The organism is Glutamicibacter sp. NPDC087831 (genome assembly GCF_044742845.1).
Classification (GTDB): Bacteria; Actinomycetota; Actinomycetes; order Actinomycetales; family Micrococcaceae; genus Glutamicibacter.
Genome location: NZ_JBIUVH010000002.1, coordinates 792709 through 906241 on the forward strand (window position 1 = coordinate 792709; position 113533 = coordinate 906241).

Genomic DNA, 113533 nt, shown 5'->3' on the forward strand with positions numbered 1-113533 from the left:
GCGGTACCCAAGGTAATGTCCCCGGCTTGGTACATGCCGTAAGCGCCCAGCCATGCGAACAGGGAATAGCCCGGGACCCGGATGAGCAGGCGATCCCACCAAACGACCTCCTGCGGGGCGCTGGCGGATTCGCTGACTGGTTGGCTCATTTCTCGGTTTCGGTGCGGGAATCCAGCCACTGCTGGATGGCGCTTGGGCGAATGCGGCGATGGGTGCCGCGGTATTCCACTGGAATGATCCCGGCGTCGGCCAGCTTGCGCAGGTAGCTGTTGGAGATTCCGGCCATTTGGGCTGCTTGGGAAGTATTAAGGAGCAGCTCGGGTGTGCCGATGCTGACGGACTCGCCATCTGCAAACCGTGAAAGCACCTCGATCAGCGCCTGGTGCGCTTCTTTGGGCAACTTCAACGCGGTGCCGTTGACGAACACGGTCGTGTCATCCGACTCGTCCAGCGCGCGGCGTAGCCGCGCGGTGGTCTTCTCATCTAACGCCTCGAAGGTGCGGACCCTGCCCAGTGCTGAAGTCGGTGATGCCATGGCCCTTATTTTGCCTGAGATGTCCTTCGGGTGCACCTCATGACGCTGCAAATGGACTGCCTGTCGCAACTCCTTTATGACACAGATGCGACGAATGGGGGTTGTACAGCGCCAAGCGGTTCCCGTATGGTGGAAAACGTAGGTCTAAAGAAAGTACTGACCAGCCATCTTCCGGCACACCATGACGGATCCTTCAGCCTCACCCGGCGGAGCCCCTCTGGGAATTGTGTACATGGAAGCCTGACGCCCTCCTTAATTGCCTGTGGGTCACGCTCCATTGCGGTCGGATGAATGGTCATGCGCGTTCCTACGCTCTGCCACCAATTTCGTGGGTACTGCGTTTTCGTCAATCAGAACTTTCTTGAAAGAAGAGCTATTCAATGTCTGTTGAATCCACTAAAGACCTGTCCGCCATCACCGACGAAGAGATTTTCGACGCCCATCTTGGCGGCAAGCTTTCCGTCTCATCGCAAATGCCGCTGAACACCAAGCGCGACCTGTCCATCGCCTACACTCCGGGTGTCGCCAAGGTATCCCAGGCCATCGCAGATGATCCAGCCAAGCACGCCACCCACACCTGGGCCTCCCGTCTGGTCGCTGTCGTTTCGGACGGCACCGCTGTGCTGGGCCTGGGCAACATCGGTGCGGCTGCCTCGCTTCCGGTCATGGAAGGCAAAAGCGCCCTGTTCAAGGAATTCGGCGGTCTGGATTCGATCCCGTTGGTATTGGACACCACCGACGTCGATGAAATCGTCGAAACCGTCATTCGCCTGCGTCCGAGCTTCGGCGCCGTGAACCTGGAAGACATCTCCGCCCCGCGCTGCTTCGAAATCGAAAAGCGCCTGATCGAGGCGCTGGATATCCCTGTTATGCACGATGACCAGCACGGCACCGCGGTGGTGGTGCTGGCAGCTCTGATCGGCGCGGCCCGCCAGACCAAGCGCGACATCAGCTCGTTGAAGGTCGTCATCTCCGGTGCCGGTTCGGCTGGCGTCGCCGTCACCAACCTGCTGCTTTCGGCCGGCGTGGATGACGTCATCGTGCTCGACTCGCGTGGCACCATCCACCGCGATCGAGACGACCTTAATCCGGTCAAGGCCGACCTGGCCAGCCGCACCAACCGTGAAGATGTCATGGGTGGCCTGGCCGAGGCACTGGACGGCGCGGATGTCGTAGTAGGACTTTCCTCGTCGACCTTCGAAGAAGCTGCCGTGGCGAAGATGAACAAGGACGCCATCATCTTCGCGCTGTCCAACCCGACCCCGGAAATCATGCCGGATGCTGCCGCGAAGTATGCGGCCGTGGTGGCCACTGGCCGCAGCGACTTCCCGAACCAGATCAATAACGTGCTGGCCTTCCCGGGCATCTTCCGCGGCGCCCTGGACTCGGGCGCCAAGAAGATCACCGAGGGCATGAAAGTCGCCGCGGCCCATGCCATTGCCAACCTGGTTGGCGATGATCTGGCAGCAGATTACATCATTCCTTCGGCAACTGATGACCGCGTGATGCCTGCTGTTGCCGCGGCTGTGGCTGCGGAAGCAGAAAAAGCCAAGTAGAAGAAGCTGGCGAAAAAGCACTGCCTGCAACGACTCGTTGCGGGCAGTGCTTTTTTCATGCGCCGGCCTATTCTGAGGCCGTTGTCTCGGGATATCCACAATCGTAGAAAGTTCCTGCCGGGGCGATGAATTCGCGCCACACTTGCTGGCATCAGATCAACCAAGGAGGAATGCGATGAGTAATCCTGAAGGCGTCCATCTCAGTGTCCGCAGCTCGTTGCCCGAAATGCAGCTACTTGGCGTTGTTGCGCTGCGCGAAATATCAGAGAAGGGGTATGCCGTAGTGCTCAGCACTATGGCAAGGCAGCAACAGGTCCTGGGGTACACACTGGGATTGGCGAAACGAGGGCATCCTGAAATCGTCAGTATCGGTGGAGACGAAGATGATGTTTTTGGGCTTCTCACGCATCTGGCATCACAAGTCGTCGAGCATGGACAAGTCTTTTCCGAAGGTACCCACAACACATCGCTATTTAGCGAGCTCATTTTCTCGGAGCCAGAGGCGGAACTGAACACTCTTCCCCTCACCAGTCTGATCCTTGGCGACATCCCGATAAGAACTCTGCATTGCACGGAACCCAGGGACTTCGCCGTGATCCAGCAACAGTCGGCTCACTAGGAACTGCGCCGCATCGTCAAAAGATGAGCAGGCAGAGGAAAGGAACTTGACCATGTGCGATATGTGCAATGGCATGACACGCAAGCAACTGGAAGCCCTGATCGACCAGCGGATCCGCGACTACGGACATGAAGTGATTTTTGTTGAGTCGGACCGGATCAGCCCATCGCTTGCCTACACCGTTGGCCTGAGTCGCATCGGGCACCCAGAATTCCTTGTTCGAGGGCTGGACATGGATGACAGCATTCAGATGCTCAACGGATTTTCTGCGTCCGTGCTGGAATGGAATGAGGTTTTCGCCCACGGGCACACCGGCCGCTGGAAGGACGGAACACTGTTGTACTTCTCCAAGATCAGTACCGGAATCCGCAAGCAGGTGCCATTGGCTTATCAGAGGTACGGAGAAAGCCTGGGGTTGCTAGAAGTCTTACTCGTCGGCCGGGATATCCCTTACGAATATGTAGTTGCCCGGCACAATTAGGCCTTGGCATCCTTTGCAAAGGGCCTAGCTTCGCCGATGGATTGCAGCGGCCTCGTTCTCCGCGCGGACTTTTGCCCGATGTGCTGCGCGCAGGGCCTGATGGCCATCGGATTTGCGCACCTTCAGGTAGAACATTCCAACTACAAGGAACCACAGGGGCGTAGCCAGCAACGCAGCACGCGTATCGGCCTGCGTGGTCAATGCCCACAGGACGAATACGAAGAAGGCTAGGACCATGTAGGGGGCTCCCATGCCGCCGGGGACCTTGAACTTGGAGGCATCATGCAGCTGCGGGCGGCGCTTGCGGAAGGCCAAATAGCTGATAAGGATCATTGACCAGACGAACATGAAGCACAGGGCAGACACCGTGGTCACCAACGTGAAGGCCTGGGCTACGGAGTCACCCGCGTACAACAGCACGACGGCAGCAAGAAGGAAGATGCAGGAGAATAGCAACGCATTGCGTGGCACCTGCGTGGCAGAAAGCTTGCTGAACTTCTGCGGAGCATCTCCATCCTGCGACAGGGCGTACAGCATGCGCGATGTCGAATAGATTCCGGAATTTGCACTTGAAGCGGCGGCCGTCAGCACGACGAAGTTGACCAGACCTGCAGCTGCGGCCAAGCCAGCCATCGAGAACATGCCAACGAATGGCGATGCATCAGCGGAGAACTTGTACCAGGGGGTGACGGCCATCAGGACGGTCAAGGCACCGACGTAGAACAGGATCACGCGCAGCGGAATGGAATTGATGGCCTTCGGGAGATTCTTTTCAGGATCCTTGGTTTCAGCCGCAGCCGTACCTACCAATTCAATGCCGACGAAGGCGAAAACGGCGATCTGGAAGCCTGCGACGAAGCCCATGAAACCAGTGGGGAACATGCCACCGTGCGCCCACAAGTGGGCGAAAGAGGCGGTGTCTCCCTCGGGAGAACTGAATCCGGTGGCAATCATTGCCAAGCCGCAAACGATCAATGCCAGGATTGCAACGATTTTCACCAATGAGAACCAGAACTCGGTTTCACCAAAAGCCTTGACGGTGGGCAGGTTCAGCCCGACCAATAGCAGGATGCAGCATAGCGCCGGGAGCCATAGCGGGATCTCGGACCACCAGTAGGCGACATACTGGGCGATCGCGACTACGTCCGCAATGCCGGTGACGACCCAGCAGAACCAATAGGTCCAGCCGGTGAAGAAGGCAGCCCAAGGTCCCAAGAGATCGCCGGCAAAATCTGCGAAGGTCTTGTAGTTCAAGTTGCTGAGCAGGATCTCGCCCATGGCACGCATGACGAAAAAGAGCATGAAGCCGATGATCATGTATACGAAGATGACCGACGGGCCAGCAGCGGAAATGGTCTTGCCGGAGCCCATGAACAATCCGGTGCCGACCGCTCCGGAGATCGCCATGAGCTGGATGTGCCTGCTGGACAGTCCGCGCTCAAGATTCGTTCCATCGGAAACGGTTTTCAGTTGCGCGGAATCGTTCGCCACGGCTGCACCTTTCATGAGCAGATCCCTTCGGTTTTTCGAAGGAGACGGCCTGCTTCGAAGGAGAACGAGACCGCTGAAAGAGGTTATCGCAGATATATTGACCAGCTATATTTGTTCGTCACCCTGGACTGCGAGCAAGCTTAACAGTTGTGAAGTTGGTTATACGCCACTGGATTCGGGTAGGTAGTCCGCTGCTTCGCGCAGTGGCCAGATGGGCAGAACCTGCACTTGAATGGGACATTTGGTTGCTGCTGGACCTCCGGGTGGCAGCCTGTGTCCGAGAATGAAGCCGCGGGAAACTATGCGAAGGAAATCCTCCGGTTCCGGCGAATGGAGTTAGCGGGAGGCAGTTGATCTGCAGAATCAGAACCACCGATGATCAATTCCCGCGTTTCCAGCCTGCGGTAGGACTTCGGAAATGGCAGAACGCGGGAGCCCGTGGAGCGCCGCAGGCAACACTGCATCCATGCTCAGCTCCACTGCGCAGAAGGCTACCCGGTTCAGGTTGGTGCCGTGCATCCGGACTGCTCCAGTGCTGCATTCCGCGCCTTTCGGTTCACTTGAAGCAAATACTGTACATGGCCAGTGGAAGCTTGGAGGGCCGAGTGAGTAGTGTAGGACGTATGGCATTCCGAAATCGTCGAGCTGCGGCTCTTCCTGCAAAATTGTCCCGTTCCTGGCTCTTGGTCAATGCGGCCAAGGAGGAAACTTTCGCTCCTTCACTGGCTTGTGAAGCGGACTCGGTGATTTTTGACATGGAAGCTGCCGTTCCTGACGACCAGAAGATCCAGGCTCGCGACAACGTAGTGCGAGCACTCTCCAATGGCATGACTGCGTGGGTGCGCGTCAACGGCATTGACACTGATTTCTGGGCCGATGACCTTGCCGCGCTGTCGGGAACTCCCGGCCTGCGTGGAATCATGCTGGCCATGACCGAGCAGCCTGAACAGGTTACCTACAGCGCGATGAGGCTGCGCGCGGGCACTCCGGTCCTGGCCTTGATCGAAACCGCTTTGGGTATCGAGAACGCCACGCAGATCGCTTCGGCCCCGGGTACCTTCCGCCTGGCGTTCGGCATCAACGACTTCCGCAAGGACACGGGCGTCTCCGACGACCCGATGGCACTGGCCTACGCACGCGGCCGGCTCGTGATCGCTTCGCGTGTAGGCAAGCTGCCTGGCGCTATCGACGGACCTCCACCAGCAGGCGCCGATGCCGCCAAGGTGACCGAAGAAACCCGGATCACCGCCTCCATGGGCATGACCGGCAAGCTGTCGTTGTCCACCGATCATGTAGATGGCATTAACGCCGCGTTGGCACCCAGCGAAGACGAGCTGTCTTGGGCCATGGAACTGCTCGAAGCGCACGCCGCCGGCGCTTCGGTGGGCGATGGCTCATACCTGCCGCGTCTGGCCCGTGCCCAGAAGATCGCCGACCTGGCCGACTCCTACGGCCTGTGGAACGCCTAAGCCTTTAGCTGTCTTCCAACAGCAAAGAACCCGTTCAGCATCTGGAATCAATCAGATGCTGAACGGGTTCTTTTAGCTTGCGGTGCCTATGCCTCGTGGGCACCGCGGTTGCGAGAGGAACCGACGACGTCGCCAGCCTTCCATTCAGCCCAACCCGGACGATCATTCATGAAGTCCTCGATCTGCGCCTTGTTGGCTTCCAGCTTCGGGTCATGCTTGAGGTACCAGTGGGTTTCGCGAGCCACCATGCCCGAGAGGATCAGTAGGCCGATCAGGTTCGGCAGCGCCATCAGGCCGTTCATCATGTCCGAGAAGTTCCAAACGGCGGTCAGCTCGGTGGTGCAGCCTACGTAGACGACCAGCGAGAAGACGATGCGGAATGGCATCACGAGCTTGCGGCCGAAGAGGCGCTCGATGTTGCGCTCGCCGTAGTAGCTCCAGCCCAAGATAGTGGAGAAGGCGAACATGACCAGTCCGATGGTCACGATCCAGTGGCCCCATTCACCAGGCAGGCCGTGGGTGAATGCCTGGCCGGTCATCAGCGCAGCGGAGATCTGCTCGCCGGTGGATTCATCGATCACCTTCCAGGTGCCGGTGGTGATGATGACCAGGCCGGTGCAGGTAACAACGATGATGGTGTCGATGAAGGTCTGGGTCATGGAGACCAGGCCCTGGCGAACCGGGTGGGTGGTCTGTGCCGACGCGGCAGCGATAGCAGCCGAACCCATGCCGGATTCGTTGGAGAAGATGCCGCGGGCAACACCGTACTGGACAGCGATGATGATGGCCGAGCCGACGAAGCCGCCAACAGCGGAAGTGCCGGTGAAGGCGTCGGTGAAGATCTCGCCGAAAGCTGCAGGAATGCCGCCGACGTTAGCGATCAGGATGTAGATCGATGCGGCCACGTAGAAGACGATCATGACCGGAACGAATCCAGCGGTGACACGGCCGATGGACTTGATGCCGCCGACCAGGACAGCGATCGACAGCACGGTCAGCACGACACCGGTAACCCATGGGGTGACGTGGAACGAATTCTCCAAGTTCAGGGCGATGGAGTTGCCCTGGGTCATGTTGCCGATGCCGAAGCAGGCCAGGGTGGCGGCGATGGCGAAGAACAGGGCCAGGAACTTGCCCAGCGGACCCTTAATGCCGCGTTCCAGGTAGTACTGCGGACCGCCGGACTTTTCGCCTGCGGCGTCGGTGCCGCGGTAACGCACGCCGAGATAGGCCTCGGTGTACTTCGATGCCATGCCCAGCAGGCCGGTGACCCACATCCAGAACAGGGCACCTGGGCCGCCGATGCCGATGGCGGTTGCGACACCGACGATGTTACCGGTTCCGACAGTGGCCGCCAGCGCTGTGGTCAGTGCCTGGAATTGCGAGATGTCGCCTTCTGCCTCGGCATCCTTGCGCTTGAGCAGGCCCAGGCGCAATGCGGCAGCGAGCTTGAAGAATTGCAGGCCACCCAAGCGGATGGTCAGGTACAGGCCAGTACCCAAAAGTAGCGGGATGAGGACAAACGGTCCCCAAATGACGGAGGAGATGTCCCCGAAGAGATCGCCCAAAGCGTCCATGGACTCAATATCCTTATGTGCGAGTGACTGATGATGAAGAGTTTCAGGCGAGAAGCCGATCCCCTTATGTGAGTGCCATCATATGGCAAGGGGAGAACTGTGTCACAAAGCGCGCTGGCGGATGCCATGTCCGGTTTGTTAACTTTATTTCACGATCAGGCCCGGGGCTCGGGCTGGCTGCCGCATTGCCGGCATCCACCGAAGTGGACGCCGGCAATTTCCGGGCTTCAGCCTTGCCGCGCTTTCATGCGCGGATTTTGCTTGTTGATCACGAAGACGCGACCTCGTCGTCTGACCACCTGGGAGCCGGGCGCCTTCTTCAATGCGCGGATGGAATTCCTAACTTTCATGCCATTCACCTCCTTCATGATGTGCGGAGCTGAACAGGTCCTTGAGTTCTTCTTCGGTGACCTGGCATTGCTCGAAGACCGTCTCGATCTGCGAAGCTTCGTGTTCGGATCCGTAGAGCAGCAATTCCGAGACGGCGATATTCGAATTCCACGCGCCGGTGTTTTCCATCCAGATGCGCGGACCGGCTCCGCCGATGGCGACGCGCTCGCTGAGGGCACTAGCCACCCAGAGGATTCCGCGGATGCAGGTGCAGGATTCAGCCAGGGACGGCAGGGCTTTGCGGAAGCGCTCGGGATGAAGCGGACGTTCGGCATGCAGGCGGATCGGCGCAGTGCGGGCATTGGTTGCTGTTCGCGGCAGGTGCCCGGCCCTGGTGCGTTGGCGCGCTGCTCCGGGGTGGAAGGAGCCGAGTCCTTCTTCGTGCACGCAGATATGCGCATGCGGTGCCATCTGTCGAGCTAATTCTAGGCCGGCTTCATAGTCGGCGCCGCCAGCGCGTCGTGGACCGGTAGCGCTTTCGAGCAGCTGGGTTTCCAGGCCTTCGACCGGAATGAGGGTATCTGCCTGCATCAATTCGGTGAAGAAGAACTCTCCCGACGTCCTCGCATCGCGTTCCATGGCGTTGAATCCCGATTCCCAGAGGGTGTGCCGGTCCCACATCTGGTTTTCCAATTCGGCGGGATCCAGGGACAAGACGATGCTGCTGATCCGGATTTCCAGTGGTTCGAGCTTTGTCTCGAGCATGTCCAGCACTGTTCCGCTATGCCATGTGGCGGGCAACGCCAGGATCATTGTGGCCTCGGAATCTTCGGGGGCCAGGCGTTGGATCGTCGGCAGGATCTCGAACTTCGTGGCACAGCCGATGCAGGGGTGCCCAAGAACGGTTTCGGCATGTTCTGCGGCTGCAGATCCGGAGACGTGGCGCACCAGCCGATTGCCGTCGACGAAGTCATAGCGCAAGGTGACGGCGTCAGGATGGTGGTGTCCCAGGTGGCTGAGGCCGGAGTCGCGGCTGGAAGTATCAAGTGCGGAGAGAACGATGAGATTCACGCGTTCAAGCTTATATGAGAATGAGTCTCAATAGCAAAATTGGGAACGGGGCTTAACGCCTCGGGGGCCCGCCCGCCAATGCGGACAGGCCCCCGGAAGCGACAAGGAATATCAGTTCTGCGGCGCGTTGAAAACTACCGCAGAGGTACCCAGGCCTTCGATCGAAGTTTCAAGTGAATCGCCGTGCTTGAGCCACGGGTGACGCCCATTCTCGTCGCGGCGGCCCAACGCAACACCAGATGGCGTACCCGTCAGGATGACGTCGCCTGGCTGCAATTCATTGAATGTCGAGAGGTAGGAAACCAAGGCGTCAGCAGAGAAAATCAGATCATCGATCTGTTCGTCCTGCACCACGGTGCCATTGACCGTGCTGGTAATGCGGGCGGCGGGGTCCAGCTCATCCGGGGTCACGAGCCACGGGCCCAGGGGAGTGGAGCGATCCCAGATCTTGCCCTGCAGCCACTCTTGGGTGCGGCCCTGGTAACCGCGCATCGACACGTCGCTGGCCACGGCGTAGCCGGCAATATGCGCGGCTGCATCCTCCTGGCTGATGCGGCGACCCGGCTTGCCGATAATGATGGCCAGCTCTGCTTCGTAGTCCACCCGATGGTCTTCCACTGGAATTTCGATGGTGTCCTTGGCGCCGCATAGGGTGGAAGCGAACTTCGCGAACACCGTCGGATACTTCGGCAGCTCTTCGCCGACCTCGGCCGCATGCGTCTTGTAGTTCAACCCGATGCAGTAGATTTTCTCCGGCTTGGGGATCAGCGGAGCGTAGTCGGCTTCGCCCTCGGCGATGGAATCACCCACTAAAGCGCGAGCAACTACTTCTTGCTGAGTTGCGTCATCAAGACGCAGGAAACGCTGCACTGAATCGAGATTGTCCAAGTAGTAGGCGCGGCCATCTTCAATGACAGCAGCGGTGGTATGGCCTGGTTCGCTGGCGAGGCGGAGCGTTGCAAGTTTCATGAATCTATCTCACTACACTTCTCGCTGAAAGTGCACCATATTTCGTGATCGGCAATTGATATCAATTGGCCTTAAATACGGCCGAGCCAGAGTTTTGATCTGGAAAACGTGGCTTGGCCATGCGCCGCTGACCCGGCTAAACTCATGGCAAGCTACGGTCCCAGAGACCAGTCTTGAAATAACGATCTAGATACGAAACTAAAGTGAAGCAGGTTTTAATGTGGGTGACTTTTTTGGCGAGCGATCTCGCCATATCCTCTTCGCCTCGTGGCAGCACTTCTCGCTAGTCGCGCAGTGCTTGATCCTGGCGACAATTATTGCTGTGCTGATTGCCGTATTGGTATACCGCAACAAGCCCCTATCAGGCTTGGCTAACGGCATTAGCGCCATCGGCCTGACTATTCCGTCCTTTGCCCTGATCGGTTTGCTTATTGTCCCCGTGGGCTTCGGGGTTACTCCGGCAGTCATCGTGGTGACGTTCTTCGCCGCCCTGCCAATTCTGCGCAACGCGATCGTTGGGCTGAACAACATCGAACCAACCATTATCGAGTCAGCGCGCGGCATCGGCATGAGCCGGCTGAAGACTCTGATATCAGTAGAAATTCCCATAGCTTGGCCGGTGATCCTGACTGGCGTACGAATTTCAGCCCAGATGGTGATGGGCGTCGCCGCAGTGGTCTCCTACGCCCTGGGTCCTGGCCTCGGCGGGTTCATCTTCCAAGGACTCTCGCGTCTGGGCGGCGCGAACTCCCTGGAATCCGTGATCACCGGCGTAGTTGGCGTCGTGATCCTGGCGCTCATTCTTGATTTGATTTTGCTCGGCATTGGCCGACTGACTACCCCGCGAGGTATCCGTGTCTGAACATAAGATCCCTGAAAATGCCGTGGCCCAGAATGTCACTGGCGCTTCGATCATGCTTGAAGAAGTAACCAAGACCTACCCGGGACAAAAGAAATCGGCCGTAGGCGGCCTGACCCTGGAGATCCCTGCCGGGTCCATCGTGATGTTCGTGGGGCCATCGGGCTGCGGCAAGACGACCACCCTGAAGATGATTAATCGCCTGATCGAGCCGACCAGCGGCAAGATCGTCATTGACGGCGAAGATGTCACCGGCATGAACGGTGATGAACTGCGCCGCCGCATTGGCTATGTGATCCAGGCTGGCGGCCTGTTCCCGCATATGACCGTGGCGACCAATATCGCCATGGTTCCAAAGATGCTGGGTTGGCCCAAGGAGAAGATCGCTGCCCGCGTCGACGAGCTGCTGGAACTCGTCTCGCTGGATCCGGAACTTTACCGGGACCGTTTCCCCAAGGAGCTCTCCGGCGGCCAGCAGCAGCGTGTGGGCGTCGCCCGTGCATTGGCAGCGGATCCACCGGTCTTGCTGATGGATGAGCCATTCGGTGCAGTTGACCCAATTACCCGCCAGCGTCTGCAGGATGAGCTGCTGAACATCCAGTCTGAAGTCCAGAAGACGATCGTGTGCGTGACCCACGACTTCGACGAAGCGGTGAAGCTCGGCGACTGGATTGCGATCTTCAACGAAGGTGCGCAGTTGGAGCAGTACGACTCCCCAGAAAGGATCCTGGCCAATCCGGCCAGCGAGTTCGTGGAGAACTTCATCGGTTCGGGTGCCGGCTTGAAGCAGCTGACCTTGACGCGGGTGAACGAAGTGGAACTGGGAGAAGCCATCACCACCACACCGGGCAAGAATGCTTCGGAGGTGCTCTCGCAGCTGCAGGGCGCCGGACGCAAATACGCGGTAGTGCTTGATTCGCGGGGACGTCCGCTGCGCCGCATGGACCGCCGGCAACTGTCGCGTGCCCAGATCATCGAGGGTACCTACGATGAATCCATGCCGGTCGTCGGTGAGCAGGCCACCTTGAACGACGCATTGGACACCATGCTGGTGGCCAGTTCCGAGTCGGCCCTGGTAACGGGACGCCGTGATGTGCTCACGGGTGTCATCACGGTGCAGACCGTCATGGAGGCGATCGCGGCCGCGAACAACACCACGGATGCTAATCACGAGGCGCCGGTTGGCCTGAACTCGGGTGCCATCAACGTCGTGAATATCGATAGTGCGGCCACCGGGCAGGATGGTGAATCGGCATGAGATCCGAAACCCGCAGCTTGATTTGGCAGATCGCCGGAATCGCAGCTGCTTTCGCCATCTTGGTGGGTTGGCTGGTAACAGCCGACCTGACCGAGACCGAACAGCAAACGCTGGATCCGGCAACGATTTGGGGCTACACCCTCGACCACCTGAAGATCACGGTCATCTCGGCGCTCATCGTGCTGCTGATCGCGATTCCGCTCGGCGTGCTGCTCACTCGCCCCGGACTGCGCAAGGCAGCCCCGGCGGTGCGCGCCATTGCCAACTTCGGCCAAGCCGCACCCGCCATTGGCGTCATCGTGCTCTTGGCCTTCTGGTTGGGGTTCGGCCCGACAACTGCCATTGTCTCACTGGTGATCTATGCGATTCTTCCGGTGCTCTCCAACACCATTGTTGGCCTGCAGCAGGTTGATGAACGCCTGGTGGAGGCCGGGCGGGGAATCGGCATGAGCCAGATGTCCGTGCTGTTGAAGGTCGAGCTGCCGTTGGCCGTCCCGGTGATGCTATCGGGCATCCGCACAGCCCTGGTGCTGCTGGTAGGCACCGCGACGTTGGCAACCTTTATCAACGGCGGCGGGCTGGGCATCTTGATCACTACGGGTGTGAACCTGAACCTGAATGTGGTGCTGATTGCCGGCTCGTTGCTAGTGGCCTTGCTGGCTTTGACGATTGACTGGCTTGGCCGCGTCGTCGAACAGGTGGCACGACCGAGAGGACTTTCGTGAACCGCAAACTGAATTTAGCTGTCCTGTCCATGGCCGCGCTGATCGGAATGACTGGGTGCGGACTTAGCCCATCGACCGGGACGGTGCCCAACGCCGGCCCCGCCGAGATCAAGCCGCTGGTCGAAAACGCTGAAGACACCACCGTGACCGTCACGTCCAAGTCCTTTACCGAGCAGCTGCTGCTGGGGAAGATCACCGTGATCGCGCTCAAGGCTGCCGGCTATGACGTCACCGACCTGACCAATGTTCCTGGCTCCCAGCCGGCACGTCAGTTGCTGCTTTCCGGCGACGCGAGCGTGCTCTGGGAGTACACCGGTACCGCGTGGCTGACCTACTTGGGCCACGAATCACCTGTTGTGGGTGAAGAAGAGCAGTGGCAGTCGGTGCACGATGAGGATGTTGCCAATGGAATTATCTGGGGAAATCCGGCACCGTTGAACAACACCTACGCATTGGCGATGAACGAAGAAACGACCAAGCGGCTGGGTATCACCAAGCTTTCCGAACTGCAGACGCTGGACCCCGAAGATCTGACGTTCTGCGTCGACCCGGAATTCAATTCCCGTCGAGACGGTCTGACTCCAATGCTGGAACACTACGATATCGACCGTGGTTCAGAAGTGGCTGAGGACAATATCGGTCTGTACGACGTGGGTGCCATTTACCAGGCAACCGCTAATGGCGCGTGCAACTTCGGTGAAGTCTTCACCACTGACGGGCGCATCAAGGCGCTTAACTTGACCGTGCTGGAAGATGACCGGAAGTATTTCCCAAGCTACAACGCCGCCCCGGCTTTCAACGGAGAATTCCTTGAAAAGCACCCGGAAATCCAGCAGATCATGGACAAGATCGCTCCGTTGCTGACTGATCAGGTCTTGATGGACCTGAATTACCAGGTGGACGTGGTTGGCCGTGAACCGGCGGATGTTGCCTTCGAATGGATGGTTGGCCAAGGCTTGGTCTCCAATCCCTAACCGAGGCAACGAAAACTGCATGGATTAAGCAATGGATCCCCGGCATCGCGATGCCGGGGATCCATTTCAATGTCGCCGAGGATTCACTGGGGATTGGTTTCTCTCGGATGGATTTGCTTGCAGGATAGAAATAGGTGGAGGCCATCTACCTATTGCTGGTTCCGGGTGCCTAGCTCGCCGTCGACTTCATCGGCGATTTCGGTCGTGGCAGCGGTAGTGATGGATTCTTCCTGCCAAATTTCCTCTAGCTCTGCGGATAACTCGGCTTCTTCTTGGGCATGATCGGGAACTGGGTCATTTGCGTTCATGGCCTCAGTCTAGCCATGTACGCGTCTGAGTAAAGGGGTGCATGAAAAATGACTTCAGTAGAAACTTTCCTAGTCAGTATCAAAATACGGATCTCTTGAATAGCCAGATGAAACTTTTTTAGGGAAAGTGGTTGACGCTTCAACTTCATTAGTGTCATACTGGTATCAGCAAAACAAATTGAGGCGTCAACTACTTGATGGCCCGACGAAAGGACTTAGACATGACTGCATCTGCACTGACCACCGGAACCTGGAACCTCGACGCATCGCACTCCGAGATCGGCTTCTCGGTTCGCCACGCAGGCATCTCCAAGGTTCGCGGCAGCTTCACTGAATTCGACGCAACCCTGACCACCGGCGCAACCTTGGCGGACTCCTCGGTCGAGGCAACCGTCCAGATCGCATCGGTCAACACCAAGGACGCTAACCGCGACGGCCACCTGAAGGGCGAGGACTTCTTCAACGCCGAGCAGTTCCCAACCATGACCTTCAAGTCCACTGCGGTCAAGGGCGAGGCTGGCGAGTTCATTCTCGTTGGCGATCTGACCATCCGCGGCGTGAGCAAGGAAGTTGAATTCGAAGCAGAGCTCGGCGGCGAAGCTGTAGACGCTTTCGGTGCAACCCGCGTTGGCTTCTTCGCATCCACGACCATCTCCCGCAAGGAATTCGGCATCACCTGGAACGCAGCACTGGAAGCCGGTGGCGTTCTGGTCAGCGACAAGGTCAAGATCGAAATCGACGCTTCGTTCGTACTGCCAACCGCAGAGTAAAAGTTTCCCGAAGGCCGTCATGGGGATGACGGGACAAGGGCCGATACCGGCAAAGCCTCCGGCTCACGAAAGTGAGCCGGAGGCTTTGTCGTTAAAGTGGAGGGAAGAAGTGCCTAGGACCCGCTGAATGACGGGTCCACGGAAAATGCGATAGCACCGATGACAAGGAATGCGACATACACGATCCAGAGCACGCCCAAAATGGTGCCGATCCAACCGGTCACTTTGCCGACCGTGGATACCGTATTGAATTCCCTTTCGGCTTTATTGGCCTTGAAAATAGCAATCGGGCCAAGGATCACGCCTGCAACGAAGATGGACACAATGCCAAGAATCATCGAGGTCTGTGCCAGCTGGGTGCCTTGAAATTGGGATGCTGTCGGATAGCCGAAGTTGCCCTGGGGGTACTGGCCCGGTTGGCCATGTGCCTGTTGATTGTAGTAAGGCTGTTGCGGGACGCCGTTGAGATCGTAGGAACCAGGCTGCTGGTACTGCCGGTTCTGACCCTGGTGCCCTGAAGAATAGGGGTTTCGTGGTTCTTCGCCTGGACTGGTCATGGCAACCTGCTTTCCGCTTGTGAGGCTCGTTCGCTTAATTCAAGATTCTCACATGCAACCGGCAATAACATCTAATCTCTAGAAGAACTCTCTGCAATGCCAGAATGCCCCCTACCTGCCAGTGAAGTCAGCTGGCTGGATGCATTCTGCGCCACAGCGCATGAGTGCCAGTCGCCACCGCCACAAGTAATAGGCTCAGTGCCAAGCCGATTCCGAAGATCTGGCCGTAGTGGCCATTCTGCGCTAGATCTGCAGTTAGGTAGGTCGCCGCAGATGCCCCCGCGAACAGGGCAAAAACGAACAGTGAAACGGTGGTGGCCCGCGCGTCAGGCGAGATATCGGTCGCCCACCCCTGCATTGATGAGTGCATGATCGCGTTCGTGGCACCCAGGAAGAACGCGGTGAAGGTGTAGGAGGCAGGGGAGGGAGCGAACGCCGAGGGGAGGAAAGCTGCGCAAAGCACCAGGCCGCCACCCCCAATAAGCCACGTTCGGCCAATGCGTGCCACCAATCGGCGCATCAAGCGTGCACCCAGAATGACTCCCAGGGCAAAAGCGCAACCTAGCGCTCCCGCCAAGCCAATAGCGACACCGGATTCTTGCAAGGCGGGAACGATATAGGTCAGCAATCCCATGAGCAGCCCGCCTTCGAGGAAGACGATGGCATAAAGGGCCAAATTCATGGGACGCAAAGCTGCACGGAATTGGAATCCGGAACGCGAATGTTCGGGCTCTGCCGCCTTCCGCAAGCTATACAGGGCCGCTACGCAACCCAGTGCAGGCAACAGGAACACCAGCCGCCAGTTCGCGTATGTTGCCAATGCTCCTGAAGCTAATGTCGCCAGGGTGGTGCCCAGCGAGGAATAGATCTGCAAATCAGATAAGCCCCGCGCGCGTTCTACCCCGGTACGCGTATCGCCCAGGAGCGTCATCAGCGTTGGATACAGCGCGCCGAACATAAACCCGGTGAGGGAGCGGGCAATGAGTAGCGGCAAATAGTCGGTGAACATGATGCTGGCGACCGCGCCGAGGCCAGCGCCGATGAGCGCCGCGCGCAAAACCGCCAGACGCCCGAAACGATCGCTAAGCACGCCCCAGATCGGCTGGCCAATGGCATAGAACAAGGCATAGGAAGCTACCAGTTGGACAGCTTGGGCGAAACTGAGCGAGGTACCCAGCGAAAGTGCGACCAGCATGGGAGGGGTGCCATAGCGGTCGAAGAAGGAAAGGAAGCCGACGAAGCGCAAAGCCGAATCGGGAATGGTGCGTACCGAAATCCGAAGGTCCTGTTGTTTCTCCATCCCGGCCCTTCAAGTGAGAATCTTCCGCCTGCCTATCCATGTAATCAGAATCTGCCCGCTGATGCTGTTTTGGATGACAGCTGCCACGGGCAGATGACGCATCGGCAGCTAGGCAGTTACTGGTGATTCAGTCATGAATTGAGCGAAGAATTCGCCCAACTCACCGGTCGCGTCCAGCGGCAGCGCCATAGACACGTCCAAGCCTGGACAGGATTGGCGGGCTGGGTGCGCCAGATATCTCCGGTGATGAAAATCCGAGGCAAGGGAAGCATAACGGATTGCCGTCACGATGGAGCCAGGGAAGTCATCGCGGGCTTGAGCGTTTCCATGCCACCGGTGCGCTTCCGCGAAATGTTCGAAGCTGGACTGCCGGCTTCGCTTTTTTGCCGCGCGCGATCGAATAGAGGCGGACCTGAAGGGTTTTATTGCCGGCGGCTAGGGCAAGAAGCCGACAGCACACTTAAATGCACTCGCGGCCGGTTCCCCTGGAGGTTTAGGAGGGGGGAACCGGCCGCGAAAGCTTATTGCGCCAGCCTTACAGGCCGCGAACCATCAGGACGTCCAAGGTACGCGGGCCGTGCACGCCTTCAACGCGCTCCAGCTCGATATCACTGGTGGCCGACGGGCCGGAGATCCAGGTCTGCGGACGGGTGATGGCCAGTCGCGGCATGGCTTCTGGCAGCAGGCGCACGATCGACGAGATCGGCACGATGCACACATGGTGGTCGGGTACCAGCGAAATCGCGCGGCGGCCCTGGTTTGGCTCGCCATCGAGGATGATGGTGCCGGACTCGGCGACCGAAACGGCCGACGAGGTGACCACGGCGCTGGTTTCATCCAGTTCGGCGATGCTCAGCCGTGCGCCCGGGGCATCGATGCGCTGCTCGACCTTCTCGCCCAGCCCTGAGAGCCAGTCGGTGTCCAAGCCATGCGGGTAGACAACGCTGGAGGCTCCCGCCAGCTTGGCCGCTACGTATTCCGGGATCTGCGCGGCGTCAATGACGTCCACCCCGGCCTTGTAATCCACCAAGCGGTCCACCAGCAGGTCGATGAGCTCAGCTTCACCCATATCCGAGGTCTTGCGGTATTCGCGGGGTACCTCTTGGGCGACGGGAGCATCGGCTAGTGCCGAGCGGATCCGTCCCAGGATTTCGTCTTTTGCGCTCACTTGGACTCCTTCTCGTCGCTCCACCAGTCGCGGAAGGACTTGTTTGGCGGGGCGGGAATGTCACGGCTGGCGGTCCACCCTGCGGCGATGCCCGGAAGCTTCTTGATCTTCTTTTCCTTGCCGGACATCAGCCGGCCCAGCGGCAAGGCCTTTTCGAGCAGGCCGAGGTTCTTGCCCTTGCCCAACGCCCAGGAGCCGCCCTTCATCAGCAGATCCATCTGGGTCGGGAGCTTGTGCTTGTCGCGGTTGGCATCCACATCCTCGCCGCGCAGGTGCACGAGGATTTCCGGGATGTTGATCTTCACCGGGCAAGCGTCGTAGCAGGCGCCGCACAGCGAGGAAGCATATGGCAAGGAGCCGTTTTCCTCGACCTGGATGCCGGTCAGCAGCGGGGAGAGGATTGCGCCGATCGGGCCCGGGTAGGTCGAACCGTAGGCGTGGCCGCCGGTGCGCTCGTACACTGGGCACACGTTCATGCACGCCGAGCAGCGGATGCAGTTCAGCGCGGTGCGGCCGAAGCGGTCGGCCAGGGCGCGGGTGCGGCCGTTATCCAGCAGCACGATGTGCACGTTCTGCGGGCCATCGTCTTCGCTCACGCCGGTCCACAGCGAGGTGTAGGGATTCATGCGCTCGCCGGTGGAAGACCGCGGCAGCAGCTGCATGAAGACCTCGATGTCCTCCCAGTGGGGGAGAACCTTCTCGATGCCCATGACCGTGATCAGGGTTTCGGGCAGGGTCAGGCACATGCGGCCGTTGCCCTCGGATTCCACTACGCCCAGGGTGCCGGTATCAGCCAGCGCGAAGTTCGCGCCGGAGATGGCGACCTTGGCGGAAAGGAACTTCTTGCGCAGGTGCTTGCGGGCAGCTTCGGCCAGCTTGGCTGGCTCATCGGTCAGGTTCGGATCCACTACCGGCATTTCCTTGAGGAAGATGTCGCGCACCTCGGTGCGGTTCTTGTGGATCGCCGGAACCAGGATGTGGCTTGGCTTGTCGTTGCCCAGCTGGACGATCAGCTCGGCAAGGTCGGTTTCGAAGGCTTCGATGCCCTCGGTCTCCAGGTGCTCGTTCAGGCCGATTTCCTGGGTGGCCATGGACTTGACCTTGACGACCTCTTTCGAGCCGGTCGCCTTGACCAGCTCGGTAACGATCTTGTTGGCTTCGTCCGCGTCACGGGCCCAGTGGACAATGCCGCCCCGGGCGGTGAAGTTCTTCTCGAACTCTTCCAAACGCTCTTCGAGGTTGGCCATCGTCAGGTTCTTGATGGCGCTGCCGGCGTCGCGCAGCTCTTCCCAGTCCGGAAGCTCGCCGACGACGTTCAGCCGCTTGTCGCGAATGGTGTGGGTGGCGTGGCGCAGGTTCTTGCGCATCTGGGTGTTGCCCAGTTCGCGGTGCGCGGCCTTGGGGAATGGCTCGGTCTCGAACAGGTTGCCCTGCCCGCCGGCAGGCATGCCGAGGAATACCTGAGTCACAGTGACACCGTCTCTTCCATGGTGCTGGCCAGGATATCTGCCAGGTGCAGGGTCTTTGGCTTGGCTCCGGTGCGCGAAAGTCCGCCGCCGATGTGCATCAGGCAGGAGGCGTCGCCGCCCGCGCAGGCCGAGGCGCCGGTGGAGCAGATGTTCTTCATCTTGTCTTCGAGCATTGCCGTGGAGACATCGGAGTTCTTGATCGAGAAGGTACCGCCGAAGCCGCAGCACTGGTCAGCTTCCGGAAGCTCGTTGACGGTGATGCCGCCGACGGTCTTGAGCAGATCAAGTTGCCGATCGCCGAGTTTCAGCGAACGCATGCCGTGGCAGGAAGGGTGGTAGGTGATGGTCTGCGGGAAGTAGCTGCCCAGCTGCTCGGCGGCGTTGGTGATCCCCAGGACATCCACCAGCAGTTGGCTCAGTTCATAGGTGCGCTTGCCCACGGCAACTGCGCGTTCCTTGAGCTCCGGCTTGCCCAGGCGCTCTGCCAGGAAAGGGTGCTGGTGCTTGACCGAAGCAACGCAGGAGCCCGAGGGGGCCACCGCGACGTCATAGTCTTCGGTGTCGAAGGCATTGATGTGGTTTTCGACCACGGGCAGGGCTTCAGGCATATAACCGGAATTCATGTGCATTTGCCCACAGCAGGCTTGCGCCTTGGGGAAAATGACTTCATGGCCCAAGCGTTCCAGGATTTTCACTGTCGACTTGGCGGTTTCCGGATACATAGCATCCACAATGCACGTGGCAAAGAGAGCAATTCGCATAATAAATGACTCTTTCAGGGTGTGGTCAGACCATACTATGCCACGCACTTCGTAATAGTCAAGACTTGTTGTGATAGCTCTCACCTTGTACTCTAGGTGGTCGGACCACATATGGTCAGACCATCTCGAGTAAGGACGCCCACACCGTGTTTACACCCTCCACGGATCCGATCGCGGGGAGCATAGCTGTTTCAGCGCTCATCGCACTGATCCCGCTTGTAGCCTTCTTCGTACTTCTGGCGGTAGTCAAGGTCAAGGCCCACTGGGCCGGCCTCGGCTCGCTCGCTGTTGCCATCCTCGTGGCGATCTTCGGCTGGAACATGCCGGTTGGATTGGCATTGAACTCCGGACTGATGGGCATGGTCTTCGGTGCCTTCCCTATTGTCTGGATCGTTGTCATGGCGATCTTCCTCTACCAGGTCACCGTCAAGTCGGGCCGCTTCGAAGACCTGCGCCGCGTCTTCGACGTCATCGGCGGCGGCGACGTGCGCATCCAGGCCGTGCTGATTGCTTTCTGCTTCGGCGGCCTGCTTGAAGCGCTGGCAGGCTTCGGCGCACCGGTGGCGATTACCGCCACCATGCTGCTGGCATTGGGCCTGTCGCCGCTGCGCGCAGCCTGCGCCGTGCTGATCGCCAACACCGCCCCGGTGGCCTTCGGCGCCGTGGCGATCCCGATCACCACCGCCGGTGCCCTGACCGGCATCCCGGCTGCCGACATCGGCGCCATCGTTGGCCACCAGTCCCCGCTGCTGGCGCTGTTCGTCCCGTCGATCCTGGTGCTGATCCTCGACGGCTGGCGCGGCATGCGCCAGACCCTGCCGGCAACGCTGACCATCGGCATTTCCTTCGGTGTCGCCCAGTGGCTGTGCTCGACCTACTTCTCCTATGAGCTGACCGATATCGTTGCTGCGCTGGTTGGCCTGGCCGCCGCAGTGATCCTGCTGCGCTTCTGGACTCCAAAGGGTGCCGACGAGGCACGCCAGCGCGTGCTGACTGCTGAAGCCGCCGCTATTCCATACGAGGCCAATGCCAAGCTGCACCCGGTCAACACCTGGATGGCTTTGTTCCCGTACCTGCTGGTTATCGTCATCTTCGGCGTGGCCAAGCTGTGGAAGCTGGGCGTGGACATTCCTGCGTGGCTGGCAACCACGGACATCAAGTTCGGCTGGCCAGGACTGGACGGCAAGATCCTGAATGCTGATGGCGAAGCGGTATCTTCGACCATCTACAACTTCCAGTGGCTATCCTCCCCGGGCACCTTGCTGCTGATCACCGGCCTGATCGTGGCCCTGGTCTACGCGAAGAACGACGGCAACGGCAAGTACAAGATGACCTTCGCCGAGGGTGCTGCCGAAATCGGCAAGACCGTCTACAACATGCGCTACGCCGCGCTGACCATCCTGTCGGTCCTCGGCCTGGCTTACGTAATGAACCTTTCGGGCCAGACCATCACCATTGGCACCTGGCTGGCAGGCACCGGCGCATTCTTCGCCTTCCTGTCGCCAATCCTGGGCTGGATCGGCACCGCGGTGACCGGCTCGGATACCTCGGCCAACGCGCTGTTCGCCAAGCTGCAGCAGACCGCTGGCATCAATGCCGGCATCGATCCGAACCTGCTGGTTGCCGCCAACACCTCCGGCGGCGTGGTCGGCAAGCTGATCTCCCCGCAGAACCTGGCCATCGCCGCTACCTCGGTGAAGATGGAAGGCCAGGAGTCGGTGATCCTCAAGAAGGTTGCCGGTTGGTCCGTAGGCATGCTGCTGGTGCTGTGCTGCTTGGTTTACCTGCAGTCCACCCCGGTTCTGTCCTGGATGCTGCCTTAGCCGTGAACGGCTAAAATAGATCCGATGCCAGTAAACCCAGCTCCGCGTGCGTACCAGATTGTTCTCCAAGCAATTGAAGAGGATCTGCGCAAGGAGAAGCTCTCCGTTGGAGACCAGCTTCCCGGCGAGCGTGCGCTCGCGGAGCAGCATGGGATCTCGCGGGCCTCGGTCCGCGATGCCATCCGCATCCTTGATGTGATGGGCATTATCAAGACTTCAACCGGCTCCGGGCCCAACTCCGGAGCGGTGATCATCTCCAACCCCTCGGCAGGCATTTCGCAGGCATTGCGCCTGCACTTGGCGGCCAAGGGGATCAACGTCCGCGAGATCGTCGAATCTCGCATCCTGCTGGAAACCTGGGCAGCGCAAATGACGCCGCGCGATCCGATCCATGCCCAGCAGGTCATTGACCGCACCGCGGTGCTGATCATGCGCATGGACGACGCGCAGCTCTCGCGCGAGGCCTTCCACCGCATTGATGCCGAGTTCCATGTGCTCCTGGCCTCCATGGCCGGCAACGCGGTAGTGGAATCGATGATGGAATCGCTGCGCAACTCGATCAGCGACTATGTCTCCGAATCGGTGCCCAGCGACGAGGCCTGGCAGCCGGTGGTCCGCATCCTGCGCCGTCAGCACAAGGCCATCCACCACGCGTTTGCGACGAACCAGCGCGAACGGGCGGCCCAGCTGCTTGAAGAGCACATCAACTGGTTCTACTCGCAGACCCGTTAGGAACGTTGATTGTCGGAAGGTACGAACCCTTGTGGTTCGTAGGTTTCTCCTGGGTATCTTTAGCAATATCACCAATCTGGTGTCGTCTGAGTTGCCTTGCACATCCTCTCGAAATGCTCGGAGTTGCAGCCACGAATTAGACCTAATAATGTCTGAAGTTCTTTTCGAACTGTAGGTAGATCTACCCCAGTTGAGGGATTTGGATTTTCTCGGTGTGATTGACCGTGGGCAAACTTTACAACTCGATTTTTGACAATGTCGTCCACTTTGCCCTTGCACGCCATATCGATTTTCTCTTGAAAGCTCGTCCCGGCGGGTCCCTCAAAAGTAGCGAATCCTTCGAGCAAACGACGACTTGCATTTCCAACGAGGGGCAGGAGTGAATCGTCTCCATCCGAACGAGCGGTAGTAACAACTTTATTGAAAAGGTAATGATATTCCGAGTTGTGCTGGAGAAGGAAAACGGGAAACTCCTGCAACTGAATATTCTGCTCTGGGTGAGAGAAATTTTCACACCGGGATAGCTCCAAGAAATTCACACGAGGGAACCATTTCTCCGCAGCGTTGCCGCCGCCAATTTTCTTTAGTGACGCCTTCCGCTGATTTGAAGTCGAAACCGTATACAGTCGTAACAGCTCGAAATCATGAGTAAGAACTATTGACTGTGGGTAATGATCAAGTTTTTCATTCAGCCAAGCGAACGCAGCGTACATGTTCTCTCGGTCGAGGCTTGAGACGGGGTCATCGACGACTACGACTAAGTTGTCCTGGTCTACGTCGTCGGCTTCGAGGGACCGTACGAAGTAAGATAGAGCAATTATCTTGCGTTCGCCTTCGCTAAGATTCGTTGCTGGTAGGCCATGGCGCGCGATCACGTAGCCAGTCGCATCGGAGGACGGCCTCACATCGATATCTTGGCGACCGAAGACATTTTTGACATCGTCATCAATTGATTTAGCCATGACAGCCGCGTCCGTTTGTGCGGCCTTGTAATGAGCAGCTCGGTCTTCATGATGCTGCAGTCGGGCGCTCAGTTTTGCTTGCAAGTCCGCTAAGCGCGGGACACGCGCGTCCGCAATCTTATATTGTGTCGAGTGACGTTCCGCGAGGTGTTCAACTATTGCATTAGCAGAATTGAGGGCCGCTTCAGCGTGGTCCGCTGAACGAAGATTGTGGGCGTTAATTAGCTGCTCCAAGTCATCAATCGGAGCATCTTCCAGCCGGAAATCATTGGGCAGGTCTAGCGGTTCATAGAATTTCTCTATTTTCCTTTCGACCAGTTTCATAATGTTGTCCAGTTCATCTCGTCTACGCGTTGCCCAGTTTAGGATTCTTGAGATGTGCTCATCAGCGGCCTGTTGGAGATCTGGATAGAATTCTGATTTCTTTGGTAAATCTTGCACCCATGACTCTAATTTTGAGCGTTCCGCTGCTGATGTAGCAGCTATTCTAGCCAGCTCTTCCCTTACCAAATTTGATGAGTCATCGAAGTGTTTTCGCAAGTCGACCTTACGGTCTTCGGTGAGAAGGCCACTGCAGAACTTGCATACAGATTCGTTATTGTGCAGCCTGAGTCCAAGACGTACCCAGTCGTCAACTTCTTGATCAGCTGCCAATTCCTGAATGACAATAGCCGTGGTCAGTTGGCTCGTTGCTAGTCGAAGTTGCTTTAGCAACTTGGCCGACGAAGTTTCGGGTAGGACAACCGCACTGATTGTGTCCGGGGCATCCATTGTCGCGGTGCGGAAATGATGGCCATAATCATCTGTGTTAAGACTTTTCAGGCCGTTCTTGTCAAGATGTCTTTTCGCTACCCGAACGTCAAATCTGTATGAAGAGTATTTATCTGGGTCCACCACGTTTAGTGCTTCGACTACCTGCTCCTTAAAGAGCGATAGACTTCGTTTGAGCGATTCTTTGCAATCCTTATCTGCCGAAGAAACTGACTTCAGACGTGCTTTGTAGTGGGCAATGAATTCTTCGGCAGCGAGCTGTGACGTAGCTGCATCTGCATTGTCGCCGAATTTGAATATAGTCTCAGATTCTCCTGATGCGTCAAGAAATTCTCGAAGTTTTTCTTCAACGTAAAAATGGTTGAATACCTGTATGTTGGCTATGTCTAATTTTTCACCGGTCTTTACTTTCTTCGCCTTCGAGTTGAGGCTGGAAGTGGAAATTTTTAGACTGCAAGGTGATCCAGGTTCAATGGATAAAGTACGAAATAGTTCAGAAACCGATGATTTCCCAGAGCCGTTTGATCCGAAGATGATGCTCTTCTTCGCGAACACTACTTCGTCACCCATTAACTCCTGGTGTAAACCACGAAAGTTTTCAACTGAGGTTACTTGCCGAAGCATCTTCTCGCCTTTCTGACAAAATGTTTGATCTGCTTTAGTTGGTGAAGCGTTGTGCCATCGTTTCCATCTGCTCGATGACGAGCTTGATGGCTTCGGGCTGCTTGTCTGGCGGGTATCCGTTCAGGATCAGAAGCCGCTTCACCGAAGACCGCAGCTTGGCCCGGACATCCTCGCGGACGGTCCAGTCGGTACGCACATCGCGACGCATGACCTGGACCAGCTGACGTGCAATGGTGGCCAACATGTCTTCGCCTTGTTCCATCAGGGCGGATTCATTCATAGCCACCGCGTCGTAGAACGCCAGCTCGTCGTTGTCCATGGGTGGTGTGAACTTCTGGCCGCGGTTGGATTCCTCGGCTACCTCTTTGGCCAGTTCCACCAACTCGGCAATGACTTCTGCAGAGGTCAACTGCTGGTTGGTGTATTTGGTCATCAGTTCGGTGATGCGTTCAGAGAACGCACGCTGGCGGATGACGTTATTCCGGGTGGACTTCGCGGATTCCTCGGCAACAAGTTTGCGCAAGGATTCAATGGCCAACTGCGGATTTCGCGCCTTCTGCGTCTTGGCAACGAATTCCGGTGTCAGGTCGCTGAGCGAAGGTTTCGGCATGCCTGCGGCCTCATAGATATCCAGGACCTTGCCGGTTGCGTCGGTTGCCGTGGCAATGATCTGGGCCAACTGCCGCTGGATTTCTTCAGGAACAGGCAGTCCTTGCGCTTGTCGGTCCTGGGCGTCGAATTTGCCCATCCATACGCGAATTTCCTCGTACACCTGGATCTCCGGGCGGAGCTCTTCCAGCTTGCCAGAACCGGTACACAGAGCCCACGCCCGTGCCAGCCGACCAGCGGTGGACCGGTACTGGACGGCCAGAGGCTGTGCGCCTTCGGCAACTCCACTATTTCCCGGGGTCGCAGGATCACGCAAATAGTTGACCGCGCCGGTGACAGCGTTCAGGAACGACTTCGGCCCGGGCTTGCCGAGTACGGCTTTCCAATCGTGACCAGCGAGCAGAACGCGGATCTGGCTGACGAGGTCCACCGCCAGGGCTATGGCTTCATCAATGTTCCTGCCCACGGGCTGGTTCTTGCGGTCATCTGCCGTGTATTCAGCCAACGCGGTGGTGAGGTTTTCAGCCAACGGGGCATAGGCGACAAGCAGGCCATCACACTTTCCACGGAAGGTGCGGTTGACGCGGGCAAGGGTCTGCATGAGCAAAGCACCCTTGAGCGGACGGTCCAAATACAAAGTATGCAGGGGAGGAGCATCAAAGCCGGTGAGCATCATGTCTTTGACGATGACTAATTCCAGCTCATCTTCGGGATCCTTGAGACGTTCCTTGATGGAGTTGTTCGCGGAGTCGCGGCGGACGTGGTCGGATACTGGTGGAACGTCCGACGCGGTCCCGGAGTACACGACCTTGATCTTGCCCTTGTCCAGCTCATCGGAATGCCAATCTGGACGCAGGGCAGTGATGGCTGAGTAGAGATTTGCGCAGATCTCACGCGTTCCTCCAACGATCATGGCCTTGCCATAAGTTGGTGCGCCAGAAGTGTCAGCGATGAAGGGTGCCACGGTATCCCGGCGTTGTTCCCAGTGCGAGACCAGGTCCCTGGCTAGTTCGGCTAGTCGCTCAGGGGCGCCGTAGACCGCATTGACCACGGCCACGGACTGCTCGATGCGCGCACGCTCGGTGTCATCCAGACCCAGTGTCACGCGGTCGGCATCCGCGTCCAAGTCTTCCAGGGTGCGCCCATCGGCCAGCTGCACCTTTATCAGGCGTGGCTCGAAATAGACGGGCACGGTGGCGCCGTCTTCCACGGCCCGGGAAAGGTCGTAGACGTCGATGTAGTCGCCGAAGACATCACGGGTATTGCGGTCCTCGAAAGAGATCGGGGTGCCGGTGAATGCGATGAGTGTTGCGTTGGGCAGGGCATCGCGTAGATGCCTGGCATAGCCGTCCAGATCGTCATAGTGGCTGCGGTGCGCCTCATCGACGATGACGATGATGTTCTTCCGATCACTGAGCAGCGGGTGCTCGGTGCCCGCTTCCTTCTCGTCCTTGGTGCGCCCGAATTTCTGCAGGGTGGTGAAGTAGATGCCTCCGGTGACCCGCCCGGAGAGCTCGGAGCGCAGCTCGGTGCGGCGGCGGACCTGCTTGGGAGTGTCAGGCAGCAGCTGGGAGCGGGCGAACCCGGAATAGAGCTGCCCGTCGAGTTCATTGCGGTCGGTGATCACCACGACCGTTGGATTCTTCAGCGCAGGGTGGCGCATGACCGAGGCAGTGTAGAGCTCCATTTCCATGGACTTGCCCGACCCCTGGGTGTGCCAGACTACGCCGGCCTTGCCATTGGTGCGCACGGCATCAACTGTGGATCCGACGGCTTTGTTAACAGCGAAGTACTGGTGCGGCTTGGCGATGCGCTTGAGCAGCCCCTCGGCTCCGGCATCGAAGGCGGTGAAGGAACGCAACAGCTGGAGGAAGCGGGTCGGGTTGTATAACCCTGCAATGGCAGTCTCGATCGGTAGGACCGCGTCGCCGTCGATGACCAAGTCGGCGGGGACGGGGATACCGTCATCATCGACATTCCACGGGGAGAAGTGGTTCAGCGGCGTGAACGGGGTCCCGTACTTGGCATCCAACCCGTCGGAGGCGAAGGTGAAGACGCAGAAGCGGAAAGCCAGCGGGAACTCCCGCAGGTAGGTCTGCAGCTGGGCGTGAGCGGCGGCAACGTCTGTGCTCTTGGATCCAGCCCGCTTCAGTTCCATGATGCTCACCGGCATGCCGTTGCAGTACAAGACGACATCGAAGCGGCGCTTGTAGTCGCCCTGGACCAGGGTGACCTGGCTGACGGCCAACCAATCATTGTCCGTCTCTTCGGCACCGATCAGGCGCAGCGTGGGATTCTGCTCGGTTCCGTCCGGGTCCAAGTAGGTCAGCCGGTAGCCGTCCACGAATATTTTGTGCATGCGGTAGTTCTCGGTGATCGCATCCTGGGATGCTGGAGCTGCGATTTCCGCGCAGGCCTGCTGCAGGTACTGCTCCGGGATACCGGGGTTCAGGCGACGCAGCGCGGTGAGCAGACGCGGACGAATTAGTAGTTCATCCCAAGATTCACGCTCGCTAGTGCCCGGTGCAATGTCCTGGCCGTGGGCAGGACGCCATCCGTCGCCGAGCCATTCAAGTACGAGGCCTTCGAGGTCCGCTTCGGAGAAGCTGGTGTTCGTTGTCATTGAGCTAGATCCTTTTTCTCGGAGCGAAGATTCATCGGGTTGCAAGCCTTGTGGTTTTCATCCGGGATGGTCCGTGTTGGCGATATCGGTGGCGGCGAGTTCCGCTTCCAATTCATCGACACTCGGCAAGCTTCGAGAGACATCATCTGGAAGTGAATCCTTGATCTCGGTAGCCCATTCGGCAACGCCAATAGGCGACTTGAAACCACGCAACGCATACTCGGCAACCACGGAGTTCTTGGTCTTGCACAGCAAAAGGCCGACGGTAGGTTCATCACCTGGCTGTGCCAGCAGGTCATCTACAGCACTCATGTACATTCCCAACTGGCCGAGGTGGCCGGGCTCGAACTTGCCCACCTTCAACTCAACCACCACGAATCGGCGGAGGATGAAGTTGTAGAAGACTAGATCCGGGAAGAACTCATCTCCAGCTACATCCAACCGCAATTGCCGTCCGACAAACGCGAATCCCCGTCCAAGTTCCAGCAGGAAACGCTCGACGTGCTGCAACAGTTGGCCTTCAAGCTCTCGTTCATTATGGGATTCTGTCAGCTCCAGGAAATCGAAGACGTAAGGATCCTTCGTGGCTTCCTGGACTACAGATGAAGTCGATGAGGGCAGCACTGTATTGAAGTTGGAAGTTGCCTGCCCACTGCGTTCATGCATGCGTGTCTCGATCTGGCGTACCAGATGGTTGCGTGACCAGCCTTCGGCAAGCGCTGCTTGGGCGTACCATATGCGCGTGGATTCTTCGTTGAGCTTCTCCAACAGGGCGATGTGGTGATACCAAGGCAATTGTGCAAGCGGCGCTTGCACAATTGCCTCAGCTGTCCAAACACCGGCCAAGGTTCGCATATACTTCAGATTTCTCTGTGAGAAGCCCTTGACGTCTGGATACCGATCTCGCAGATCGGCAGAGAGCCGGTCAATGACTTTGGTTCCCCAACCCTGCTGAGATTGGCGATCGAGGATGTCGCGACCGATATGCCAATAGGTAATGATCAATTCTTGGTTGGCGGCCAGGGCGGCTTTACGTTGTCCCTGGGAAATGCGGTCACTGATCGAACTAAGTAGCAACGGGTACCACTCGGGAAGGCCAGCGGCAGACGGCGTACTTGCGAAAAGTACAACGTCGTCCGAAGCTGAAGTGTTGTCCTGCGAATTCATACCACTTGCCTTTCCGTCGTGCAACTAAGTCAAACTAGAATTTCTCCGGTACGCGAGAAGCATTAACGGCCGGTTGCACCACGGACTCACCGAGTGCTTCGGCCTCCTTGACGCGCAGCTTGCCCGACATTAGCTGGGGGAGCAACGCGTCGCGAGTAGCTGCTAGGGTCTGGTTCTCGGCCATAAGGCCAATGACGTAATCCCGAATGGCTGAGACCCTTGTACTGAAGGATTCTGCGGCTTCGTGACCTGGCCAAGGAACATTAATGCTGGAGAGATCCTTCCAACTTGTGCGGGGCATTCGTGTGCCCTCGCTGGCAGACGTGACAGCCTGTACGACACCATCATGGGCAAGTGATGCCAAAGCAAAGCCCGATAGTGCTTCATCCATGGGCGTAAGTACTAGAACATCCGTCGAACAAATCCCTGCTTTAGGCGCCGTGACAATCTTGTGGAAGTAGGGTCGGAGTTTTCCGAATAGAATATCTCCTGCCTTGAAATGGCTCTTGTTGCTACTCACTTCATCGGATGAACCGTGTTCCCCGAGCCACATCAATCGTCTTGGAATGTGTTCAAGGCCTACATATGGAACCTTTGCTTCAAGCATTTCGGGGTTCGCAGTGTTTCGGCGATTTATGACTATTTCCGAGAGGGCTCGATGCTCGCTACTTAGGGTCGTTAGCAAGTCGTATTCGGCCCGAATCCATTCATCGGCAATGTTTGCGAGTTTGACGTTGACAGCAATTTTGTCGTCGAGCGCGCCGAGGACTTCGGCGATGGCCTTTTGTTCACGCATTTCGATAATCGGAACCTTGTGTGTCGACGCAAAATTCGTGTACTGAAAGCGAGCAACACCCGTGTGCTGTACTTGATATTGCTCAATTGCTCCAGACTGGTAAAGAGATTGTAAATACCAGTAGATATATCGAGGGTCCGCCAGTCGACGGTCAACTCGCATATATCGGGCGAAACTGGCGCAAGTAACTGGTAGAGAGAATCCGGAAAGAACACGATCGGTAACTAACATTGTGCGCCCAGTTGGCCGCCCAGGTGACCCGCCGGCTGTTTCGATTAGAATGTCATCAATTTGGAGAGTTCGTCGCTCCACAGTCTTTGCCGACAAGTAACGGATGGGGACATTCCCCGTATTTCCTAGAGCGACGTTTCCGAAGTCTGTGGCCCGAATGACACTGTATGGAACGTACCCATCTTCGCGTTCAGATTTTCCCCAATCACCGTCTTTGGTAGCGATCAGTAAATCTTTTAGCAACACTCGTGTCGTTTCAGGCACTTTGAACGCTCCTCAACTGCTCGCGCACAACAGTCGCCAACCTCTCAGATTCCTCGAACTGCTCAAACAGTTCCTTCTTAAGTCGCGCGATCTTCTCTGCAATCGGCTCTCCATCGTCTTCGACTTCGGCCGCCCCAACATATCGACCTGGCGTTAGTGCATAATCGGCATCTCTGATTTCAGCCAAAGTGGCCGAGTAGCAGAAGCCTGCCTCGTCTGCGTATTCCTTGCCATCAGCGGATGCGCTTCCGCGCCATGCATGGAAAGTGTCAGCGATCCTCGCGATATCCTCGTCGCTCAAAGCTCGTTCGGCGCGGTCCACCATGTAGCCCAGGTTACGTGCGTCGATGAAGAGCGCTTGGCCGGTGCGATCCACGGAACCTTGAACTCCAGCAGTCTTATCTTTTGCGAAGAACCACGTGCATACCGGGATGGCAGTGGAGCGGAAAAGCTGTGTCGGCAGCGCGACCATGCAGGAAACTAGATCCGCCTCAATCAGCTGGGCGCGGATATCGCCTTCCCCGCCGGAGTGCGAGGACATGGAACCGTTAGCCATGACCACGCCGGCAGTGCCGCCTGGCGCCAGCTTGGAAATGATGTGCTGGATCCACGCGTAGTTGGCGTTGTTCGCCGGTGGGACACCGTAGCGCCAGCGCGGATCTGACTCATTGCGCGCCCAATCCTTGATATTGAACGGAGGGTTGGCCATGATGTGGTCGGCTTGCAGCTCTGGGTGCATATCGCGGGCAAAGGTGTCCTGCCAGCGTGAGCCGAGATTGGCATTCAGGCCGTGGATGGCCAGGTTCATCTTGGCCATGCGCCAAGTGCGTTCGTTCAGTTCCTGTCCATAGACGGAAATCGCGGTGCGATCTTCACTGTGGGCATCAAGGAACTTCTCGGTCTGCACGAACATGCCACCGGAACCGCAAGCCGGGTCGTAGACACGTCCGCTGGTCGGCTCCAGGACCTCCACCAAGACGCGAACCACGCCGGCAGGCGTGTAGAACTCTCCGCCGCGCTTGCCCTCGGCACGAGCGAACTTCTCCAGGAAGTATTCATAGACTTCACCGAGCAAGTCGCGCGCACGTGTCGAACCTTGGCCGGTGAAGCGGGTGGTGTTCAGCAGATCCAACAATTCACCGAGACGGCGCTGATCCACGGACTCGCGGTTGAAGACGCGTGGCAGAGTGCCAGTGAGAGGTGGGTTGGAAGCCATGATTGCATCCATGGCAGCATCGATCAGCTCGCCGATATTCTTGGGGGCTTCACCGCCGATTGCGTCAAGCCCCTTGGCATTTTGGGTCAGGTATTCCCAGCGTGCATTTGCTGGAACCCAAAAGACTCCTTGACCGATGTACTCATCCACATCGTCAAGTAGTTGAGCTACTTGTTCTTCGTTCATACCGTCAGCCGTAAGTTCAGCTGTCACTTGTTCACGACGTTCAGTGAAAGCATCAGAAACATACTTGAGGAAGACCAGGCCAAGGATGACGTCCTTGTACTGCGAGGCATCCATGGAACCACGAAGCTTATCTGCGGCTTTCCACAGAGTATCTTTGAGTTCCTTCATCGTGCTCGGGGCAGCCTCGGCCGCCACCTTCTTAGTTCGTGCCACTAGGGACGTCCTTCCTTAAATGTTCTGGAACAAGTATCTCAAGTCCACCGGACAATAATGCGCTGGTTATCCGGCTGGACATGGCATTCAAAAGCTCAATGCGGCTGGCGATATGCTGGCGTTCCTCATCAATCAAACGAAGCGCGCGACGCATCGCCTCATAAGATTTCGGAGGGACCTTCCGAACCGCCCACTGCCGCCAATTCGCTGATTCGGCATTGGTGATGTCTTGGGCGAGCACTTCTGGATGGAGCCCGGAATCCGTGGGTGAACTGATTCTCAGAACCCTCGCAGGGAAATTCACTGCCTTTGAGCCTTCGACATCAACTGTGGCGGTCGGACCGCCTGAAGAATTGAAGATGATGTCGCCAGGCTCAGTAATCACTGCTCGGCCATAAGCTTGCGCAAGGTCGAAGTATGAAATTGAGCTGGAGGGCTGTCCAGACCGAATATCCTCAGAACTCCAAACTTGTATTCCGTGCTGGACCTTGTGGTGCAATGAATTTTTGTTGAATCGGGTTCCTGACAGGACTTGAAGATGTCCTTGGGAAACCAGCTCGCCCAGCGTGCTGAAACCGGACGTTTCGACGGGTTGCGCTTCTGAATCGCGCAACTGCAGCTCCCAGTCCAATTGAGGGCGAGCGACGCTGGACTCATTCAGCGCAGTCAGCAGTTTTTCGAATTCGACCTGGTGTTCGGCCAGAGATGCTGCGCCTGAATGCGGATCCAGGCGTTTAACTAGATTCCGGGGTATCAGCCCTTGCGAACTGGCGATGATCCTGCTTGTTCGTCCCCACCGGGCGAACCTGAAAGAGTGTGCTCGAAGTCCGTGCAGTTCCATGAGGCTTGCTGCCAGATCCGCGACAAAGTCATCCGCGACGCTGTCTCTCAATGGCAAGTCGCTGAGATCAGCAAGCATGATGCGACGCTCAGCCAATGGAACATCCGAAGTATCCGGACCGATGACCCACAATCCAAGAGCAGTCCGGGGCTTGAAAAGGAAGTGGCCTTGCGGCAGTAAAGCAACAGCGCGGACTCGTCCCATGCGCAAAATCGAAGCCCGCACGTTAGCGGCTTCCTTATGCTCCGTGGCATTGACCAAGGCGTTTGCCGGGGCAATGACGATGGCGCTGTGGCTGGGACCGAGTTCGAGAACCAGATCATCAATGGCTTGCAAGATCGCCAGCGGGTCATCGTCCTGCATCTCCGGAGAGGGGAACTGGGCCAGATGGATGATCGGCTTGATCCCATTTGATGGTGATGCGGCAATGAAAGACTCATTCGTGGCCAGCAGCATTTTCAGCCGGCGTACGGTCAGCCGGGAAGCATCGCGCTCTTCGGCGACAGTTGGAAGCTGGATCTGCAAAGAAGTCGATTCTTCAACTAGTTGCATCAGCGCATAGATAAGGTCGCTGCCTCCCGGGGTCGCCTCATGGAAAACGGAGTCCGGGCCCGCCAGCTCCAGCGCACACTTGGCGACAAGCCGTCGGGAAGATTCTGAAAGGGCAGTGCGGCTTATCGCGATTTCATTGGCTCGGAAACGATCATTGAACAGTGATTCGAATGCAGGCAGCGCTCCGTACGACGCGTCAATCAGCTTGTCGACGTACCCGGCGATGGAGGCTAATTTGTCCTGCGCTGATTCTATTTCCGAATAGAGGCACTCGTCATCCGGGTCTAGCTCATCTGCAGCGTCTAGAAGTTCGCTCGGCGAAAATTGTGCCAACGGCTGGCTCAAGAATTGCTGCAGGGCCAGAAGCGAAGTGACCAGAGGAAAGTTTTCCCGCGCCAATGTCGAGTAGGCCGCCGAGTCTTCCTTGAGCTCAGGGTTGTTTCCGCGGCCGGTAGCTTGTAGCCACTGGACAATTTCTTCGGACGCGAATAGTTCCTGGGCGCCGATCCTCCGTTTCGATTCCGGAAAGGGCAGTTCAGTGCCCCGGCTCCTTTTGCGCCAGACGGTAACGACAGGGCGCTGGACATGAGCAAGGCGTGCGATGTCAGGCAGGGAGATCAGTTCTTGCGTGTTCATCACTGCCTCCCTTCATGCCCGATCGAATGATAACTCTGACCCTACAAGAAGAACTCTCAGTTTCCTATGGTAGTTACTGATAACCCTCATTATCAGTAATTTGCTACTTCATTTTCGATAGGTCATTCAATCTGGTTTCACGACGGAATCCTGCCGCGTCGCCCCATCAGGCACTCCAGGCAAGAACGTCGAAGTCATCGAATACTCGCCCCAGGAGGACACCGTGGAACCACAGATGCAGGGACCTATGGTCCCGCCTGAACTGCTCAGGCAACGCCCGAAGAAATCTTGGCTCATACCGGCCAGCGCTGGCCTGGCCATCGGAACTGTTTTGGGATTGGCGATCGGGTTCTCCGCCGCAGGCGGTTCAAGCGGTTCCCGTAACGCATTGTCCGATGCGCAAAACGGCAGTGCATTGAACCAAGACGTCATCGACCAAGCCGTTGAAACCTGCGGCATCGACCCTGAAGGGTACAACCTCCTGGACGGTGGGGCAGCCATCGAGCTGGATACCGAAGGCGAAGACTACTTGGACAGCGGCACCTCCAACCTCATTGCCTACTACTGCATGCTCAATGAGCTGGGCGTACCGGAAGTCACCCAGCAGAAGATGGACCGCACCCGGGCTCTGGACGGAACCCAGAGCGACACCTGGGATTCGCTGCAGGCCAGCTGGTCCTACCACCCGGACACCGGCGTCAACGTGCTCATCGAAGGAGCGAAATAGCCATGAGCGATAATCAATCATCATCGGCAGTCCCGGCCGAGACTGTGGACAAGCCAGAGAGCAAGAAGAAACGCTGGGGGCTGGTTCTTTCCTCGATCCTCGGCGTCGGAGCCTTAGTTGGCGGCGTGTTCTGGGGAATGAACCTCGTCGACCCGAAGGAATCCGAAGAGTATTTGGCCCTGTCCGAGTCGCATTCAGCGGTCGCAGCGGAACGGGATTCGCTCCAATCCGACTTCGACGAGCTTGAAGCCGGGATCGCCGGCAGGGAAGAAGCCGTGGAGGAACGCGGCGCCGCCCTGGATGAACAGGCCGCCAATCTGGATACGCGTGACCAGGAGCTCCAGGATGCAAAAGACAAGGTCGTTGCCCGCGAAAAGGCGGTCGGAAAGATTGAGGCCGAACAACTGGAAAATTCCGTCGAGGACGGCGTATGGACGGTCGGCAGCGACATCAAGGCCGGCACCTATCGCGCCAAGGAAGCTGTGGGCAGCGACTGCTATTGGGCAGTGGTCAAAACGGGAACCAATGGCAGCGACATCATCGACAACGGCATCCCTGGCGGAGGGCGTCCCGCCGTCACGGTCAAAAGGGGCCAGGACTTCGAATCGAAACGCTGTGGCACCTGGGTGAAGCAGTAGAAGCCCGTACACCAAACATCAGTGATCATCACCTACTCTTTTAGGAGCCATCATGAGCTATACCAATGCACAACCTTCGCCAATGGGGCAGTATCCCGCACCTTACCTTCCGCCGAAGTCTTTCATGACGACCTGGTTGCTCTCCCTGCTGCTAGGTGGACTGGGCGTTGACCGTTTCTATCTGGGCAAGGTGGGCACCGGCCTGCTGAAGCTGCTGACTTTCGGCGGTTTCGGAATTTGGTCCCTTATCGATCTCATCATCATCCTTTCCGGTGGCATGACCGATAAGTTCCGTCGCCCGTTGGAGGGGTATGCGCAGCACAAGAAGCTGGCATGGATCATCAGCATCGTTCTGATCGCCATCGGCGCAGTGATTGGAATCAGCACCGGGGTCTCTGCCGGAAAGGCTGTGGATCAAGCGGTCACCAACACACCATCTGTCGTTAAAGAACCAACCATCGAGGCTTCGGCGACTGCTGCAGCAACTGAGCAGGCTGCTGTTGAAGAAGAACCCGTGGCAGAGGAACCTGCGGAGGCCACGTGGCAGGAGGTCGTTACCCTCGATGGAAAGACCGACAAGGCCAGCAAGGTGTTCGAGCTCACCGGGGCTGAAGCCCGGATGACCTATTCCTTCAAGGGGGGCGAAGACATGTCCCTTGGCGCGATCTACATTCTCACCGAGGGGACGGATCTGATGAAGGACGGCGGGCTTCCCGAAGCCATGATTGACGGTCCGGTTAGCGAAGAAACGGCTCTGCACAAGACCGCGGGCAAGTACTTCCTGGATGTGAACGCTGCAAACTTCGACGGCTGGACCGTCACCATCGAAGAAAAGCGCTAACAGAGATTCCGAGGCGGATCATTTGGGAGAAACTCCTCGGAAATGTGCTCCGGTGGGAACTCTTATGGGGAAGAGGACCCACCGGGGTTTGGACAAAGGTAGTCGCCCACGCAAGTCTTGGACTTACGTGGGCGACTATCCGTTCGTAGCATCGATTCTTGAAGTTATCGTTGGTTGCCCAAAGCGAACAAGGCTTGGTCGATTTCTCTGGCCGTCCACGTTTGGTCATGTTCATCAAGGAGCTGAATGAGAACTTCCACTTCTTGCATGTACCGGCGGTACCGGCCGCGACTGTTTGCCAACTGAATGCCGAGGAGCGTCAAACCATGGTGCGCACGGCGATCGTAAATGGCCATTCGTTTCGGTGCTGCGGCGACGATGACCGCTGAAGCTAGTGCGTCACCGGTGGTGAACCCGGGCAATGCTCCTAGAGCGCTTCGTGATTTCTCGGCGGCTTCCGGAACACTGAGCAGCTCGTCATTCGCGTACTTGAGTACGTTTTCAGTGGCCTCACGTACCTCTAGGTCCGGGGTGTTCATGAGCTTCTTTGCCCACTTGGTGTCGGCTCTGAGCCGTTTCCATAGAAGCAAAGAACCAATGTCAGCTTTCCCGAGGGAGCCGGTCTTGGCAAATCGTTCCGTCACCTCTTCAAGAACCTCGTCGTAGTGTTCTGAAGTGTCGCTCGTGTAGTCTTCGTGCGCTCGGGAAAGCTGAATCCAAAGAGGGATTTCGCTACCCTCAGTCAACGTCGTCGATGAGTCCATGATCCTATCCTGACATCAATATTTGAAGACGTGTAAGTCCCGATGTTCAGGGCATCCGAGATGTTCTGACGCTTGCTGAAACTGAAGCTCTTAAATCCTACTTTTAGCTGTCTTGGGCATCATAAGTCTGATATGTTTTAGGGAAGCGACGGGGCTGATTTTTCGGATTTAACAGCTGGTTCATACCGCTGATGAGTTCCCGTCGATGTACCATCGACACTTCATGCGAGGGAATTCATGAGCCAACTTTTTGACCTGTCCGGACGGCTGGCCCTGGTCACCGGATCCTCCCGCGGCATTGGCCGCGAACTTGCCCGTGCCCTGGCCGAAGCCGGAGCCACCATCATCCTGCACGGCCGCGATGCGCAACGCTTGGCCGAAACTGCCGCCGAATTCGGCACCCGCTATGGCGCCGAGAGGATCCACAGCGTCTGCTTCGATGTCACCGATGATGCCGCCGTGCGCGAGAACATCGCCGCCATTGAAAAGAACATCGGCCCCATCCGCATTTTGGTGAACAACGCGGGCATCCAACACCGCGTGCCCATGCTGGAACTGGAAGTCGCCGACTGGCAGCGCGTGATCGATACCAACCTCACCAGCGCCTTCCTGGTGGGCCGAGAAGTCGCACGTGGCATGGTGGAACGCGGCGAAGGCAAGATCATCAACATCTGCTCGGTGCAAACCGATCTGGCCCGTCCCACTATCTCCGCCTACACCGCAGCCAAGGGCGGACTGCGCAACCTCACCCGCGCCATGACCGCGGAATGGGCCTGTTCGGGACTGCAAATCAACGGCATCGCACCGGGCTACATCCACACCGAAATGACGCAGAATCTGGTGGATGACGAGAAATTCAACTCCTGGATTCTTGGCCGCACCCCGGCGGCCCGTTGGGGTACCGTCGAAGACCTGGCCGGACCAGCAGTCTGGTTGGCCTCGGACGGATCGAACTACGTGAACGGTCAGACCATTTTCATCGACGGAGGCATGAGCGTTGTCGTCTAATTCCCTCGCCACCAGCACGTTGGCCGTCGTGGCCCATGCAGCCGGTGATTTGCGTATTGAACAAATCGAGCTGGCAGCGCCGGGAGCAGATGAAGCACGCGTTGCCATCGCTTACGGCGGTATCTGCGGATCAGACTTGCATTACTGGAGCCACGGCGCCGCCGGGGAATCGATCCTCAAGGCTCCAATGGTTCTCGGGCATGAAATCGTCGGCACCATCATCCAGGCCGCCGCTGACGGCAGCGGGCCGGCAGCCGGAACCAAAGTCGCCGTGCACCCGGCAACACCAGGTGAGACGGGGGAACCCTACCCGGCCGACCGCCCGAATCTCTCCCCGGGGTGCACCTACCTGGGCTCGGCCGCCCGCTACCCGCACACCGAGGGCGCATTCGCCCGCGAAATGAACCTGCCATCACGCATGCTGCGTGAGCTGCCTGCTGGCTTAGCACTGCGCGATGCGGCACTGGCAGAACCGGCTGCGGTTGCTTGGCATGCGGTGTCGCGCGTCGGCGAAGTCGCCGGCAAGAAGGCGCTGGTTATTGGTGCTGGCCCGATCGGAGCTCTCGCTGTAGCAGTGCTTAAACGAGCCGGGGCCAGCGAAATTATCGCGGTAGACATGCACGCCAAGCCGCTGGAGATTGCCAAGCAGCTCGGTGCCACCTCCACCCTGCGCGCCGATGGCCAGGAAGCAATCGCCCAGGTGGGCGCGGACGTGGTCATCGAGGCCAGCGGCACCTACCGCGGATTGGCCTCCGCGGTGCGCGGTGCCGTGCGCGGCGGTCGAGTGGTCATGGTCGGGTTGCTGCCCTCAGGAGAACAACCCGCACTCATTTCGCTGGCTATTACCCGCGAGCTGGAACTGGTTGGTTCCTTCCGCTTCAACGACGAAATCGACCATGTGCTTGCTGCCCTGGCCGACGGTTCACTGCAGGTTTCCGAGGCGGTAACCCACGAGTTCCCGGTCGCCGATGCGCTTGAAGCCTTCGAAACGGCCAAGGATTCGGCTCGCTCCGGCAAAGTCCTGCTGAACTTCCTGGGGCAATAGTTGGCTTCAGCTAGAAGTGCACCGCGGCGGCCCCTGAAGTCGGGGGCCGCCGCGGTGCTTTTTAGTTCAGCGAACTCTAGTTGGTCTCTGCGATGCTTACCGCGGTTGTCACGGGCACCGGATTGGCGAAGAGGTCCAGCACCGGGCAGTGTGCATCCACTGCGCGGCGCAGTTCTTCATAGCGTTCAGCTGATTCCGGTCCGGCAATCCGGATGTCCAGATCCACCGACGAGAAGCCGGGGCGGATGGTCTGGTCGATGCCGAAGAGTCCGCGGACATCGAGGTGGCCATTGGCCTGGATCTTCACGTCGTCCACCTGGATGCCGAGGTTCTGCGCGTACAAGCGGTAGACCACAACCTGGCAGGAGATGAGCGCTCCGAGCGCGTATTCCACGGGGCTTGCGGCCAGGTCGCTGCCGCCCAGGGCAGCTGGCTCGTCGACCTGGAAGGTGTGCTTGCCGGAGACAATGTTGCTGGCTACCGAATCGAAGCCTTCGCCCTCGACGGTGAAAGTCAATTGGGCACTTTGCGGGGCAGCCGAAATTCGTTCGCCCCAGCCCTTGCCTGCTTCCTGCAGGCGCTGTGCGCGGTCTTCGGATACGGTTGGGGCAGATGCTGCATTAGTCATGGGGAATTGATCCCCTTTCTGGCGCAAGGGGCGCCATCGCTTACGCATCTTGGCGTTCAAGATGCGTCGAATCTTCACCTGGGGCACCCCGCACAATGACGCAGGAGGGTTGCCGTCCACTCAGCCAGGGCTCAAAGAGTGGAACTCGTGATTCAGTGATTAATTTCTATCGGTTGCAGGGCCCGCGGGTAAAGGGCAGAAGTAACTTTTCGTCACCGGGCATCTTGCTTTCCGGCTCGCTAAGATGGAATCTAGCTCTCGGGCGCCCACTGCACGAACAATGAACGGCGAGTATGGAATTCCAGCTGACACTTTCTGCGGCCCAGACCTTGGTGACCGAATCCGAATACAACCTGGGCCAATTCCTGTGTGATTCCGGAAAAGTGCAGATCGCCAACCGGGTAATGCGCCCGGGATCTACCCGCATCTCCGGTGTGGTGCTGCGCGAATCGGTGATGGCCCAATTGGAAATCACCGCGGGCAATATCAGCTTCACCAGCTTCTGCGGCAAGCATCCGGGGGTTCAGTCCTGTGAAGACGTCGCCGCCTTGCTCATTGAGGTCACCACCGAAGAAGACCAGGGCTTCTTCGTCTCCGACTCCGGGGTGGATCCCCACGCATGGAAACGCAATAGCAAGCCGCAGTGGGAACGCACCCTTGACCGTCTGCTTCCAGTCATTTCCGATGAGCCGCTGGTTGCCGAAGAACCGCTGGGATTGATCCTGAAAGTGGTCAGCGAACCGCGTTATGGCGGCGAGGACGCGCTGACCTTGCAGGCACGCCCGGCCCGCCAGGGCACCAAGAGCCCCTGGATCCAAACCGGGATCAGCTGGCGCAATGTCGCTTTTGATACGCGGTTCTCCAAGAAGCAGCGTCGTGCGGTCGTTGAACTGGACCGGTTGCGTGAACACGTTGAACAAGATACTTATCGCCATTCGTGGGATCCCAAGGAGTGGATCTCCTTGATGGATCTTCCAGGCCAGGACCTGCTGGATGCGTTCGAAGCCCTGCGTGAAGCTGGAGTGCAGATCGTCAACGGCGGTTCTACGGCCAAGGCCCCGGTGGAGTTCAGCGAGCAACCAGCCATGGCACACGTGGATGTGCGTCGCGGTGAACATGGCCTGAGCATGGAAGGGAAGCTGCGCGGGCCGAGCGAAGAGCACGTCTACCTCTTGCCCATAGGCACGCCGCCGACCTTGTTGGCTTACGCGTCCAGCCCCTTGCCGAAGGCCAGGGAAATCGGTTTGGCCCGGTTCGCTGAACCGGTCACGAAGGAACTGGCCACATTTATTGAATCCGGTGCGCAATCCATCCCGCAGGAAGGCGTTGAGCTTTTCGAGCGCCAGCACCTGGACCGATTGCGCCTGATGGCACCGTTGAAGAGCGAGGATGACAGCTACAGCATCCCTGTTCCAGCACGCCCCAGCCTCAAGCTGTCCCTGGAGAGCATCCGAACTCCGCTGACCGTGAGCTATTCCTGGGAGTACGCCTCCGCGGGCCCCCGCCAGTATGCCGTGGAAAAGGAAATTGCTGCTTCGGTGCAGGACAAGCTCGGCGCGCAGGCTTCCTTGGGGCAACTGACCTCTTCAGGAATCTTCCCGCCGAAGGAATTCAGCACCTCCGAATCCATCGATTTCTTGGTCTACGCATTGCCGCTCTTGGCAGAGCATCCCGATGTGGTCGTTGAAGAGCAGAACAGGCTGCCGAAGTACCGGATCAGCCACGCGCCGGCCGCTGTCAGTGTCGAAGCCGGCGAAAGCACGGGGGACTGGTTCGACTTGTCTGTGGAAGTGCTCCTGGACGAGACCAAGGTCCCGTTCCCACTGCTGCTGGAGGCCTTGACCAAGCAAGATGAGTATCTCGTCCTCGATGACCTTACGGTGATCCCGATTGATGGTGCAGATTTCACGCAGCTGCGCCAGCTGATATCAGAGGCCGGGGAGCTGGGCACGGTGCAGGGCGATACGATCCGCATCCATAAGTTGAGCATCGACTGGTGGCAAGAACTGGTGGATCTGGGCATTATCGAAGCCCAGCACAACCAGTGGCTGCAGACCATGAAGGCGCTGCAAAGCGGTGAAGAAATGCAGCCGGTCCAGCTAGCGGAAACGTTCAACGCTGAACTGCGCCCGTATCAGGGCCACGGCCTATCCTGGCTCAACTTCTTGCGTACCCATGATCTCGGCGGCGTCCTTGCCGACGATATGGGTCTGGGCAAGACCGTCCAGCTGCTGGCTTGCCTTGAACAAGCGCGCGTCGAGGATCCTGCCCAGAAATTCCTGGTGCTGGCTCCTACCTCGGTGGTGGGCAACTGGATCAATGAGGCGCAGCGATTTGCGCCGCAGATGAGAGTCACCGGCATCACTTCAACAGCTAGAATGAGCGGCCAAAGCATGGCGTCGCAGATCGGTGACGCCCAATTGGTAGTTACCAGCTACACGATCTTCCGCCTGGCCTATGAGGATTTTGAAGCCGCCGGATTCAACGTCATGATCATGGACGAGGCCCAGCAACTGAAGAACCATGCCTCCAAAGGCTACAAGCAGGCCCGGCAGCTGCCAGTGCCGTGCAAATTCGTGGTCACTGGCACACCCATGGAAAACAACCTGATGGAACTGTGGGCGTTGGTCTCACTGGCTGCACCAGGCCTGCTGGGCGGTGCGAAGTCCTTCAAGGACAACTACCAGAAACCCATTGCCGACGGAGACCAGGAGCGCCTGGAGCGCCTGAAGAGCCGACTGCGTCCGTTCGTGCTGCGCCGTACCAAGGAACAGGTCGTTCCAGAGTTGCCGGCGAAGACCGAGCAGGTGCTGGAAGTCGAACTGGAGCCGGGGCACCGCAAAGCCTATGACCGCCGCTTCCAGCGCGTGCGGCAAGAAGTCCTGGGCCTGGTTGACGACGTTGATTCGAATCGTTTCCAGATTCTCCAATCGCTGACCTTGCTGCGCCAGCTGGCCTTGGATCCGTCCCTGGTAGGCGAGGGCGATGCCCCGAGCGCGAAGCTTGAAATGCTGCGCGAACTCATGGGGGACGCGGTTTCTGAAGGGCATAAGATTCTGGTCTTCAGCCAATTCACCAGTTTCTTGGCCAAGGCACGCGACGTCGCTGAAGAGCTGGGCATTGAGCACGGATACCTTGATGGGTCCACCACTGGCCCAAAGCGCAAGGAACTGATTGACGGTTTCAGCGAGGGAGATTTCCCGGTCTTCTTCATCTCGCTGAAGTCCGGCGGCTTCGGCATTAACCTCACTTCCGCCGACTACTGCATCTTGCTGGACCCATGGTGGAACCCGCAGGCCGAAGCCCAGGCTATTGACCGGGCCCACCGCATTGGGCAAACTCGTCCGGTCTATGTGTACCGCTTGGTGGCAAAGGACACCATCGAATCCAAGGTGCTCGCGCTGCAGGCCAAGAAGACGCAGCTGTTCAATGATGTCCTGGGAGAGACTGCCCAAGCCGCGCAGAGTGCGGCGTTAAGCGCCGATGATTTCCTGGCGCTGATGGAGTGAGCCTAAAAAGCTGAAGCCTTGGAAACCAGAAGGTCTCCAAGGCTTCAGCTGAAGATCGGGAACTAGAGAATCTGTTCAAAGCTGTCGTTGAGGCGGTGCAGGAGATCTCCAAAATTCTTCAGTTCGGAGGCTTCCCATTCCTTGAGCTGGCGGCGCAGTTCCTCACGCAGCGTGTTACCGCTGGAGCGCCATTTTTCCTTGGCGATTTCTGTTGCCGAGACCAGCTGGGCCCGGCCATCGGAAGGATCCTGGGTGCGGGTGACAAGTTCCAGAGACTCGAGGTGCTGCACGAGGCGGGAAATAGTCGCCTTGTCCAGACGCAGTTTTTCTGCGAGTGCTCCCTGTTGCTGGGCTTCATCACGGATGACCACTGCAAGCAAGCGGTACCCCGGATCCTGCAGGTCCGGGTGGATGATCTTGGCGCGACGGATCAGCATCTGGCGGGCGCGCAATAAGATGGCGGTGAATTCTTCTTCGACCGTCTGCATCAGTTCTTCTTCTTGCATACAAACCATTCTAAAGATTAATGGTCAATAAGTCTGATATTGGAAACCGCAGCCGTTCGAAGCCGAAGTGTTGAACGTACTGCGAATCCCCAGCTGAGCGTAATTAATGGCTTGGAAAAGACTGGCCAGGCAACGCCTGATGCCTGCAAAGCCGTACAGTTCCACTTCTCCGGCGCAGCTTAGGAACGACTTGCCAATTGCATTCGTGATTAGAGAAGCAATAGATTTCCGCCGCCGCTCAGAAGCAGAGCAAGAAAGCCATGGCCTCCGTTGCCGCTGGCGTTGGACCCAACGTGGTGCGGCGAATCTGTCCGCACTGTCCACGGGCCTCTTGGAGAGCATTGAGGGTCTTGCATGAATTAGATATCGGGATTCATGAAAATAAAGCTTGACGCTTCAACTAATGGTTGGTAGTTTTTAATCATGAATCAGCTATCCGATACCCCTCCCGTCTTGTTCCTTAGCCATGGCGCACCGCCACTGGCCGACGACCAGCGCTGGACCCAGGAGCTGGCTAGCTGGTCCGGCACTTTCGAGAAGCCGAAAGATATTCTGATGATCTCCGCGCACTGGGAAAATGCGCCGGTGACGCTGAGTGCTACCCAGCAGAAGAACGAATTGGTCTACGACTTCTGGGGCTTCGACCAGAAGTACTACGACGTTCGCTACGACGCGCCAATGGCGCCCGGGCTGGCCAATGAAGTCGAACGGCTGACCTCGGCCTATGGCCATCACGTGGAGCGCGACGAGACGCGTGGACTGGACCATGGCGCCTACGTGCCGCTGAAGGAAATGTTCCCGGATGCGGATGTACCGGTGGTGCAGATGTCCATGCCAACACTGGATCCTGCAGGACTCTTTGATCTGGGCAAGAGCTTGGCACCCTTGCGCGAGCGGGGAACCTTGATCGTTGGCTCCGGATTCACCACCCACAACTTGCGCTGGTTCAACCCAGCCGGCGGGCCGGATTCGGCGCCGCCATCGGCCTCCAGCGAGTTCGACCACTGGGCCGAGGAGGCAATGGCCCGCGGGGATGTGGACTCCATCCTCGACTTCCTGCACAAGGCCCCGGCGGCCCGCGAAGCGCACCCGCGCTCGGAGCATTGGGCTCCGCTGTACGTTGCGCTGGGTGCGGCATACGCCTCGGGTGGAATTGATGCCAAGACGGCAATTGACGGTTTCTGGTACGGCCTGTCCAAGCGCTCCTGGACCTTGAGCTAGGCGATATCCCTATCTTTCCCGCAGCAAGCGCGGCACCGATTGGTGCCGCGCTTGCGCAGGTAATAGTGGACTTTTCTGGTCGATCCTCTAGCTGGCGGCTACCGATGCATCATCAATGCGGAACAAGGTAGCCTGCGAGCTGTCTTCCACGCCCTTGAAACGCAAAGTAACGGTCTTACCGCGGAAGTTGTTCAGGTCAACGGCCTGCAGTTCGTAGGACGAGCCGGCATCCAAGTTCGACCAGGTGCCCATGTTGTAGGTTCCGTAGCCGTCCAGAACCTGTACGGTCAGCTTGTCGTACTGGCTATAGGCAGTAGTTTCATTGGTCAGCACATGCAGGTAGAACTCCAGCTGCGCATTGGTGGCATCTGCCGGGATGGCGACCTTCTGGTCCAGGGTGTAGGTGTTGGAATTGCCCCAACCATTGAGCCCAGCTAATCCGCTGCCGGAGCGGGCTGCCGAGCCGGACTCGAAGGTGTCGGCGCGGTTGGCGGTCCAGTAATCCGCCCCGTTCTCGAAACCTGCATTTTTCAGCAGGTTGCCGCTTGGCTCCGGATCCGGAGTTGGCTCCGGGGTTGGTGTTGGGTTGCTGCCGTCCAGGGCATTCATGATCTTGGCGGCATCCACCAGTCCGGCGCCGCAACCGATGCTGCAACCGCCTGGCATCGCGCGGGTGCCCTGCTTCAACGCAGTTTCCACGGAGGCGGGGGACATCCCAGGGTCTGCCGACTTCATCAGTGCGACCATGCCCGCTACGTGCGGGGTGGCCATGGAAGTGCCCTGGTAGAAGGCATAGCCCTGGCTGGATGGAGTAGTGGTGCCGGTATTGATGGTGGACAGCACGCCTTGGCCGGCGTAGCGGGTGTCGCCACCAGGTGCGGTGACGTCAACGGCCGAGCCGTAGTTCGTGTAGTACGACGGAGCGCCCGAAGGGTTGCTTGCCGCTACGGTAATGACGTTTTCGCAGTTGGCCGGGCGGGAATTCGAAGCGTTCTGGCTTTCGTTGCCGGCGGCAACTACCACCGAGGTGCCGCGCGAAACCGCGGCGTTGATGGCCGCCTGGTAGGTAGTTCCGCAAGCGCCGCCACCGCCCAGGGACATGTTGATGGTGTCTGCCGGGGTTGGGTTATTGGCAATTCCCGGGACCGAACCGCCCGAAGCCCAAATGATGGCATCGGCGATATCGGACAGGCTGCCGCCGCACTTGGCCAGGACGCGGACCGGCTGGATCTTGGCATCCGGGGCAACTCCGGCCACGCCGCTGGAGTTGTTGGTGACTGCGGCTACGGTGCCGGCCACGTGGGTGCCGTGCCAAGAGGAATTGCCCGAGTAGCTGCCGCCGCATTCGCCGGCGGCCTACCAGTCGCCCTCATCCTGGGGGTTCGCGTCGCGGCCGTTGCCGTCGCGGGCCGAGGTAGAGCTGGAGACGAAGTCGTAGCCGGAAACGATGTTGGCGTTCAGGTCCGAGTGCGAGGTGATGCCGGTATCCAGGACAGCGACGATGCTGCCCTCGCCGGTGGCGATGTCCCAGGCCGAAGGCAAGCGCATCCCGTTGGTGCCGCTGTAGTGCCACTGCTCGCCGTACCGGGTGTCGTTAGGCGTCATGGAAATCTTCATAATGGCATCGGGTTCCACCGATTCCACGAGACCAGACTGCGCAATATCGGCCATGAACTCCTTGGCGCCTTTGCCCTTGAGTTTCTTGTCGGCCTTCACCACGAAGCTGCCGGTGGCCATGGCTCGCATTTCCTTGACGGTAACGCCTGCTGCCTTGGCTGCTTTGCCCCAGGCCTTGGCGCGGGAGGACTTGCCCGTCTGCGTGGCTGAAGCCTTGTAGGTGACGATGAACTGGTCGTAGGCCTCGCCTGATTGAACCGAACCGATCTTGACCTTGTCTTCGCCATTTGCCTTGGGGAGGGACTTTTCAGCGGGAGCCGATACGGGGGAGGCGGTAGCTGGCAAGGCGCCAGCGCCGAAGCCGCTCATGCCGATCACTACGGCCGCGGAGACGGCCAGGGTTCTCCGAAGAGGGGTAGAAAAACGTGCCATTGATGTTCTCCTTGTAGGGTTTTTGGGCGCACAAAGGTCGGTGATCAATCGATGTGGTGTGTGCCGGTAGGAGCGTAACTGCTCGGCAACTCCTAAAGGAAGTACTTCTCAAATAAATCTTTTATATTCGCTCATGTACTAAAAAGGTGTTTCACATATTTCTGTGGAACTATCCCGGCGGACTCGCAGATTCGAAAAATGAATGATGGTTATCTGCATGTTTGGGGAGTTCGAAATTTTCAGATCCGCACTGACCATGGAAAACACATAATTATTTGCATAGCGAACGCTATCTTTCCAAAGTTGTTTCACGCTAGAAGTACATTCCGGGATCCAGCTCTCCTGGCGTCGAAGCCTTGGTCCAAGCGTGCTAGGTATCTTGGCTAATTCATTGAATAAATGGCGTCCCTCCGGATTCGGCACCGTGCGATGGCTGATAGCGCCTTGGTTGCCAGCTCATCGGCTGGACGCTTGGCCAGCCCATCAGTTCCGCCGAGTTACCGTTCGGGAGACAGCTGGCAACGGATTGCTTCGGCAGGCCCAAGATGCCCACCGGCGCGAATACCGGTGCTGCACGTATCTAGCCCAGCAAGAAGGCAATGACCAGCACACTGGGAAAGGTCAGCAGGGTGCTTGCCAGCACCACTTCGCGCGGCACGGCGACGGGCAACTTGAATTGCTGGGCAAACAGCAAGACGTTTTGCGCGGTTGGAAGCGCCGCCATGATCACTACTCCGAGAAGTTCGATTCCGGATAGGCCGAAAACGAAGCGGGCAACGAGCCAGGCGAGCAAAGGCATGAAGAACACCTTGAACGCGGTCGCCAGATAGATTTCGCCGCGCAGGTTCTTATCTGACAATGGACGCTGGCCGTATAGCGCCATTCCAAAGGACATCAGCAACAGGGGGATGGATGCGTCGCCAATCATTTGCACTGGCGCATGAATGACTTCGGGCAGTGCCAGGCCAAAGAAGGAGAACACCGCACCGAGGAAGGTCGCAATAGTGACAGGGTTGGCGATGGGCTTGAGGATCATTTTCGCACCGGGCAGGCTATCCGCGCCACCGGACTTGGCGCGGGAGAGCACCGCGAACATGCACAGGTAGACGGGAGCGATGATCAGCAACTGCGCGATGAGCACCGACACTACGGGACTGGTGCTGCCCACCGCATAAAGGGCCAGCGGCACACCGATATTTCCAGCATTCACATAACTCGTGGACATGGCCGCAACGGGCAGCCGATGAGCTGGAGTCTTGAAGGCCAGCCGCGCGACCAAGGCATAAGCGGAGCCGGTCAGCACGGCAACCATCAAGGCTATCGGGGTGAATACACCAACCACCGCATGCAGATCGGTGCTGGCAAGCAGAGTGAACATCAGGGCGGGGTTGGTGATGTAGAAGATGAGCGGGGTCAGCCCCTGGGCAATGGCCGCGCGTTGTCGCGGCAGCGCGACCGACGTCAGCAGGCCGATGCCGATGAGGATCAAGACAACGGAGAATCCCTGTAGAACTCCTTGCATATTGCCTTTCCCGCCCGGTACTGGTGTTCCCAGCTCCGGGGCTTCTCGAAGCCGTGGACGGCGAGGGTGCGAATGCTCCCTCTACCGTCCACGGTGCATTATTCAGATTCCCTGGCAGCCCATCAGCGAACCAGCGCGGGACTCTTCGAATCGAAGGTCCAGCCGGGAATCAGGTATTGCATGGACACCGAGTCGTCACGCGAGCCCAACCCATGTTCCAGGTACAGTTCGTGGGCTTGGGCGACCCGATCCATGTCCAGGCTGACACCCAAGCCGGACCGCTGCGGAACCTTGATCTCTCCGTCCCGAATCACCAATGGTTCCTCGGTCAGGCCCTGTCCATCCTGCCAGATCCAGTGGGTATCGAGTGCCGTGATCTCGCCCGGAGCAGCGGCGCCGACCTGGGTGAACATCGCCAGCGAAATGTCGAAGTGGTTGTTCGAGTGCGACCCCCAAGTCAGTCCGAACTCGTTGCACAGCTGGGCAACGCGCACTGAACCGGACATGGTCCAGAAATGCGGATCTGCCAGGGGGATGTCTACCGCATTGGTGCGCACCGCGTGCGCCATTTCTCGCCAGTCAGTCGCAATCATGTTCGTGGCGGTCTGCAGACCGGTCGCCCTGCGGAATTCGCTTATGACCTCGCGGCCCGAGAAGCGGCCCTCAGGGCCGCACGGATCCTCGGCATAGGCCACCACTCCACGCATGCGCTTGCCAAGCCGGATAGCATCTTCGAGCAGCCAGCCGCCATTGGGGTCAAGCGTGATCCGGGCTTCGGGGAAGCGTTCCTTCAAAGCGATGACAGCATCGACCTCGGAGTCCCCGTCCTGGACGCCGCCCTTCAGCTTGAAATCCTTGAACCCGTAACGTGCCTGCGCCGCCTCGGCCAGGCGCACCACGGCTTCTGGCGTCATGGCTTCCTCGCGGCGCAAGCGCTCCCAATCGTCGTTGCCCTGCGGTTCGCGCAGATACGGCAGATCCGTCGTATCCGGGTTGCCCACGTAGAACAGGTAACCGAGCATCGGAACCGCGTCGCGCTGCTGCCCATCGCCGAGCAATTCGGCCGCCGGCACTCCGAGGAACTGGCCGTGCAAATCCAGCAGTGCAGACTCAAGTGCGGTGACTGCGTGCACGGTGGTGCGCAAATCGAAGGTCTGTGCACCGCGTCCGCCGGAATCGAGGTCTGCGAAGCGGGCTGCCACCTGGCGCAGCAGCGAACGGTAAGTCGCCACAGGGGCGCCGGTAATCAGTGTGCCGGCCTCCTCTATGGTCGAACGGATCGCTTCGCCGCCAGGTACCTCGCCGAGGCCAGTGCGGCCTTCGGAGTCAGTGATGATAGCGATATTGCGCGTGAAGAACGGCCCGTGCGCCCCGGAGAGGTTCAGCAGCATGGAGTCATGCCCGGCGACCGGGATGACCTTCACCGAGGCAATGGTGGGCTGGGAAGTCATGGATTATTCGCCTTTCGCCTGCAGGACGCCGTCAATCCGGCGGGTCAACTTCCACGGATTGTCTTCCGCGATGGGCTTGGGCAAAAGCGCGTCCGGGAAGTTCTGGTAGGCGATCGGGCGCAGGAAGCGCTCGATGGCCAGGGTGCCCACCGAGGTGGTCCGCGGGTCGGACGTTGCCGGGAATGGACCTCCGTGCACCATCGCGTGGCCCACTTCCACACCGGTTGGCCATCCGTTGACCAGGATGCGCCCGACCTTGGTTTCCAGCGTCCCGATGATCTGCCCTGCGGCTTCGTGATCCGAATCGTCCAGCTGCAAGGTGGCGGTGAGCTGGCCTTCCAGCCGGCCCAGCGCGGTTTGCAGCTGTGCGGCATCGGCGTAGCGAATCACCAGCGAGGCGGCTCCGAAGATTTCGTCTTGCAGCACCGGGTTGGCCAGCAGCTGCTCCACTCCAGCGGTGTAGATGGCTGGTGCCGGAGCGTTCTCGGTTGCCCCTTCGGTGCCACGGCCCAGCAGTTCGACACCGTCCTGGCTGCCGAGCGCTTGGACACCAGCGGTCCAGGAATTGTAGATTCCCTCGGTGAGCATCGTCTGCCCGGAAGTTTCCGGTGCCTGGCCGCTGACGGCGCGGGCGAATGCGTCGCCGGCAGCTCCGGTGGGAACAAAGACGAGTCCCGGTGCGGTGCACAGCTGCCCGGAAGAACCGACAACAGAAGCCAAGTAGGCCTTGGCCTGCGCAACGGGATCCTGAGCCAATGCTCCCTCGAAGAAGATCACCGGGTTGATGGAGCTCATCTCGGCATACACCGGGATGGGTTCCGGTCGCGCGGCCGCGGCGGCCATCAGGGCGGTGCCGCCGGCCCGCGAGCCGGTGAAGCCCACGGCCTTGATGGCCGGATCCTTCACCAGGGCTTGGCCGATCGACGCGCCGGGGCCATAAACCAGTGAGAAGACTCCCGGGTGCAGCCCGAAGTCGGCGACGGCCTTGCTGATGGCATGGCCAACAATCTCGCTGGTTCCGGGGTGCGCATTGTGGGCCTTGAAGACCACCGGGCAGCCGGCAGCCAGTGCGCTGGCGGTGTCGCCGCCTGCGGTGGAGAACGCCAGCGGGAAGTTCGACGCGCCGAACACCGCGACCGGTCCCACCGGGATCTTGCGCTGCCGGATGTCCACGCGCGGGGCTGGGGTGCGCTCGGGCAGGGCCGGGTCCACGCGCACGCCGTGCTGGTCGCCCTGGCGCACCACCTGCGCGAACAGCCGCAGCTGTCCGGTGGTGCGTCCGCGCTCGCCGGTCAGGCGCGCCTCGGGCAAGCCGGTTTCGGCCATGGCGCGAGCGACCAGTTCGGCGCCCACTGCCTCGATGTTCTCCGCGATGGCTTCCAGGAACTCTGCGTGCTTCGACGGTTCCAAGGAACGGAAGGACTCGAAGGCCTCGGCCGCCGCAGCGGTGGCCAGCTTCAGCTGCTGCTCATTGATGAGGCTGTAGGCAGGTTCCAGGCGCTCGTTGGTCGCCGGGTTATAGCCGTTGACCTTGCGTCCGTTGCCTTCGGTGCTGGCGCCGGCGAGGATGGACTCGCCGGTGAGGTTCTGCGTGGTTGTGCTCATGAATTGCTCCTGAGTCGACTGATTGGTGTGTCGTAAAGTGCCAGTGCTGGTTAGAGGCTCGCGCCGGCGGGAACGATGCCTGCCTGCTGGATCAGCGCGGACAGGTCCGCCAGGTCCTGCTCGGTCAGATCCTGCAGCGGCGGGCGCACCGAGCCGGAGTCGCGGCCGATGGCCTTCAGCCCGCCCTTGACGATGGATACGCCGTAGCCCTTGACGCGGTCGCGGATTTCCAGGTACGGCAGCACGAAGCGGTTCAGCTTCTCGTTGACCGCCTTCAGGTCCTGGGCGCGCACATCCTTGTAGAAGTCCAGCGCGAATTCCGGAACGAAGTTGTACATGGCCGAGGAGTAGGTGCTCATGCCCAGCTGCAGCAGCGGCAGCGCGAAGGTCTCCGCGGTAGGCAGCCCGCCCAGGTAGAACAGGCGGTCGCCGTTCTTGGCGTACACCTTGGTCAGGTGCTCGATGTCGCCCAGCGCGTCCTTGAAGCCGATGAAGTTCTCGTGGTTATCGGCCAGCCGGGCCACGGTGTCCGCCGAATAGATCGCGTTGGCGCGGTTGTAGACGATTACGCCGGTCGTCGTCGATGCGCAGATGGCCGACGCGTGCTGGTAGAGCCCTTCCTGGTCGCATTCGGTCAGGTACGGTGGCAGCAGCAGCAGGCCCTCGGCCCCTGCGGCCTCGGCGTCTTGCGCATTCTGGATGGCCTGCTTGGTCGAACCGCCGGCCGAGGCCAGCACCGGAACCTTGGAGCCGGCTTCTTCCACTGCCATGCGGACCACACGCGAGGCCTCTGCCGGGGTCAGCGTGAAGCCTTCGCCGGTGCCTCCGGCGGCGAACAGTCCCGCGACATCGAAGCTGGACTGCCAGGCCAGGTGGTTGCGGTACGCGGCCTCGTCGATTTCCAGGTTCGCGTCGAATGCGGTGACCGGGAAGGAGAGCAACCCGTCCTTGAGCTTGGAGGCAAGTTCGGCGGGGGTGTACTGGGCCATGGTTTGTTCCTTTGACTGGTTCCCACCTCAGGCGAGGCGGGAAAGCTGGGGGCGGTGCATTGGTATTACCCTCAGCCTAGGAACCCTCTATGATGCCTGTCCAAGCCCATATTTGTATTGTTTGATACCTACTGTGCATCATTCAGCGTGCAGCGCGTGGCGCACGATCGAGACCACCCGTTCCAGCGCCGGATTGCGCGAGGACTTGCTCCAGATGGCGTGCAGCTGCACCGGATCGTCGGTAACCTCGCCCAGCCGCAGGTAGCTGACCCCGCCCACGCCCAGCAGCTTGGCACTCTCCGGGACGAAAGCAATACCGCGCCCGGCGGAGACCAGCGCGAGCATGGTCAGCACCTGGCTGACGGTATGGCGCACGTTCTTGTGCTCGATGTCGACGCGGCGCACCACCAGGTCGTAGAAGTAGCGGGCCTTGGTGGGGGAGTGCATGATCAGCGGTTCATTGCGCAGGTCATCGAACAATACCTCCCGCTGCAGCCGGGCCAGCCGGTGGCCGGAGGGCACTGCCACGTAGAGCCCCTCGGTTAATAGCAGTGCGGATTCGAAGAGCTTCTCGTCGAAGGGCGGGCGGGCTAAGCCCAGATCGATGTCGCCGTCCAGCAGGGCGTCGACCTGCTCGCCGGTCACCATTTCCGACAGCTCCAGGTGCACCTGCGGCATCTGCGCCGAGATTTCTCCCAGCAGCGGGCCGAGCAGGCTGAAGCCCGAGGCTGCGGTGAAGCCGATGCGCAGCTCGCCCAGCTGGCCGGCGGCGATGCGGCGGGCATTGTCCGGGGCACGCTCGGCGGCCACGACCAGCCGGCGGGCATCCTGGAGGAAAGCATGGCCCGCCGCGGTGAGGGCCACGCGGCGGTTGTCGCGCTCGAGGAGTTCCACGCCGACCGTGCGCTCGAGTTTCTGGATCTGCCGGCTCAGCGGCGGCTGGGTCATGTTCAGCCGCTCGGCGGCACGGCCGAAGTGCAATTCCTCGGCAACGGCAACGAAACTGCGTGCTTGGTCCAGAGTAAACATTTGATACCTTTCTGGAATCATTCTATGCACATTCAACCTTGGACATGCATCACTTCAAGTTTCTACGCTTGACTCCAAGACCAGCAAGGTGAGCTGTCTCACTCGAGGCCTCGGCCGGGGTCCCACACTCGACACCACAGGAGAACTTCCCATGAAAAATCGCTTGACTCGCCGCTCGCTGCTCGCCCTCTCGGCCACTGGCGCGGTACTAGCGCTTTCCGCCTGCGGCGGCAACGTCGGCGGGGGCTCGGCCTCCGCCGAATTCCCCAGCGGCCCCATCACCCTGACCGTCGGCCAGGCGCCTGGCGGCTCCACCGACCTGATCGCGCGCGCCGCGGCGGACGGCATGGCGGATTCCCTGGGCGTGGCCCTGCCCGTGGTGAACAAGCCGGGCGCCAACGGCGCGCTGGCCACCGAAGAAGTGGCGGCCATGGCCCCGGACGGGCAGAACCTCGTGCTGCTCAACGCCTCGTTGATCACCATTACCCCGCTGGCGGTATCCGCGGACGAGGCGGTTTCGCTCGATGACCTCGATGTCCTCATGGGACTGAGTCAGGATGACTACGTCATGGTAGCCAGCACCAAGTCGGGGATGGAGAACTTCGATGACATCAAGAACAGCGGCAAGAAGCTGTCCTTCGGCACTACCGGCGTGGGCACCGGCTCGCAGCTGGCCCAGGAACTGATCCTGGCCCAGGCGGGCATCGAAGGCACCACAGTACCATTCGACTCGGGTTCCCCGGCACTGACCGCCGTCATGGGCGACCAGGTACAGGTCTCCACAGTGCAGCTGGGCGAAGCCAAGCCGCAGATCGACGCCGGCACCGTCACCCCGATCGTGGTCTTCTCCTCCGAGCGCAATGAGTTCCTTCCCGATGTGCCCACCGCCATCGAGGCAGGCTATGAAGTCCCGGTCTCCCAGTACCGCGCCATCGCAGCCCCGAAGGGCCTGAGCGATGACGCCAAGCAGAAGCTGGTGGCCTCCATCAAGGACGCGGTAGCCACGGACACCTACACCTCGTTCAACGAGAAGAACATGCTGACTCCGAACGAGATTTCCGGCGAGGAAGTCACCGCCGAATGGAATGAGCTGGCCGCGAAGTACAAGGAACTGACCGATGAGTACGACATCTCGCTGGCCGGCAAGTAGCCTCCCGGCAGCCAGCTGATCCGGAACACTTCAAGCACAGGAGGACATCATGCAAGCCAAACACGTTGAACGCCCGCCGGTGCCCGCCGCGCCCCGCGCGGAATCCGGCCCGGTGCAGCCCGAGGACGATTCGTCGCCCGAGGCGCTGACCCCGGAGGAACTCGCCGCCCAGTGGGAAGCCGAGGCCCCGGAACCGGCCGGACCGGTGGCGAACCTTGCCTCCAGCCTGGTGGTGCTCGCGCTGGGCTGCGCCGGCATGGCGCTGTCCGTTGGCCTGGGGCTGGGCACCCCCGCGGCGCCCAGCGCCGGGATGTGGCCCTTCATCGTCACGCTGATTGCCGCCGTCATGGCCGTGGTGCAGCTCATCGTGGGCAGGCGCGGCGGGCAGGACGGGGAGAAGTTCAGTGCCATGAGCTGGTACACCGTCATTGGTTTCGCCACCCTGATCCTGATGGTGGTGCTCATGCCGCTGATCGGCTTCGAGATTCCCGCGCTGCTGCTGTGCTTCGTGTGGATGCGCTGGCTGGGCGGTGAGCGCTGGCGCTCTGCCGCCTTGTATTCGGTGCTGGTGGTCGTGGCCTTCTACGCCATCTTCATTGCCGCGCTCGGCACCACGATTCCCCGACTGTTCTAAGTCGCAATTAAAGGTTGACTCCCATGGACTTCTTCGGACCAGTCCTGGACGGCTTCGGCACCGTCCTGGACCCCACAAACCTCTTGTATTGCCTGCTCGGCGTTGTCATTGGCATGCTGATCGGCGTGCTGCCGGGCCTGGGCCCGGCGGCCACGATCGCGATCCTGCTGCCGTTGACCTACGGTGTCGAGCCGGTGACCGCCATCATCATGCTCGCCGGCATCTTCTACGGTGCCCAGTACGGCGGCACGATCACCTCGGTGCTGCTGCGCCTTCCCGGCGAGGCCAGCTCGGTGGTGACGGTCTTCGACGGCTATGTCATGGCCAAGCAGGGCCGGGCCGGCACCGCACTGGGCATTGCCGCCATCGGCTCGTTTATCGGCGGCACGATCGCCATTGTGGGCCTGACCTTCCTGGCTCCGCTGGTGGCCAGTTTCGCGCTGGACTTCGGCCCGCCGGAGTACACGGCGCTGGCGCTGCTGGGCATCTTGCTGGTGGCCACCATCTCCGGAGGCTCCAAGATCAAGGCGATCATCGCCGCGGCGTTGGGCCTGTTCCTGGCCACGGTGGGTCGCGATGGCTTCACCGGGGCCGAGCGCTTCACCTTCGGCAACCTGTCGCTGGCCGACGGGATCGACTTCGTGCCGATCGCCATGGGCCTGTTCGGCGTGGGCGAGATCCTCTACAACCTGGAGGAGCGGCACCGGGCCGTGTCCGCCCCGCTGAAGGTGGCCAACGTGTGGCCGCGGCGCCAGGACCTGAAGCAGGCCTCCGGGGCGATCGGCCGCGGGTCGGTGCTCGGCTTCTTCCTGGGCATCTTGCCCGGCGGCGGCGCGACGATCTCCTCGCTGGCCTCCTACGCGCTGGAGAAGAAGACCGCCAAGGACCCTACGCGCTTCGGCAAGGGGGCGATCGAGGGTGTCGCCGGACCGGAAACCGCGAACAATGCGGCGGCGACCAGCTCGTTCATCCCATTGCTGACTCTGGGCATTCCTGCGAATGCGACGATGGCGATCATCTTCGGGGCGTTGCTGATCCAGGGGGTCACCCCCGGCCCGCAGCTGATCTCCAATGACCCGGAATTGTTCTGGGGCGTGGTGAACTCGATGTATATCGGCAACATCCTGCTGCTGATCATGTCGATCCCGCTGATCGGGGTATTCGTGCGGATCCTGCGCATCCGCGCCGCGATCCTGGCGCCGATCACCGCGTTGATTACCCTGCTGGGCGCGTACACCATCCGCAACTCCATGTTCGACGTGATGCTGGTGGTCATGTTCGGCGCCGTGGGCTACCTGATGAAGAAATTCGGTTTCGAGCCCGGCCCGCTGGTGCTGGCGTTCGTGCTGGGCAGCCTGCTGGAATCCAACCTGCGCCGATCCCTGCTGGTGCTGGAAGGCGACCCCTCGGGCTTCCTGTCCCGACCCATCTCCGCAACGCTGCTGGTGGTGTTCGTGTTCGTGGCCGTGTGGCCGATGATCAAGTCCGCCATCGATCAGCGCAAGAACCGCTTGGTGGCCGTGCAGGCCGTAAAGGAAAAGGAAAACGCATGAGCATCATCGTGGGATACGTCCCCACCCCAGTAGGGCAGGCCGCCGTCGACGCGGCCATCATCGAGGCGAAGCTGCGCGCCGAACCGTTGCTGATCGTGAACTCCTCGCGCGAGGGGTCGCTGGTGGACAAGCACACCGCTTCGCCCGAGGACCTGGAACGCGTACTGCTAGCTGCCGCCGCGGCGGGAGTCGAGGCTCGCATCGTGGAGTCCAGCTACCGTGATGACCTGACCGAGGAGTTCCTCGGGCTGGCCGAGAAGCACGAGGTGTCCTTGATCGTCATCGGGCTGCGCCAGCGCAGCCAGGTGGGCAAGTTCATCATGGGCTCGCACGCCCAGCGAATCCTGCTGCAGGCGCAGCATCCGGTGCTGGCCGTCAAGGCCGGCTGACCCGCTACCGCACCGCTGCCAAGGGCCGCGGAAGGCTTCAACGGAAGCCTTCCGCGGCCTTTGCGCGTCCACGGTCCGGTGGCTCCTCAATGGTTGCAGCGCGTCAACTACTGTGAGGCTCGTCACTCAATGCACGGTTCCCGGGGAGTGCCGAAACGCCGAGCCGAATGCGCTACCGGGCGCGGAGTGCCGGAATGTCGCGGGATCGCGGGGATGGCCGCCACCCGGGCACGCAACGCGATGCCGGCTGGGTATCAAAACATGCGGATCGAGTCTTGGACGGGAGCGATCCCGGCTTACTAACGTGACTACAGGCACATGGCGATATGCGGCAGCTCACGTAAACCCAAGCCCCCGCCGCCACCCGCGATGCCGAGATTCCACCCTTTCCAAAGTATTCCCCAGATCGGAGCCCCTTTATGCCCCTGCTTGTCGTAGCGCTGGCGGTAGTCGTGCTGCTGATCCTCATGATGAGGTTCAAGCTCAACGGATTCATCGCCCTGATCCTCGTCGCCACCCTCGTGGCCTTCTGGGCCGTCGCCACCGGATCGCTGAGCGTGGACGGCGAGCCCGCGGGCGTCGCTGACATCCCGGAGATCATCACCGAGGGCCTGGGCGGGCAGCTGGGAAGCACCGCCGTCGTCATCGGCCTAGGCGCCATGATTGGCCGCGTCATGGGCGACGCCGGGGCGGCGCAGCGCATTGCCCGCAAGATCCTCTCGGTCTTCGGCGAGCGTGGCGTGCAGTGGGCCATGATCATTTCCGCGATGCTGATCGGCGTGACCATGTTCTACGAGGTCGCGTTCGTGATCCTGGTGCCGGTCGCCTTCACCCTGGTGCGCGCCACCAAGGTCAACCTGCTGTGGGTGGGCCTGCCCATGTCCATCTCGCTGTCCACCATGCATTCCTTCCTGCCCCCGCACCCGGGTCCGACCGCAGTGGCCGGGCTGTACAACGCATCGGTCGGATTGACGCTGGCCTACGGCCTGCTCATTGCCATTCCGGCCGGTGTGGCCATTGCGATGGCCTGGCCGCGGCTGTCCTTCGTGCGGCAGATGAACCCGCAGATGCCCTCGGGGCTGCTCGCGGAAAAGGACTTCGCCGACGACGAGCTGCCCTCGGGCGCCTTGTCCTTCCTGGTGGCGCTGCTGCCCATCGTGCTGATTGCCGGTTCGGAAATCCTGCGCATGACCGTGACGCTGAGCAAAGAGGCCGACGATGTGCTCGCGCTGCTGGGCTCTGCGGAAATTGCGTTGCTGATCGCCCTGCTGGTGGCGATTGCCGCCTTCGGCCCGCTGAACAACCGTTCCATGGCGCAGGTCGCCAAGTCGATGAGCGAGGCCGCACGGGCCATGGCCATGATCCTGCTGGTCATCGGCGCCGGCGGCGCCTTCAAGCAGGTGCTGGTTTCCGCCGGCATTGCCGACTACATTGCGGACACCACTGCGGGGTGGAATCTCAGCCCGCTGTTCCTCGCCTGGATCATTGCGGTGATCCTGCGCATCGCGCTGGGATCAGCTACGGTGGCGGTATCGACCGCCGCCGGCATCGCTGCACCGCTGGTCGCGGCCACCGGAGCGTCGCCTGAGCTGATGGTGCTGGCCACCGCCTGCGGCTCGATCGCCTTCAGCCACGTGAACGACCCGGGCTTCTGGATGTTCAAGGAGTATTTCAACCTCAATGTCGGGCAGGCGCTCGCGGTGCGCACCACCTACACCACGACGTTGGCGGTACTCGGGTTGCTCGGGGTCTTCGCACTGGACCTGGTGATCACCTAGGCCCGGTACGGAACTTTGAAGGAAAGACCTCTCGGCGACATGGAGCTGATGGCAGCTGCCACGGCCAGCCGGAGGTCTTTTCCGCGTCCCGGCCCTAAAGCGCGGGGCCGAGCCCCGCTTCGGATTGCAGCCGCAGCATGGAGTTGCCCAAATGCATGCGCATGGCCGCGGCCGCCATGTGCGGGTCGCCGGAGGCAATGGCATCACGCACGGTGCGGTGCTCTGCGGCCACCGAACCCAGCCGGTCGGCGGTGATCGTGTCGGCCGAATCCAGCCGGCCGCGCGGCATCGCGATCATGGAGGGACCGAAATTCTCCACAGCCTGGCCGAAGTAGGGATTGCCGGTAGCCCTGGCCACGGCCAGGTGGAACTCGAAATCGCAGCTCATGCTCACCGCCGCATTGCCCGCTGCGGCCTCGAAGCCCCGCAGGGCCTGGTCCATTGCGGACAAATCCTGCGCGGTGCGGGAGCGGGCCGCGACGGCGGCGGCCTCGGTCTCGAAACCCACCCGGTACTCGATCAACTGGCGGCGTTCCTCGACGGTCCGCGGAACCAGTGCTTGAGCGGCAGGCTCGGCGGGCGGTGGAGGAGTCAAAGCGAAGCTGCCCGCGCCGCGCCGCGTGTAGACCAGCCCTTCGGCCTGCAGCCGGGTAATGGCCTCGCGGACCACGGTGCGCGATACCCCGTGCTCGGCGATCAGCTCGTTCTCGCTGGGCAGCTTCTGTCCCGGAGGAATGGCCCCGCCGCTGATCTGCGCGCGCAGGTGCCCGACCAAGGCCGATGCCAGATTGGGTTTGGCGTTGTGCATGCTTAAAGGATAAGCGCCGGAACCGCCTGGCAGGCGGTTCCGGCGCGAAGGTCCAGTCATGGGGACTCAGGCGGTGCCGAATTGCGCGGTTTCGGTGGTCCACGCGCGGGCCTGGTCGCTCAGGGTGAAGCCGAGCCCCGGCCTGTTCGGAACGATCATCCGGCCGTCCTTGGTTTCCAGGTGCTCATTGAACAGCGGGTCGAGCCAGTCGAAGTGCTCCACCCAAGGCTCGCGTGGGTACGCTGCTGCCAGATGCAAGTGGATTTCCATTGCGAAGTGCGGTGCCAGATCCAGACCAGCCTGGTCAGCGAAAGTAGCCAGTCTCTGGAACTGGGTGATGCCACCAACCCGGGGAGCGTCAGGCTGGATGATGTCGCAGGCGCGTGCGGCAATCAGGCGTTCGTGCTCGGAAACCGAAGCTAGCATCTCTCCTGTGGCTATTGGCGTATCCAGGGCAGCGGTCAGGGCCGCATGGCCTTCAGCATCGTAGGCATCCAGCGGTTCTTCGATCCAGACGAGGTTGAACTCCTCGAGCCTGCGCCCCATGCGCAATGCGGTAGCGCGGTCCCATTGCTGGTTGGCGTCGACCATGAGCGGGAAATCCGGGCCAATATGCTCGCGCACTGCGGCAACGCGGCGCAGGTCTTCGGCGCTGTCCGGCAGGCCGACCTTGATCTTGATGCCGCCGATCCCTTCCTCGATGGACTGGGTAGCCCGATCCTTGACCTCCTCGATGCTGGCGTTCAAGAAGCCGCCGGAAGTATTGTAGGTGCGTACCGAATCGCGGTGGGAGCCGAGGAACTTGGCTAGCGGAAGCCCCGCGCGCTTGGCTTTCATGTCGTAGAGCGCGATATCAAGTGCGGCCAACGCTTGGGTCGCCACACCAGAGCGGCCCACCGAAGCGCCGGCCCAGAGGAGCTTGGTGTACAACTTGGCGATGTCGCTTGGATCTTCGCCAATCATCGCTTGTGCGACTTCCTTGGCATGGGCGTACTGTGCAGGACCGCCAGCCCGCTTGGAGTAGGAGAACCCGAAACCCTCATGGCCCTGTTCCGTGGTGATCTCCGCGAAGAGGAAGACCACCTCGGTCATTGGCTTCTGGCGACCGGTGAAAACTTTCGCATCGGAGATCGGTGTGGCCAGCGGCAACCGGGCCGTTGAAAGCTTGACGTGGCGGATGGCGTCGGGGGTATAGGTCATGGCGGGAATCTCCTGTTGGGATCACTGTGGGGGTAAGCTCATTTAATTACTTATCCTATAAGTAAGGAACTTATTACACAAGTGATTTTTCGAGTGTTTTCTTCGGTGGCCTGCTGCCCCTTTCTTCTCTGTGGTCGAATGCGCCCGGAGCTGCCGCTCGGGTGCTTGAAACCAAGGCAGGTTCCCGTCTGGACGGCGGGGCTCCAGGCAATCGCGGGCTGTCCGCAATGCTTGAAGCGGCTATTGCCTTGCCGGATCATTACCCTTCGCAAGGCGCAGTGGTCAAGACCAGATGCTTGAGGGCATGGTTTTCAAGAACGACTGGATCCGGAGTGAAACCGAGCCCGGCTTCCGTTGGCAGACGGATCGTACCCTCGTCAGTGAGCTTCCCCTGATGCGGCGCATGCCAAGGGTGGAGCTGGGTTTCCCAACCGAGGAAGGGGATTTCCAATTCCGGACGGAGCGACCCGTTGGCGAGCTGGACTTCCTGGTCTGCGGCGATCAGCTGCGCGGTGGCCAGGAGGGCCGGACCGTAGTAGAAGCAGTGTGGCACCACATGGACATTAAGCCGTTGACCCGCCTCGCGAATTTTGAGCATGGCGCTGAGTCCGCCAATCTTTCCGACGCTAGGCTGGGCAAACTGCAGGGCGCCGAGTTCCATATCCGAGGTCAGCCCCTGGACCCCTGAATGGTTTTCTCCACCGGAGACGTTGCCGAAACGAGCATTGAGGGAGGCTAGTGATTGCGAATCATCTGGCGGGAAGATCGGTTCTTCGATCCACAGCAGCTCCAGGTCCGCCATGGCAGCAATCGACGACCCGGCTTCGGCTGGATGATGCCACTTGCAATTGACATCGACCATCAGCGGGTGGGAGCCCACGGCCTGCCGTGCGGCCTTGATGGCTGGAATCGAGGACTCATGGATTTTGAACGCCTTGAATCCGTGTTCCAAAGCCCTGGAAAGATGAAAAGCAACCTCCTGCGGATCCTCGGCATAGTGGACCAAAGACGCGTAGGCATTGATTTCATGGCGGGCATCGATATTGATGAACTCCCGCAGTGTCTGTCCTGCGCGACGTGCTGCTATATCCCAAAGAGCGATGTCCACTGCGGACAGTGCGAAGTGTATGGGTCCGGTGCGTCCGAAGGCGTGGAATGCATATTCGGCCGAGGCAATGCTCCCGTCGAGGGCCGATGAGCGCCCCAAGAAAAAGGGGGCCACGATCTGTTCAAGGGCAGCCCATGTCGCGGGATTGGATTTGTGGCCGAAGGCTTCGCCCCAGCCGGTGAACCCATCCGCGGTTTGCACCTTCACCATTAATGATTCCATCTGGGTCAACGTGCGTGATGATGCATTGAAAGCATCGATTGATTCCGCATTGGAATCTTCCTGGCTTCGCCGCGCGGCATCAAAAGGCAGTGATATCCAATAGAGCTCTATTGACACGATAGTGTCACTTAAACCGTCTTTGGCCTGCGACATTTTACTGATCTCCTATTTTCATATGGACGCATCCAGCGACTGTTCGCACCGTGTGATGGCGTCCAGCGGTGGCTCCGAGGCGATTCCTCAAACCTATCTCGCCAGTGTGGTTGACCTCACGTTGGTGTTTAGTTTAGCGTTGAGGAATAGAGATTGGAAAGCGCATTCCTGAAGTCGATTTCGAATCATCTTCACCAAGCGCTTCTAGCAAGGAGTCACTCATGTCGGTCCCGATTCGTAAGGGCTGCCTTCGCGTTTCGTCGAAAGGAGGTAGTGGTCAATGAGCGCCATTGCCGAACTGCAGAACCTCAGCAAGAACAATGGCCGCAAAGTCCCTCCCAAGGACAACAAGGCAGCGCATATCTTCCTCATTCCGTGGACGATCGGGTTATTCCTTATCACCCTGGGGCCCATGGCCATGTCGCTGTATCTTGCGTTTACGGACTACAACCTTTTGCAGGCTCCGTCCTTTTCAGGGTTTGAGAACATTGAACGGATGCTCGACGACCAGCGGCTGCATAATTCATTGCGGGTCACGTTCACCTACGTTTTGATCGGTGTTCCGTTGCAGCTGGCAGTGGCCCTCGCCGTAGCAATCTTGCTTGACCGGGGAATGCGCGGGCTCTCTTTTTACCGCTCAATTTTCTACCTGCCTTCCATGCTGGGTTCCTCAGTTGCAATCGCAGTGCTGTGGAAGCAGATTTTCGGTACCACCGGCCTGGTGAATCAGCTCTTGGAATTGGTCGGTATCCAAGGCATTGGATGGATCTCCGATCCAAACACGTCACTTGGAAGCCTGATCTTGCTCAACGTGTGGACCTTCGGCTCACCGATGGTGATCTTCCTTGCAGGTCTGCGTCAAGTTCCCATGATGTATTACGAAGCAGCCTCCATTGATGGGGCGAGCAAATGGCGGCAGTTCCTGAGTATCACGTTGCCGATGATTAGCCCCATTATTTTCTTCAACCTGGTCCTGCAGATCATTGGGGCCTTCCAGAACTTCACTCAAGCTTTCATCGTGTCCAATGGATCGGGCGGTCCTGCCGATTCCACCATGTTCTTCACGCTCTACCTGTACCAGCAAGGATTCAAACAGTTCGATATGGGTTATGCCTCAGCCATGGCATGGCTCCTGGTGCTCATAGTTGGTGCATTTACCGCTGTGAACTTCTTCGTTTCTAAGTATTGGGTGTTTTACGATGACTAATCAAACTTCACTTCCAGATTCGCAAGTACGCGGTGGGTCACCGCAAGAACTCGTGCTTGATGAGGAAGAACTTCTCGGAAAAAAGCCGCCGGTTGGCGGTACTGATGAACGAGGCAAGACCGTAAAGGGTAAGAGCCCGAAGTTCAAGGTTTCAATGCGCTCATTGCTAAAGCATGCGCTGCTGATCCTGGGTGCCGGAGTCATGATCTATCCATTGCTGTGGATGGTAGCTAGCTCCTTCCGCCCGAACGACCTGATCTTCCGCGAGGCCGGTTTGGTTATTTCCCAGGTGGACTGGAATAACTACCCCAGCGGTTGGAACGCGCTGTCTGAACCTTTCAGCAAGTACTTGATGAACTCTGCGATTTTGGTTTTGGGATGCATCCTTGGCAACTTGGTGTCCTGCTCCATGGCGGCATACGCATTTGCCAGGCTTGACTTCAAGTTCAAGAAGATTATGTTCGCGCTGATGCTGATGACCATCATGCTGCCGATCCACGTGATTATCGTTCCGCAGTACATCATGTTTTCTCAGATCGGCTGGGTCAATACCTTCTGGCCAATCATCGTTCCGAAACTGCTTGCCACGGACGGGTTCTTCATCTTCCTGATGATCCAATTCATCCGAGGAATCCCTAAGGATATGGATGAAGCAGCCCGAATCGATGGCGCCGGCCATCCACGGATCTTCCTGCAGATCATCCTGCCGCTTATGGTTCCAGCCTTGGCAACTACGGCAATCTTCACGTTCATCTGGACCTGGAGCGACTTCTTTACCTCACTGATCTACCTCACCAACCCGAGTAATTACACCGTGCAAGTTGCGCTCAACGCATTCATAGACTCCACCGGAGAATCCAACTGGGGCGCACTGTTCGCAATGTCGATCGTCACGTTGGTCCCTGTATTCCTTGCCTTCCTCTTCGGGCAGAAATACCTGGTCAAGGGCATCGCAACTACTGGTATCAAATAGCAGGAATATGCCACTGGCCTAGGACAACAGCGCTAGGCCAGTGGCCTCGACCGATACCAGACACAAGCGCCAGAAACTTATCGTAGGAGAAACCGCATGGGAAGCTCATCACGCACCAGCTACGTACTGATCGGCACAGGGAACCGATGCGAAATGTACCTGACTGCTATCTTCGGTGAACATAGCGACGTCGCTGAACTTGTCGCATTGGCAGATACCAACCAGGGGCGAATCGAGTACTACCAAGACGTAGTTGAACAGACCTTCGGCGAGAAGGTCGGGTCCTTTGACCCGCAAGACTTGGCCAAAGTCATTCGAGAACGCCACATTGACCGGGTAATCATCACGAGCCCGGACTACACGCATGCTGAGCTGATCTGCACCGCTCTGTATGCCGGCGCCGACGTGATAGTTGAGAAACCACTTACAATTGATGCGCCGAGCACCGCTCGTATAGCTCGGGCGGTGGAAGAAAGCGGCCATCAAATCGTGGTCACGTTTAACTACCGTTATTCTCCTCGGAATACAGCCCTGAAGAAGGCCATCGACGATGGGAAAATCGGCCAAGTCACATCCGTGGACTTCAACTGGATGCTGGATACCGTTCACGGAGCAGACTACTTTCGCCGATGGCATCGACTCAAGGAAAACTCTGGCGGCTTGCTAATCCATAAGTCCAGCCATCATTTCGATCTGGTCAATTGGTGGCTCGACGATTCACCGCAGAAGGTCTTTGCAACAGGAGGGCTGAAGTTCTACGGGCCCGACAACGCAGAGTTCAGGGGCCGCCAAGCCAACGAACGCGGTACCCACGGGCTAAGCGATAAGGATCCGTTTGATTTGGATCTTCGCAGCGATGAGCGGTTGGAAAAGCTCTATCTAGAGAACGAACACTTTGATGGGTACCGCCGAGACCAGGGAGTCTTCAATGGCGAGATCACCATCGAAGACAATTTGAGCCTGACTGCTGAGTATCAAAACGGACCGGTGCTTTCATATTCCCTGAACGCGCACAGCCCATGGGAAGGATACCGGGTTGCGGTGAACGGGACGGAAGGACGCCTGGAACTGGACGTTGTCGAACGGGCAGCAGTACTGCCCGCGGCCGGCGGGCATCCGGTGGATCCTTCATATAGCAATGATGGCCAGAGCGGCAATGCCAGGTCGAAAGGCGAGAGATTGCTTTTGCAGCGGCATTGGGAAGAAGCAGTGGAGATTCAGATCGAAAACTCGAATGGATCGCATGGTGGCGGCGACAAGCTCCTGCTCGAAGAGCTCTTCCGCGGAGCCAACGAGGATGGATATGCGCGGCAAGCCGGATTCATCGACGGTGTGCGCGCCATTGCTGTCGGGATTTGCGGAAATCAATCGCTGGAAACCAGGCAGCTCGTGGACGTCGGGAGTGCTGGCCTGGGCGTGGACATTTCGTTTCAACCGAAGGTCAAGGTGTAAACGGAGCCATGGGTGAAAAAGTCGTCATCACCGGGGGAGCAGGGCGTTTAGGCCGTGCCGTGCTCGCGGGGTTTTCCCACGCAGGGCATGAAGTGATCTCTCTTGACAGGCAGATTCCGCAAGAACCTCTCGATGGCGTGGAGTATCACTGCATCGATCTGATGGATGCGAAGGCTACGCATGCGCTATTCGAGCAGCTTGCTCCGCAAGCGGTGGTGTCCCTCGCGGCAATGGCTGTTCCTTTCATGGCCCCGGAAGAGGTGCTTCTGCACACGAACGCGACCATTGCCCATAACGTCACCTCGGCGGCAGTGGAGGCCGGTGCTACCAGGGTCGTGCTGGCATCCAGCCCATCAATAATGGGCTATGGTTCTCCGGGCGGATGGGTGCCGGAGAAGCTGCCTCTTGATGAAAACGAAGTTCCCAAGCCATGGCATGCTTATGGGCTTTCCAAATTCGTAGCCGAGCAGATTGCCGCCATGTTCGCAGCGAAAATGGGACCGGCAAGTTCGGTGAAGTTCGCTTCCTTCAGGCCCTGCTATGTGATCGCAGAGGAAGAGTGGGCCGGCGCTCCAACGCAGCAGGGACACACTGTTGCTGAGCGCCTACAAGATCCTCGCTTGTCAGCGCCTGCGCTATTCAATTACGTTGATGCGCGGGACGTGGCAGATTTCCTGCTGGTACTGCTTGAACGGTTTGACCGCGTAGAGAATGGCTCGGTGTTCTTCGTTGGTGCAAAGGATGCCATGGCAACGCGTCCGCTCGCAGAGCTGATCCCAGAGATTTATCCGGAGCTCGAGGACGTCGCAGCGGGACTCACCACGGATAGCCCTGCCTTCAGTATCCAGAAAGCGCGAGATGTCCTTGGCTGGGAACCGAAACGCAGCTGGCGCTCGGAATTGAAGGCCACCGTATAAAAGGCATCGGTACATAAAATTATTGGCTGGGAAACCTCAAAAGGATTTCCCAGCCAATAATTGTTTAGGGTGCGCTTAGCGTTGAAGTACTGCTGGCCGTGGCAAACCGTTAACCAGGTTTGAGGGCCAGAGCGGATCGAAGGTGAGAACCTCAAAATCCCCGGACTCGGTCAGCAGCATGGTGTCCTCAACTTTGAACGCCAGACCATCGCGTGCTGCACTGGGATTGAACGCAAAAGCCTGGTTCAAATGGAAGAGATCAGTTGCTCCTGGGGTGAGCCGGGGATCTCGTCCGTTGTAGCCGGCAATGCCGCCTTGATGATGCAACGACCATTCCCCGGCATCGAAACCATGCTCCGGGTAGGATCCCTGGATGACGGGCAATAATTCACCGAGAACGCCGCCAGGGCGAATTGCCGCAAGGATATCTGCCTCGACAGCCAGGATGTCGTCTTCTCCAGAGAGTTCCTGAGGCGTCGGCGCACCGAATCGCACCCACCTGGTGATGTTGGCAATGAGCCCATGACGTCTTACGCACAGCACTGCCATGGCTTTGCCTCCGAGCGGGGCCGCGGTGGGCAGGGGGTGCCGGGCTGTGGCACGTGAATCGCCGCTGACCAAGGCAACGAGCACTTCGCCTCCTTGGGCGACGGCTCCAGCTGTCAGCTTGGCTGCCACGTCGAACTCGGAATCATCGCTACGGGCGGCCGACAGCACTTGGGTCATGAGCGCAGCCGTGTCGCGGCAAAGAGCGCGATACCTATTAATCTCAGTTTCATTGAGTGCTGAGCGAAGGGCTCGCAAATCGGACTCGATTTCCCGCTCGCTGAGGATCTTTTGTCCGCTCGCCGCTGGAAACCATTCTCGAACATTGTCGAGATCCTGGTACCAGGCGGTGACATGCACCGAAATTTGTTCCACGTTGCCGAGCTCTTCTCGCTGGATCCGTGCAGCTTCACTCACGGACGTTGCAAGCTCGCACCCCTGGGCATGAACCAGAACCCTGGCAATGGGTGGTGCCGCAAGAGATACGTGCGTGCGGGCACCGCCCAAGAGCCAGGCAAGCGAAGCGGGGGTTGAGAGAAGCAGATACTGCCCATCGCGGCTTCTGATGAGCTCGACCAGTTGGGTATGCTTCTTTGCGTATTCATGAGTGGCGGTGGTGGGCACAATCAGCCTTCCTTGGAACCTGAACCGTATCTTCGGGCTAGCAGGGCCACGGTCTGCACCGGGACCCTCCCATCAACCACGAGTACTCGAACTTGGCGGGTTATCGCTTCCTGAGGGTCCAGCACAACCGGTGTAGACCAGGCCAGCGAACTGCCGACACCCGGATATCCGGAACTGCGAACAAACCATGGGTCATCATGCTCACTGCAGAAAATGATGGTGGCATCCCCGTGGCCTTCAGCAAGATCAGCCAGAGCCACCGAGTCCGAGGAGAACGTAGCACTGAAGGCGAGCCATGGACTGTGCACACCGTGGACTTGCGATTCCCCGGAAGCCGATGGGGTAAAAATCTGTGGATCAGCGATTGGCGGCAGACGCCAGAAGAAACCTCCGTAGCCGCCGTTGTGACGGCCGTTGGTACCCGGAGAGCCAAGCGACACCTGGCGTTCGCGCGCCGAGAGCCTGAAACTGAAATCCAGGCTCCAGCCGGTGATGGCGCTTTCATGGTCCTCAAATGCATTGAGCTCAATCGAACGGTACTCATCGAGCAGGATTTCCTGTTCGTGGCTGACCCATTCGAGCTGCGAATCCAAAGCGCTGCCATTGCGGGCGAACGCATTGGACGCTGTGCGGATATGTCCATGGTCCGCGCGCCATATGTAGCGTGAGGCGTCGCGGGTGTAGGTGCGCCCACCCCAGAAATTGGTCCCGTTCACATCTTGCAATGCAACCCCGACACCTAGATGCCAGGTGTGGTCAAGCGGTTGCTGCTCACTGACCACAACTCCGTTGAAGGTCTTCAGGTTATCCAAGAAGGGACGCGGTGAATTGGTGCGGGAAATATCTTCTCCCGTCCTCAACTCCGCAAGGGTGCGCTGTTTCCCCGTTGCGGGATTGATCAGCGACAACGAGCCACTGGTTTTCGCTGGCAAGGCCCAAGGCGCTCCGAGCGAAGAGAAACTGGACTGCGCCGCCACCGCCCGGTCGATGAATCGTTCGATGTTCGGTATCACTGGGTGGAAATCTGCTCCATCCCCGGCAGGGATAACCTGCTCTTCTGCGATCTGAGTTGGAGCATCCGAGGTCCGTATCTGCTCGACGACGCGCATGAAAGCACCGGCCGACGCCAAAGAGCTCAAGAGTTCAGTTTCGCTGCCGTTGCGCACCTCGACGAGGTTCTCGAGAAGGTTGACTCGTCCGAAAACTTCAGAAGATTCTGGAAGTCCCAAGTCCGGGTTGGGTCGAACCAGCAGCTCATCACGGGTGTAGTACAACGTTGCGGTGCCCTCGGTGCCATAGATGGTGATCCATGGATCCTGCTGTTCACTGGCGCAAACGGTCAGCGCGGCAATGACGGGGATTCCGGTGCTCGTTTGCACGCGCACCACGGAGGTATCGTCTGCTTCGATGCTGTGCGCGTGATACAGCTCGGTGGCAAGATGGGCGACGTCCTGGGCTTTGCGCGCTCCGGCGATGTGCAAGGCGCTGGCGACCGCGTGGGCCAGGGGATTGGTCACTACACCGTCGGCAATCTCGACGCCGTCGAGTTTTCGATGTCCTGCCCAAGGCGAACGTGCATAGTAGCCCGTGGTGCGGAGCCAATTTCCACTGGCACCCACCGCACGAAGGGCCCCGATGGGAGAGTTCTTCGCGTTATCGGCGAAGAACCCATCTATGGTTTTCAAGGCTGTCGAGCCAAGGGCCTGGAACCCTACTTGCACGTGGGCGCCAGCATCGGCCGCGGCTTGCAGCAGGCGTGAATACTGATCCAGGGTCGCTGTCGGCGGTTTTTCGAGGTAGAGATCTGCACCTGTACGCAAGGCCTCCATCGCAAGGTCGGCATGCGTACTGATCGGCGTTGAAATAATGATGATGTCCGGGGTTAATCCGGAGCTGAGGAAAGCATCAAAGTCGGCGAACACGTGCGTGTCCTTGCCGCGAATCTCTTTCCCGGGATCGACCGGATCGATGCCGGCAAGGAACGTGATTTTCTCCTCGGCTGCGAGTCGATGGATATTTGCCAAATGCTGGCGTCCGAATCCGTTCAGACCAATCAGCACCACCGCAAGAGCAGTTGGCGCTGCCAGGGCACTAGTCGTTGCAGATCCCGCTGCGGTGGCTTGCTGATTCATCGTGTTCCTTCAGAGATATTCGAATTCAGATCAGTTTAATGCGCTGGCCGGCTGAACGCCCGCAGCTTGCTCAAGGTGGGGCAATACGAGAGTTTCGTAGCGCTGGGACATGGTTGCCAAGGTCAGCGCGGAATCCTGCTGGTTGATCTCGTCATTGAAGATTTCGACTTCAACTGGACCTCGGTATCCGGCCTGTGACACCCATCGGGAAATCGCCGAGAAATCGATATGGCCGTCGCCCATCATGCCTCTGGATTGCAGCGCATTGCTGGCAATCGGAAGATTGAAATCACAGATCTGGTAGCTGGCCAGGCGATGCTCAAGGCCTGCCCGCTGGATCTGCTGCTGCAATTGCGGATCCCAGAACACATGGAAGGTGTCAACAACAACGCCTACGGCCTTGGTCGGATAAGGACTGGCCAAGTCCAGGGCCTGTCCGAGCGTGGAAAGCACTGCTCGGTCGGCGGCATACATTGGATGCAACGGTTCTAGCACCAGCCGAACGCCGTGTTCCAGGGCGATGGGAACCAGCTCTTCCAAGCCGCGCGCGACGCGATCGCGAGCCGCGACAATGTTCTTGTCTGCTGGATCTCCGGTGCCGCCCAGAATATGCGCGGCCGACGGCAAGCCGCCCACGACCATGATCAATTCATTGGCGCCGATGACGGCAGCTTCCTCGATGGCCTGCCGGTTCGATGCCAGCGCGGCAGCTTGGGCTTCGGCAGAAGGTGCAGTGAGAAAGCCGCCACGGCACAAGGTGCTGGCTTTGAGCCCTGCCCCAGCGATGATCTGGGCTGCTGGCCCAGCGCCACCGGCCTCGGCAAGCAAATGCCGCCACGGACCAATATGGCTCAGGCCCGCCTGCGCTGCAGCTTCGGCGGCTTCGTGGAGGCTGAGATTCGGGGTAGTGCCGGTATTAAGCGATAGTTCGAATGTCATGACACACCTGTCAGGGACGAAGTTGTAGTTTTGATTCCAGAAATTGCCACGAGCTGTTCCATTCGCTCAGCAGCCAGATCAGGGTTTTGCAACAGGCCAGCGCCATCAGCGAGAACGAATGTGCGCACCAAATGCGGCAGGGAACGTCCGGCGTGCAGCCCGCCGATCATCTGGAAACCGCTTTGGTGCCCATTGAGCCACGAAAGGAAGGCAATCCCGGTCTTGTAGTAGAACGTTGGGGCGCTGAAAATATGCAATCCCAGCTCTCTGGTGGAGTCCAGGATCTTCCGGCCGCGTTCTGCGTCGCCTGCATCGAAAGCCTGCAGGGCCGTTGACGCAGCGGGATAGATGGCGGCGAAAATTCCCAGCAACGCATCGGAATGCAGTTGCCCGTCACCGTGGATCAGCTCGGGATAGTTGAAATCGTCGCCAGTGTAGAGGCGCACTCCAGCTGGCAATGCGGCACGAAGCTGCTTCTCATGCTCGGCATTGAGCAAAGAGACTTTGACGCCGTCGATTTTCGACGCATGCTGCTCCAGAATGGACTGGAAAACCCCGGTGGCTTCTGCCAAATCCGGTGTTCCCCAGTAGCCGCTCAACTGTGGATCGAACATGTCGCCAAGCCAATGCAGGATCACTGGCTGCTTGGCAGCATCGAGCAAAGTCGCATACACGTCCAGATAATCCTGCGAGGTGCGCGCAGCCTTGACCAGGGCCCGGGAGCACATCAAGATCGCCTTCGAACCTGAATCTTCAACAAGGCGCAGCATCTCCAAATAAGCGTTGGTGACTTCAGCCAGCTGGCCCGGCTGGACAGTGTCTGCCGACAGCTGGTCCGTGCCGACACCGCAGGCGAGAATATCCCTGACGGTGAGCCCGGCCAAGGCCGGGTAGCTGTTCTTCTGGAGAACCCCGGCCGCTTCGATCGCCGATCGCCTGATCAACTCGCAGGTAGCCGCGTAGTCCAGCCCCATGCCTCGCTGCGCCGTATCCATCGCATCGGCGACACCCAGCCCGTAGGACCATAGCTCGTGCCGGTAGGCCAGCGTCGCATCCCAATCGATGCTTGCCGGTGCGCCAGGCGTATTGTCTGCTCCCATGAGGGGGATGACATGGGCTGCGGCATAGGCCTTGCGCGAGGAAAGCGGGGCAGACGGCCGCTGGAATTCTCCGGGGCCTTTCAACCGATAGGAAAAGTTCTGCCCGTTTTCGTCAATGAGTGTCAATTCGGGCAAGGATGCGTAGCTCATAGCGTGATCTCCGGGATATCGAGGGTGCGTCGTTCGGTGGCTGACTGCAATCCCAGGGCCGCCAGCTGGACACCGCGAGCGGCCGAAAGCAGGCCATACTGGTGTTCGCGTCCCGCTGCGACGTCGGCCAAGAAATCTTCCCACTGCAGCTTGAAGCCGTTATCCAGGTCGGCATTGGCGGGAACTTCCATCCACTGGTCGCGGAACGACTCAGTGACTGGCAAATCGGGGTTCCAAACAGGCTTCGGAGTGTGGGCGCGTTGCTGGGCAACGCACTTGTTCAATCCCGCGACGGCGGAACCGTGGGTGCCGTCGATCTGGAATTCCACCAGTTCATCGCGGTAGACGCGCACTGCCCACGAGGAGTTGATCTGCGCAATTGCTGCATCGCCGGAAGGAGTTTCGAGTTCGAAGATGCCGTAGGCCGCATCATCTGCGGTGGCTTCGTAGGCTTCGCCTCGTTCGTCCCAGCGGGTAGGGATGTGGGTTGCCGTGGTCGAGGTGACGGACTTGACCTTGCCGATGATTCCTTCAAGGACGTAGTTCCAGTGGCAGTACATGTCGGTGGTCATCGATCCGCCGTCCGCAAGACGGTAGTTCCAGGAAGGCCGCTGCGCTTCCTGGATGTCTCCCTCGAATACCCAGTAGCCGAACTCGCCGCGCATTGAGAGAATGCGTCCGAAGAAGCCTTCGTCGACCAAACGGCGTAACTTCACCAGGCCGGGCAAGTAGAGCTTGTCGTGCACGACGCCGGCGGTAATTCCCTTGGCCTGTGCCTGGCGGGCGAGATCCACGGCCTCTTCGAGGGTTTCAGCGGTCGGTTTCTCGGTGAAGATATGCTTGCCTGCCCCGATGGCTTTCGACAGCGTTTCGTAACGCAAGGAAGTCATGGACGCGTCGAAAATGATGTCGACACTCGGGTCGTCAATCAGGGAGTCAAGATCGGTGCTGTAGTGCTCAACCTGGTGCTTCTGCGCAAGTTCGCGCAGCTTCGCTTCGTTACGTCCAACGAGGATCGGTTCAACGGTCAGCTTCGAACCGTCCCCGAGAGTGATTCCTCCCTGGTCTCGGATAGGAAGGATTGAACGCAGCAAGTGCTGGCGGTATCCCATGCGGCCGGTGATGCCGTTCATGGCGATGCGTAGAACTTTTGTTTCTGTCACTGGGGTCTCCTCGAAACGGGGAATGCGTAAGGGAATAGAATGGGAATGCGCTTTCCACGATAGTGAGGTGTAATTGGAGTGTCAACCATCACGTTCGCGAAAGATAAGCTTGTGCCAAGTTGCAGAGAATGATAAGGATTTCAGATGGCTGTTCGACTAACTGATGTGGCTAATGAAGCCGGAGTTTCCCTGGCGACCGCTTCGCGAGTGCTCAATGGGTCAGCGCGCAAGCCGGCTGTGGAAATCTCGGATAAAGTGCGTGCTGCGGCTGAAAAGCTCGGATACTTCCCCAATGCCCAAGCGCAAGCGCTTGCCAGATCCACCACGAAGCTGATCGGCTTGGTGGTCAGGGACATAGCCGACCCCTACTTCTCTACCATCGCCCGGGGAGTGCAGCGCTCTCTTGGTGATAGCGGTGTCCAGCTGCTTTTGGCCAGCACGGAGTACGATCCCGAGCGGGAAATCGAAGCCGTTCAGGCATTCATGTCGCAACGGACGGACGCTATCATCCTGTCGGGATCGCGCAGTTTGGGCGAGAATGGGCAGTTGCTGAAACTGATCGAGAATTATCAGGAAAACGGTGGCCAGGTCATGATTATCGGCCAGCCTATGACCGATATGGGCGGCATACAAATCGACAACGAGGCAACTGCCGAGCATCTGGCGGCCGAGCTGATCAGTGCCGGCCACCGCAGGTTTGTCGTATTGGCAGGGGAAGCGAATCTGCTGACATCGAGGGACCGTTCCAACGGGTTCCTGGAGAAGCTGAAGCGCAGTGGCCTGGATGCAGAGGAAGTTATCAGCGGTCCCTTCTCGCGCGAGGGGGCCTATGTTGCAATGAGCGACTACCTCAAGCAGCAGAAGTCGGCAGGCGGTGTCCATCGGGTGTGCGTGTTCTGCGTTTCGGATGTCATGGCCCTGGGTGCCATTCGGGCGATTCGCGAAAACCGCTTGCGTATTCCCGAAGATATCGCTGTGGTGGGATTCGATGACATCCCGACCCTTATCGACATTACGCCCACGGTCAGCACTGCTCGACTTCCTCTGGAAGAAATCGGAAAATGGGCTGGTGAGATGGCGCTGAACCATGGCGAACTGCGGAAGATTGTGGTTTCCGGTGTGCCGGTCCTGCGCGAGTCCACGCAGCTGGCTGACGGCCAGTAGTGATGTTCATTGGGAATCGTGCCATGCGAAAACTAACTGACTTGATTCCCGAAACCCCTTGACCAGTGACCGCAATCACACCTAGATTGTTTGGCAAGCGCTTTCCACTGAAAAACCAGGTGTTGCTTGCAGGATGGCCTCGCATCACCACCCCACCCAAGGAAGATTTTCATGACTCAGCAGGTATGCACGAGAAAAACTGGACGGAAATTCGGTCTGCGGCTAAGCAAATCAGTTGCAGTTGTGGCGGTAGCCGCTCTGGCCCTCACTGGCTGTGGCGGTAGCAGCGCTGCCGACGGTGAGGACGGGAAGATCCAGCTTCGTTTCTCATGGTGGGGCTCGGATTCGCGGGCCCAGGCAACCAATGAAATTATTGAGGCTTTCGAAGCGGCCAACCCGGACATCGATGTCCAAGGCGAGTACTCCGACTGGAGCGGCTACTGGGACAAGCTCGCAACACAGGTTGCCTCCAACGATGCTCCGGACATTATCCAGATGGACGACAAGTACCTTCGCGAATACGCGGACCGCGGCGCATTGCTGGACCTCGAAGGCGTAGATGTTTCCAAGTTCGAAGACGTTGCCGTTCAAAACGGTACGACCGATGCCGGCCTTGTCGGCATTACCACCGGAATCAATTCCTTCACATTGACCGCCAATCCAAAAGTCTTAGCCGAAGCTGGCCTGGAAGTTCCAGATGACAAGACCTGGACGTGGGATGACTACCGGACGATCACCGAGACGGTGAGCCAGAAGCTCGACGGCAAATATGGAGCCGAAGCCCCGAACGAACCGGCCGGGTTGCAGACCTGGTTGCGTCAAGACAAGAAGAATCTGACGAGCTCGGATGGATCACTCGGATTCTCGCCTGACGATCTGGCCAAGTACTTCCAGCACCACAAGGACTTGATGGATAACGGTTCTTATCCAAAGGCCTCGGTCCTGGCGGAAAACCAGAATGCAGGTCCAGACCGTTCTATGACAGGCACGGGAGTGGCAGCCTTCGGCATGTGGTGGAGCAACCAGTTGGGAGGCCTTTCCACAGCGGTTGGTTCGGACTTGGTTCCGCTGCGACTGCCAAGCCACACCGGCAAGGCTGAGGACAATGGTCTTTGGCACAAGTCGTCAATGATGATGTCGGGGTATGCTCGCACCGAACACCCGGAAGAGGTCAAGAGATTTGTTGACTTCATGGTGAATTCGCAAGAAGCTGGCGCGCTGAACCAGATGGACCGCGGGTTACCTTCGAACACCGAAGTGCGGGAACAAGTCGTCTCAAAATTGGATTCAATCGAAGCTTCTTCTGCAGAATTCGTGACGAGCTTGAAACCCGAACTTCAGAGCACGGAACCAATCCCGCCAATGGGGTTCAGTGCGGTTCAGGATGTCCTCTACCGTTATGAAATGGAAGTGTTCTTCGAGCGCCAGAGCGTAAGCGACGCGGCGCAGAATGCCTTCAAGGAAATCGAAACTGCGGTAGCCCAATAGCTGAACGAGAATCAACCATCGTTCTTGCGGTCGTTGCAATCCCTGGATCCCGGGGATTGCAACGGCCTTTGCGCGTTCGAGGGAAAGTTCATTCTGCTCCTCCTTCAACTCTCTGCGCGGTGCAATCCTTGAATTCGCCACGGCGCGTGCCGTACAGGGCTGCGGTTTGAACCAGGGCTTCCAGATGCCTCATAACCTTGTTCGGTCGCGATCTGCGCCCAAGCAAGCCTCTCCAGCCAATTGCGTGCGACGAGTCGCGAGTGCACCAGCAACCGGGATGCTAGTCGCCAGCGGCCATTGAACTTTCCAGGGCATGGCCTATCGGAAGGGTGCTGCCAATCAGCTGGACTCCCGCAGAGGTGGATTGCCATTGGGTTCCTGCGTTCTTCCATTCATTGCCAGAGGCAACCACACCGCGGTGCCCGCAGTTCTGGGCCGCGAAGCTGCTGGCTTGACCGTGCCGGTGATCGGTTTGCGGCACCTGCGGATTGCAGGGCGAACCCCGCCAGCTCTGCGGCCAATGCGGGGAGCACAAAGTATCCTGAAAACAAAGTGCAAGAGGAATGGAAAAATGGCATCTGGACTTTTGGCAGTAGACGGCGGGCAGACCGGAATCAAGCTGAGATTCGAGCAGGATGGCAAAACTGCAGAATTAGCGCTTCCCGGTGTGCAAACCCATGAACCAGTCCTGCCCCAACTGGCACGCGCCATTAACCAAGCTGCCGCTGCCGCCGGATGGGAGTACGGCACCGTGAGCGTAGGCACCACAGGCCTGGTGAAAGCCGAACATGATGCACGGCAGCTCTACGACCTCATCGGATCCAGCGCTATTTCCCATATTGCGCTGGCCCACGACTCGGTGACCAGCTATCTCGGAGCGCTGGGAGAACGCCACGGCGCTGTCGTTGCAGCCGGTACCGGTGTCGTCACCTTGGCGGTAGGCCCCCGCTCGGTGGCCCGAGTTGATGGATGGGGCCACATCATGGGTGATGCCGGCAGCGGCTATTGGATTGGCCAGCAGGCAATGAATGCGGCCATGCGCGGCTTTGACGGCCGCGGGCCAGCTACCGCCCTGACCGGGGAGCTCGCGAAGCGCTGGCCTGATCTATCCGAAGCGTATATTGACCTGCAAGCGATGCCGGACAGGGTGGCCATCGTCGCCTCCTTTGCGCAGAGGGTTGCCCAGTTGGCCGCGACCGATGAAATGGCTGCGCGGATCTGCGCGCTCGCCGGTGCAGAACTGGCCAGTTCCGCGGCAACGGCATTGCGCCGCGCGGGGCTGGAACAACAGGCCGGAGCGATTCCTGTCGCAGCCATCGGGGGAGTGCTCGCCGGCGAATTCGCCAGAAGCAGCTTCGTGCGGGAGCTGCACCTGCTGGTCCCTGCCGCGCAAGTCCAGGATTCGCCGGGAAATGGGCTGGACGGAGCCCGTGCATTGGCCCTCCTGCCAGCGGACCACGCCTTGCAAGGCCTCGTATCGCGCTTTGGCGCCCAGCCATAAGACGTGGGCAGCGGTGATAACTGGCCATCAAATAGGCGCAGGCAATCAATAGGTGACAAGATTAGTGGAGAACGTCGTGATTATTAAGGAGTCATCGTGAGTTTCCGAGTCGGTCCCGTAGATCTTGTCCCCGAAGGCGAATCGCTGCTGGTTGAAGCCAAAGACAGTGGCGCATGCGAAGACATCGCGATCTTCCACGCCGAAGACGGCAACTTCTACGCGCTGCAGGATGAATGCACCCACGAGGTCGCTTCGCTTTCCGACGGCTGGCTCGAAGACTGCAGCATCGAATGCCCCATCCACTCCTCGACCTTCGACCTGAAAACCGGCAAGGTGCAGTGCATGCCAGCCACCGTGGACGCCCGGACCTACAAGGTGGACGTCGTGGACGGCTTCTTGGAGCTTGAAATCTAAATGCCTTCCGTGCACATCATCGGAGGCGGGGTCGCGGGGTACGCACTGGCCCGGCACCTGGTGCAGCAGCAGTACGCCGGATCCATCAAGATCAGCGATGCCCAGGGCCTGCCCTATGATCGTCCGCCGCTGAGCAAGTCCCTGCAGGTTGAACCGTTCGCACCGGTGTCCTGGTACCAGCACCATGGCGTCGGCCTGATCCAGGAAGATGTCCAAAGCCTGCAACTGCCGCAGTCCGCTGACGACTGGGTAGTGCTGGCTACCGGCACCACGCCCAAGGCATTGGATGTTCCCGGCGGGCACCATGCGCTCAGCCTGCACAGCGCAGCTGACGCCGCCCGCATATCAGACGTCCTGGAATCGGGGATGTTCGGCCAGCGGGTGCTTGTCATCGGAGCGGGGCTGGTAGGGGCCGAGTTCGCGTCCACCGCCAAGATGTCCGGGGCACAAGTCACCTTGATTTCCAGCTCCGACGCACCTCTTGCCCACGTGCTGGGCCACGAACTTGCCGAACAGCTGCACGCGGATCATGCCAACCACGGCATTGCCACCTTGACCGGTGCGGTGACCGAGCTCGGCCCCAACTATGCAATGGCCAATGGCCAGCGCCATGATGCGGAGCTGATCGTGGCAGCCATCGGCGTCGAACCCGAAACTGCGCTCGCCGAGCAGCTGGGCCTGGAAGTCGACGACGGGATCGTGGTCGACGCGCAGCAGCGTTCTGCCAGCTGCCCCCAGGTGCTGGCTATCGGCGACGTCGCCCGGGAGGAAAACCAGCCCCGTGCGGTGCACTGGGAAGCTGCCATGGAAGATGCCGCCCAAGCGGCGGCAACCATCATGGGCACAGCCGCACCGAAGCGTTCGGTGCCATGGTTCTGGAGCGACCGCCACGAAATGCACGTGGAAACGGTGGGCGACTTCAGCCAGGCCGCCAGCACCGTGACGCGCCTGAACCGGCGAGGCAAGATCCAGACGGTCTTCGGGCTCGACGCCAAGGGCGCATTGGTGTCCGCCTCGATGATCGATGGCGGCCTGATGGCCAAGGCCGCGAAACGGCTCATTGCGAAATCAGCCACCCCAAGCATTGAACAATTGAAGGACCCCCTGACGGGTCCGCGCGAGTTAGGCCGGTAAGAAACTTATGAATGCAGCCGAACCACTGAAGGTTCCCGCGGCCCTGCAGACGCCCACCAAACGGGTCGGCCCTGGCTGGATCGCTGCGGTTGTCATTGTCCATATCGGTATCAATGTCGGCTTCTTCGCACCGATCCAGGTACTGCTCGGATTGCACGCCGAACAGCTGGATGCCAGCCAGAAGAACGCGATTCTCTCGCTGGTCACCGGCGTCGGCGCGGCAGTCTCGCTGGTGGCCAACCCGCTGTTCGGCGCGCTCAGCGATCGCAGCACATCGAAATTCGGGCGCCGCATCCCGTGGGTGTTCTTTGGAACTATCTGCGCTGCGCTGGCCCTGCTGCTGATGTCGACCTCGCAAACCGTGAGCACGCTGGTCATCGGCTGGGCGCTGATGCAAGCTGCCGGCAACGCCGCGCTGGCTGCGATCTTCGCCGCCATCCCGGACAAGGTGCCGGTAGAGCAGCGCGGCATGGTTGGCGGGCTGGTGGCCTTGGGCCAAACCTGCGGTTCGCTGATCGGTGCCGTGATCGGCATGGTCGCTGCGAGCAACCTGGTCTTCGGCTACGCCATCGTCGCTACCGCCGTGGCCATTTGCTCCATTCCGTTCGTGCTGATGCGCCAGGATGTTCCGCTGCCCAAGGGAGCACTGGAGCCTGTCAAGCCGCTGGAATTCGTGCGCAGCTTCTGGATCAACCCGGTCAAGCATGCCGACTTCGGATGGGCGTGGCTGACCCGGTTCTTGCTGTATCTCGGCTGCCAGCTGTGCCTGGTCTACCTGCTGTTCTTCCTGCAGGATGCCATCAAGCATCCAGAACCGGCCCAGGGCGTGCTGGTGCTGACCGCGATCTACGCCTTCTGCGTGATCTTCTCTTCGGTGATCTCCGGCAAGCTCTCGGACAAGGACGGCAAGCGCAAGAAGTACGTCATCATCTCTTCGGTCATCGTGGCCGCCGCGGCCGGCGTGCTGGCGACGGCAACCTCCTTCGCCACCGCCATTGTCGCCGCAGTGCTCCTGGGCATCGGCTTCGGCGCCTACCTGGCGGTGGACTTTGCGCTGCTGACCCAGGTATTGCCGAACGCCGATTCGCGCGGCAAGGACCTGGGCATGATCAACATTGCCAACTCGCTGCCGCAGGTGGTCGCCCCGCTGATCGCCTGGCTGGCGGTGAGCTGGTTCGGCGGCTACCCGACCCTGTTCCTGTGCTCGGTGGTGATCAGCCTCCTCGGCGCCGTGCTGGTACGCCAGATCAAGAGCGTTCCGTAGATCCTGGACGAAGCATTCCCCAGCGTCGCGCAACGACTGAAACCGAAACGGCGCGGCGCCAGGAACTGGTGGCGGAAAAACGCCAAGGCGACGCCAACCGGGCCGTATGATGAATCCAGCGAACCGCAATAATGAGGAGCAGGTGCGGCTGAATGTCGATGAACGAATCAGGACGGGAGAGCCGTGCAACGCAGCTTGATGGCATAGACCGCAAACTGCTGGCGTTGCTGACGAAGAACTCCCGGCGGACCAACAACTCCCTGGCCGAGGAGCTGGGCATAGCACCGTCCACCTGCCTGGCGCGGTTGAATGCCTTGCGCGATTCGGGAGTGATTTCGCGCTTCACCATCGAAGTGGATCCGCAGGTTCTGGGCCGGGAGCTCGAAGCGCTGATCTTCGTGAAAATCCGTCCCGGAGCCCGTCACCTGATGTCGAACTTCGCTACTGACATGCGCAGCAAACCGGGGGTGCGACAGCTGTTCTTCCTGGGCGGCGCTGACGACTTCGTCCTGCACGTAGCGGTGCGCAATTCTTCGGATGTGCGCCAGTTCGTGCTCGATAACCTCTCGGCCAATCCGGCCGTGGCCACCACCCAAACCTCCCTGGTATTCGAACACGGCCACGGCAGCGGAGAGTACTAGGCCCCATTCTTGACCGATTTCCATCTCGCCCATGTTCGCAGGAACAACCCGCAGCCCTGCGTTGGTCGAAGAAACATGCTAAACTTGATGTTCTTCTCTTAGCATGGCTGCGGCCCGTTGGCAGCTGGGGATCGGTTCTCCAGACAAGCAACGGACCCCACCGCAGCTGCGACTGAAAGAATGGGGAGGTCGAGAAGATAATGCATTTTGACGCAACTGTTGTCACCGCACTGGTGACCTTGATTGTTCTGGCCATCGCAACCGTTGTGCTGGTGATCCGGTACAAGCGCACCCACCAGGCAGAAATCCGCCAGGCCCTGGTTGCCAAGGCCCGGAAGCGCGGCGTTGCCTCGCCGGAAGACCTGTCGAACCACGATCTGGTACTGCAGATCCGCGCGGCAAAGCGCCAGCGAAAGCAGGATGGGCAGGACCTGAAGACCGCATAGGGTTTGCACCCATGCGCTGACGATGCTGAGCCCCAGTCCATTTCCGGACTGGGGCTCAGCCGCGTCAAGGGCCCTTGGGCGGCCGCTGGCCCCGTCTTTATCCAAAGCTGATGAACCGGGAAATGGCGTCGGGAATAAACGGCAGGTGCCAGCGGAATGCAGGCAGGTAATTAACCTCGCGCAATTCCGGGAAACTATGTCCCCGGTCACCGGAAAAGCCGATTTAACCCCTGAATCATGCGGATTGCATCACAGGGGCATGTGGGGTTCTGAACAAACCACTTCTCAATAGATAAATGGTCGGAAATGATGGATATGACTGGAAATGCAGCAGCGTTAATTCTTTAGGAGCAACAACAATGGCCTCGATCCCACTCGGTGAAGACATCCTCTTGGCACGCCACGGCGCCAACATCGTCAAGCTCCGCCAGGATCGGAAGAACCGCACCACTGTTGCCCATCTGCGCGGTGGAGCCACCGATACGGCCTCGAACCTGCTCACCGCACCAGTTCCCGCATTGACCCCGGCAGCCAGCTTCACTCAGGGCGCGGCTCGCTACCTCAACGATGAAGCCGAGGTTAGCCGCGGCGAAGTTCGTTCGCTGGTCAAGATCTCGCTCGGCTTTTCTGCCATCATGGGCATCGTCTTCGGCGGCCTGGTCTTGGCTTTGTACAAGGTCGGCGGCAATGAAGCTCTCCAGTCGCTGAGCTACATGGGCGCAAGCCAGTAGCTCTCGCAAGCATTTCCAGGAAAACGGGATTCCGAGGCAACTCGGGATCCCGTTTTCCTGTTTCCGGACCAGGTGCTTACTCCGAGGCCGGGCTTGCGGCAAGTCTCGTATTTCTTGCCCGGCAGGCATAGGATGGCGGCAACGGGAAGGACGGGAGCAGGCCATGCGTTTTGTTTTGGAAGTTAACTTCGATACCGAGAACATGCAGCTCAAGCCATTGGAGGAGCTGCAGAAGATTCTGCGCGACTGGTCGACGAACATCACGATGTATCCGATCGTTGCCGGCGCCCAGGAAGATGTCTACGACTCGGATAACGAGCAGGTAGGGGAGTGGGCAATCCTCGACGACTAGCCTCGCCGTCTGGAGAACCACCCGATGGCATACCCCGCGGCCAGGGTAATGAGCAGGACAAGCCACAGCGGGGCCGTGGAATGGATCAAGAAGAATTCAACGCGGACGAAGGCCAGGTTCTGCAGCATGAAGACCACCGCGAGGATCACCAGTGCAATAGCTGCCCATTGCTTGGCGCTAAGCCCCTTCTTCGGCGGCCGCTGCTCCGGATAGCCCATGCTCAGCTTCCGTTCGCCAGCAAGCCGGCAACGAGAGCCGACAACCCGCGCTGGAACGAATCGTCGCTGGTATCAAGCTCTGATCGGCGTTGCGCGGCCACAGCCTGGGTGAAATGCGGAGTGAGATCCTGGTGATTGCTGGTGTCGAAAATGTCATGCGGAGCGGCCGTATCCATGGCCGAGCCGAAGATGAATGATTCCAGTGCGACAATCGTCGGAACAATCTCGTTCTCTGCCATGCCGAAGTCTGCCAGCGCTTCGGCAACGCGCTCGTACATTCCCAAGGTGCGCGGCGAATCGGAGACGGGCAGTACCGCGATGACCGGAATCAGGGGAATGTGCCGCGCGAAGACGTTCCGGTAGCTCGTAGCCCATTGAAGCAAAGCCTGCTTGGTATCGGCTTGGTCGAATACCGAGGTGTCTATATCGGCCATGACCAGTTCCTGGATCCACTGCAGGAGGTCGTGCTTGGAATCGACGTGGTTGTAGAGGGCCGATGGAGAGACGCCCAGGGATTTTGCCAGCCGCTGCATGGTCAGGGACTCGTAGCCGTCCCCGGAAACAAGTTCCAGCGCGTGCTCGGTAATGCGCTCCCGATTCAGCACCGCCTTGCGCGGGCGCCCGGCTCGCCTGGCTTCCGTTTCACTCATGCGGACCTCTTCCTGACGTGGGGTGCTTCACAACTGGATCTTCGTACCCTATGCTATATGACAGGTAAATGAACCTTATTCATTTAAATGTGCAAGGGAGTCGATCATGCAACATCTGGAACGCGACGTCGTCGTCATCGGTGCAGGGCCATCGGGACTGACAGCAGCCTATGAGCTGAGCAAGGCCGGCAAGTCCGTCGCGGTGCTCGAAGCCCGCGACCGCGTCGGCGGGCGCACCTGGACCGACGTCATGGACGGCGCGACCATCGAGATCGGCGGCCAGTGGATCAGCCCCGACCAGACCGGCCTCTACTCGCTGATCAATGAACTTGGCATCGAGACCTTCGAACGCTACAAGGCGGGCAAGAGCGTCTACCTCACCGGGGAAGGCGAGCGGATCGCCTATGAGGGCGAGGACTTCCCGGTGGCCGCCAGCACCGTGGCCGAAATGGACAAGCTGGTAGAACTCATGAACCAGCTGGCCGCCGAAATGGACCCGGACAAGCCGTGGGAGCACCCTCAGGCCCAGGAGCTGGACCAGGTCTCCTTCCACCACTTCCTGCGCCAGCACTGTGCCGACGAGCTGGCCTGCAACAACGTGGGCCTGTTCATCGCCGGGGGCATGCTGACCAAGCCGGCGCACACCTTCTCCGCGCTGCAGGCGGTGCTCATGGCGTCCTCGGCCGGCTCCTTCGACAACTTGGTGGACGAGGACTTCATCCTGGACCGGCGCATCGTGGGCACCATGCAGGGCGTATCCAAGACGCTGGCCGAGAAGCTGGGCCAGCAGACCGTCTTCCTGGACAACCCCGTGCTCAAGCTCGAATGGTTCGATGGCGGGGTGGTGGCCCACGGGAGCACCGTGACCGTCTCGGCGAAGAAGGCCGTGCTGGCGGTACCGCCGAACCTGTACTCGCGCATTTCCTACGTCCCGGCGCTGCCGCGCAAGCAGCAGATCACCCACCAGCACCAGTCCATGGGCCTGGTCATCAAGGTCCACGCCGTCTACGACACCCCGTTCTGGCGCGAAGAGGGCCTGTCGGGCACCTGCTTCGGCCCGAGCAGCCTGGTCCAGGAGCTCTACGACAACACCTATGCCGGGGAGGAAACCGGCACACTGGTCGGCTTCATCTCGGATCTGAAGGCCGACGCCATGTGGGAACTGGACGAGGAACAGCGCCGCGCGGTGATCCTCAAGGCCATGGCCGGCTACCTGGGCGAGAAGGCACTGGATCCCAAGGTCTTCTACCTCTCGGACTTCGCCGCCGAGGAATGGACCCGCGGCGCCTACGCCACCAGCTACGACCTGGGCGGGCTGCACCGCTTCGGCCCGGCGCAGAACGAGAATGTCGGACCGATCTACTTCTCCTCCTCGGATCTGGCCGGCGAAGGCTTCCAGCACGTGGACGGCGCGGTGCGCATGGGCCGCCGCTCGGCCGCGCGCATCATCGCCGCACTGGATGGCACCGCCTACGACCAGAGCTACGATGGCGTTGCCACGCTGACCCCGTCCAAGGAAAAGGCCAGTGCCTAGGCCATGAAATTGCTCGTAGGTTACACCGCGGACCAGCGCGGTGCCGAAGCCATCGAACTGGCCAGCGCCCTGGTGGCCGGTACCCGCGACGCGTCCTTGCGGATCGCCATCGTGCTGCCTGCCGCCACCCCGTTCAACGCGGTCTACCCCGGCGGGGACCATGGGTTCTCCTCCATCCTTTCCGACCAGGTGGACCGCTGGGCGGCGCAGGCCCTGGCCCTGGTGCCGGAAGGAATCGCCACCTCGGTGGTAGCCCGTTCCGTGCCCTCGGTGGCCGAGGGGCTCATCGGTCTGGGCGAGGAATTCGGGGCGCACGGGATCGTGCTGGGCGGCCGCAAGCGCCACCGCGCCGGATTCTTCAGCCCCGGGGCGATCGCCAATGCGCTGCTGCATTCCTCGCCGATGGCCGTGTTCATGTCCTCGCCGGCCTCCCTGGCCACGCTGCGCGCGGCCAGCGGGAAGATCACCAGGCTGACCGCATTCGTGGGGGACCGCCCGGGGGCACGGGAAGTCATCGGTCTCTCGGCGCGGATCGCTGCCGCCTGCGGACTGCCGCTGCGCGTGGCCACGCTGGTCTCCCATATGGACCTGGCCGACCCCCGGCTGGAGCTGGATGACCATCTGGCCCAAACCCGCAGCTACCTGCAGGAACTGACCGGTTCCCTGGGCCTGGAGGCGGTAGTCGAGGTGGTCTCCGGGCGCGGCCTGGACGAAGCGGCCGCCCAGCTGTCCTGGCAGGACGGGGACCTGGCACTGCTGGGATCGGCCCGGCTGGCCGCCCCGCGCCGATTGTTCATCGGCCCCAAGGCCCAGCGGATCCTGGGCCAGCTCAACGTCCCGATGGGCGTCGTCCCGACCCTCGAGGCTGCCAGCTAGAAGGCAGCGCATCATTCCTGCACGATCCTTGTTCCCCGGGCACTTGCCGTCGCGAAGCACGCGGACGGTGCCCATCTGACCCCTGACGGAAGGTGGCTCGGTACTTCTGGCCGACGCACTCACACCTCGCTAATTGTTTAAGGTAACCACCATGTCGCACGACTTGAGGCAGGCATCGCCGCCTGCACGCTCCGAGAGCGGACTGCACGAAAAAGGACTGTCCAAGGGCACCGTTGGCGTTCTGGGGCTTGTCGTTATCGGCATCTCCTGCATCGCCCCGGCCTACACCCTCACCGCAGGCCTCGGCGCCACGGTGGCCGAAGTCGGCACCAGCCTGCCTGCGATCCTGCTGGCCGGATTCCTGCCGATGCTGCTGGTGGCCTTGGGCTACCGCGAGCTGAACAGCGCCATGCCCGATTCGGGCACCTCCTTCACCTGGGCGACGCGTGCCTTCGGCCCGATGATCGGCTGGATGGGAGGCTGGGGCCTGATCGCTGCGACGGTGATTGTGCTCTCCAACCTGGCGGCAGTGGCCGTGGACTTCTTCTATATCCTGATTGCCCAGCTCACCGGCCAGCCGTGGATTGCGGAGCTGACCGGCAACCTGTGGGTCAACATCCCCACCACGCTGGTGTTCATTGCGGTGGCCGCCTGGATCTCCTACCGGGGCATGAACGCCACGAAGGTCTTCCAGTACGTGCTGGTCGGGTTCCAGGTGGCGGTGCTGCTGCTCTTCGCGGTCATGGCCCTGACCTCCAGCCAGCCCAATGATCCGACACCCATCACCTGGCAGATGTTCAATCCGGCCGGCATCGATACCTTCTCGGCCTTCGCCGCGGGCATCTCGCTGTCCATCTTCGTTTTCTGGGGCTGGGATGTCACCCTGACCATGAACGAGGAAACCACCGATCCGAAGAAGGTCCCCGGACGCGGTGCCACCTGGACGGTGCTGGTGATCATCGCGTTGTACCTGGCCGTATCCCTCGGGGTGATCTACTGGGCCGGGGTGGGCACCACGGGCCTGGGCGCAGGCAACCCGGAGAACCAGGAATCAATTTTCGCGGTGCTTTCCGGTCCGGTCATGGGCCCGCTGGCGATGCTGATGTCCTTGGCCATCTTGTCCTCCTCCGCGGCCTCGCTGCAATCCACCATGGTTTCGCCGGCACGCACCTTGCTGGCCATGGGCTACTACAAGGCGCTGCCCTCCAGCTTCGCGAAGATCTCCGCGCGCTTCATGTCCCCGTCGGTGGCGACTTTCGCCTCCGCTGCTGCCGCTGCCGTGTTCTACGTGGTCACCAGGCTGCTCTCGGAGAACGCATTGTGGGACACGATCACGGCGCTGGGCCTGATGATCTGCTTCTACTACGGGCTGACCGCCTTGGCCTGCGTCTGGTACTTCCGCGGGGAACTGTTCGCCAATGCCAGGAACTTCTTCTGCAAGTTCTTGGCGCCGTTGGCAGGTGGCGTCGTCTTGCTGGTGATGTTCTTTGCCACCGCCATCGAATCCATGAATCCGGACTACGGTTCGGGCTCCAATATCGGGGGAGTGGGCATGGTGTTCATCCTCGGGGTCGGCGTGCTGCTGCTGGGCGTTGGCATCATGCTGTGGATGCGGGTGCGCCACCCGGCGTTCTTCAAGGGAGAAACCATCAAGACCTACAAGCTGCTGAAGTAGGACCGGCGCAACGAACCAGAAGGACCACTCGCGAACGAATCGCGGGTGGTCCTTCGTGTTCGGTGCCGCGCCGCAGGAGCTATCTTGCCGCTAGTCGGCGGCATCGGCCCGGATCATGTGCTTGGCCACGCCGATGGCGGCCAGCACGGCGCCGAAGGGGATGAGCGCGCTCTGGATCAACGAATTAAGGAAAGCCAGCGGCGCGCTGCCCAAAGGGCTGCTTCCAAAACCGGATTCGAAGCTCCACATCGCCAGGACTGGCAAGATGCTGCTGATGAGAACGCCTGCCAACACGATGGCGACGCCGGATACAATCATCTTCTTATGTAGAGCAAGCAACGTTTTCTCCTATTGCCTTGGGCTGAGTATTTCCAACCGTAGCCAATTCCGCCACTTTTAGCTACAGTGGGAGTGCTGTTTGCTTTCGCCAAAGGCAGGTCTTTGCCTGCTTCGCAACCTTCTCGTCCAAAGGCCCCTAACCGGCGCGCAAATGGTTCAATAGGTTCATGGCTAACTCGGTACTTTTCATCTGCTCCCGCAATGCAGGCAAATCGCAAATGGCGGCCGCATTGATGGACTACATTTCTGAAGGGAAAGTTACCAGCTACTCGGCTGGAACCAACCCAGGTTCAGGCATCAACCACGAAGCGGTTGAATCGCTCTCGCAGGCCGGCGCGGACATGTCGCAGGGCACGCCCAAGGCCATCGACCCTCGCGTCGTCGAGCAAGTTGACCGCGTGGTAATCCTTGGCTCCGATGCGAATCCGCAATTCGATCCGTCCATCAAGACCGAACGCTGGGTCACCTACGAACCCAGCGAAGACGGCATCACCGGTGCCGAACGAATGAACATGATCCGCGATGAAATTGCTGATCGCGTCCGTGAACTGTTCCACGAGCTGGAGCGGTAGAAATCACTGTTCGCATGACCACCCGAAAGGCAACTCCGTGGTGGCTTCCGGGCGTATGCCTTGTGCTCACTGGTTGGTGTGCCAACCAATACGTATCGCTGATCAATTGGTACCAGCAATTCCGCGAGCTCAGTGAGTTCGAGGCCATGCTGGTCATGGGCAGCTACCTGGCGGGCATGATCCCGGCGTTGGCTTTCGGCGGACCGCTGGCGGACAAGTTCGGGCGCAAGCCATTTTCGCTGCTTGCCCTTGCCTGCTCCATTCTGGGATCCCTCGGGCTCATCTTCGGATCGGTTCACGAGTCCGGTCTCTATGCGGGACGCATCCTGACCGGCTTGGGCATGGGCCTGGCCATGGTTGCCATCACCAGCTGGGTGAAGCTGCTTAGCCCGGGAGCTGCCGGCGCGACTCGTGCCGCGCTGTGCACGTCCTTGGGTTTCGCGCTGGGACCGGTCATTTCAGGGGCAATTGTCGGGACCAGCGGCAGCCCGGAACTGGCATACATCGTCCATGCCGCCGCGGCGCTTTCCTGGTTGCTGTTGATGTTCTTCACCCGAGAAGACCGAGTCACTGACCGGGCAGGGCATCATCTGGAGGCCGACGTGACGACTCCGGCAAACCTCCAGCGGTTCTACCGCATCGTCTTGCCCGCAGCCCCATGGGTCTTTGGCATGGCGGCAACAGGGTTTGCCGTGGTTCCGGCGCTGAGCAACGGCGCCGGTGAATCCAGCCTGTTCTACACCACCTTGGCAGTCGCGGTCACCATGGGCATGGGTACCTTGATCCAGCCATTCGTCAAGAGATTCAATGACTTGGGCAAGATCAAGCTGCTCATGGCTGGACTGGCTACCTCGCTGGCTGCACTGCTCATGATGATCGCAGTGTCGCTGAGCGGCTCAGAATTCTTGGGAATTATCGCATTCGCCATAGCCGGTTCGGCCAATGGCATTTTGCTGGTTGCCGGGCTAAGCCAGGTATTGGATCTTGCCGGCGGCGCCGACGTCGGCAAATTGACCGGCCGGTTCTACATGTGCTGTTTCATCGGGTTCAGCTTCCCGACATTCTTTGCACTGTGGCGCACGGTCGCTCATCCTGCTCTATTCATTGGCCTGCTTGCCGTGCTCTGCCTGCTATCCATGATGCAGGTGTACCGCTCGGCCAAGTATCTGCCCGCTGCCATTCTCGAAGAAGTTCCAAACAGGCCATAATGCCAAACGCCGCTGCCGGCCACCTTGCGGTGCCGGCAACGGCGTTTATGCATTGGACTCCAACATACTGGGAGCTAGTCCTGGCTCAGCTTCTTGAGCAGCTCGGTAGTGCGGAATGGGATGACATCGCGCAGGATCATCGAGGTGGAAGTGCGGGTTATGCCCGGGCAGAGGCGGATCTCTTCACTGACCCGGTACAGGTCATCCGGGTCAGTCGCGGCCACACGAATCAACAGGTCCGTGTCTCCCGCCGGCGCGACGCATTCCAGAACCTCGGGAATCTGGCGCAGTGCGGCGATGGCCTCATTCAAGCTGGCCTGGTTCAATTCAGCGCTAACGAAAGCGCTGACGCCACGGCCCATGGACGCAGGGAGGATTCGCGCGGTGTTCGGGCGCAACGCACCTGAATGGGCCAAGCGTTCCAAACGAGTCTGCACGGTGCCGCGGGCCAGGCCCAGCTGCTGCGCCAGCATCATGATCGGCACACGCGGATCCGCATCGAGTGCCAGAAGGATACGCCGGTCGGTTTCATCGAGCTGATACGTATCCGAATTCATGTGGTGGTCTCCTGAGACAGGTTGTGTTGCGCGTGCATAAGTACCAACCTAGATTTTAGTCAATATGACCAGTGAATCCCAAATGTGTTGCGCGGATTGGCCGATATTATTGCGTGCAAGTCGGCTACTGGGGTCAACAGGGCGAATGCTCGGGCGAAAAGCCATCTTTTATCCACAAAATAACCAGGCTGAGATCAAATGGGCGCTAATCACAGTAACCTGTTGATATGAGGTTTTTGCGGTTGGAAGACGTGGCAGAGGAACTGAATGTGAAGCTGCCCCAGGTCCGCGCTTTGGTGAAAAGCGGCGAGCTGCCGGCCATCCAAATTGGCGGGCGGGGCATGTGGCGCGTGGAACGCGTTGCACTGGAGAACTATATCCAAGAACGCTATGCGCAGGCCCGCGACGATATCGCGAACGAATCCCAGAGCTGAATGCGGTGCCCTTGGCTGTTCCCGAGTCCATCGGGAACAGCCACAGCCTAGTCCAGCTCGATAGCCCGTTCTGCAAAGATCCGCAATGCGTCGCGAACCAGCTCCGCGTATCCGCCGTAGTTCTTTGCAAACCGCGGATCAGCGACATACATCTCGCCGAGATTGCAGATATATGCCTTGTGCTGTGCCGGATCGCCGGAATCCAGCGGGGTGCCCTTGGCGCTCTGGAGCCAGCGCACATGTCGAGCCGCTAATTCCTGGGCTTCGAAGCTGTCCGCTGGGACGGAATTCTTCCCCGCCACGATCCAATCCTGATTGAGCATCTTCACCTCTTCCATGAATGCGTTTTGCTGGTCCCCGGTTTTGGAACGCCACCAGCGATTCGATGCTTCATACGCGTCGGCGCCCCAGCGTTCGGCAACCTCTTGCTTGTACTGCTCGTTGAAGCCGTCAAAGCTCTTTTCCGGTTCCATGTTTCCTCCTGTCGTTAGTGTTGAAATGCTGTGCTCCAAGGCAGCGATCTGCCGGTCCAGCGCCGCACGCTGCCTATGGAGCTGTTCCTTGTGGGTGCTCAGCGCGACCAGTTCATCGCGTTGCTCGTCCAGGATTTCAGCGATGGTCTCCAGCTTGATGCCCAGCTGCTTGAGCAGGAGAATCTGCTGGAGCCGGACCAGCTGCCCGTCGGTGTAGAACCGGTAGCCGTTGGCGGACAGGTAGTCAGGTTTCAGCAAGCCGATCTGGTCGTAGTGCCGCAAGGTACGGCTGCTGATGCCAGCGGATTTTGAGACATGCGCAATCGAGTGGTGAACTGCCGGCTCGTGGCTAGTTGAATCCTTCATGGCTACCACGCTAATGGTTGACGCAACGTCAAGGTCAATAGTCCCAGCCGCATTTCCTGATCAAAAATTTGTGATTCAGATCTCACGGCAAAATGGCGAATAATAACGAGATATTCCTTGTCCAATTGATCATATTGACTAGTTGTTAGCACGCCTGTTGCACAGTGTGATCTATGTGTAGTTCACTGTTGGTAGATGAAGTTGAACAGGTTACCGCCGAAATCAACGAGGACCGCCTGATGACGTAAACCATCTGCATTTACGGGATCAAGGAGCCCTGGCCACCCACGCCAAGGCAAGGTAGAAGACATAGTCCAGATGGCTCGCGGGCATTCCAGTTGGGTGGAATGCCCACGGGCCATCTGGCATTTCTGCCAAAATCACTCACATTCGAATCACAAGCTCCGAGCGAGTTGGAAGAAACGCCTGCCGGCATTCGCGATGCTTCGCTCTGGCTCTGGAACAATGAGCGCGTAGGGACACCGAGGAGTAAGAGTGGGTTCAATGAGGCGCGTCTGGCAAAACTGGTGGATGCAATTGGTCGCCGGATTGCTGATCACTGCGATCGCGGTGTTGCCGTGGTTATGGATCGGTCAGGAAGACCGCTCAATTCTCCCGCATGCCAGCGACGACGCCCAAGGGCTACTGGTGGTTTTCTCCGTGATCACCCTCTGGGGCAGCTGGTTTGCCCGACGCATTGGATATAGCCGCACCGGCTTTGCCATCGTGACTGCCGTGGGCATGGTCCTGGGACTCTTGGGCCTGGGGTTCCAAGGACTCCACGCATTCGAATCGGGGCTCTTGGACGGGGAACTCTCCCCAGCTTCGATTCGCCATCTTTGGGTTTTCGGTGGCCTGCTGCTGGTCAGCCAAGCCTGGTATTTCCTGGCCACTAAATTGCGGCTGCCCATAGCGGTGCTCTTCTATGCAACGCTCACTGTGGGCGTGAGCTATTGGCTGCAGATCATCGCATCGCTCGTTGCGGGCGCCCAGTCGTACTACGTTTACCTTTGGTATTCCGGGCCGCTGATCCTCGGCCTCATTTTGGGATTCGTCGGGTTCTCGAGGATCATGAACTTGCTGATGTGGGTTTTCGCATTGGCTATCCAATGGATGATGCCGGCAGTCGTGGAAAGCGCGGCCAGAGTTATTGGATCGAAGACCACTGGCTGGAAGACCGTCGGCTCCTTCTGGGAACAATTCACCGGAAGTGTCCTGGAAATTCCGTGGCAGGCTCCGCTGCTGGTCAGCTTGGCGACGGCTATGCTTACCAGTGTCATCTTGCTGATTGTTCGCAAGGTGCGGCGGCGCTAGGCAAGAGTCCAAGCCGCTAGTTAGCCGGTGCTGGCCAAATATCCGCAACGACGCGAACTGCACCCTGGAAGTTCATTGCTGCCAAGACAGCATCAAAGGCTTGCGGGCCATCCGTAATGGATTTCTGGAACAACGGCGACCAGGCGCGCCCAGCTCCTCGTAGTTGGCAAGAGTGCGCGCCGGCAGGATCTCCGCTGGATCGTTGCCCGGAACAGCAGGGTGCAGGGTCCACCACGATTCGCCGACAGCCTCATCGAGCAGCACGGTGCCCAGCCCTCCGGTACGTATCGTGGGCTCGATGAACTGCACGCCCACTGGCAAAACGGTGGTGTTCGCGGAGGTGATTGGAATCAGCTTGCTGGTCAGCTTGCCGTTGCCGTTCCCCGAAGCACCAGTGCTCGGGCCCATCGGCCAACATAAGCCAAGCATTGGGACATGGCGCAATGCCGCGCAATGCCGCGCAATGCCGCGCTGTGCACGCGGTGGAAGCCGGGGAGCAATCGGCTTCGGCAGTCAGGGCACTGCTAGTCCGCTCCGAGTATTTCAGGGCCGCCACTCGCCATAGAATAGGACCATGACTGAACTGCGCGATCGCGACCCCGGAGAACTGGTCCAGCCCATCATCCTGCGAATCGACAAGGAGGATCCGTCGAGCGAGGACGAGGGCCTGTCAGCGGTGGCACGAGCAGCCGTGATTGCCTATCTGCAAGATCCGCAGAACCCGGATTGGCAGCAGTGGGCTTCACAGGCCTACGCCAAATCGGTACGCCGGGCTAATCCCAAGATGTTCGCCAAGGTGCTGGAGATGTTCCCTGAGCAAATGGTCAGCGAAGTGGGCAAGGCCCGAGCCGTTGGCTTGCCTCCATTGCCGGCCGCTGACCTGCCGAAGCTGATTGCCAAGTTGCAGGTCTCCGGCACGCAGCTTCCAAAAGCGGAGGAAGTCCTGGATGCGCAGATCAGCATCGTGCTGAACAAATCCTTGGACATGTCCACAGGCAAGGCCGCGGCGCAGGCAGCACACGCGCTGTTCGCCTGGCTGACAGAATCCCCAGCGGAAGAGGTCGAAGCGTGGCTCCACGCCCATGCTCCGGTGGGCATCAAGCACCTGCCGCGCAGGGAATTCGACCGCTTGTCGCGGCAGGCCGCTGGACCTGTCATCCAGGATGCCGGGCGAACTGAAATCGAACCCGGATCCGTCACCGCTTTCGTCATTTCCGAGGCACGCTAGAACCTTAGAATCCAAGCGCGGTGAAACCGCCATACCTGTGTCATGATTTCCTTGGCGGTAACAGCAATTGTCACCACAGCGGATCGCTGTGCACTTCCGTGGGCCGCAGGAAACGGCAATATGCCCTTGCTCGAAAGCACTGACATTGAAATTCTCTAAACGTGTACTGGGCCTGCTGCTGGTCCTGATGCTGTCCTTCGGGACCGCAGCTGGCGCCAGCGCCTCAACGCAGGCTCCAGCCGGCCTGGCGCAACTCGCTGCCGCTCCTCCGGCAATTGCCAAGCAGACCACCACCAACCTGAATTTGCGCAAGTCGCCATCGGTCCGATCCGCGTCGCTGCTAGTCATTCCCAAAGGTGCCAAGCTCCTCGCGTCCAAGGGTTCATCGGGCTGGGTGCAAGTGAGCTACATGAAGAAGACCGGCTGGGTCTCGGCCAAGTACCTGGCAACGCCGAAAGCGCCGGCGCCGGCAAAGCCCAAGACTTCAGCCGTGCGCTATCTGATTTCCTTCCAGCCGGTGCGCAAGAAGGCATCGGCGGCATCCGCGGCCTTGACCGGGGCCATGCGCAAAGCCGAGGTCCGGCGTCTGGGCTCAACCGGTTCCTGGAGCCGGATCAGAATCGGCAAGATCACCGGTTTCGTGCCCACCAGCCAGCTGTCTACCGCAATGCCCGCGCCGGTGTACCGGTATGCGAAAACCGCGCAAGTGCTGCGCAAGTCCGCCTCTGCCAAAGCGGCACGCGTTGCGGGTGTTCCAGCTGGAGCCAAAGTCGAGTGGCTGCGCACGTCAGGCTCGTGGACCTATGCCATTTCTGCCGGAAAACGCGGCTGGCTGCCGGCCAAGCAGCTGTCGTCGCAACCGGCAGCAACCCGGAAAACGATCGGGAACCGTTGGCTGATCAGCAGCAGCGTCCTGCGCCAGTCCAATCGCAGCTCATCTCCATCCCTTGGAAGCCTTGCGCCGGGTGAAAAAGTCGGCTTGTACGCAACCCGAGGTTCCTGGTCCCAGATCAAGTCCCAGCGCGGCACCGGCTGGGTGCCTAGCGCTAGCCTGTCCAGCACCGCCTACAAGCCCGCCAACCCATCGGCTCGCTGGATCCTGGCTAATACCGCCCTGCGCGTCGGCGCTTCGGGCTCTGCCAAGTCCCTGGGGACCGTGCCAGCGGGGTCCAAGCTCACCCTGCACGGCACGTCGAATGGCTGGGCGCGAGTGAAGACTTCCAAGACGATGGGATGGGTTCCATCAAGCGTACTGGTGGCCAAGGCCTACACGCCGCTGAAGCAGGCCAAGCGCTGGACGACGGCTAATGTGCACCTGCGCTCCGGGTACTCCACCGGCCATGAATCACTGGCGGTCATCTCCAAGGGCCAGCAGGTCAGCGTCCTGGGAACGGCCAATGGCTGGACGCGAGTTGCCTCAACGCAGGGCACCGGATGGATCAGCAATGGCTATCTTGCTACTAGCAAACCGCAGGCGCCGCGACCGGCACCGGCACCGAAAGCCGAATACCGCTGGACCACAACCAACGTGAACCTCCGCGCCGGCGCGGGAATCAGCCACCAGAGCAAAGCCGTGCTGCCAGCGGGGCAGAAAGTCGCCTACCTGCGCAGCGATTCCGGATGGGCGCAAGTCGCCGCTCCCCAGGCCACCGGCTGGGTCAAGGAAAACTACCTTTCCAAAAATGAGCCGGGAACGTTGCAACCCGATGCGCAGCGCGTCATCGCTGCGTTGCAGGGGAAGACCGGCGATACTATCAGCGCCATTCATACCATTCGAAGCGGCTCTGCCGGGCACAGCTCCGGGAAGGCCGTGGACCTGATGATTCGCGACTACAAGAACAGGCAGCGGGTTGCCCAGGGCAAGAAGCTGGCCCAGTTCCTGCTGGATAACCGCAGTCAGCTGGGTATCTATTACCTGATCTGGCAAGACCGGATTTGGCTTCCCACGACAGGCTGGACGCCGTATTCCGGATCAGGAAAGTACGGAAACCAGTTCACCGGCAATTGGAATGACACCACGATGCATATGGATCACATCCATGTGGAGGTCTACGGCAACTCGGCCACGGGAGGTCCGCTGGACTACGGGGCGCTGCGAACCCGCTAATCTGCTGCTGTCTGGTGTTTCAGACGAAGATGCGCAGGGGGCATAGCGTACTCGCGGTGTCTCTGGTCAGCTGGAACCATGGAGAATTTTAAGCCGGAATTGGCTGTTGACCGGGCAGCGGCTACGTGGAGCGGGCGCAATGACGGTGCCGGCGAGCAGCACCTGAGATGGCATCAGCAAATCAACCGCAAGGCTGACGACCAGTCCAGCGGGCGGGGACCGGCAGCGCTGCTCGGTTTCGCTTCGGATGCCGGCGTGCTGCGCAACGAGGGCCGGGCCGGGGCGGCGCAAGGACCACAGGCGCTGCGTGCCGCCTTGGGTTCCCTTGCTATCCACGAGCCACGGCTCCTGATTGATGCTGGTGATGTCGCAGTATCTGGCGATGAGCTTGAATCAGGGCAGGAGCGGCTGGCGCAGTCGGTGAGCGCTTTGCTCGGAGGAGGGATGCTTCCAGTCGTGCTCGGCGGCGGCCATGAAACGGCTTACGGTTCGTTCAACGGCCTTTTCCGGCATTGCAGCCAAGAGCCTGGAACTCGGCTGGGCATCTTGAATCTGGATGCGCATTTCGATCTGCGCAGTGCTCCGCGGCGGAGCAGCGGCACTCCTTTCCTGGATATTGCCAAGGACCTGCAGGCGGCGGGACAAGATTTCAACTATGCCGTGGTGGGCATCAGCAAACCGAACAATACCCGGGTCCTCTTCGAGCAGGCCCGCGCCCTGGAAGTGCGCTACCTGCTTGACGAGCAGTGCACTGCCGGGCAGCTGCCTTCCGTCCTGGCCTTCGTTGCCGACTTCATGGAGAGCGTAGACAAGCTGTACCTGACCATTGACCTGGATGTGCTTCCTGCCTCGGTCGCCCCCGGGGTCAGCGCCCCTGCCGGATTCGGGGTGCCGCTGGAAGTAATCCACGGGGTCTGCGCGATGCTGGCGCGCAGTGACAAGCTGGCGCTGGTCGATGTTGTCGAATTGAATCCATCATTGGATATTGACGGAAGAACGGCCCGCACCGCAGCCAGGCTGGTTAATACCCTGCTGGGGGTCTGATGCAGTAGGGCGCACCGAAATCTGCCGACGCGAACTTGCAATGTTCGACCCCTCAAACATTATGATTGAGGGGGACGAACTAATCGTCATGGCGAGATTTGGAATGGTGTGCAATGGTGCGAACCCTCAAGCCCCGATCACGTGCGGGGCAACGCGCAGGCTGGCTGGCTGCTGGCTTGGCATGCCTGTTCGCGCTCGCTGGATGCGGCGGTAGCCAAAGTGCCGTGCCCGCCGACAGCCAAGACCACCGGCCGGTGGTGCTGACAACCTTCACGGTCCTGCAGGACATCGCCCAGAATGTCGCAGGCGATCACCTGCGCGTTGAATCAATTACCCGTCTTGGTGCGGAGATCCACGGTTACGAACCTACCCCTGATGATCTGCGCCGGGCATCGCATGCGGACCTGATTCTCGATAACGGGCTGAACCTCGAAGCCTGGTTCCAGCAATTCGTCGAAGGCAATGACGCTCCGCATGCCACCGTCAGCCAAGGGATCAAGGCCATCGATATCGTCCAGGAAGAAGGTGCGGGAAAGCCCAATCCGCATGCGTGGATGAGCCCATTGAACGTGAAAATCTACGTGGACCGCATGGCAGATGCATTTACCGAACTGGACCCGGCCAATGCGCGCGACTACCGGGACAACGCCAAGGCCTACCAAGCCGAACTGCAAAAGGTCCACGACGAGCTCGAAGCGGCACTGGCAGAAATCCCCGAACGCCAGCGGGTACTGGTGACCTGCGAAGGGGCCTTCAGCTATCTGGCCCGGGATACCGCCATGGCCGAAAAGTATCTCTGGGCCGTCAACGCGGAATCGCAGGCTACGCCGCGCAAGGTCGCCGCGGCGATTGACTTTGTCAGGGAAAACGATGTTCCTGCGGTCTTCTGCGAATCCACGGTCTCCGATGCGGCCATGCAACGAGTCGTCGAATCCACCGATGCCTCCTATGGCGGAACGCTCTATGTGGACTCGCTATCCGAGCCTGGTGGTCCAGTACCCAGCTACCTGGACCTGATCTCGCATGACACCAGAACCATCGCCCGTGCCTTGAAAGGCGGAACACCATGAACGCGAAGCCCAGCGATGCCCTCGCAATTGATGTGTCGGCCGCGACCGTCCACTACGGCCCCGTGCTGGCCCTGGACCATGCCTCCTTGCAGTTGGGCCGCGGTCGGGTCTGCGGCCTGGTCGGGATGAACGGCTCGGGCAAATCCACGCTGTTCAAAACCATCATGGGGCAGATCAAGCCCGACACCGGCAGCGTGCGCATCAACGGCACCGACCCGCTGCAAGCTCGGAAAAGCGGGCAGCTTGCCTACGTGCCGCAAAGCGAAGCCGTGGATTGGAACTTCCCGATCTCGGTGCGTGAAGTGGTGATGACCGGGCGCTACGGGCAAATGGGATGGACCAGGAGAGCCAGGAAGAGGGACCACGCCGCCGTGGATGAAGCCCTCGAACGGGTGGAGCTGGCCAGTTTTGCCAACCGGCAAATCGGCCAGCTCTCCGGAGGCCAGAAAAAGCGTGCCTTCGTCGCCCGATGCATTGCCCAGGGCGCCAATATCATGCTGCTCGATGAGCCTTTCGCAGGCGTGGATAAACGCAGCGAAGCAACGATCACCAAGCTGTTGCGCGAAGTTGCTGATGAAGGCGGCAGCGTGCTGATTTCCACCCACGACCTGCACGCGCTTCCGGAACTTGCCGATGAAGCGGTGCTCCTGATGCGCAAGGTGCTGATGCATGGCCATCCGGATCTCGTGCTGCAGGCGGAAAACCTGGCCCTGGCCTTCGGGCTGGATCCCATGAAGCGAGGCGGGGAATGAACCTCATTGAATTGCTAGCTGAGCCGCTGGGCTACACCTTCATGGTGCGCGCCCTGCTGGTTACGATCATCGCCGCCGTACTGTGCGCGGTCCTGTCCTGCTGGCTGGTCCTCATTGGCTGGTCGCTGATGGGCGATGCAGTCTCGCATGCGGTCTTGCCCGGAGTCGTGCTGGCCTACATCGTGGGTGCTCCCTTTGCCCTGGGTGCCCTGGTCTTCGGATTCCTCGCGGTGGCCCTGATCGGGGGAGTCCGCGACACCACCAAGCTCAAGGAAGATGCTGCCATTGGCATCGTCTTCACCACGCTCTTCTCCATCGGGCTGGTGCTGGTCTCGGTCACGCCGAGCCATGTGGATCTAAACCACATCATCTTCGGCAATTTGCTGGGCGTCTCGGCCAATGACCTGTGGCAGGTCCTGGTGCTTGGCGCGATCACCTTCGCCATCCTGATTCTCAAGCGCAAGGACTTCACCCTCTATGCCTTTGACCAAACGCACGCACATGCCTTGGGGATGAGCCCGCGGATCATCGGCGCGGTGCTCCTGGGGCTATTGGCCATGACCTCTGTTGTGGCTTTGCAGGCGGTGGGCGTCATCCTGGTAGTTGCCATGCTGATCATCCCCGGCGCCACGGCCTACCTGTTGACCGATCGATTCGGGAAGATGCTCCTGATCGCACCGATCCTCGCAGCCTGTGCAGGAATCCTGGGTGTCTACATGAGCTATTACCTCGATGCATCAACCGGCGGAATGGTGGTTCTGGCCCAGGCGGCGATTTTTGGAATTGCCTATCTGTTCAGTCCGAAGCAAGGACTCATTGCCACCCGGCTGGCCAGCAAGGGGCGGCGCAAGGCGCTTGCGGCGAACACGTAGAAGGCGGTGGCAAGTTTCCCGCAGCTGAAAGGAAAATGGCGTGTGAGACGTGCGCTCGCCGGCGACAGCTGATGGGCAATGGATGCACGCATCAGCGAATCAGCGTACTTCCCATGGCCGGCAACGCTGCGGCAGGTCCTCTCGATTCATGGCTGGATCCGGATCCGGGCGATCCGGCGCATGGCTTGAACCTCCACCCGACCACCCTGCTAACTGGAAGGGCGCTGCCCTGCGCTGCGCCCGGATGGGCAGCTGAATCAGTTGGCTCGATCGGGACCTGCAAGCGGCATTAGGCGCGCCAGCGCAGTTTGCCCTTGGCGTCGGTCTTGCAGGTGTAGAGCTTGCCGGCCTTGGACTTGCCGCGCTTTCCCTTGTCTGCCTGCTTGCAGTAAGCGCCCGGATGCACGGTGCCCTTGACCACGGAAGGAGCCTTGTGCACGTCCTTCTTCGGTGATGCCTTGGGCTTGGAACCGGCAGGCTTGATCGTGGTGACTTTCGCGGCCTTCTGGTTGCGGCAGCTCTTGAGCACTTTGGCCATGGCCTGCTTTTCGGCTTTGGTGACCGACAGCACGTACTTCTTCTTGACGCTGATCTGGGTGGCTACGTACTGGCATCGGAAGGACTTGTTCTTGGGGAGCCATTCAGCTGTGTTCTTATCGCCCTTTTGGCGATTGGCAGAGGCATCAGCGGCCATCAAATTCAGCGGGTCATTAGCCAGAGCCTGGCGCTGGGCCTGGGAAAGCTTCTGGCCGCCGGAGATCCACGCGTTCTTCAGGGAAACCACGTGGTCAATGTCGACGCTGCCTGACTTGACCTTCCAGTTGATCCTCTTGCCGGTGTAGCTGTCATGCAACGTGCCCGAAGCTAGGGTGCACTTCTTGCGGTCCTTGAACTTCACCTTGGACATGTCCCGGGACAAGGTGTTCTGGCGTTCATCGCATTTGTCCTTGTCGAAGTCCTTCCACCCATTGCCGAACTTCTTGTTCCGGTTGTACCCAGTGGCGGCCGCCTTGCCCTTTACCGGCAGGGTCTTGAGCATTGCGGTGGCCTTGGGGCCCTTGAGCTTCGCCCCGGGAAGGACCTTCTTGCTGCTGGTGGCAGCCCGTTCAACCAGCAATGGCCGATCTGTTGCCAGCAGGTCTTCAACCGGTGCGGGATCCATCCCGGTAAGTGCCGAAGGTTCTGCCGGTGCGCTGCATCCAGCGAGCACCAAAACTGCAGCGCAGAGCGCAGCAATGAGTTTTCTTGGCAAGGTGATGTCTTTCAAGAGAGTGTGAGCGCAGGAGTTCGCCAAGAATGCTGCAATGTACCCCCATGTAAAACTTGTACATTGCAGTATCCCTGGTTGATCATCACTTTAGACTATTGGCCGGACAATCAGCACCCTGGGTGCAGGGACGCGTCGATGCCACGGGCCTTCCGCTTGCCGTTGACCAGGACCTGGAAAGGCTATTCAGGGGAGAAGGGAGACCCATGCGGCCGCGGCTGCACGCGAACCCAAGCGCAGGGTTTCGCCAGTTGAGCAGACCTGGACATTCACTGTCTCGGAGAATTGCTCGCCAGCGGTAATGCGCAGTTGCGCGCCGACAACGATCCGATGATCGGAGAAATACTGCAGCAGCTGCGAATCGTCATCGGCGATGCGTTCGACAACCACCTGGGCGTCATCGCTGGCTTCGCTCAGGTTGAACGCTTGCGGGATGGAAATGCGGCCTTCGGCCGTCGGGATGGGGTCGCCATGCGGGTCGCGGGTGGGGTGCTCCAGCAAGCTGTCGATGCGCTCGATCATGAAATCGGATACCGCATGCTCCAGGCTCTCGGCCTCGTCATGCACCTGGTCCCAGCGGTAGCCCAGCATCTGCACCAGGAAAGTTTCGATCAGGCGATGGCGGCGCACCATGGTCACCGCATACTCGCGTCCCAGTTCGGTCAGCGTTACGGCGCCATAGGGCGCATGGTCGAGCAGGCCCTGCTGGCGCAATTTGCCCAGGGCGCCGGAAACCGTGGAGAGCTTCATGCCTGATTTGCTGGCGATGATGCTGGCGGTTACCGGATCGCTCGACCACTCGTTGAGACCGAAGATGATCTTGAGATAGTTCTGGGCGCTATCTGAAAGCTGGTTGACCGACACAAGCACCATCTTAGCGACCATCGGGCCAGCTGGTCGCGAGGTGACTTTGATTATTGGGCAATTCGGGCTGGAGACCGCTGACAACTGAAAGCGGCTAGTCACGAGCCTAAAAATTCTGCTCCATGGATAAGGATTATCCGAGGCCCAGGGGCAGCGTATTGACTTAAATTTCTTTGTGAGGAAAACTGTGTAATCGATTCCATGGAATCGATTACACGTAAGCAAAGGGGCTTATCGACATGAACGCTGTCACCATCAAGGATGTGGCACTTGCAGCCGGAGTATCTTCCGCGACTGCCTCGCGCGTTCTATCCGGCCACCCCGCCACTTCGGCCGCTTCCCGCGAAAAAGTGGAAGCTGTCGCCAAGGATTTGGGTTTCGTGCCCAATGCCCAGGCCCGCTCCCTGCGCTCCACCAAAACCGACACCATCGCGCTGCTGATATCCGATGTGCGCAACCCCTACTTCTCCGATCTCGCGCATGCCGTCGAGCAGCAGGCCCACGCCGCGGGAATGATGACCTTCATCGGCAATGCCAACGAGGACACCGAACAGCAGGACCAGTTCCTCGCCGCGATGCTTTCGCGCCGCGTTGACGGATTGATTCTCGTTCCCCAGGGCCTTGATGAAGACGCCGACCGGCCAAGCCAGATGATGCAGCGCATCATTGCCTCGGGCACTCCGCTGGTTTTCGTCGACCGCACCCTGCCCGAGCTTCGCATCCCATCCATCACCGCCTCCAGCACCGGCGCCCTGGAAGAAGCCATCGCGCGGCTGAAGGCCCTGGGCCACGCCAAAATCGCTTTCTTGGGCGGCCCGGACCACGCATCCACCGCCCGCGAACGCCACAGCGCCTTCGACTCGGCGATGGCCGCCAACGGCCTGGATACCGATCCTGCCCTGCACTTTGCCGGCGACTTCCGCGCCGCCTCGGGTGCCGAAGGCGCCCGCTGGCTGCTGGGCCATGAACTGCAGCCGACCGCGGTGGTCATCGCCGATGCGCCGATGGCCATCGGCGCACTGACCGTGTGGCGCGAAGCCGGCATCCGGATCGGGAAGCAGCTCTCGGTGATCACCTTCGACGAGGTGGATGCAATGCTCATGCACGATCCGCCGATCGCCACGATCAGCCACGACCTGACCAGCATGGGCCGCGCCGCGGTCACCGCGCTCCAGGACGTCATGGCGGGCAAGAGCCCCGAGCCCCAAGAATTCATCAGCCGATTCACCGCGCGTGAGTCGCTGGCCCCAACGCAACCCGCCACCGGCGCATAGGCGAGGATGGAAGGAACGAGAATGAGTAATGACGCTCTGCTGGTCCTGGACAAGGTCTGCAAGTCCTTCGGCCCGGTACAGGTGATCGACGAGGTCACCGTCGAGGTGCATGCCGGCAAGGTCTCGGTGCTGCTCGGCGAGAACGGCGCAGGCAAGTCGACGCTGATCAAGATGATCGCCGGCGTGCACGAGCCGGACGCCGGCCGGATCCTGGTGGACGGCAAGGCCGTGAAGATTCCCAACACCAAGGCCTCCGAGGCATTGGGCATCGCCACTATCCACCAGGAACTGAACCTGGTCCCGTCGATGACCATCGCCGAGAACATCACCCTGGGCCGCGTGCCGCGCAAATTCGGCATCATCAACCGCCGCGCCATGCGCCAGATCGCCCGCGAAGCGATGGACAAGCTCGGACTGGCGCTGGATGTCGATACGCCGGTGGGCCAGCTGGGCCTGGCCCAGCAGCAATTGGTGGAGATCGCCAAGGCGCTGAGCCTGGACGCCCGCGTGCTGATCCTCGATGAGCCCACGGCGGCATTGACCAAGGCCGAAATCGCGCACCTGTTCTCGGTGGTCGCCACCTTGAAGCAACAAGGCGTAGGCATGGTGTTCATCAGCCACCACCTCGATGAGATTGCCGAAATCGGCGACTTCGTGAACGTGCTGCGCGATGGCAAATTCATTGCCACCGTGCCGGCGGACACCGAGGAGAACGAGCTGGTCCGGCTCATGGTCGGCCGCGACATCGACGCCCAGTTCCCGCGTGTAGCCACCGAGCCAGGCCAGAAGCCGCTGCTGAGCGTGCAGAACCTGTGCGAGGGCATGCTCAAGGACATCTCGCTGGAAGTGCGGCCCGGCGAAGTGGTTGCCCTGGCCGGCCTGATGGGTGCCGGGCGCACCGAGCTGATCCGCGCCATCGCCGGAGCCGACAAGTACGCCAGCGGCGTCGTGGCGGTCAACGGCAAGAAGCTGGCCAGCTTCGACGTCGCGGCAGCCACCCGTGCCGGGATCGGGCACGTTCCCGAGGACCGCAAGACCCAGGGCCTGGTGCTGGATGCCTCGGTGGCCGAGAACATCGGCTACGCCACCATGGCCGCCACCGCCAAGAACGGACTGGTGGACCGCAAGGGCCAGAAGGACCGCGCGCAGCAGGTCGCCGAACGCCTGCGCATCCGCATGGGCAGCATCGATGCGCCCATCCGCTCGCTCTCGGGCGGAAACCAGCAGAAGGCCGTGTTCGGCCGCTGGTTCACCGCCGGGGCCAAGGTGCTGCTGCTCGATGAGCCGACCCGCGGCGTGGACGTGGGAGCGAAGGTCGAAATCTACGAACTGATCAATGAGATCACCGCCTCCGGAGGCTGCGTGTTGATGGCCTCCAGCGAACTGCCCGAAGTGCTGGGCATGTCCGACCGCGTCCTGGTCATGAGCCAGGGACGCATCGCCGGGGAACTGGCCACCGAACAAGCCACCCAGGACGCCATCATGTCCCTGGCCGTCAGCAATGTGCACCGCGAAGAAGAAATGGGAACCAAGTAATGAGCAGCGTAGCTACTGCCCCGAAGAAGGGCTTTGATTTCAAGGCATTCCTTGCCAACAACGGAGCCCTGGTTGGCCTGGTCATTCTTTGCCTGGCCCTGTTCATCGCCACCCCGCGCTTCCTGACCGGACCGAACCTGATGAACATCGGCATCCAGGTCTCCACCATCGCGGTGATGGCCTTCGGCATGACCTTCGTGATCGTCGCCGCCGGCATCGACCTCTCGGTCGGCTCGGTCGCGGCGCTCTCGGCCATGGGCTCCTCCTATGCCATCACCACCGCCGGCCTGCCCGATGGCCTGTCCATCCCGATCGGCCTGGCCGTCGGTGCACTGTGCGGCTGGGTCACCGGTGCGATGAGCGCCTACGGCAAGCTGCCCACCTTCATCGCCTCGCTGGCGATGCTCACCGTGGTGCGCGGGCTGACCCTGGTGATCTCCGATGGCCGGCCGATCTCCACCAGCTCCTCGGTGTCCTGGCTGGGCGATGACCTGGGCCCGATCCCGGTGCCGATCCTGATCCTGGTCGTCTCCGGCCTGCTTGCCGCCTTCGTGCTCAACCGCACCGTCATCGGCAAGAACGCCTTCGCCGTGGGCGGCAACACCGAAGCCGCGCGCCTGTCGGGCATCCCGGTCAAGCGCGTGCTGGTCACCGTCTTCATCATCTCCGGCGTCTTCGCGGCCCTGTCCGGCATGATCCTGGCCGGGCGCCTGGACTCGGCCCAGCCGACCCTGGCTTCGGGCTACGAGCTGGATGCCATCGCGGCCGTGGTCATCGGCGGCGCATCGCTCTCCGGCGGCGTGGGACGCATCTCCGGCACCCTGATCGGCGCCCTGGTGCTGGCCGTGATCCGCAACGGGCTGAACCTGCTTTCGGTTTCCGCCTTCTGGCAGCAGGTAGTCATCGGCGCCGTGATTGCGATCGCCGTGGGCTTCGACGTGCTGCGCCGCAAGAACGTCAAGCACTAGATTTTCCCTCCGTACCCAGCAATTCAAGAAAAGTTCAAAGGAGAACCCCATGAAGAACATCATCCGCAAGACCGCAGCCGTCAGCGTCGGACTGGCCCTGGTGGCCGGCCTGGCCGCCTGCAACCGCGGCACCGAAGCAGAGGCCGGCTCGGCCACCTTGGCAGTGTCCACCCTGAACAACCCCTTCTTCGTCGACCTGCGTGACGGCGCCCAGGCCGAGGCCGAAGCGCAGGGCATCGACCTGTCCGTCGTCGACGCGCAGAACGACTCCGCAACCCAGGCCAACCAGCTGGCCACCGCGGCAACCAACGGCTCGGCCGGCCTGATCATCAACGCCGTGGATACCGAAACCGCTGAAGCCGGCCTGAACCCGGTGGCCGAGGCCGGCCTGCCGATCGTTGCGGTTGACCGTGCGGTGGGCGAGACCAAGATCGCTTCCTTCGTGGCTTCGGATAACGTTGCCGGCGGCGAGCAGGCTGCCAAGGCGCTGGGCGAGGCGCTGGGCGGCAAGGGCAAGATCATCGTGCTGGAAGGTGTTCCAGGCGCCTCGGCAACCAACGAGCGCGGCGAAGGCTTCGACAAGGGCCTGGCCGAGTTCAAGGACATCGAGGTCGTCTCCTCGCAGACCGCCAACTTCGACCGAGCCGAAGCACTGGACGTGGTCACCAACCTGATGCAGGCCAACCCGGATGCCGCTGGCGTGCTGGCGATGAACGACGAAATGGCCCTGGGCGCCATCCAGGCACTGGGCGACAAGGCCGGCAAGGACGTGTTGGTAGTCGGCTTCGACGGCACCGACGACGGCTTCAAGGCAGTCCAGGATGGCACCCTGGTTGCCACCATCGCCCAGAACCCAGCCGAGCTGGGCAAGCAGTCGGTGCAGATCCTGGCCAAGGCCATCAAGGGCGAAGAAGTCGAAGCCAACGTGCAGGTCGCCGTTGACACGGTGGACGAGAAGAACGTCGCCGACTACGCAGGCGAGTAATCTGCCCTTAGCGGCAATCAAGCAGTGCACCGGCGCCCATCGGCCGCCGGGTGGAGAGAACCAGAGGACATAGCATGCAGCAGGACATCCAGGTCACCATTGTGGGCTCTAGCAACGTGGACATCACTGCGCTGATGGCCCGCCTTCCCGGCCCGGGTGAAACCGTGCTGGCAGACTCCTACCGGCTCTCGCCCGGCGGCAAGGGCGCCAACCAGGCGCTGGCCGCCGCGCTGGCCGGTGCCGCCACGGAATTCATCGGCGCCGTCGGCAACGACTCGCACGCCGAAATCGCGCTGGGCCAGCTCGGGGAAGCCGGCGTGAAGCTCGATCGCGTGGCCCGCGCCGGCGAGCCGACCGGCGTAGCCATCATCCAGGTGGACCGTGGCGCGGAGAACTCCATTGCCGTGGTCTCCGGGGCCAACTCGACCGTCTCCGGCGAGGCTGTGCAGGCCGCCGGGGGCATCGAGGGCATCCTGGTGCTGCAGGGGGAGATTCCTGCCTCGGGCATCAAGGCCGCCATGGATGCCGCCACACAGCGCATCGTGCTCAACCTGGCGCCGGTGATCGAACTGGACCGCGAGTACCTGCTCAAAGCCAACCCGCTGGTGGTCAACGAGCATGAGGCCGAAGCCGTGCTCCAGCAGCTGAACCCGCACCCGGCTCGCCAGTTCGACGGCAAGTACGAGCGCCTGGCCGGGATGCTGGTCGACGAGGGCATCGCCAGCGTGGTCATCACCCTCGGCGCCAATGGCTGCCTGGTTGCCGACCGCTTCCCAGGGGAGAACGGCGGGGTCCAGGTTCGCGCGCTGCCCGCCGTGAAGGTCAAGGCCGTGGACACCACCGGTGCCGGCGACGCATTCACCGGTGCGGTGGCTGCCCGCCTGGCCAAGGGCGATGACCTGGCGCAGGCCGCAGAATTCGCCGGCAAGTTCGCCGCGCTGACGGTGCAGGCGCACGGAGCCCAAGCTTCCTACCCGCGTTCCCTGCAGAACCTTTGAGACCCCTTTTCGAGCAAGACCTAAGGAAGCCGCTGTGCTGAAATCCGAAATTCTCAACGCCCCGCTGCTGGCCGCCCTGGCCAAGTGCGGGCATACCGACACCGTGGTGATAGCGGACTGCGGCCTGCCGCTGCCCGAAGGCCCACTGGTCATCGATCTGGCCTTGGTGCAGGGTCTGCCCAGCTTCGATCAGGTGCTCGAGGTCCTGGCCCGGAACATGGTGATCGAGAACAGCACCCTGGCGGCCGAAGCCGAGAACGGCCCGGTCCAGGAACTGTGCCTGGCCAGGGGCCTGGACCCGGACTTCATCTCCCACGAAGAGCTGAAAGCCCAACTGCCCCAGGCCAAGGTCATCGTGCGCACGGGGGAAGCTACCCCCTACGCCAACGCGATCCTGCACTGTGGGGTAGCATTCTAGGCACCGGATGCCGCAGCTGTTTCGCGGCAGCGCGCTACCCGAGGATACACGCAATGAAGAAGATGTTCTATGCAGCTTTTGCCCTCAAGGTGCTGGGGGCCGCCGTCCTGATTCTCATCGTGCCGGCGTTGTCCAGCGACCCGGGCCAGACGCCCCGAAGCATTGCGGTGATCGCGGGAACCGTGTTCATGGCCGCAACTTCGGTCGTTGTCCTGCTGAAGAAGGCTGCGACGCAAGAATCCTGAGAAACTTCCTGCAGCCATCGGCGCCAATGACCTTGGGCTAGCCGACTGCCTAGAATGGGGGTCATGACGCAAAGGAACCTGGCCGCAGAGAACGGCGAGCCCTTCTCCCGCATCGCGCCGGAAGCCGGGCTGCTGCTCGGAGCGGGCCGAGCCATCTTGCTTCAGCTGGCCCACCCGCAGATTGGCCGGGCCATTGCCGAGCACTCTGATTTCGCCGCCAACCCGCTCAGCCGGCTGATTCATACCCTCGGCTATATCTATGCATTGAGCAATGGCACAGCAGAACAGCAGCGCAAGATCATCGCCCATGTGGACGCGGCGCACCGGCCCATTCGCGCAACGCGTGACGAGGGCAGGCCCGCGTATTCTGCGCTGGATCCCAGGCTGCAGTTGTGGGTGGCGGCCACGCTCTATGATTCGGCCCGCGTGATTGCCGGCCAGATCCTGGATGAAATCAAGGCCGACCAGGAAGAGCTCTACCTGCAGTACGCACGGCTCGGTGAGGCCTTGCAGATGCCGGTCGACTACTGGCCGCAGGACCTCGGTGGCTTCGAGCAGTACTTTGCGCAGAATCAAGCGAAGCTGGAAGTCACCAACCAGACCCGGGCGCTGGCCCGCGAACTTTTCGAAGCACGCAATGCCCCATGGTGGGTCCGGATCGGCATGCCGCTGATGCGCGACGTGACCATCGCCCAGCTGCCGGCCCCGGTGCGCGAAGGCTTCGGCTATCGCCTCACCGGGAAAGCCGCGCAGCGCAACGCCCGCGTCATCGCCGTCGCCAGAGCCGCCACGCGGCTGCTGCCGCGAGCCCTCAGGCATGCGCCGATGCGGCTGATATTGCGCCGCGTCGACAAGTTGGCCTAGCCGGCCCGAAGCCTAGTGCCCCGAGCCGTTCTCTGGTCCAACCCGGATCAGGATTCGCGGCAGCGCCACCAGCAGGAACAAGGCCACCAGGATCAGCGGCCCTCCGATCCAGGCCCCGATTTGCCAGCCGAAGAGCACCTGCAGCACAAACCAGACGCAACCCGAGACCAGCAGGCCCACGCCGATGCCCACGATCTTCACGATGGCGTGCCCCAAGCTGACCGTCTGCTCCTTGAGCCGCTGCCCGAAGAGATACCGGTGCACGGCCACGGGGGTGATCAGCAGCAGAATCAGCACTGTGGCCGCCACCAGCAAGATGATGTAGACCACCTCGTCGGTTCGGCTGAGCATCTCGAACCTCGCCTGGAAGGGCAGGACCACCAGGAAAGCAGCCAGGATCTGCACACCAGTTTGCATCACCCGCATTTCCTGCAGCAGCTCGTTCCACTGCCGGTGTGGTGCGCCATCGCTGGTATCGGGGTGGGAACGCTTGATCATCACTGTTCTCCTCGGCCTCAATCCGCCAGCTGGTTGAACCCCGCCGGCTCAAACGACTATGCCAAGCAATGCCCGTGCAGGCAAGAGCCTGCCGGCCCGCCGGGCCAAACTGTAGGTCGCGGCCGGTACATTCGGGAGCCAAGCAGAATTCGATGATGGAGGAGCAGATGGAACCCGATGGCGCCGCCGGGAGCAGCATTGATGTGTGGTCGATGCCCAGCCAGGGCCTGGCCTGGTGCGATTGCGGCAAAGGCCATGAACTCACGGAGGATATCGTGTTCCAGGCTATGGCGGCAGCAGGATTTGGACCCGGCCGGCCGCTGGCCCATGGACAGCTGGCCGAGCTGATTGCGGATCTCTGGCACTACTCACAGGTCTGCCGGTTCTTCCACCTGGCTGTGGAGCAGGCGGCGATGCGTATCCACGGGAAGGTCGATGAAATCTACCCGTGGGATCACAGTGCCGATATCGTCGGATACTTCTCGAAGACCTGGCAAGGCTGCCCCGATGCGGCCTGCCAATCAGAAGGGTGAGCGCGCGAGGTGCGAATTGAGTTCGCCCCGTGCAGGCGCATAGTGTGGGAAAGATGAAGAGCTTTGCGTCCTTCCGGGCACCTGCCGACCATGACGGCTTCATCCATGTGCGGGGTGCCAACGAGAACAACCTGGACAATGTCGAAGTGCGCATTCCACGCGATTCCATTGTCGCCTTCACCGGGGTCTCCGGTTCGGGGAAATCTTCCCTGGCCTTCGGAACCATCTTCGCTGAATCCCAGCGCCGGTTCCTGGAATCGGTGGCTCCCTACGCGCGGCGCCTGATCGCCCAGGGGCACACGCCCAAGGTGGAATTCATCTCCGGGCTGCCACCGGCCGTGGCCCTGCAGCAACGGCGTGGCGCTGCCAGTTCCCGTTCCACCGTCGGGACCCTGACTACGCTGTCCAACTCCGTGCGCATGCTGTTCTCCCGCGCAGGAACCTACCCCCAGGGTGCGGCGAGGCTGGATTCGGATGCCTTTTCCACCAACACCGCGGCCGGCGCCTGCGCGCAATGCCACGGTGCGGGAACGGTGCATTCGGTCAGCGAGGAATCGCTGGTCCCGGATTCCTCCCTGAGCATCAGGGACGGCGCGATTGCGGCTTGGCCCGGCGCCTGGCAGGGCAAAAACCTGCGGGACATCACCACGCACCTGGGCTACGACATCGACGTTCCGTTCCAGCAGCTGCCCGCGGAAACACGGAAGTGGCTGCTGTTCACCGAAGACCAGCCAGTCGTGGAAGTCACCCCGGAACGGGATCGCGTCGCCAAACCGTACAAGGGCCGGTTCTGGAGTGCCGAACGCTACGTACGGCACACGGTTGCGACCTCGAAGAGCGAGAACCTGCGGTCCAAGGCGCTGGCTTTCATGCATTCGCAGGATTGCCCGGCGTGCTCGGGGACGGGATTGCGCCCCGATGCGCTCCAGGTCACATTCGACGGCCTGGATATCGCGGAATTCAACGGCAAGCCGCTCAGCTCCCTGGCCGAGCTCTTGCGCCCCTTCGCGGCTGATGCCCAGGCTGAGGCGCAGGCTGAAGTCGCGAGCATCATCAGCGCCGACCTGCTGGGCAGAATCCAGGTGCTGGTCGAGCTCGGGCTGGGATACCTGAGCCTGGACCGCGCCACCCCGACGCTGTCGCCGGGGGAAATGCAGCGCCTGCGCATCGCCACCCAGCTGCGCGCGGGACTGTTCGGCGTCATCTACGTGCTCGATGAGCCATCTGCCGGGCTGCACCCGGCCGATGTGCAGCCGCTGATCGAGGTGCTCGATGCACTCAAGGCCGAAGGCAATTCGGTGTTCGTGGTGGAGCACAACATGGATGTGGTCAGCCGTGCGCAATGGATTGTCGATGTCGGCCCGGGCGCGGGCAGCAACGGCGGGCAGGTGCTCTACAGCGGAGAAGTTTCCGGCCTGTCCGGAATTCAGGAATCCGTGACCCGGCGCTTCCTCGATCCCGGGCCTGCGCCGCGTCGCGAGCCGCGCGAAGCCCAAGGATGGGTGCAGCTGCGCGGGGTGAACCTGCACAACCTGGACGACGTGGATGCCGCGTTCCCGCTGGGGGTCTTCTGTTCGGTCACCGGCGTGTCGGGATCGGGCAAGTCCAGCCTGGTCTGCGGTGCCCTGGCCCAGGCTGCGGGCGGCCCGGTGCTTGCCGGGCCGGAGGATCCGGAGGCGGCGGCGGATCGCGCGGTGATCGCCGAGGTCACCGGCGCAGACCAGCTAAGCCGCGTAGTGCTCATGGACCAGAAGCCCATCGGGCGCACGCCCAGATCCAATGTCGCTACCTACACGGGCTTGTTCGATGCGGTCCGCAAGGCTTTTTCCGAGCTGCCGCTGTCCAGGCAACGCGGCTACAGTGCCGGACGCTTCTCCTTCAACGTTGCCGGCGGGCGGTGCGAGAACTGCCAGGGCGAAGGCTACCTGGAAATCGAGCTGCTCTTCTTGCCAGGGACCTACGGGCCATGTCCCGAATGCCGCGGAACCCGGTACAACCAGCAGACCCTGGACGTCGAATACCAGGGCAAGAACATTGCCCAGATCCTGGAACTGGACGTCACCCAAGCCGAAGAATTCCTCTCCGGGATCCCTTCCGCGGCACGGGCCCTGGCGACCCTGCGCGAAGTCGGACTGGGGTATCTGCAGCTGGGACAGCCAGCTACCGAAATGTCCGGCGGCGAAGCCCAGCGCATCAAGCTGGCCACCGAACTCCAGCGCCAGCGTCGCGGGCACACGCTCTATCTTCTCGATGAGCCCACCACCGGACTGCACCCTGCCGACGTGCAGCTGCTGGTATCGCAGCTGCAGCAGCTGGTCGACCAGGACAACACCGTCATCGTGGTGGAACACCAGATGGATGTGGTTGCCGCAAGCGACTGGGTGATCGATTTGGGGCCGGCCGGCGGGGATGGCGGCGGGCGCATCGTTGCCGAGG

Annotated in this window: 105 protein-coding genes, 1 pseudogene and 1 riboswitch (2 of these 107 running past the window's edge); of the genes and pseudogenes, 60 read left to right on the forward strand and 46 right to left on the reverse strand. The window is 60.2% G+C overall.

The features are described 5' to 3' along the window. Together ACIOJF_RS10165 and ACIOJF_RS10170 are read right to left on the reverse strand one after the other, a co-directional pair. Positions 1 to 149 carry the beginning of a hypothetical protein gene (locus ACIOJF_RS10165; protein WP_402741613.1) on the reverse strand. 730 nt of this gene lie to the left of the window's left edge, so only the first 149 of its 879 coding nucleotides appear in the window; it begins with the start codon at positions 147 to 149; its stop codon lies beyond the left edge, outside the window. Continuing rightward, positions 146 to 535 (reverse strand): helix-turn-helix domain-containing protein, encoded by a 390-nt coding sequence (locus ACIOJF_RS10170; RefSeq protein ID WP_105656252.1) that lies wholly within the window; start codon positions 533 to 535, stop codon positions 146 to 148. The genes ACIOJF_RS10165 and ACIOJF_RS10170 overlap by 4 nt, the downstream gene beginning before the upstream one ends. A 380-nt stretch (positions 536 to 915) precedes the next feature. Between ACIOJF_RS10170 and ACIOJF_RS10175 the strand changes: the two genes are divergently transcribed. The 3 genes from ACIOJF_RS10175 to ACIOJF_RS10185 all read left to right on the forward strand — a co-directional run bounded on the left by ACIOJF_RS10175 (position 916) and on the right by ACIOJF_RS10185 (position 3191). Then, entirely contained in the window at positions 916 to 2091 is a 1176-nt protein-coding gene (locus ACIOJF_RS10175; protein ID WP_105656253.1) for an NADP-dependent malic enzyme, read from the forward strand. Positions 2092 to 2266: 175 nt separating this feature from the next. Then, positions 2267 to 2710: a DUF4262 domain-containing protein gene (locus tag ACIOJF_RS10180; protein ID WP_105656254.1), complete on the forward strand. Its 444-nt coding sequence runs from the start codon at positions 2267 to 2269 to the stop codon at positions 2708 to 2710. 73 nt (positions 2711 to 2783) lie between these two features. Continuing rightward, positions 2784 to 3191 (forward strand): DUF4262 domain-containing protein, encoded by a 408-nt coding sequence (locus tag ACIOJF_RS10185; RefSeq protein ID WP_181148764.1) that lies wholly within the window; start codon positions 2784 to 2786, stop codon positions 3189 to 3191. A gap of 24 nt (positions 3192 to 3215) precedes the next feature. On the opposite strand, the gene cycA is transcribed toward ACIOJF_RS10185, so the two are convergent. After that, a complete protein-coding gene (gene cycA, locus ACIOJF_RS10190) occupies positions 3216 to 4697 on the reverse strand; it encodes a D-serine/D-alanine/glycine transporter (protein WP_105656256.1) in 1482 nt (493 codons plus the stop codon). 608 nt (positions 4698 to 5305) lie between these two features. Here cycA and ACIOJF_RS10195 point away from each other — a divergent pair. Further along, entirely contained in the window at positions 5306 to 6151 is an 846-nt protein-coding gene (locus tag ACIOJF_RS10195) for a CoA ester lyase (RefSeq protein WP_105656257.1), read from the forward strand. An 86-nt stretch (positions 6152 to 6237) separates the two neighbouring features. On the opposite strand, the gene ACIOJF_RS10200 is transcribed toward ACIOJF_RS10195, so the two are convergent. The 4 genes from ACIOJF_RS10200 to ACIOJF_RS10215 form a co-directional block, all read right to left on the reverse strand. Further along, entirely contained in the window at positions 6238 to 7728 is a 1491-nt protein-coding gene (locus ACIOJF_RS10200; RefSeq protein WP_105656258.1) for a sodium:alanine symporter family protein, read from the reverse strand. A 227-nt stretch (positions 7729 to 7955) separates the two neighbouring features. Beyond that, entirely contained in the window at positions 7956 to 8078 is a 123-nt protein-coding gene (ykgO, locus tag ACIOJF_RS10205) for a type B 50S ribosomal protein L36 (RefSeq protein ID WP_081461171.1), read from the reverse strand. Beyond that, entirely contained in the window at positions 8068 to 9129 is a 1062-nt protein-coding gene (locus ACIOJF_RS10210) for a GTP-binding protein (RefSeq protein ID WP_332489144.1), read from the reverse strand. Before ACIOJF_RS10210 ends, ykgO begins: the two co-directional genes overlap by 11 nt. A 111-nt stretch (positions 9130 to 9240) precedes the next feature. Then, complete coding sequence (locus ACIOJF_RS10215) at positions 9241 to 10098, reverse strand: fumarylacetoacetate hydrolase family protein (RefSeq protein ID WP_332731296.1); 858 nt, start codon at positions 10096 to 10098, stop codon at positions 9241 to 9243. Positions 10099 to 10318: 220 nt separating this feature from the next. Between ACIOJF_RS10215 and ACIOJF_RS10220 the strand changes: the two genes are divergently transcribed. Genes ACIOJF_RS10220 through ACIOJF_RS10235 form a run of 4 tightly spaced genes read left to right on the forward strand, consistent with a single transcriptional unit; the run spans position 10319 to position 13914 of the window. Further along, entirely contained in the window at positions 10319 to 10960 is a 642-nt protein-coding gene (locus ACIOJF_RS10220) for an ABC transporter permease (protein ID WP_105656261.1), read from the forward strand. Further along, on the forward strand, positions 10953 to 12215 hold the full coding sequence (locus tag ACIOJF_RS10225; RefSeq protein WP_105656262.1) for a betaine/proline/choline family ABC transporter ATP-binding protein: 1263 nt from the start codon (positions 10953 to 10955) through the stop codon (positions 12213 to 12215). Before ACIOJF_RS10220 ends, ACIOJF_RS10225 begins: the two co-directional genes overlap by 8 nt. Beyond that, positions 12212 to 12940: an ABC transporter permease gene (locus ACIOJF_RS10230; RefSeq protein ID WP_402735121.1), complete on the forward strand. Its 729-nt coding sequence runs from the start codon at positions 12212 to 12214 to the stop codon at positions 12938 to 12940. Before ACIOJF_RS10225 ends, ACIOJF_RS10230 begins: the two co-directional genes overlap by 4 nt. Beyond that, positions 12937 to 13914, forward strand: coding sequence for a glycine betaine ABC transporter substrate-binding protein (locus tag ACIOJF_RS10235; protein WP_219844107.1), 978 nt, complete (start codon positions 12937 to 12939; stop codon positions 13912 to 13914). Before ACIOJF_RS10230 ends, ACIOJF_RS10235 begins: the two co-directional genes overlap by 4 nt. Before the next feature lie 149 nt (positions 13915 to 14063). Here ACIOJF_RS10235 and ACIOJF_RS10240 read toward each other — a convergent pair whose 3' ends face one another. Continuing rightward, on the reverse strand, positions 14064 to 14222 hold the full coding sequence (locus ACIOJF_RS10240; RefSeq protein WP_166650780.1) for a hypothetical protein: 159 nt from the start codon (positions 14220 to 14222) through the stop codon (positions 14064 to 14066). A 221-nt stretch (positions 14223 to 14443) separates the two neighbouring features. Here ACIOJF_RS10240 and ACIOJF_RS10245 point away from each other — a divergent pair, with 221 nt between their 5' ends. After that, positions 14444 to 14992, forward strand: a complete 549-nt coding sequence (locus ACIOJF_RS10245) for a YceI family protein (protein WP_105656264.1) — start codon at positions 14444 to 14446, stop codon at positions 14990 to 14992. 113 nt (positions 14993 to 15105) lie between these two features. Here ACIOJF_RS10245 and ACIOJF_RS10250 read toward each other — a convergent pair whose 3' ends face one another. From ACIOJF_RS10250 to ACIOJF_RS10270, 5 genes are all read right to left on the reverse strand, one after another. Then, positions 15106 to 15549 (reverse strand): DUF4190 domain-containing protein, encoded by a 444-nt coding sequence (locus ACIOJF_RS10250; protein ID WP_105656265.1) that lies wholly within the window; start codon positions 15547 to 15549, stop codon positions 15106 to 15108. Positions 15550 to 15676: 127 nt separating this feature from the next. After that, on the reverse strand, positions 15677 to 16849 hold the full coding sequence (locus ACIOJF_RS10255; protein ID WP_332728117.1) for an MFS transporter: 1173 nt from the start codon (positions 16847 to 16849) through the stop codon (positions 15677 to 15679). A gap of 535 nt (positions 16850 to 17384) precedes the next feature. After that, complete coding sequence (locus ACIOJF_RS10260) at positions 17385 to 18017, reverse strand: LUD domain-containing protein (protein ID WP_332594596.1); 633 nt, start codon at positions 18015 to 18017, stop codon at positions 17385 to 17387. After that, positions 18014 to 19465 carry a LutB/LldF family L-lactate oxidation iron-sulfur protein gene (locus tag ACIOJF_RS10265; RefSeq protein WP_105656386.1) on the reverse strand — a complete coding sequence of 484 codons (1452 nt, stop codon included), beginning with the start codon at positions 19463 to 19465 and terminating at the stop codon, positions 18014 to 18016. The genes ACIOJF_RS10260 and ACIOJF_RS10265 overlap by 4 nt, the downstream gene beginning before the upstream one ends. Positions 19466 to 19482: 17 nt before the next feature. Then, positions 19483 to 20247: a (Fe-S)-binding protein gene (locus ACIOJF_RS10270; protein ID WP_105656268.1), complete on the reverse strand. Its 765-nt coding sequence runs from the start codon at positions 20245 to 20247 to the stop codon at positions 19483 to 19485. A gap of 146 nt (positions 20248 to 20393) precedes the next feature. Between ACIOJF_RS10270 and ACIOJF_RS10275 the strand changes: the two genes are divergently transcribed. Next, on the forward strand, positions 20394 to 22070 hold the full coding sequence (locus ACIOJF_RS10275) for an L-lactate permease (protein ID WP_105656269.1): 1677 nt from the start codon (positions 20394 to 20396) through the stop codon (positions 22068 to 22070). 24 nt (positions 22071 to 22094) lie between these two features. Further along, a complete protein-coding gene (locus ACIOJF_RS10280) occupies positions 22095 to 22802 on the forward strand; it encodes a FadR/GntR family transcriptional regulator (protein ID WP_105661994.1) in 708 nt (235 codons plus the stop codon). A gap of 68 nt (positions 22803 to 22870) precedes the next feature. On the opposite strand, the gene ACIOJF_RS10285 is transcribed toward ACIOJF_RS10280, so the two are convergent. The 6 genes from ACIOJF_RS10285 to ACIOJF_RS10310 all read right to left on the reverse strand — a co-directional run bounded on the left by ACIOJF_RS10285 (position 22871) and on the right by ACIOJF_RS10310 (position 34493). Next, complete coding sequence (locus tag ACIOJF_RS10285; protein WP_402741614.1) at positions 22871 to 25105, reverse strand: AAA family ATPase; 2235 nt, start codon at positions 25103 to 25105, stop codon at positions 22871 to 22873. An 88-nt stretch (positions 25106 to 25193) separates the two neighbouring features. Then, a complete protein-coding gene (locus ACIOJF_RS10290) occupies positions 25194 to 28391 on the reverse strand; it encodes a type I restriction endonuclease subunit R (RefSeq protein WP_402696911.1) in 3198 nt (1065 codons plus the stop codon). Between the two features lie 57 nt (positions 28392 to 28448). Then, positions 28449 to 29558, reverse strand: a complete 1110-nt coding sequence (locus tag ACIOJF_RS10295) for a YhcG family protein (RefSeq protein ID WP_402696912.1) — start codon at positions 29556 to 29558, stop codon at positions 28449 to 28451. A gap of 34 nt (positions 29559 to 29592) precedes the next feature. Then, entirely contained in the window at positions 29593 to 30849 is a 1257-nt protein-coding gene (locus tag ACIOJF_RS10300) for a restriction endonuclease subunit S (protein WP_402696914.1), read from the reverse strand. Further along, a complete protein-coding gene (locus ACIOJF_RS10305; protein WP_402696963.1) occupies positions 30842 to 32419 on the reverse strand; it encodes a type I restriction-modification system subunit M in 1578 nt (525 codons plus the stop codon). Before ACIOJF_RS10305 ends, ACIOJF_RS10300 begins: the two co-directional genes overlap by 8 nt. Positions 32420 to 32450: 31 nt before the next feature. Next, positions 32451 to 34493, reverse strand: a complete 2043-nt coding sequence (locus ACIOJF_RS10310; RefSeq protein ID WP_402696916.1) for a hypothetical protein — start codon at positions 34491 to 34493, stop codon at positions 32451 to 32453. A gap of 223 nt (positions 34494 to 34716) precedes the next feature. On the opposite strand from ACIOJF_RS10310, the gene ACIOJF_RS10315 reads away from it, so the two are divergent. From ACIOJF_RS10315 to ACIOJF_RS10325, 3 genes are read left to right on the forward strand one after another with little or no spacing between them, the layout of a single operon-like run. Further along, on the forward strand, positions 34717 to 35220 hold the full coding sequence (locus ACIOJF_RS10315) for a hypothetical protein (protein WP_402696917.1): 504 nt from the start codon (positions 34717 to 34719) through the stop codon (positions 35218 to 35220). Positions 35221 to 35222: 2 nt separating this feature from the next. Next, on the forward strand, positions 35223 to 35858 hold the full coding sequence (locus ACIOJF_RS10320; protein ID WP_402741615.1) for a hypothetical protein: 636 nt from the start codon (positions 35223 to 35225) through the stop codon (positions 35856 to 35858). 52 nt (positions 35859 to 35910) lie between these two features. Beyond that, positions 35911 to 36699, forward strand: a complete 789-nt coding sequence (locus tag ACIOJF_RS10325; RefSeq protein WP_402696919.1) for a TM2 domain-containing protein — start codon at positions 35911 to 35913, stop codon at positions 36697 to 36699. Positions 36700 to 36863: 164 nt separating this feature from the next. On the opposite strand, the gene ACIOJF_RS10330 is transcribed toward ACIOJF_RS10325, so the two are convergent. Then, complete coding sequence (locus ACIOJF_RS10330) at positions 36864 to 37463, reverse strand: hypothetical protein (protein ID WP_286172200.1); 600 nt, start codon at positions 37461 to 37463, stop codon at positions 36864 to 36866. Between the two features lie 237 nt (positions 37464 to 37700). On the opposite strand from ACIOJF_RS10330, the gene ACIOJF_RS10335 reads away from it, so the two are divergent. Next, positions 37701 to 38471 carry an SDR family oxidoreductase gene (locus tag ACIOJF_RS10335; RefSeq protein ID WP_133834035.1) on the forward strand — a complete coding sequence of 257 codons (771 nt, stop codon included), beginning with the start codon at positions 37701 to 37703 and terminating at the stop codon, positions 38469 to 38471. Further along, positions 38461 to 39516: an L-idonate 5-dehydrogenase gene (locus ACIOJF_RS10340; RefSeq protein WP_133834034.1), complete on the forward strand. Its 1056-nt coding sequence runs from the start codon at positions 38461 to 38463 to the stop codon at positions 39514 to 39516. Before ACIOJF_RS10335 ends, ACIOJF_RS10340 begins: the two co-directional genes overlap by 11 nt. A 76-nt stretch (positions 39517 to 39592) precedes the next feature. Here ACIOJF_RS10340 and ACIOJF_RS10345 read toward each other — a convergent pair whose 3' ends face one another. Continuing rightward, entirely contained in the window at positions 39593 to 40144 is a 552-nt protein-coding gene (locus ACIOJF_RS10345; RefSeq protein ID WP_133834033.1) for an OsmC family protein, read from the reverse strand. A gap of 31 nt (positions 40145 to 40175) precedes the next feature. Further along, positions 40176 to 40297, reverse strand: a riboswitch (SAM riboswitch). A gap of 140 nt (positions 40298 to 40437) precedes the next feature. Between ACIOJF_RS10345 and ACIOJF_RS10350 the strand changes: the two genes are divergently transcribed. Then, entirely contained in the window at positions 40438 to 43653 is a 3216-nt protein-coding gene (locus tag ACIOJF_RS10350; protein ID WP_133834032.1) for a DEAD/DEAH box helicase, read from the forward strand. 62 nt (positions 43654 to 43715) lie between these two features. On the opposite strand, the gene ACIOJF_RS10355 is transcribed toward ACIOJF_RS10350, so the two are convergent. Beyond that, on the reverse strand, positions 43716 to 44159 hold the full coding sequence (locus ACIOJF_RS10355; protein ID WP_166650777.1) for a MarR family winged helix-turn-helix transcriptional regulator: 444 nt from the start codon (positions 44157 to 44159) through the stop codon (positions 43716 to 43718). 423 nt (positions 44160 to 44582) lie between these two features. Between ACIOJF_RS10355 and ACIOJF_RS10360 the strand changes: the two genes are divergently transcribed. Continuing rightward, positions 44583 to 45380, forward strand: coding sequence for a dioxygenase (locus ACIOJF_RS10360; protein ID WP_133834030.1), 798 nt, complete (start codon positions 44583 to 44585; stop codon positions 45378 to 45380). Positions 45381 to 45467: 87 nt separating this feature from the next. On the opposite strand, the pseudogene ACIOJF_RS10365 reads toward ACIOJF_RS10360, so the two are convergent. From ACIOJF_RS10365 to ACIOJF_RS10395, 7 genes and pseudogenes are all read right to left on the reverse strand, one after another. Next, a pseudogene (locus tag ACIOJF_RS10365) lies at positions 45468 to 46691 on the reverse strand (S8 family serine peptidase); the annotation flags it as partial. 45 nt (positions 46692 to 46736) lie between these two features. Continuing rightward, complete coding sequence (locus tag ACIOJF_RS10370; RefSeq protein WP_402741616.1) at positions 46737 to 47429, reverse strand: hypothetical protein; 693 nt, start codon at positions 47427 to 47429, stop codon at positions 46737 to 46739. Positions 47430 to 48009: 580 nt separating this feature from the next. Continuing rightward, positions 48010 to 48951, reverse strand: coding sequence for an AEC family transporter (locus ACIOJF_RS10375; protein WP_402735124.1), 942 nt, complete (start codon positions 48949 to 48951; stop codon positions 48010 to 48012). A 122-nt stretch (positions 48952 to 49073) separates the two neighbouring features. After that, a complete protein-coding gene (locus tag ACIOJF_RS10380) occupies positions 49074 to 50402 on the reverse strand; it encodes an enolase C-terminal domain-like protein (protein WP_402696925.1) in 1329 nt (442 codons plus the stop codon). 3 nt (positions 50403 to 50405) lie between these two features. Next, on the reverse strand, positions 50406 to 52007 hold the full coding sequence (locus ACIOJF_RS10385; RefSeq protein WP_105661988.1) for an aldehyde dehydrogenase (NADP(+)): 1602 nt from the start codon (positions 52005 to 52007) through the stop codon (positions 50406 to 50408). Between the two features lie 50 nt (positions 52008 to 52057). After that, positions 52058 to 52996 carry a 5-dehydro-4-deoxyglucarate dehydratase gene (gene kdgD, locus ACIOJF_RS10390; protein ID WP_105656281.1) on the reverse strand — a complete coding sequence of 313 codons (939 nt, stop codon included), beginning with the start codon at positions 52994 to 52996 and terminating at the stop codon, positions 52058 to 52060. Positions 52997 to 53134: 138 nt separating this feature from the next. Continuing rightward, a complete protein-coding gene (locus ACIOJF_RS10395; RefSeq protein ID WP_105656282.1) occupies positions 53135 to 54025 on the reverse strand; it encodes a LysR family transcriptional regulator in 891 nt (296 codons plus the stop codon). A 151-nt stretch (positions 54026 to 54176) separates the two neighbouring features. Between ACIOJF_RS10395 and ACIOJF_RS10400 the strand changes: the two genes are divergently transcribed. The 5 genes from ACIOJF_RS10400 (at position 54177) to ACIOJF_RS10420 (ending at position 59529) form a co-directional block, all read left to right on the forward strand. Continuing rightward, positions 54177 to 55175, forward strand: coding sequence for a tripartite tricarboxylate transporter substrate binding protein (locus ACIOJF_RS10400; protein ID WP_105661987.1), 999 nt, complete (start codon positions 54177 to 54179; stop codon positions 55173 to 55175). Positions 55176 to 55224: 49 nt separating this feature from the next. Next, positions 55225 to 55809 (forward strand): tripartite tricarboxylate transporter TctB family protein, encoded by a 585-nt coding sequence (locus ACIOJF_RS10405; protein WP_105656284.1) that lies wholly within the window; start codon positions 55225 to 55227, stop codon positions 55807 to 55809. 23 nt (positions 55810 to 55832) lie between these two features. Then, positions 55833 to 57362 (forward strand): tripartite tricarboxylate transporter permease, encoded by a 1530-nt coding sequence (locus tag ACIOJF_RS10410; RefSeq protein ID WP_105656285.1) that lies wholly within the window; start codon positions 55833 to 55835, stop codon positions 57360 to 57362. Beyond that, positions 57359 to 57751 carry a universal stress protein gene (locus ACIOJF_RS10415; RefSeq protein WP_105656286.1) on the forward strand — a complete coding sequence of 131 codons (393 nt, stop codon included), beginning with the start codon at positions 57359 to 57361 and terminating at the stop codon, positions 57749 to 57751. The genes ACIOJF_RS10410 and ACIOJF_RS10415 overlap by 4 nt, the downstream gene beginning before the upstream one ends. A 419-nt stretch (positions 57752 to 58170) precedes the next feature. Then, positions 58171 to 59529: a gluconate:H+ symporter gene (locus ACIOJF_RS10420; protein ID WP_332730670.1), complete on the forward strand. Its 1359-nt coding sequence runs from the start codon at positions 58171 to 58173 to the stop codon at positions 59527 to 59529. A 94-nt stretch (positions 59530 to 59623) separates the two neighbouring features. Here the strand turns inward: ACIOJF_RS10420 and ACIOJF_RS10425 are convergent, their stop codons facing one another. The 3 genes from ACIOJF_RS10425 to ACIOJF_RS10435 form a co-directional block, all read right to left on the reverse strand. Continuing rightward, positions 59624 to 60337 (reverse strand): FadR/GntR family transcriptional regulator, encoded by a 714-nt coding sequence (locus tag ACIOJF_RS10425; protein WP_133834028.1) that lies wholly within the window; start codon positions 60335 to 60337, stop codon positions 59624 to 59626. 66 nt (positions 60338 to 60403) lie between these two features. Beyond that, the gene (locus tag ACIOJF_RS10430) at positions 60404 to 61537 is read right to left on the reverse strand and encodes a mandelate racemase/muconate lactonizing enzyme family protein (RefSeq protein ID WP_105656289.1); all 1134 of its coding nucleotides are present in this window, start codon (positions 61535 to 61537) and stop codon (positions 60404 to 60406) included. Between the two features lie 259 nt (positions 61538 to 61796). Continuing rightward, complete coding sequence (locus ACIOJF_RS10435; RefSeq protein WP_402741617.1) at positions 61797 to 63020, reverse strand: mandelate racemase/muconate lactonizing enzyme family protein; 1224 nt, start codon at positions 63018 to 63020, stop codon at positions 61797 to 61799. Positions 63021 to 63300: 280 nt separating this feature from the next. Between ACIOJF_RS10435 and ACIOJF_RS10440 the strand changes: the two genes are divergently transcribed. The 4 genes from ACIOJF_RS10440 (at position 63301) to ACIOJF_RS10455 (ending at position 67569) form a co-directional block, all read left to right on the forward strand. Next, entirely contained in the window at positions 63301 to 64227 is a 927-nt protein-coding gene (locus ACIOJF_RS10440) for a carbohydrate ABC transporter permease (RefSeq protein WP_105656291.1), read from the forward strand. Positions 64228 to 64279: 52 nt separating this feature from the next. Next, complete coding sequence (locus ACIOJF_RS10445) at positions 64280 to 65200, forward strand: carbohydrate ABC transporter permease (RefSeq protein WP_402741618.1); 921 nt, start codon at positions 64280 to 64282, stop codon at positions 65198 to 65200. A gap of 96 nt (positions 65201 to 65296) precedes the next feature. Further along, positions 65297 to 66652, forward strand: coding sequence for a Gfo/Idh/MocA family oxidoreductase (locus ACIOJF_RS10450; RefSeq protein ID WP_365943756.1), 1356 nt, complete (start codon positions 65297 to 65299; stop codon positions 66650 to 66652). An 8-nt stretch (positions 66653 to 66660) separates the two neighbouring features. Then, complete coding sequence (locus tag ACIOJF_RS10455) at positions 66661 to 67569, forward strand: NAD-dependent epimerase/dehydratase family protein (RefSeq protein WP_402473561.1); 909 nt, start codon at positions 66661 to 66663, stop codon at positions 67567 to 67569. 75 nt (positions 67570 to 67644) lie between these two features. Here ACIOJF_RS10455 and ACIOJF_RS10460 read toward each other — a convergent pair whose 3' ends face one another. From ACIOJF_RS10460 to ACIOJF_RS10480, 5 genes are read right to left on the reverse strand one after another with little or no spacing between them, the layout of a single operon-like run. After that, complete coding sequence (locus ACIOJF_RS10460; protein ID WP_402741619.1) at positions 67645 to 68739, reverse strand: M24 family metallopeptidase; 1095 nt, start codon at positions 68737 to 68739, stop codon at positions 67645 to 67647. 2 nt (positions 68740 to 68741) lie between these two features. Beyond that, the gene (locus ACIOJF_RS10465) at positions 68742 to 70871 is read right to left on the reverse strand and encodes a DUF6807 family protein (protein WP_402741620.1); all 2130 of its coding nucleotides are present in this window, start codon (positions 70869 to 70871) and stop codon (positions 68742 to 68744) included. A 30-nt stretch (positions 70872 to 70901) separates the two neighbouring features. Further along, positions 70902 to 71810 carry a sugar phosphate isomerase/epimerase gene (locus ACIOJF_RS10470; protein WP_105661980.1) on the reverse strand — a complete coding sequence of 303 codons (909 nt, stop codon included), beginning with the start codon at positions 71808 to 71810 and terminating at the stop codon, positions 70902 to 70904. Further along, entirely contained in the window at positions 71807 to 73045 is a 1239-nt protein-coding gene (locus tag ACIOJF_RS10475; RefSeq protein WP_402741645.1) for a dihydrodipicolinate synthase family protein, read from the reverse strand. Before ACIOJF_RS10475 ends, ACIOJF_RS10470 begins: the two co-directional genes overlap by 4 nt. An 11-nt stretch (positions 73046 to 73056) precedes the next feature. Then, a complete protein-coding gene (locus ACIOJF_RS10480) occupies positions 73057 to 74193 on the reverse strand; it encodes a Gfo/Idh/MocA family protein (protein ID WP_402741646.1) in 1137 nt (378 codons plus the stop codon). Positions 74194 to 74367: 174 nt separating this feature from the next. On the opposite strand from ACIOJF_RS10480, the gene ACIOJF_RS10485 reads away from it, so the two are divergent. The 10 genes from ACIOJF_RS10485 to ACIOJF_RS10530 all read left to right on the forward strand — a co-directional run bounded on the left by ACIOJF_RS10485 (position 74368) and on the right by ACIOJF_RS10530 (position 83358). Beyond that, on the forward strand, positions 74368 to 75387 hold the full coding sequence (locus ACIOJF_RS10485; RefSeq protein ID WP_359185465.1) for a LacI family DNA-binding transcriptional regulator: 1020 nt from the start codon (positions 74368 to 74370) through the stop codon (positions 75385 to 75387). A gap of 171 nt (positions 75388 to 75558) precedes the next feature. Further along, positions 75559 to 76875: an ABC transporter substrate-binding protein gene (locus ACIOJF_RS10490; RefSeq protein ID WP_105661977.1), complete on the forward strand. Its 1317-nt coding sequence runs from the start codon at positions 75559 to 75561 to the stop codon at positions 76873 to 76875. A gap of 571 nt (positions 76876 to 77446) precedes the next feature. Further along, a complete protein-coding gene (locus tag ACIOJF_RS10495) occupies positions 77447 to 78376 on the forward strand; it encodes an N-acetylglucosamine kinase (protein WP_402741621.1) in 930 nt (309 codons plus the stop codon). 96 nt (positions 78377 to 78472) lie between these two features. Continuing rightward, a complete protein-coding gene (locus tag ACIOJF_RS10500) occupies positions 78473 to 78790 on the forward strand; it encodes a bifunctional 3-phenylpropionate/cinnamic acid dioxygenase ferredoxin subunit (RefSeq protein WP_105661975.1) in 318 nt (105 codons plus the stop codon). A gap of 9 nt (positions 78791 to 78799) precedes the next feature. Next, positions 78800 to 79924, forward strand: a complete 1125-nt coding sequence (locus ACIOJF_RS10505) for an NAD(P)/FAD-dependent oxidoreductase (protein WP_219844357.1) — start codon at positions 78800 to 78802, stop codon at positions 79922 to 79924. 7 nt (positions 79925 to 79931) lie between these two features. Beyond that, positions 79932 to 81188, forward strand: a complete 1257-nt coding sequence (locus ACIOJF_RS10510; protein WP_332487544.1) for an MFS transporter — start codon at positions 79932 to 79934, stop codon at positions 81186 to 81188. 152 nt (positions 81189 to 81340) lie between these two features. After that, positions 81341 to 81829, forward strand: a complete 489-nt coding sequence (locus tag ACIOJF_RS10515) for an Lrp/AsnC family transcriptional regulator (protein WP_105661972.1) — start codon at positions 81341 to 81343, stop codon at positions 81827 to 81829. Positions 81830 to 82029: 200 nt separating this feature from the next. Next, positions 82030 to 82275: a hypothetical protein gene (locus tag ACIOJF_RS10520; protein ID WP_105656307.1), complete on the forward strand. Its 246-nt coding sequence runs from the start codon at positions 82030 to 82032 to the stop codon at positions 82273 to 82275. Positions 82276 to 82634: 359 nt separating this feature from the next. Further along, positions 82635 to 83006 (forward strand): hypothetical protein, encoded by a 372-nt coding sequence (locus ACIOJF_RS10525; protein WP_105656308.1) that lies wholly within the window; start codon positions 82635 to 82637, stop codon positions 83004 to 83006. Between the two features lie 163 nt (positions 83007 to 83169). Next, entirely contained in the window at positions 83170 to 83358 is a 189-nt protein-coding gene (locus ACIOJF_RS10530; protein WP_038993331.1) for a hypothetical protein, read from the forward strand. Here ACIOJF_RS10530 and ACIOJF_RS10535 read toward each other — a convergent pair. Beyond that, complete coding sequence (locus ACIOJF_RS10535) at positions 83355 to 83576, reverse strand: LapA family protein (protein WP_105656309.1); 222 nt, start codon at positions 83574 to 83576, stop codon at positions 83355 to 83357. The genes ACIOJF_RS10530 and ACIOJF_RS10535 overlap by 4 nt on opposite strands. A gap of 2 nt (positions 83577 to 83578) precedes the next feature. After that, positions 83579 to 84226 (reverse strand): TetR/AcrR family transcriptional regulator, encoded by a 648-nt coding sequence (locus tag ACIOJF_RS10540; protein WP_105656310.1) that lies wholly within the window; start codon positions 84224 to 84226, stop codon positions 83579 to 83581. A gap of 106 nt (positions 84227 to 84332) precedes the next feature. Here ACIOJF_RS10540 and ACIOJF_RS10545 point away from each other — a divergent pair, with 106 nt between their 5' ends. The 3 genes from ACIOJF_RS10545 to ACIOJF_RS10555 all read left to right on the forward strand — a co-directional run bounded on the left by ACIOJF_RS10545 (position 84333) and on the right by ACIOJF_RS10555 (position 88311). Beyond that, entirely contained in the window at positions 84333 to 85760 is a 1428-nt protein-coding gene (locus tag ACIOJF_RS10545; RefSeq protein ID WP_402741622.1) for a flavin monoamine oxidase family protein, read from the forward strand. Between the two features lie 3 nt (positions 85761 to 85763). Then, on the forward strand, positions 85764 to 86636 hold the full coding sequence (locus tag ACIOJF_RS10550; RefSeq protein ID WP_402741623.1) for a universal stress protein: 873 nt from the start codon (positions 85764 to 85766) through the stop codon (positions 86634 to 86636). 151 nt (positions 86637 to 86787) lie between these two features. After that, positions 86788 to 88311 (forward strand): APC family permease, encoded by a 1524-nt coding sequence (locus ACIOJF_RS10555; protein ID WP_105656313.1) that lies wholly within the window; start codon positions 86788 to 86790, stop codon positions 88309 to 88311. A gap of 90 nt (positions 88312 to 88401) precedes the next feature. Here ACIOJF_RS10555 and ACIOJF_RS10560 read toward each other — a convergent pair whose 3' ends face one another. Further along, positions 88402 to 88629, reverse strand: a complete 228-nt coding sequence (locus ACIOJF_RS10560; protein ID WP_402741624.1) for a hypothetical protein — start codon at positions 88627 to 88629, stop codon at positions 88402 to 88404. Positions 88630 to 88817: 188 nt separating this feature from the next. Between ACIOJF_RS10560 and ACIOJF_RS10565 the strand changes: the two genes are divergently transcribed. Together ACIOJF_RS10565 and ACIOJF_RS10570 are read left to right on the forward strand one after the other, a co-directional pair. Continuing rightward, complete coding sequence (locus ACIOJF_RS10565; protein WP_105656315.1) at positions 88818 to 89222, forward strand: low molecular weight phosphatase family protein; 405 nt, start codon at positions 88818 to 88820, stop codon at positions 89220 to 89222. A 14-nt stretch (positions 89223 to 89236) separates the two neighbouring features. Continuing rightward, a complete protein-coding gene (locus ACIOJF_RS10570) occupies positions 89237 to 90430 on the forward strand; it encodes an MFS transporter (protein WP_105656316.1) in 1194 nt (397 codons plus the stop codon). Positions 90431 to 90504: 74 nt separating this feature from the next. On the opposite strand, the gene ACIOJF_RS10575 is transcribed toward ACIOJF_RS10570, so the two are convergent. Next, the gene (locus ACIOJF_RS10575) at positions 90505 to 90987 is read right to left on the reverse strand and encodes an Lrp/AsnC family transcriptional regulator (RefSeq protein ID WP_105656317.1); all 483 of its coding nucleotides are present in this window, start codon (positions 90985 to 90987) and stop codon (positions 90505 to 90507) included. A gap of 227 nt (positions 90988 to 91214) precedes the next feature. Between ACIOJF_RS10575 and ACIOJF_RS10580 the strand changes: the two genes are divergently transcribed. Next, positions 91215 to 91421, forward strand: coding sequence for a helix-turn-helix domain-containing protein (locus ACIOJF_RS10580; RefSeq protein ID WP_105656318.1), 207 nt, complete (start codon positions 91215 to 91217; stop codon positions 91419 to 91421). 47 nt (positions 91422 to 91468) lie between these two features. Here the strand turns inward: ACIOJF_RS10580 and ACIOJF_RS10585 are convergent, their stop codons facing one another. Beyond that, positions 91469 to 92260, reverse strand: a complete 792-nt coding sequence (locus tag ACIOJF_RS10585; protein WP_332487558.1) for a MerR family transcriptional regulator — start codon at positions 92258 to 92260, stop codon at positions 91469 to 91471. A gap of 504 nt (positions 92261 to 92764) precedes the next feature. Here ACIOJF_RS10585 and ACIOJF_RS10590 point away from each other — a divergent pair. Continuing rightward, complete coding sequence (locus ACIOJF_RS10590; protein ID WP_402741625.1) at positions 92765 to 93574, forward strand: hypothetical protein; 810 nt, start codon at positions 92765 to 92767, stop codon at positions 93572 to 93574. A gap of 72 nt (positions 93575 to 93646) precedes the next feature. Here the strand turns inward: ACIOJF_RS10590 and ACIOJF_RS10595 are convergent, their stop codons facing one another. Next, positions 93647 to 93982: a hypothetical protein gene (locus tag ACIOJF_RS10595; protein WP_133834016.1), complete on the reverse strand. Its 336-nt coding sequence runs from the start codon at positions 93980 to 93982 to the stop codon at positions 93647 to 93649. Positions 93983 to 94148: 166 nt separating this feature from the next. Here ACIOJF_RS10595 and ACIOJF_RS10600 point away from each other — a divergent pair, with 166 nt between their 5' ends. The 6 genes from ACIOJF_RS10600 to ACIOJF_RS10625 all read left to right on the forward strand — a co-directional run bounded on the left by ACIOJF_RS10600 (position 94149) and on the right by ACIOJF_RS10625 (position 100647). Further along, entirely contained in the window at positions 94149 to 94802 is a 654-nt protein-coding gene (locus ACIOJF_RS10600) for a peptidyl-tRNA hydrolase (protein WP_105656322.1), read from the forward strand. Positions 94803 to 94947: 145 nt separating this feature from the next. Then, a complete protein-coding gene (locus tag ACIOJF_RS10605; protein ID WP_402735130.1) occupies positions 94948 to 96909 on the forward strand; it encodes an SH3 domain-containing protein in 1962 nt (653 codons plus the stop codon). A gap of 78 nt (positions 96910 to 96987) precedes the next feature. After that, complete coding sequence (hutG, locus tag ACIOJF_RS10610) at positions 96988 to 97953, forward strand: formimidoylglutamase (RefSeq protein ID WP_105661961.1); 966 nt, start codon at positions 96988 to 96990, stop codon at positions 97951 to 97953. 113 nt (positions 97954 to 98066) lie between these two features. Continuing rightward, entirely contained in the window at positions 98067 to 99023 is a 957-nt protein-coding gene (locus ACIOJF_RS10615) for a metal ABC transporter substrate-binding protein (RefSeq protein ID WP_105656325.1), read from the forward strand. Then, positions 99020 to 99775, forward strand: coding sequence for a metal ABC transporter ATP-binding protein (locus tag ACIOJF_RS10620; protein WP_105656326.1), 756 nt, complete (start codon positions 99020 to 99022; stop codon positions 99773 to 99775). The genes ACIOJF_RS10615 and ACIOJF_RS10620 overlap by 4 nt, the downstream gene beginning before the upstream one ends. Beyond that, entirely contained in the window at positions 99772 to 100647 is an 876-nt protein-coding gene (locus ACIOJF_RS10625) for a metal ABC transporter permease (RefSeq protein ID WP_105661959.1), read from the forward strand. Before ACIOJF_RS10620 ends, ACIOJF_RS10625 begins: the two co-directional genes overlap by 4 nt. Positions 100648 to 100936: 289 nt before the next feature. On the opposite strand, the gene ACIOJF_RS10630 is transcribed toward ACIOJF_RS10625, so the two are convergent. Both ACIOJF_RS10630 and ACIOJF_RS10635 read right to left on the reverse strand, forming a co-directional pair. Next, the gene (locus tag ACIOJF_RS10630) at positions 100937 to 101899 is read right to left on the reverse strand and encodes an HNH endonuclease family protein (protein ID WP_402741626.1); all 963 of its coding nucleotides are present in this window, start codon (positions 101897 to 101899) and stop codon (positions 100937 to 100939) included. A gap of 201 nt (positions 101900 to 102100) precedes the next feature. Next, positions 102101 to 102778 carry a metal-dependent transcriptional regulator gene (locus tag ACIOJF_RS10635; RefSeq protein ID WP_105662148.1) on the reverse strand — a complete coding sequence of 226 codons (678 nt, stop codon included), beginning with the start codon at positions 102776 to 102778 and terminating at the stop codon, positions 102101 to 102103. Positions 102779 to 103017: 239 nt separating this feature from the next. Between ACIOJF_RS10635 and ACIOJF_RS10640 the strand changes: the two genes are divergently transcribed. The 8 genes from ACIOJF_RS10640 (at position 103018) to ACIOJF_RS10675 (ending at position 110066) form a co-directional block, all read left to right on the forward strand. Then, positions 103018 to 104052, forward strand: a complete 1035-nt coding sequence (locus ACIOJF_RS10640; protein ID WP_105656329.1) for a LacI family DNA-binding transcriptional regulator — start codon at positions 103018 to 103020, stop codon at positions 104050 to 104052. A 21-nt stretch (positions 104053 to 104073) separates the two neighbouring features. Next, positions 104074 to 105588, forward strand: coding sequence for a sugar ABC transporter ATP-binding protein (locus ACIOJF_RS10645; protein WP_365943731.1), 1515 nt, complete (start codon positions 104074 to 104076; stop codon positions 105586 to 105588). Then, on the forward strand, positions 105588 to 106556 hold the full coding sequence (locus tag ACIOJF_RS10650; RefSeq protein WP_359185508.1) for an ABC transporter permease: 969 nt from the start codon (positions 105588 to 105590) through the stop codon (positions 106554 to 106556). Before ACIOJF_RS10645 ends, ACIOJF_RS10650 begins: the two co-directional genes overlap by 1 nt. 49 nt (positions 106557 to 106605) lie before the next feature. After that, positions 106606 to 107541 (forward strand): substrate-binding domain-containing protein, encoded by a 936-nt coding sequence (locus ACIOJF_RS10655; protein WP_105656332.1) that lies wholly within the window; start codon positions 106606 to 106608, stop codon positions 107539 to 107541. 74 nt (positions 107542 to 107615) lie between these two features. Then, positions 107616 to 108539, forward strand: coding sequence for a ribokinase (locus tag ACIOJF_RS10660; protein ID WP_402741627.1), 924 nt, complete (start codon positions 107616 to 107618; stop codon positions 108537 to 108539). A gap of 34 nt (positions 108540 to 108573) precedes the next feature. Further along, positions 108574 to 108957, forward strand: a complete 384-nt coding sequence (gene rbsD / locus ACIOJF_RS10665) for a D-ribose pyranase (protein WP_365943729.1) — start codon at positions 108574 to 108576, stop codon at positions 108955 to 108957. Between the two features lie 53 nt (positions 108958 to 109010). Continuing rightward, a complete protein-coding gene (locus tag ACIOJF_RS10670; RefSeq protein ID WP_402741628.1) occupies positions 109011 to 109202 on the forward strand; it encodes a hypothetical protein in 192 nt (63 codons plus the stop codon). Positions 109203 to 109265: 63 nt separating this feature from the next. Then, positions 109266 to 110066 (forward strand): oxygenase MpaB family protein, encoded by an 801-nt coding sequence (locus ACIOJF_RS10675; protein ID WP_332487583.1) that lies wholly within the window; start codon positions 109266 to 109268, stop codon positions 110064 to 110066. Positions 110067 to 110078: 12 nt separating this feature from the next. Here the strand turns inward: ACIOJF_RS10675 and ACIOJF_RS10680 are convergent, their stop codons facing one another. Further along, positions 110079 to 110564, reverse strand: a complete 486-nt coding sequence (locus tag ACIOJF_RS10680) for a DUF6328 family protein (RefSeq protein ID WP_105656337.1) — start codon at positions 110562 to 110564, stop codon at positions 110079 to 110081. Positions 110565 to 110716: 152 nt separating this feature from the next. On the opposite strand from ACIOJF_RS10680, the gene ACIOJF_RS10685 reads away from it, so the two are divergent. Continuing rightward, positions 110717 to 111097: a hypothetical protein gene (locus tag ACIOJF_RS10685; RefSeq protein ID WP_402741629.1), complete on the forward strand. Its 381-nt coding sequence runs from the start codon at positions 110717 to 110719 to the stop codon at positions 111095 to 111097. A 53-nt stretch (positions 111098 to 111150) separates the two neighbouring features. Beyond that, positions 111151 to 113533, forward strand: partial view of an ABC transporter gene (locus ACIOJF_RS10690; RefSeq protein ID WP_402741630.1) — the 5' portion only. Its footprint extends 74 nt past the window's final position; the window shows 2383 of its 2457 coding nt (coding positions 1-2383); the start codon lies at positions 111151 to 111153; its stop codon lies beyond the right edge, outside the window.

Coding starts and splice junctions, on each gene's coding strand:
- ACIOJF_RS10370 (WP_402741616.1), bottom strand. CDS start 47,429: ATGGCACGTTTTTCTACCCCTCTTCGGAGAACCCTGGCCGTCTCCGCG.
- ACIOJF_RS10185 (WP_181148764.1), top strand. CDS start 2,784: ATGACACGCAAGCAACTGGAAGCCCTGATCGACCAGCGGATCCGCGAC.
- ACIOJF_RS10250 (WP_105656265.1), bottom strand. CDS start 15,549: ATGACCAGTCCAGGCGAAGAACCACGAAACCCCTATTCTTCAGGGCAC.
- ACIOJF_RS10375 (WP_402735124.1), bottom strand. CDS start 48,951: ATGCAAGGAGTTCTACAGGGATTCTCCGTTGTCTTGATCCTCATCGGC.
- ACIOJF_RS10175 (WP_105656253.1), top strand. CDS start 916: ATGTCTGTTGAATCCACTAAAGACCTGTCCGCCATCACCGACGAAGAG.
- ACIOJF_RS10570 (WP_105656316.1), top strand. CDS start 89,237: ATGACCACCCGAAAGGCAACTCCGTGGTGGCTTCCGGGCGTATGCCTT.
- ykgO (WP_081461171.1), bottom strand. CDS start 8,078: ATGAAAGTTAGGAATTCCATCCGCGCATTGAAGAAGGCGCCCGGCTCC.
- ACIOJF_RS10620 (WP_105656326.1), top strand. CDS start 99,020: ATGAACGCGAAGCCCAGCGATGCCCTCGCAATTGATGTGTCGGCCGCG.
- ACIOJF_RS10485 (WP_359185465.1), top strand. CDS start 74,368: ATGGCTGTTCGACTAACTGATGTGGCTAATGAAGCCGGAGTTTCCCTG.
- ACIOJF_RS10480 (WP_402741646.1), bottom strand. CDS start 74,193: ATGAACGGCATCACCGGCCGCATGGGATACCGCCAGCACTTGCTGCGT.
- ACIOJF_RS10645 (WP_365943731.1), top strand. CDS start 104,074: ATGAGTAATGACGCTCTGCTGGTCCTGGACAAGGTCTGCAAGTCCTTC.
- ACIOJF_RS10355 (WP_166650777.1), bottom strand. CDS start 44,159: ATGCAAGAAGAAGAACTGATGCAGACGGTCGAAGAAGAATTCACCGCC.
- ACIOJF_RS10170 (WP_105656252.1), bottom strand. CDS start 535: ATGGCATCACCGACTTCAGCACTGGGCAGGGTCCGCACCTTCGAGGCG.
- ACIOJF_RS10550 (WP_402741623.1), top strand. CDS start 85,764: ATGAAATTGCTCGTAGGTTACACCGCGGACCAGCGCGGTGCCGAAGCC.
- ACIOJF_RS10310 (WP_402696916.1), bottom strand. CDS start 34,493: ATGAACACGCAAGAACTGATCTCCCTGCCTGACATCGCACGCCTTGCT.
- ACIOJF_RS10405 (WP_105656284.1), top strand. CDS start 55,225: ATGCAAGCCAAACACGTTGAACGCCCGCCGGTGCCCGCCGCGCCCCGC.
- ACIOJF_RS10670 (WP_402741628.1), top strand. CDS start 109,011: ATGAAGAAGATGTTCTATGCAGCTTTTGCCCTCAAGGTGCTGGGGGCC.
- hutG (WP_105661961.1), top strand. CDS start 96,988: ATGGAGAATTTTAAGCCGGAATTGGCTGTTGACCGGGCAGCGGCTACG.
- ACIOJF_RS10440 (WP_105656291.1), top strand. CDS start 63,301: ATGAGCGCCATTGCCGAACTGCAGAACCTCAGCAAGAACAATGGCCGC.
- ACIOJF_RS10195 (WP_105656257.1), top strand. CDS start 5,306: ATGGCATTCCGAAATCGTCGAGCTGCGGCTCTTCCTGCAAAATTGTCC.
- ACIOJF_RS10455 (WP_402473561.1), top strand. CDS start 66,661: ATGGGTGAAAAAGTCGTCATCACCGGGGGAGCAGGGCGTTTAGGCCGT.
- ACIOJF_RS10540 (WP_105656310.1), bottom strand. CDS start 84,226: ATGAGTGAAACGGAAGCCAGGCGAGCCGGGCGCCCGCGCAAGGCGGTG.
- ACIOJF_RS10495 (WP_402741621.1), top strand. CDS start 77,447: ATGGCATCTGGACTTTTGGCAGTAGACGGCGGGCAGACCGGAATCAAG.
- ACIOJF_RS10230 (WP_402735121.1), top strand. CDS start 12,212: ATGAGATCCGAAACCCGCAGCTTGATTTGGCAGATCGCCGGAATCGCA.
- ACIOJF_RS10535 (WP_105656309.1), bottom strand. CDS start 83,576: ATGGGCTATCCGGAGCAGCGGCCGCCGAAGAAGGGGCTTAGCGCCAAG.
- ACIOJF_RS10280 (WP_105661994.1), top strand. CDS start 22,095: ATGCCAGTAAACCCAGCTCCGCGTGCGTACCAGATTGTTCTCCAAGCA.
- ACIOJF_RS10180 (WP_105656254.1), top strand. CDS start 2,267: ATGAGTAATCCTGAAGGCGTCCATCTCAGTGTCCGCAGCTCGTTGCCC.
- ACIOJF_RS10425 (WP_133834028.1), bottom strand. CDS start 60,337: ATGCACAACGCCAAACCCAATCTGGCATCGGCCTTGGTCGGGCACCTG.
- cycA (WP_105656256.1), bottom strand. CDS start 4,697: ATGAAAGGTGCAGCCGTGGCGAACGATTCCGCGCAACTGAAAACCGTT.
- ACIOJF_RS10200 (WP_105656258.1), bottom strand. CDS start 7,728: ATGGACGCTTTGGGCGATCTCTTCGGGGACATCTCCTCCGTCATTTGG.
- ACIOJF_RS10395 (WP_105656282.1), bottom strand. CDS start 54,025: ATGTTTACTCTGGACCAAGCACGCAGTTTCGTTGCCGTTGCCGAGGAA.
- ACIOJF_RS10660 (WP_402741627.1), top strand. CDS start 107,616: ATGCAGCAGGACATCCAGGTCACCATTGTGGGCTCTAGCAACGTGGAC.
- ACIOJF_RS10430 (WP_105656289.1), bottom strand. CDS start 61,537: ATGACCTATACCCCCGACGCCATCCGCCACGTCAAGCTTTCAACGGCC.
- ACIOJF_RS10595 (WP_133834016.1), bottom strand. CDS start 93,982: ATGGGCCCGAGCACTGGTGCTTCGGGGAACGGCAACGGCAAGCTGACC.
- ACIOJF_RS10560 (WP_402741624.1), bottom strand. CDS start 88,629: ATGATTGTATCCGGCGTCGCCATCGTGTTGGCAGGCGTTCTCATCAGC.
- ACIOJF_RS10325 (WP_402696919.1), top strand. CDS start 35,911: ATGAGCTATACCAATGCACAACCTTCGCCAATGGGGCAGTATCCCGCA.
- ACIOJF_RS10465 (WP_402741620.1), bottom strand. CDS start 70,871: ATGAATCAGCAAGCCACCGCAGCGGGATCTGCAACGACTAGTGCCCTG.
- ACIOJF_RS10685 (WP_402741629.1), top strand. CDS start 110,717: ATGATGGAGGAGCAGATGGAACCCGATGGCGCCGCCGGGAGCAGCATT.
- ACIOJF_RS10655 (WP_105656332.1), top strand. CDS start 106,606: ATGAAGAACATCATCCGCAAGACCGCAGCCGTCAGCGTCGGACTGGCC.
- ACIOJF_RS10360 (WP_133834030.1), top strand. CDS start 44,583: ATGAATCAGCTATCCGATACCCCTCCCGTCTTGTTCCTTAGCCATGGC.
- ACIOJF_RS10545 (WP_402741622.1), top strand. CDS start 84,333: ATGCAACATCTGGAACGCGACGTCGTCGTCATCGGTGCAGGGCCATCG.
- ACIOJF_RS10330 (WP_286172200.1), bottom strand. CDS start 37,463: ATGGACTCATCGACGACGTTGACTGAGGGTAGCGAAATCCCTCTTTGG.
- ACIOJF_RS10270 (WP_105656268.1), bottom strand. CDS start 20,247: ATGCGAATTGCTCTCTTTGCCACGTGCATTGTGGATGCTATGTATCCG.
- ACIOJF_RS10450 (WP_365943756.1), top strand. CDS start 65,297: ATGGGAAGCTCATCACGCACCAGCTACGTACTGATCGGCACAGGGAAC.
- ACIOJF_RS10600 (WP_105656322.1), top strand. CDS start 94,149: ATGACTGAACTGCGCGATCGCGACCCCGGAGAACTGGTCCAGCCCATC.
- ACIOJF_RS10675 (WP_332487583.1), top strand. CDS start 109,266: ATGACGCAAAGGAACCTGGCCGCAGAGAACGGCGAGCCCTTCTCCCGC.
- ACIOJF_RS10265 (WP_105656386.1), bottom strand. CDS start 19,465: ATGCCTGCCGGCGGGCAGGGCAACCTGTTCGAGACCGAGCCATTCCCC.
- ACIOJF_RS10515 (WP_105661972.1), top strand. CDS start 81,341: ATGTCGATGAACGAATCAGGACGGGAGAGCCGTGCAACGCAGCTTGAT.
- kdgD (WP_105656281.1), bottom strand. CDS start 52,996: ATGGCCCAGTACACCCCCGCCGAACTTGCCTCCAAGCTCAAGGACGGG.
- ACIOJF_RS10240 (WP_166650780.1), bottom strand. CDS start 14,222: ATGAACGCAAATGACCCAGTTCCCGATCATGCCCAAGAAGAAGCCGAG.
- ACIOJF_RS10680 (WP_105656337.1), bottom strand. CDS start 110,564: ATGATCAAGCGTTCCCACCCCGATACCAGCGATGGCGCACCACACCGG.
- ACIOJF_RS10640 (WP_105656329.1), top strand. CDS start 103,018: ATGAACGCTGTCACCATCAAGGATGTGGCACTTGCAGCCGGAGTATCT.
- ACIOJF_RS10625 (WP_105661959.1), top strand. CDS start 99,772: ATGAACCTCATTGAATTGCTAGCTGAGCCGCTGGGCTACACCTTCATG.
- ACIOJF_RS10435 (WP_402741617.1), bottom strand. CDS start 63,020: ATGTCGCAGGCCAAAGACGGTTTAAGTGACACTATCGTGTCAATAGAG.
- ACIOJF_RS10245 (WP_105656264.1), top strand. CDS start 14,444: ATGACTGCATCTGCACTGACCACCGGAACCTGGAACCTCGACGCATCG.
- ACIOJF_RS10285 (WP_402741614.1), bottom strand. CDS start 25,105: ATGGGTGACGAAGTAGTGTTCGCGAAGAAGAGCATCATCTTCGGATCA.
- ACIOJF_RS10335 (WP_133834035.1), top strand. CDS start 37,701: ATGAGCCAACTTTTTGACCTGTCCGGACGGCTGGCCCTGGTCACCGGA.
- ACIOJF_RS10615 (WP_105656325.1), top strand. CDS start 98,067: ATGGTGCGAACCCTCAAGCCCCGATCACGTGCGGGGCAACGCGCAGGC.
- ACIOJF_RS10520 (WP_105656307.1), top strand. CDS start 82,030: ATGCATTTTGACGCAACTGTTGTCACCGCACTGGTGACCTTGATTGTT.
- ACIOJF_RS10415 (WP_105656286.1), top strand. CDS start 57,359: ATGAGCATCATCGTGGGATACGTCCCCACCCCAGTAGGGCAGGCCGCC.
- ACIOJF_RS10590 (WP_402741625.1), top strand. CDS start 92,765: ATGAGGCGCGTCTGGCAAAACTGGTGGATGCAATTGGTCGCCGGATTG.
- ACIOJF_RS10530 (WP_038993331.1), top strand. CDS start 83,170: ATGCGTTTTGTTTTGGAAGTTAACTTCGATACCGAGAACATGCAGCTC.
- ACIOJF_RS10295 (WP_402696912.1), bottom strand. CDS start 29,558: ATGAATTCGCAGGACAACACTTCAGCTTCGGACGACGTTGTACTTTTC.
- ACIOJF_RS10410 (WP_105656285.1), top strand. CDS start 55,833: ATGGACTTCTTCGGACCAGTCCTGGACGGCTTCGGCACCGTCCTGGAC.
- ACIOJF_RS10525 (WP_105656308.1), top strand. CDS start 82,635: ATGGCCTCGATCCCACTCGGTGAAGACATCCTCTTGGCACGCCACGGC.
- ACIOJF_RS10305 (WP_402696963.1), bottom strand. CDS start 32,419: ATGAAGGAACTCAAAGATACTCTGTGGAAAGCCGCAGATAAGCTTCGT.
- ACIOJF_RS10350 (WP_133834032.1), top strand. CDS start 40,438: ATGGAATTCCAGCTGACACTTTCTGCGGCCCAGACCTTGGTGACCGAA.
- ACIOJF_RS10255 (WP_332728117.1), bottom strand. CDS start 16,849: ATGGAGAAACAACAGGACCTTCGGATTTCGGTACGCACCATTCCCGAT.
- ACIOJF_RS10290 (WP_402696911.1), bottom strand. CDS start 28,391: ATGACAACGAACACCAGCTTCTCCGAAGCGGACCTCGAAGGCCTCGTA.
- ACIOJF_RS10580 (WP_105656318.1), top strand. CDS start 91,215: ATGAGGTTTTTGCGGTTGGAAGACGTGGCAGAGGAACTGAATGTGAAG.
- ACIOJF_RS10555 (WP_105656313.1), top strand. CDS start 86,788: ATGTCGCACGACTTGAGGCAGGCATCGCCGCCTGCACGCTCCGAGAGC.
- ACIOJF_RS10215 (WP_332731296.1), bottom strand. CDS start 10,098: ATGAAACTTGCAACGCTCCGCCTCGCCAGCGAACCAGGCCATACCACC.
- ACIOJF_RS10380 (WP_402696925.1), bottom strand. CDS start 50,402: ATGACTTCCCAGCCCACCATTGCCTCGGTGAAGGTCATCCCGGTCGCC.
- ACIOJF_RS10490 (WP_105661977.1), top strand. CDS start 75,559: ATGACTCAGCAGGTATGCACGAGAAAAACTGGACGGAAATTCGGTCTG.
- ACIOJF_RS10320 (WP_402741615.1), top strand. CDS start 35,223: ATGAGCGATAATCAATCATCATCGGCAGTCCCGGCCGAGACTGTGGAC.
- ACIOJF_RS10470 (WP_105661980.1), bottom strand. CDS start 71,810: ATGACATTCGAACTATCGCTTAATACCGGCACTACCCCGAATCTCAGC.
- ACIOJF_RS10565 (WP_105656315.1), top strand. CDS start 88,818: ATGGCTAACTCGGTACTTTTCATCTGCTCCCGCAATGCAGGCAAATCG.
- ACIOJF_RS10385 (WP_105661988.1), bottom strand. CDS start 52,007: ATGAGCACAACCACGCAGAACCTCACCGGCGAGTCCATCCTCGCCGGC.
- ACIOJF_RS10510 (WP_332487544.1), top strand. CDS start 79,932: ATGAATGCAGCCGAACCACTGAAGGTTCCCGCGGCCCTGCAGACGCCC.
- ACIOJF_RS10575 (WP_105656317.1), bottom strand. CDS start 90,987: ATGAATTCGGATACGTATCAGCTCGATGAAACCGACCGGCGTATCCTT.
- ACIOJF_RS10585 (WP_332487558.1), bottom strand. CDS start 92,260: ATGAAGGATTCAACTAGCCACGAGCCGGCAGTTCACCACTCGATTGCG.
- ACIOJF_RS10345 (WP_133834033.1), bottom strand. CDS start 40,144: ATGACTAATGCAGCATCTGCCCCAACCGTATCCGAAGACCGCGCACAG.
- ACIOJF_RS10400 (WP_105661987.1), top strand. CDS start 54,177: ATGAAAAATCGCTTGACTCGCCGCTCGCTGCTCGCCCTCTCGGCCACT.
- ACIOJF_RS10420 (WP_332730670.1), top strand. CDS start 58,171: ATGCCCCTGCTTGTCGTAGCGCTGGCGGTAGTCGTGCTGCTGATCCTC.
- ACIOJF_RS10650 (WP_359185508.1), top strand. CDS start 105,588: ATGAGCAGCGTAGCTACTGCCCCGAAGAAGGGCTTTGATTTCAAGGCA.